Source organism: Mesorhizobium sp. WSM3859 (genome assembly GCF_002295065.1).
Classification (GTDB): domain Bacteria; phylum Pseudomonadota; class Alphaproteobacteria; order Rhizobiales; family Rhizobiaceae; genus Mesorhizobium.
On record NZ_NSGG01000014.1, the window covers coordinates 1 to 115,343 of the forward strand.

The window sequence follows — 115,343 nt, forward strand, 5'->3', positions numbered from 1 at the left end:
GTGACGTCGCCGCCCTGGGCCTGCGGCGTCAGGTCGGTGATGGTCGGCGGCGTGTTGCCGATCGAGATCGTCAGCGTCGTCGACGACTGATCGCCGTCGCCATCGGTCAGCGTGTAGTGGAACACGTCGTCCACGCCGCCCGGCGTGTTTGCCGCGCGGGTGTAGGTGTAGCTGCCGTCCGAGTGCAGCAGCAGGGTGCCGTACTGGCCAGCGATCGAGACGCCGGCGTCCGTCACCGTCTGCGCCGAGCCGGCGCCATCCTTGCCGTAGGCCGATGTCACACTGGCATCGTCGGCGCCCTTGACGTCGGCGCCCGCAGCGTTGCCGTCGCTGCCGGCGCCGGTAATGACATTGCCGTCGATCGGCGCATGTGAGCCTGCAGCCACGGCATCGGTGTCAGCGACGGCCGTCGGCACGTCGTCGACGATCTGGACCGAGAGCGTGCCGGGAAGCGAGACGTCGCCGTCCGAGTCGGTGACGGTCACCGTCATGTCGTCATAGACGGGATCGCTGCCTGCCGGATGGTTCACGGCATGCAGCAGCGTGTAGGTGTAGCTCACCTGGCCGGTGGCGGGGTCGTAGCCGTTGATGGTCAGCGTGTTGCCGAGTGGCGTCGTGATGTCGATCGGCGTTGACGCGCTGTTGGCGAGCTCGGCGGCGCTGATCACCTGACCGTTGATATTCACCGAGCCGATGCCGTCGGGCGAGTTGATGGTGAAGTTGCCGGTGTTGATCTCGGACTGATCGGTGTTGGGTGCGGGATCCTGCGCCTCGCCAGAGCCTTCCGACCCTGAGCTTGCCGGCAAGCCCTTCTCATCAACGGTGGTGTCGCCGCCATCTACCGAAGGCGTCAGGTCGATGATCGTCGGCGTGGAATCTTCGCGCACCAGGCCCGGGAACAGCTCGCGATGCTCCGGCTGGCCGAACGCCAGGTCCGTCGGCGGCAGAAGGGCGGTAAGGCCGAAGCCGTCGCCGATGCCGCCCGGAGGCTGTTCGAAATTGCCGCCCGCGCTGCTCGGCGAGCCATTGCCGCCGGCCGAGATCGAGCCATCGGCGCCGAAGGCGACATCGACATGGCTCGCCTCGAGCGCGGCGATCAGCGCAACGCGCGGCACCTCGACATCGCCGATGATGAAGGTCGGCACGTTGAGCGCGCCGTCCTTGATGACGATCTCGGATCCGTCGGGCTGCACCAGCACGAGGTTGTGCCCATCGACCTTGATGTTGTCGATCGAGACATTGGCCGGGAGCTTCACGACATTGCCGGCTTCGGCATGATACTCGTGCGGTACATTCGCAGCCGCGGCATTCGCCGCCGGCGCCTTGTTCGCATCCTGCGCGTTTGCGCCCTGCGCATTGTCCGCGCCCTGTGCCGGCGCACCTTTGCCGACGTCAACCGGCACCGGCTCACTGCCCTGCGCGGCTTGGCCGCTCGCAGCCTGGGCGACTTGCACGCCCGTCGAGATCGGATGTTCCCCAACAGTCGTGTGCTCGTCCCAGGAGTTTGAAACGGCGTCGAATTCGATATTGGTCGTCATAGCTCAAGCCCCTCCGGCATTTCCCGGAAAGAGACATGTCAGGCCCGGACTTTGCAACAGACCTTTCATCTATTTCATATATTCGAATATGTAGAGAATCGCATTTTTTACACTTGGTAAATTGCGATGATATACTCCCTTATGTATGATCTTGAGGGGCTCGGGATCGGTGGCTGCACTCGGAGCCGGTTCGGTAAATGAAAGTATAAATTTGAATAAAATTTGATCGAAAATAGAATAGAGTGATTCGCGGAAATTTACCCACCTTCCTTTCCGATAATTTGAGACAAGATTGCTAGCGTCCACAGTCAAAGGTGGGCGTTATGAAAATACAAAAAGCAGCCCCGGGAACGACGGGGATCAGGGTTCTCTTGCTGGCTGTCGGCCTTGCCGGCCTGGCAAATCCATCATCCGCCAGCGTGGATTCGGGCCTGGAACCGGCTCTGCAAAATGTGCTTGCGCCGGCGAGCCTCGGCGGCGTTTCGCTGGCCCGGCCGCAGTCCCGCCAGCCAGCCGCCGTATACCGCATCGCCGACATTTCGGCTGGCTACGCGCCGGCGGCTGAGGTTGAAGCGCTTTCCGGCGCCAAGGCCGAACCCGGCATCGACCCGATCCAGACCGCCGCGATCATTCCCGGCGTTTTCGGCTCCGTCGCCTTGTCGATGCGCAACTTCCCGGTCGCGGCGCGCTGGACTCCCGTCTATAAAGCAATCGTCGACTGCACCGCGGGCAGCGCCTGCGATCGCGAGAGCCCGACTTTCTCCGAGATCATCGACATCGCCGCGGGCAAGGGCTTTCGCGACAAGCTGTCCTTCGTCAACTCAAGCATCAACCGCCTGATCGCCTATCGCAAGGACAGCGTCGTCTACGGCAAGCTCGACTATTGGGCAAAGCCGTCGGAAATCCTCGAGCATCGCGCCGGCGATTGCGAGGACTTCGCCATACTCAAGATGGCGGCGCTGCTCAGAGCCGGCATTCCGGCGCAGAGCATGTCGCTGGTGGTGCTTCAGGATCGCCGCCGCAAGTTCTTCCATGCCGTGCTGTCGGTCAGCACGGCAAGCGGCGCCTTCATCCTCGACAGCCTGGGCAACGCCGTCCTGCGCGACAGCGACCTGCCCGACTATGTTCCGCTCTATTCCTTCAGCACCGATCGCGCCTGGATCCACGGATCGAAGTCCGGCGCTCAGATCGCCGACATAGCCGGCGGCTTCGCGACGGTGGCGCCTGGCGAAGGATCGCCGAGCCAGCCGTGACGCCCCCGCGTGGGCCTGATTATGTGAGATAGGGAAGCGCATCGCGCCCGCGAAACAAGCGAAGCCGCTTCCAAGGTCCGCAGCCTCGCTGCAAGGCCATCTGGCGGCAAAATTGCTGCGCCGGGGTTCAGCCGTTGAAGACGAAGGCCATCAGAAGTTCCGGTTCGGCGACAGGCGCGCGCACGGCGCTGAGCTGGCCACGATAGCGCCGCTCGCCGGCGCCGATGACGAAGCCGCTGGTGACCGGCGTTTCGCCATTGGCGTCGAGCCTGGCGAAGATGTCGGTGACGTTGAGATCGAGCGCCAGCTTCAAATCCTGCCGCCCATCCTCTCCCGGCGCGCTCGGCAACTGGCGCCTGACCAGTTGCTGGAACGGCGTGTTGAAGGCCAGGATCTTCTTCGACGAAGACAGCGCGAAGGCCGGCGAGGGGCAGGCGACCAGGATCGCGGTGATCGTGCGGATCGAGGCGAGCTTGCGCAGCTCCATGCTTTCCTCGACAAGGCCGCGCATGCAGGCGACCCGGATCGCCGAGGTGAGGTTGCCCTGGTCGGGATGCTGCTCGGCGATCTCCTCGACCAGCATGCCGATCGTGCATTTGCGGCTTTCCGCCATGTGCTTCAGCGACACCCAGAAGGCTCGTTCCAGCCGGATGCCGCGACGCACGCCGCCGCGCGCCACGACGCGGAACTCGGGGCCGAAATCCTCGGCCACGAGGGCCGGCAGCAGCCGTTCGCGCGGAGTGTCCGGGCGGATGGCGCTATCGTTCACTCATCGCCTCCTGACGCGCCTTGTTGATTGGTTTCAAGAGATAATTGAGGATCGTCTTGCGTCCGGTCTTGATGTCGACCGAGCAGATCATACCGGGGATGATCGAATAGGTCTTGCCGTTCCTTGTCAGCGTCGACTTCTCGGTGGCGACGCGCACCTGGTAGTAGGGTTCGCCCGTCTTCTGGTCGACGAGACTGTCGGCGGTGATATTGGAGACCTTGCCCTCGATGCCGCCGAAGATCGAGAAGTCATAGGCCGTGACCTTGATCAGCGCTTCCTGGTTCGGCTGGATAAAGGCGACGTCGCGCGGCGAAACCCGTGCCTCGACCAGCAGCGTCTCGGATGTCGGCACGATGCCGGCGACAACTGCGCCCGGCTGCACGAAGGCGCCGAGGGTGTTGACGTCGAGCGTGTTGACGATGCCGTCGACCGGCGAGCGTATATCGGTGCGCGCGACCTTGTCGGTGGCGCCGCGGATGGTCTCGTCGACGACGGAAAGATCGGCCAGTGCTTGAGTCAGGTCGCTCAGCGCCTCCTGCTGCAATTGCAGGCCGAGCTCGTTCACCTGAAGCTGCGCCTCGGTGATTGCCGCCTGGGTCTTCTTGATGGTCTCTCCGGCCAGCGTCAGCTGTCCGTGCAGGTCGGTCTGCTCGCGCTCGACGCGGATCTGCTCGGTCCTGGCCATCAGGCCCTTCTTGACCATGGGTTCCACCAGCGCCGCTTCCTGGTCGGTCACGGCAAGGCTCTTGGACAGGCGGTCGGAATTGGCGGTGGCCTCGTCCAGTTCCTTCTCGCGCTGGTCGAGGCGCGATTTGAGAACGGACAGCTTGACCTCGAAATTGTCGCGGCGCGCGACGAGCAGCTTTTGCTCGTTGTCGCAGATTTCCGGCGCGGCCGTCTGGATTTCGGTGGGGCAGGGGAAGGACCCTTCGACATTGCCGCTCTGCTCGAACTGCAGCCGCGCGATGCGTGCCCGCAGCGCTCGCGCCTTGGCCTTCTCCTCACCCAGGCTCGATGTGTTGCCCGAATTGTCGAGTCGGATGATGAGGTCGTTCTTCTTGACGGTCTGCCCGATCTGGACGGCGATCTCCTGCACGACGCCGGCTTCGCTGGCCTGGATGACCTGCGTCTTCGAGGCGGGTATCACCTTGCCTTCGCCGCGCGCGATCTCGTCCACCTCGGCAAATGATGCCCAGCCCGTGAAGCACACGAACAGGGCGCCGACGATGTAGACGGACGCCGAGGCGAAAAGAGGTGGCCGGTCTTCCCTTGCAAGCATGTCCGCGTTCCGGTCAGGCACTGCCTTTCTGCAGTGCCTGGATGACTTGTTCCTTTGGCCCGTCGGCGACGACGCGGCCTTGCTCGATGACGATGAGGCGGTCGGCCAACTCCAGCATGCTGTAGCGATGGGTCGATACGATCAGCGTCGTGCTGCGGTCGAACGCCACCTTGAGCTGCCTGATCAACTGCCGTTCCGAGGCGAGGTCCATCGAACCCGACGGCTCGTCAAGGAAGACGATCTTCGGCCTGGTCAAAAGCAGCCGGGCGATTGCCACCGACTGCCTTTGCCCGCCCGAGAGATTGGTGCCGCGCTCGCCGACATTCATGTCGTAGCCGCGCGGATGCCGCGAGACGAAGTCGTCGACGCCGGCGGCCTTCGCCGCTTCGATGATCTCCTCGTCGGTCGCTTCCGGCGCCGCCATCAAAAGGTTCTCCTTGATGGTTCCCGAAAACAGGTCGCCTGCCTGCGCGACGATGCCGACCGCGGCGCGAACCTCCGACGGGTGGTATTGGCGGATGTCGATGCCGTCGAGCAGCAGCTCCCCTGAAGTCGGCAGGAAAAGCCGGCCGATCAGCCGGCCCATCGTGGTCTTGCCGGAACCGATGCGGCCGATGATGCCGATCCGCTCGCCGGGCCTGACCGCGATGTTGAGCCCGCTCAGAACTTCGTTTTCCGTGCCAGGATAGGCGAAACCGACATTCCTGAAGACGAGCGCGCCGCTGCGGATCGGCCGGTTGACGAACCCGACCGTATCGGGGCGGTCCTCCGGCTGCGACATGATCGTGTTGATGATCCTGAGCGACAGCATGGCCTGCCGGAAGCGCGCAAGCGTGATCGCGATCTGGCCGAGTGGCGCCACGGCGCGGCCGGCAAGCATCACGGTGCCGATGATGGCGCCCGTCGAGACCTGGCCTTCGGAGAAGGCATAGGCGCCGGCCACAACCAGGGCGACCGTCACGAATTGCTGGATTGCGCCGGTGATGTTGCCCGCCGCCGCCGAGAGCTCCTTGATCTTCTCCGACGTGTTGGCCGCGTTCTTCGAGTGCTCGCCCCATTTGCGCAGCAGATAGGCCTCGGCGCGCAGCGACTTGATCGTCTCCAGCGTGGAAATGGATTCGACCAGCAGGGCCTGGCGCTGGGATGCCTCGTTCATCGAGGCCGCGACCCGCTTGCCGATCCGCCGCTGCGTGATCAGCCCGACGAAGACGGAGACGACGAAAGCCAGCGCCGGTATGATCACCAGCCAGCCGCCAATGGCATAGATCACAGCCAGGAAGACGAACACGAAGACCGTGTCGATGAAGACGCTGATGGTGTTCGAAGTGAAGAACTCGCGCACGAACTCGTATTGCGTGACACGGTTTGCATATTCGCCGGTCGACCCGGGCCGCGCCGAAAGCGAGGAGTTCAACACTTTTTCGAACAGCAGATAGGATATCCGCAGATCCGCTTTGCGTCCGGCATAGTCGATCAGCGACGCCCTGGCCGTCTTGAGCAGCAGGTCGAACAGGATGGCCGCGCCGATGCCGAGCGCCAGCACCCAAAGCGTGGAGATCGCCTTGTTCGGCAGGATGCGGTCGTAGACATTCATGGTGAAGATCGGCGAGGCGATCGCCAGCAGATTGATGAAGACCGCCGACAGCACCACCTTGGAATAGGTGCGCCAGAACGCCCCCATGGTGCCGGTCAGCCAGTGGCGCCTCTCGATCCGCGCGGCAGTGCCGACGGTCATCTCTTCGGCGGTGTTGGCGTAGCTGATCGAAAAGGACGTGCCGCCGCTGATGTAGTTTTCGGCGAGTTCCGCCCTGTCAATCGTGGTGCGGCCGTTTTCCTGCGGCGCCGTCAGATATTGCCCGCCCTCGATTTCCGCCAGGAGCGCGACCGGCAATTGGCTGACGCGGAAGACGATCGCCGGAAGATCGAAGCGGCCGCGCAGGAAATCGCGATGGCTGAAATCCTGGACCTCCAGTCCGATGCGCTCGGCCAGATGGCGGATTTCATCCGGCTCGATGCGCGTCTCCGAAATCGGCACCCCGGCAAACAGCACCGTTTCCGCGCTCGGCCTGCCGAGATAGGCCGCAACGGCGCAGAAGCAGGCTTTGAAAGCCTCCTTGGGCGACAAGATATGAGGTTGCTGGTTCACGATCCGCCCCGAAGGACTGAGGGATCGATGCTTACATCGGCTACTTTTTCCTGACCGGCGCGAGGATGTCGAACGGCAGATCGTTCTTCTGCTCCGACGGCGTCCGCGCATAGGTCTCGGTATCGGCCGTAGCCGGCACACCGAATTCCTCACGAGCGTAGGCCGCGGACTGCTTGGCCGGCTGGATGTTGAGCGTCTTCAGCAATTCCCCGGTTGCGGCCAGCAGTCGGTATTGCGCGAACAGCGACGCGTAGGACGACGTGTCGGCCAGTGTCGCAGTGTTGAAGCGCGTGTTCTGGGCATCGAGCACATCGAGCAGTGAGCGCTGTCCGACCTTGAACTGCTCACGATAGGAGGCGACGAGCTTTTCGTTGGTGGCCGCCTGCTGTCGCAGCGTCTTTGCCAGTTCCGCCTGGCGGAACCTGCGGTCCCACGAGGTGCGGACGGCTTCCTCGATCTCGCGCAGCACCTGATGCAGCGCAAGACGCTGCTCGCTGGTGCGGCGGATCTGTTCCTGCTCGTTGGCCTTGTCGATGCCGCCGCGGTACAGATTCCAGCGCAGCACCACCCGAGCCTGCAGGTCGCTGGTGTCGCCATTATCGCCATCGATATCGGACCCGCCGCGGGCAACACCCTCGGCGGTGATCGTCGGACCGAATTTCGCCCGCGCCGCATCAACCAGCGAAGCCGCCGCGTCGATATCGCTGTTGGCCATGTGGACACGCGGATTGTTCTGCCTGGCAAGCCCGATCGCATCGTCGAGCGACCGGGGCAGGGCGGCTGAGACGTCGGCCGGCCGCGATGGGCTGGTCAGCGGCTTGCCGACATTCTTGAAGAAGCGGATCTTGGCCGCCTCGAGTTCTTCGGCTGCCTCCTGCATCCGCGCCTTGGCGGCAAAAAGGCGTTCCTCGGCCTGCTGCCGGTCGGCGTCGTTGAGCGCGCCGCCCGCGATGCCTTGCTTGATGTCGCTGAGAATGGACTGATGAAAGCCAAGGTTCTTCTTGGCCTCGGCCACGATCGAAGCCTGCAGCATGTACTCCAGATAGTCCTGGACGACCGCGAGCCCGATGAACTCGGACCGCTCCAGAACCCGGAAGGAAGCTCCGTCGACCCGCGAGGCCTGACGATTTAGTTCCGCCCGCCTTGCGCCGCTGTCGTAAAGCGTCTGCGAGACGGTAAGGTCGGCCTCGTTCGGATAGAGGGCTTTGTGATCCTCGTCGAGCGCGCGCCGTGTGTCATTGTCCAGGCGGCGAACGCCTGTCGACGCTTCCAGATCGACGCTCGGAAGATAAAGGCCTTTCGCCTGGCGCAGCTCGAATTCGATCGCTTCGCGGTTTTCGATCGCCTGGCCAATCTCCGGATTGGATTCCACTGCGACGGCAACGGCTTCTTTGAGTGTGAGTGCGCTGGCGCTACCGCAAGCCAGCATCGACACCGTAATGGCAAGCGCGATGCGCCAGCCGACGGTTACTTTACCCGTCCTGGTCATTTCTACCCCGTGACTATCCCCGCGCCATGTTGTTTTTATTGGCGCTTATTTGCCCAAGCCTGCCACCGGAGCTTTCGGTCAGTATCTATCAGATTTTTCCAGGATGTGAGCGCATAATGGATTAGGCACCACTTAAAAGTGCGATTCAGGGCATTCGAGCCAAAGCCTGTAGCAAAAATGGCACAGAACCCAGCGCCGCAGGCGACAGGCAGTCCGCCCAAATCAGGCCGCTATGGTTAATGATCTGCAACCAACGACGATTCGTGGCGGTGGCTCCACACAGGCATATTTCAGACCGCGCGCCGTGATCCGCTCGGGCCGCATCCAGTCCGTTGAAAAGCGCCCTAGGCCACTGACCAACCGCCATCCACCAGGACATTGGCGCCTGTGATGAGCGACGCCGCCGGCGACGCCAGAAACACCACGGTCCCGGCTACATCGATCGGATCGCCGATGCGGCCGAGCGGAATATGCCCCAGCACATGTGAGTGAAAATCCTTGTCGGCGAGCGAGGGTCGGGTGCCGTCGGTCCAGATGAAGGTCGGCGCGACGCTGTTGACGGCAATGCCGTGCTGCGCCCATTCCGCCGCCAGGCAGCGGGTGAGATGGTTTATCGCGGCCTTCGACATGCAATAGATCGCTTCGCCCTTCAGCGTCACCGTGCCGGCCTGCGAACTGATGTTTATGATGCGGCCGCACTTCCGCGCGATCATCAGCCGGCCGACCGCCTGCGTCGTGAAGAACGTGCCCTTCAAATTGACGTCGACAGTAAGATCGAAATCCGCCTCGGTGACGTTCTCGGCCAGGTTTTCCGGCCCAAGCCCGACATTGTTGACCAGCACGTCGATGCGGCCGAAGACGGTATGCGCCTCGGCCACCGCGCTGCGCACGGTCGCGAGATCGGTCAGGTCCATGTGCACGGCGAGTGCCTTGCGACCCATGCCTTCGATCTCGGCGACGAGCGCCTTGCCATCGGCGGCGCTGCGCACACCCACCACCATGTCGGCGCCGGAGCCTGCGCAGGCGAGCGCGCAGGCGCGGCCGATGCCACGCGTAGCGCCGGTGACCAGCACCACCTTGCCGTTCAGATCGAATTTCGGCGTGAACTCCGTCATGTCCAACCTCCCCTTGCGTCAGCTCGTCCGACATTAGCCGGTCGCACGGCGAAAACCAGAAGGTCGCGGCTCGCCGGGGAAAATCTGCTGCGCCTTTGCAAACAATGCGCAAGAAATCGCCATGTCCGGCTGGTTTGGTTGGCAAACGGTGATCGTTCCCTGTATTGCGGGCCGGATCAAAAAGCAGTGGATCTTCTTGCATGACCAATGTCGTCCTGACCGGGCTTGCCCGTGATCTTGCCCGGCGCGCCGCCGAGGGCAGGCCGGTGCGCGTCGGTGTCATCGGCTCCGGCGAGATGGGGACCGATCTGGTGACGCAGGGCATGTTGATGCCGGGCATTTCGATCGCGGCCGTCTCCACGCGGCGTCCGCACACCGCCCGCGAGGCGATCCGCATCGCCTATGGCGACGAGGCGATGGCTGCCGAGGCCGAAACCGCCTCCAAGGTCACCCAGGCGATCGAGGGAGGCCGCATCGCCATCACCTCGAACGAGATGCTGGTCACCAATCCGCTGATCGACGTCGTTATCGACGCCACCGGCAAGCCGGGCGTCGCGGCGGATTTCGATCTGATGGCCATGGAGCATGGCAAGCATCTGGTGATGATGAATGTCGAAGCCGACGTGACCATCGGCTGTTACCTGAAGCAGCAGGCCGACCGGCTGGGTGTGGTCTATTCGGTCGGCGCGGGCGACGAGCCGTCAAGCTGCATGGAACTGATCGAATTCGCCTCGGCGCTTGGACTGACCATCGTCGCGGCGGGCAAGGGCAAGAACAATCCGCTCAACCATGACGCCGTTCCGGACGACTACCGGGAGGAGGCTGAACGTCGCAACATGAACCCGCGCATGCTGGTCGAATTCGTCGACGGCTCGAAGACCATGGTCGAGATGTGCGCCATCGCCAACGCCACCGGCCTGGTCCCGGATGTGCCTGGCATGCACGGCCCCAAGGCCGATCGCGATCAACTGACCAAGGTGCTGATCCCGAAAGAGGACGGCGGCCTGCTCTCCCGGAAAGGCGTGGTCGACTATACGATCGGCAAGGGGGTGGCGCCTGGCGTGTTCGTCATCGTCGAGGCGATGCATCCGCGGGTCGTCGAGCGCATGGACGATCTGCATGTCGGCAAGGGCCCTTATTACGGCCTGTTCCGGCCCTATCACCTGACCTCGCTGGAGGTGCCGCTGACTGCCGCCCGCATCATGCTCTACGGCAAGCCCGACATGGTGCCTTTGCCAAGGCCGGTGGCGGAGGTCTGCGCGGTCGCCAAGCGCGACCTTGCCGCCGGGGAGACCTTCGATGCCATCGGCGAAACCTGCTACCGCTCCTGGACCATGACCATTGCCGATGCCCGGGCGAACCGGGCCCTCCCGGTCGGCTTGCTCGAAGGCGGCAAGGTGCTGAAGCCGGTGAAGAAGGGCGAGTTGTTGACGCAGGACAATGCGTCGCCCGACAAGACGACGCGGCTCTACGCCCTGCGCAAGCTCCAGGACGAGATGCTGTATGGGGCGAAGGTCACTTCCCCAGCTCTATCGACCTGAGCCGCGCCGCCTCGACCGCTTCCGTCACAAGTTTCGTCAGCCGGTCCCCGCCCATCAACACGGCGAGCGCGGCGGCGGTCGTGCCGTTGGGGCTGGTCACCTGCTGGCGCAGCACGCCAGGCTCCTCGTCGCTTTCAGCGGCGAGCGAGGCCGCCCCGAAAACGGTCTGCATGGCGAGCAGCTTGGCGGTCTCGGCCGGCAGGCCGGCCTTCTCGGCCGCAACCGTCAACGCCTCGATGAAGTGGAAGACATAGGCCGGGCCGGAGCCGGAGACGGCCGTCACGGCATCCATCAGGCCCTCATCGTCGATCGTCGTCACGACGCCGCTTGCCGAAAGCAGTTCGACAACGAAGCGGCGGACGTCGTCGGACACCAGCGGGTTGGAGAATACCACCATCATGCCCTTGCCGATCGCAGCCGGCGTGTTCGGCATGCAGCGGACGATCGGTGCATGCTCGCCGAGGATAGTTTCGAACGTGGCGACCGGCGTGCCGGCGGCGACGCTGACGAACGTGGTGCGGCCGTCGCCGAAGCGCTTGTAGTCAGCCGTCACCTCGCGGATCACCTGCGGCTTCACGGCGATGACCACCAGATCGGGCACGGCATCGGCCGGAATGCCCGCGGCCTCGGCGGCGGCGCGGCAGCCGAGATGTTCGGCGCGCTGGCGCAGTTCCGCGTTGGGCTCGACCACGAACACCGCCGACGGTTCGAGCTTGGCGGATTTCAGCCAGCCCGAGAGCATGGCGTAACCCATATTGCCGCAACCGGCGAGAACGAGCCTGATCGTCATGAAAGCCTCCGAGAACCGGAACTTCCTTAGACGCTTGAGCGCCGGCGGAAAAGTCCAGTTTGGTTGAGACTTCTCGTCCAGCGATCAGCCAAGGCGGCGAACCGGGATCGGCCGCAGCGAGACTTGCCTGAGACCAAGCACGCCCAGCACGAAGAACAGCCAGACGGGGTCGCCGCGGTGGAAGAAGAAGCTTTCCAGGAAGCCGTTCAGCGCCGTGAACAGCACCACCATCATGAAGAAGTCGCCGAGGAAGATGTTTTCCTTGCGCGCCGGGATGCGCATGTAATCCCGCAAAGGCGCGATCAGGAAGGTGTAGATGGCGACGCACAGCGCCGGGATGCCCATCAGCACGGCAATGTCGAGATAGCCGTCATGGCCATGCACGATGGTGCGGATGTCCCAGGGCCTGTCGAAGGGCTGGTCCTGGTTGAGCAGCAGCGGCGTCCCCCAGAAGCTTTCATAGCCATAGCCGGTCCACGGCTTCTTCGCCAGCATCTCGCCGGCGAACTCCCAAAGCGTCGTGCGTCCCGTATAGGTGAGATCGGGGAAATAGATCGCCGCCAGATGCTTCACCGGCGGGATGAAGACGATGCCGAGCGTGCCGACGGCGGTCGCGACGATCGCTAGCGCGAACAGGATTGGTGTGCCGAGCCGCATGCCGATGAGGCTGGGCAGCACGACGATCATGATCGAGAACGGCACAAGTCCGGCGGTCGTCTTGGAGCCGGTGTGCAGCATGAACACCATCGCCGCGCAGAAGATGCCGGCGCCCCACCAGCGCTGACCGCGGCGGAATAGATAGAGCCCGGCGAAGCTGAAACAGGCCATCACCGGGCCGGCGATGTTCTTGTGCGTGAAGACGCCGCGCCACAGACCGGCATGCTCGGGCTCCTGCGAATCGGCGGTATGCAGCGCCTCATGCGGAAAGATGACCAGGCCGATATAGGAGAGGCCGATCACCACGACGGCGGTGAAGACGATCACGCGGGCGAAGGAATCGGCGTCGCGCGGCAGCACCAGGATCGTCGCCATGGTGATGATGCCGATCATGGTGAAGGAGGCCGCGCGCATGGCTGCGGGCGGATCGGTGGCGAGCACCACCGACAGGAAGAAGAAGCCCAGCATCAGCGCCCATGATGGGCTCACCAGCGAGCGCACCACGCGGGGATCGGCGAAGGCGAGCAGCGCGAAGATGGAGACTGCGCCGAGCGAACCGAAGCCGAGCTGGTTGACGATGTCGCCGCCGTCGCCGGTCAGTTCCGCGCCGGCTGGCTGGAACGGCCGGAACGAGACGATGATGACGGTGAACAGGAGCGCGGCGATGGCCGTCGCCACGCCTTCCCTTGTGAAGGCGGCGCCGAGCGGCGCGCGCTCAATTCTTCTCAGGCTGCCGGTACTGCTCATTGGCATATCCGAATTCGGCAAGCACCCGGCCGAGCGCGACATAGACCGGATAGAGGCCCGTGGTCAGCGAGCCGGTGCGCGCCAGCCGGATGGCGCCGCGCAGCGGCGAGGCTGCAAGCAGCGCCAGGCTTTTGAGGAGAACTTTAAGGCCGGCAAACGGTGTGCCGGCCCGCTTCTTCTTTTCGACCAGCGTCGATATCACGCCATTGCGCAGGCTGCGGGCGCGGATCCAGTCGGCCTCGACGCGCCGCGCCGGCACGGTCTCGTTGACCTTTGCCTCGGCGCACCAGCCGAGCACGAAGCCTTTTTGCGCCGAACGGCTGAGGAAGTCGGAATCGCCGCCGCCCATGAAATTGAACCTGAGGTCGAGGAAGGGCGGTCCCATGGCCTTGAGAACGTTGCGTCCCACCAGCAGGTTGCCGGACGAATAGAGCGCCGGCACGCGGCCGGTTTCCCGATAGGGCGGCGCAAAGACCGGGTGCTCGGCCCATCGGGCGTGGCTCGGATCGGCGAAGATGGGCATCTGCGGGCCGCCGATAATGTCAGCATGAAGCGTCTCGGCGGCCTTGCACATGCGTTCCAGCCAATCTGGCTCGGCGATCTCGTCATCATCGATGACCAGCAGGTGGCGAAAATTGGGAAACTGCAGGATCGCCGTCTGCCAGCCGGCATTGTAGGCGCTGCAATTGCCGCGCTCATGCGCGATGATCACCAGGCCGGGCATCTCGCCGCTTTCGAAAAGCGGCAGCACTGCGGCGGCGCCCTCGCGCGCCTCGGCCTCGTTTTCCATGACGATGACGGCAAAGCGCCTTTCGGTCCGCTGCGCCTTGAGCGAAGCCAGGGTTTCCAGCACCTGCTTCGGTCGCTTGAAGGTCGGCAGTGTCACCACCGCCTCGACGCTCTCGGCGGGAAGCCCCGGCGACCGTCCCGCGGTCGATACAGAAGCGTCGGACGGCAAAGGGATCATCCGTTTTTGAGCAGCGTGGGTTCGCGCCTCGATAGCATCGCGGTGATAACGTTTCGTTAATCACCTTCTCGCCCGGCTGTCGGAAAAGCCGGGTCTTTGGCCTTTGACGGTGCCATTTAATCAAGGCTTCACCGCGTTTTGCTACCGGCTGCACCTAAGGATAGGTGAAATGCATCTGCTGTTCGCCACATCGATCGTGCCTGACGGCGCTCTCGCTTCGGGCTACGAGATTGCCAACGCCGCGATCATCGACGCGCTGCGGCGCGCGGGCGTGCGCGTGACGGTCATCGGCTTCATCTGGCCGGGCAAGTCTCCGTCCGATCCGCAAAACACCATTGTGCTCGACGCCGTCGAGGTCCGCACCGAAAGCGCCTCGCCGCTGCAGAAATTTGTCTGGCTCGGCAAGGCGGTTCTCTCCGGCCTTACCTTTGCCTCGGTCAAGCTGCGTGTCGTTCCTGACGCGCAGGTCCGAGCCGCGATCGATCGCGCGGGCCCTTTCGACGGTTATGTCCTGAATTCGGTGCAGTTCGCCGGAGCGTTTGAGAAGGTTCTCGCCGACCGTCCATTCGTCTTCGTGGCGCACAATGTCGAGCATCGCTCGGCCGAGGAGAATGCTGCCGCGGCCGGCAGTGCGCTTCAGCGCTGGATGTTCCGCCGCGAAGCCAGGCTGCTCAAGGTCATGGAGGAGCGCCTTTGCGGCGCCGCGCGCTTTGTCTTCACGCTGGCCGAGGAAGACCGCGCGGCGCTTGGCGTTGCCTCCGACAGACGCTCGGCGGTGCTGCCGCTGGTGACCCGCGCGCAGGCGCCGGCAAGCAAGGCGAAGCGCCATATCGAGTGCGACGCCGCGCTGATCGGCACCTGGACCTGGCAGCCGAACCGTATCGGACTCGACTGGTTCCTGAACAAAGTCGTGCCGCATCTGAAGCCGGATTTCCGCATCAGGATCGCCGGTAACATGCCTTCCGGCGTCAGCTCGGCGCATCCCGGCGTTTCCTTCGTCGGCAGGGTCCCGGATGCGCAGGCCTTCGTGCGCGGCGCCGCCGTCATTCCCCTGATCAGCACCGCCGGCAGCGGCGTGCAGCTGAAGACCATCGAGACCTTCGAGCTCGGCCTGCCGTTCGTCGCCACCAGCCGCTCGCTGCGCGGCATCGGCTATCGTCCCGACAATTGCGTGGTGACCGACGATCCGATCGCTTTCGCTGCCGCTCTCCAGGCCGCCGCCGCCAATGTCCGCGACGTCGACGGCGGCGCCTTCCATCGCCGCCAGCTCAAGGCGCTCGACGCCGCGATCGGGCTTGGCCTGGAGAAGCTTGGCGCCGTCAGGCAGGAGGTCGCCGCATGAACATGCACACCGCGCGCGCCGCCTTCGGCTTCGACACGCTCAAGACCATTCTGGGCATCCCGGTGCTGGCCATTCGCTGGGACGAGGCCATTTCGTTGCTCACCAGGCTGATCGACGAGCACCGCTTCACCAAGGTGAGCTTCCTCAACGCTCACAACGCCAACCTGGCCTGCACCGACCCGGTCTTTGCCGAGGCGCTGGAAAATTTCCTGATCCTCCCCGACGGTGTCGGCGTCGACATGGCGGCAAAGCTGCTTTACGGCGCGCCTTTCCCCAGCAATCTCAACGGCACCGATTTCATTCCGGCTTTCCTGCAGGCGTCGTCGCACCCGCTGACGGTGGCGCTGCTCGGCACGACGCGCGCCAATGCCGAAGCCGCATGTGCGAAGCTGTCGACGCTCGCCATGCAGCACAATTTCGTCGTCATCCATGACGGCTTCTTCTCCGCCGCCGAGGAGCCGGCGATCCTCGAGCACATCGCCAGGCTGCGGCCTGACGTGCTGCTTGTCGCTATGGGCGTGCCGCGCCAGGAATTGTGGATCGAGCGCCATATCGACAGCCGCCATTGCACGCTGCCGGTGGCCGTCGGCGCGCTGCTCGATTTCATGAGCGGCTCGGTGCCGCGCGCGCCGCTGTGGCTGCGCCGGCTGCGGCTCGAATGGCTGTTCCGCCTCTGGATCGAACCCGGCCGCCTGTGGCGCCGCTACATCGTCGGCAATCCGGTCTTCCTCTGGCGCGTCGTCAAGCAGAAGCTGTCGCTCGGACCGCGACCGCTGGAGGCGCGCCGGTGAACAGCCGCTTCGTGCCGGATACATCCACCGCAATCGAACCGCTGCCGCGCATGCCCTCGGCCGCGATCGTCACCGCGAGCTACGCGCCCGATTTCGAGCGCTGCCGGCTTTTGTGCGAAACCATCGACCGCCACGTCACCGGCATGGCGCATCACTACATCCTCACCGAACATCGCGACGTCGCGCTGTTTCGCCAGCTGGAATCCGGCCGTCGCAGCGTCGTCGACGAGCGGGACCTGTTGCCGCGCTGGCTGCGCGTGTTCGACGACCCGCTGAGCGGCTTTCGCCGCCGCGTCTGGCTGAGCCTCAAAACGCAGCCGCTACGCGGCTGGCACGTGCAGCAGCTGCGCCGCATCGCCATTGCCGGGCAGGCTAAGGAAGACGTGCTGGTCTTCTGCGATTCCGACGTCGCCTTCCTGAAGCCCTTCGACGCGAACGCCTTCTGGCGCGACGGCAAGGTGCGGCTGTTCCGTCGCGACGGCGTGCTGTCGAACAACGGACACGACGAGCATCGCATCTGGTCGCGCAATGCCGGCACGGCACTCGGCATCGATCCTGCTGTCGCGTCGAGCCACGACTACATCTCGACGCTGATCGCCTGGCGTCGCGAGACGGTCAACGCGATGTGCGAGCGCATTGAGAAGGTGCATGGCCGCGACTGGGTCGGCGTCCTCGGCTCGGCGCGAAAATTTTCCGAATGCATGATCTATGGCCGCTATGTCGACGACGTGCTCGATGGCGTCGGCCATTTCCACGGTTCGGAGGAGTTCTGCCGCGTCCACTGGAACGGCGAGCCGCTCTCGGATGACGAGTTCCGCCGCTTCGTCGACACCATGGCGCCGGAACAGGTGGCGATCGGCTTGCAGTCCTTCATCGGCACCGACATCGGCCGCATCCGCCACCTGATAGGGCTTGAATAGTTCTGATAGATCCGAAACTTGGAAACTACCAGAAGCGATCCCTCTCGTCGTCATTCCAGGGCGGAGCAAGGAGCGAAGCGACGCGCGCAGACCCTGGAATCCATGCCGTGACGTGAAGGCGTCGCCGCGGCGCAGAATTCTGCTCCGCTGCATCCCTCGGCTAAAGTCACGGCATGGATCCTCGGGTCTCCGCGTCCGCTTCGCTCCCGCTCCACCCGTGGATGACGAAGCTGAGAGGCTTCGCCTCAATCCCGAACGTTTGCGGCGGTCCGCACGAACGGCAATCCTGGCTGGCACTAGGTAACTAGATCGCCTTGGCCGGCCGACGCATGGCCGAATAAGTCAGAAGCATCGAGGCGAGATAAAGCAGCAGGAAGACGATGTTGAGCGACAGCACCAGATTAGCCGTGTCGGGGATGGTCGTCAGCACATAGGTGAGCAGCACTGCCTTCAAGCCGGCGAGCAGGCCGAGATTGATTGCCCTGACCGCCGTCTGGCCGCGCGCGAAGAGCAGCTCGGCCTGGTATTCGACGAGGTTGCGCAGGCCGGGCACGCAGACCGCCAGCGCCACCAGCGGCGCCGCCTCGGCGACATTCTTGCCGAGCGCATTCGGGAAGAAGTGCAGGATTATGCCGAGCGACGCCAGCGCCAGCGTCGAGACCAGGAACACGCCGCCTTCGATGCCGCTCTTGACCGCCAGCCGTGACAGGAGCTCCGGCGCCCGCATCATGCGCTGCACCAGCATCATCGAGAAGGTTCGGATCGGGATCGCGGTGAGGTCGACCAGCCGCATGATGATGGCGTAGATGCCGGCGAGATGCGGTCCGCCGATCGACAGCACCAGGAGCTTGTCGAACTCCATCTGCAGGTAGAACAGCACCTCGGAACCGGCGACATAGATGGAATCGGCGAGCCGCCGGAAATAGAGCTCGGCGCGCAGTCTCAGCCGCTGGCGGGGATAGAAGAAGACGAAGGCGACGACGAGGGAAGCGGCATTGGCGCCGATATAGAACAGCGACCAGACGCCGATCGTATGCTGCGCGGCAAGCATGAACAGGATCGCGCCGATTGCCCTCAGCGCCGTCGCCAGGATGGCGAGCACCGCCGCCCGCCCGAACTTGCCGAGCCCGTTGTTGACGATCAGCGCCACCTCGACCGGCCGCCACAAAAGCGCTTCGGCGAAGACGACAGCGGCAAAGGCCGACAGCGGCACAGTGCCGGAAAAGAAGATCAGGTAGACGATGTAGGAGGCGGCGGCGAGGAACGGCAGCGACAACACGCCGAGAAGCAGGAAACCGGCGGTGAATGTGCCGATCAGATTGGGGCGGATCGTGGCGGTGCGGTAGAGCGCCGAGATGAAGCCGAAGGCCAGGATGCGCGACAGCATGATGCCGGCGGCCGAGGCGGTGGCGAACATGCCGAACTCGGCGATCGAAAGCGTGTTGGCCAAGGCGATGAAATAGGCGAGCGAAAACACCAGCCGGCCGCCGGCGCCGCTGATGGCCGAGAGATAATCGAATACCAGTTTCTGGCGGGTGGCCACGAAGTGGCCGATCCGCGCGAAGCTCCGCCTTTGCGGCATGTCGCTGGCCTGGGTCATGTCGGGGGCGATACATAGGCTGGAAAGTTTAACGCGGCGTTCTGGCGACAGCTCTGGCGGAGCCGAAATGCCGCGAAACAAGGCAGGAAACCTTGTGGGTCCGGGCACGAAATTAACCGTTTGTTTCCTATGCCCGTTTAGCGTGGCTTAACGATTGGCCCATCCGCCGCGCCCAAGCCGCCAGAAAGCAAGTTCCAGGACAATGGTCGACAGGGATAACCGTGATGACTGGAGGCGCGAGCGTTCCCTGCTGGCGCTCGGCCAAGCCATGCGTGGCGACGACAACACGGTTTCGATCGGCGACCGGGCCAACTCTGCCTGGCGCGAGGACGCCGCTGCGCGCCATCGCGCCGCGCGCTCCGAGCGCGAAGGAAAGTTGAATCCACGGCCCGCCGATGCCGACGGATTTGGCGTTGATCCGGCGCAAGCGGAATCGGAGCCGGTCAAAACCGAACATGACTGGCGCGGAAGAGATCGATCTGCGCCGCCCGAGTCGTTCTATGAAACCCCTTCGGAGAGCCAGCAGCCGCAAGCCGCGCCTGAGCCGCGTCAGACGAGCCGGCCACCCGCCGGCGACGTTTCCGAGGAATGGAAGCCGCTGATCGACCCGATGCAGGTCATGCACGGCATCACGCGATCCAAGGCGCTGATCCTGTCGACGACCATCCTGGGCGCCGCCCTGGGCGTCGCCATCGCCTTGTCGACACCGAAGAAATACGAGGCCACCACCGACGTCATCGTCGACCCGCGCGATCTCAAGCTCACCGATCGCGACCTGACGCAGAACGTGGTCGCCTCGGATGCGACGCTCGCCATCGTCGAGAACCAGGTCCGCATCCTGACCTCTGGCACCGTCCTCAACAAAGTCGTCACCGATCTCAACCTTACCAAGGATCCTGAGTTCAACGGCCAAGGCAATGGCGGATTCGGCCTGATGTCGACGCTGCGCTCGATCCTGTCGCGGCAGGATGCCGGTGCTGCGGACGAAGCGCGCAAGCGCGCGTTGGCGGTCGGCAAACTGTACGACAGCCTCGACGTCGAACGTGGCGGCAAGACCTTCGTGGTCTCGGTCAGCGCCACGACGCAGAATGCGGAGAAATCTGCCCTGATCGCCAACACCATGGTCAAGGCTTTCAAGCAGATTTCCAGCGAGATCCAGTCGAGCACCGCGGGCCGCGCCAATGACGAACTCACCGCCAGGCTCGATGAATTGCGCAAGGGCGTCGAGACGGCCGAACGCAACGTCGAGGATTTCCGGGCAACCCACGACCTCGTCGACGCGCAGGGTCACCTGATCAGCGACGACCAGATGCTGAAGCTCAACGAGCAGCTTTCCGTCGCCCGCGCCCGCACGCTCGAGCTCAACGCCCGCGCCGCCTCGGCACGCTCGCTGAACGTCAATTCGGTTCTCAGCGGCACGTTGCCCGAGGAAATCAACTCCAACATGATGAGCGAGCTGCGCTCGCAATATGCGGCGCTGAAGCAGGAAGCCGACCGCGCTGAGGTCAAGCTTGGGCCGCGCCATCCGGAGATCGAGGCGCTGAATGCCCAGCTTGCCGGCGCGCGCGAGCGCATCGGCGCCGAACTGCAGCGCATCGCGTCTTCGCTCCAGGTCGACCTGAAGCGCTCGGTCCAACTCGAGCAGGATCTTTCCTCGCGCCTGGCGCAGGCCAAGGTGCAGAGCGGCGACGTCAACAACAATCTTGTCTCGCTGCGCGAGCTGGAGCGCGAGGCGGCCGCCAAGCGCTCCGTCTACGAGCAGTTCCTGCTGCGCGCCAAGGAAACCGGCGAGCAGAAGGATATCAACACGGCCAACATCAGCGTCATCTCGGACGCCTATGCGCCACTGCAGGCCAAGGGGCCGTCGCGCGCGGTGCTGGCCGTGGCCGGCCTGTTCGCCGGCCTGTTCGCCGGCATCGGCCTCGGCGCACTGCGCGGCATCCTTGCCAGCCTGCGTGAAATGGCCGATGGCCGCTCGCGGCGCAGGGTCGACGAGCGCCTTACAGTCGTGGAGAACACTTCCAACCGCGCCGCTCGGCCTCTCGTCACGCCGCCGCCGCTCGTGACACCGCCGCCGGCCCCGCCGGTCGCTCCCCCGCCGGCCGCGTCTTTCACGCCGCAGCCCCCCGCCCCGTCTTTCACGCCGCCTCCGGCCAGGTCATTTACGCCGCCTCCGGCTCCGGCATTCACGCCGCCGGCCGCGTCTTCCACACCGCCGCCTGCCTCACCTGCGGCCCCTCAACCCGTGTCGGCGGCCGCGCCGCCTGCAGCCCAACCCGTCACACCGCCACTGATGCCGGACAATGACGCCGTCCGTCCGGGGCTTTTCGGATCGCTGGCCTCGGCGGTTCGCTATTTCGTGCGTCGCGAGCCCGCTGAAACGGTTGACTTGGACTCCGTCCCACCCGAAAGCGCCTGGCGCGCGCCCAGCCGGGAGGAGCGCTACCCTGGGGCTGAAACCTCGGCGCGGCAGAATATTCAACCGCCATACGAGCAGGGCTATTCCCATCGGCCGGACCATGGCCGGACCGATCCGTATGAGGATCATTATTCGGCATCACCCGCCTCCTACGATCCGCAACCGCCAGTCCCGGGCGACGCGCGACAGTCGTCCGCCGACCAGGGTGAGATCGACGAGATCCGCGCCAGCCTTCGCGAATTTCGCGAGGCGGTGCGCGAGCTGACCGAAAGCCGCTCGCGCCGCCGCTATTTCTAAAGCCGCCGGTATTTCTTGACCGCCCATATTTCTTCGCCGCTCGCCCTTCGATAAAAGCGACGGGTTTCGGGTTTACGGCATCCGACGACGCTTTGACGGGATTGCCTTGTCGAATTTTCGTGAAAATGCCGCGCGGCATTTCGGCCGATTGCGCCTTGCGTTGGCGGTTCGGAATGCCGGGTTGAGGCATGGGGCATGCATCGATGCGGCCTCAAAACGGAGAGTTCGTGATGACCGAAGTGATTGACGGAAAGCGTGTCGCCGAGGATGTGGTTTCGAAGGTCAAGGCACTGACGTCGGAGCTGTCGGCCAAGGGAGCCACCAAACCCGGCCTTGCCGTGGTGATCGTCGGCGAGGATCCGGCAAGCCAAGTCTATGTCGCCTCGAAATCGCGCACCGCCAAGGAATGCGGCTTCCATTCGCTCCAGCATACGTTGCCGGCCGACACCAGCGAGGAACAATTGCTGAAGATCATCGGCGATCTCAACGCCGACAAGTCGATCCACGGCATCCTTGTGCAGCTGCCGCTTCCGGGCCATATCGACGCCGGCAAGGTGATCCAGACGATCGCGCCGGAGAAGGATGTGGACGGCTTCCACTTCATCAATGTCGGCAAGCTCGGCACCGGCGAGCTCGAGACGGCCTTCGTGCCCTGCACGCCGGCGGGCTCGATGCTTCTGATCGAGCGCGTGCGCGGCAAGGACCTGTCCGGCCTCAACGCCGTCGTCGTCGGCCGCTCCAACATCGTCGGCAAGCCGATGGCCAATCTGCTGCTCGCCGCGAACTGCACCGTCACCATCGCCCATAGCCGCACCAGGGACCTGCCGGCGCTGGCGCGCACCGCCGACATCCTGGTCGCCGCCGTCGGTCGCCCGGAGATGGTCAAGGGCGACTGGGTGAAGCCCGGCGCGACCGTGATCGACGTCGGCATCAACCGCATCCCGGCGCCCGAAAAGGGTGAAGGCAAGAGCCGCCTGGTCGGTGACGTCGCCTATGCCGAGGCGGCCAAGGTCGCGGGCGCCATCACGCCGGTTCCTGGCGGCGTCGGGCCGATGACCATTGCCATGCTGATGGCGAACACTGTAGCTTCCGCCTACCTCGCGGCCGGGCTGAAGCGGCCGTCCTTCTGATCGAAAGCAGATCCTTGCCGAACCTTACTGCTCCTGTCGAACGGCCGATCACGAACGATCCCGTTCAGGGCGGCCGTCAGTTCGGCTTCCTGCTCGTCGACAAGTTCTCGATGTTCTCGCTGGCCGCGGCCATCGACTGCTTCCGCTCGGCCAACCGCCTGCTCGGCCGCGACTTCTATGGCTGGACGACGATTTCGGCCGATGGCGACGCGGTCATGGCCTCGAACGGCCTGCCGCTGAAGATCGACTATTCGGTCGCAGACATGCCGCCGGTCGACATCCTGTTCGTCTCGGTCGGCCTCACCACCGAATTCCCCGGCAAGAGCAAGGTGCTGGCGGCGCTGCGCAGCTGGGGCCGGCGCGGCAATGCGCTCGGCGCCCTCTCGGTCGGTTCCTATCTGCTCGCCGAAGCCGGGCAGCTCGACGGCTACCGCTGCACCATCCATTGGGAGAACCGCGCCGGCTTCATGGAGCGCTTCCCCGATATCAACTGCACCGGCAACGTCTTCGAGATCGACCGCAAGCGCTACACCTGCGCCGGCGGCACTACCTCGATCGACCTGATGCTGGAGATCGTGCGCGGCGATTTCGGTTCCAATCTCGCCAATGGCGTCGCCAACCAGTTCCAGCACGAACGCATCCGCTCGGCCGGCGACCGCCAGCGCGTCGGACCGGAACGCGACCTCACCGGCAAGTCGGAAAAGCTCAGGCGCATCGTCGAATTGATGGCCGACCATCTCGATGAGCCGTTGTCTGCGGTGCAACTCGCCAAGTCGGCGGGCCTGTCGGTGCGCCAGGTCGAGCGCCTCTTCCTGCGTCACCTCAGCGTGACGCCCGGCCGCTATTACATGCGGCTGAGGCTCGAACGCGCGCGCGAATTGCTGCGCCAGACCAACATGCCGATCCTCGACGTGGCGATCGCCACCGGCTTCACCTCGCATTCCTATTTCGCGCAGAGCTACCGGCTGCAGTTTGGCCGCCCGCCATCGGAAGAGCGGCGCACCACCTACTGATACCCAAGCTCCACGAGCGAATGCCTAGCTGGGGACATCTCCCGCAGGCTTGTATCCTAACGCCGCGTCAAATAGCTTTCCGACGCGGACGGGGGTTCACTCAGGAGATTTCTATGGCGGGAATGGCACGGAGCGTCGCTGCGGCGATCCTCCTTTTGTCGATGACCACGTTTGGCTTTGCCGCCAACAAGGTCATTATCATCCTCGATGCATCGGGCTCCATGTGGGCTCAGATAGATGGCAAGCCGAAGCTGGAGATCGCGCGTGAATCGCTGCGCACGGTGCTGCAGTCGGTTCCGGCCGACGATGAGATCGGCTTCATGGCCTATGGCCATCGAACCAAAGGCAGCTGCGAGGACATAGAGCTGATCGTGCCGCCGCAAGCCGGTTCCGCCAGCGCCATTTCGGCGGCCGCCGACAGCATGAAATTCCTCGGCAAGACGCCGCTCACGGCCGCGGTCAAGCAGGCCGCCGAGGCGCTGAAATATACCGAGGACAAGGCAACCGTGGTGCTGATCACCGACGGGCTGGAGACCTGCGGCGGCGATCCCTGCGCGCTCGGCAAGGAGCTCAAGGAAAGCGGCGTCGATTTCACCGCCGATGTCGTCGGCTTCGGCCTGACCGCCGACGAGGGCAAGCAGATCGCCTGCCTCGCCGAAAACACCGGCGGCAAATACATCCAGGCCTCCGACGAGAAGGCGCTGCAGGAGGCGCTGGTCGAGACCGTGGCGGCCCCGGCGCCGGCGCCTGAGCCCTCTCCGGCACCCGCGCCAGCGCCCGAGCCCGCCAAGCCTGAATTCAATTTCATGCCGAGCGTGGTCATGGCCGAGGGAGGTCCCGAGATCTCCGACAACAGCAATGCTTGGGAAATCTACAAGGCCAATGCGGATGGCGCGCGCGGCGATCAGGTCATGACCGAGTATGGCGAGCTGAAAACCAATCTTGAACCGGGCGACTATATCGTCGTCGGGCGCGACGACGAGGCAAGAAGCGAGCAGAAGATCAGAATAGAGGCCGGTCAGGTTTACAAGCCGCTGTTCACGCTCAACGGCGGTACGCTGGTTATCCATCCGCATGCGAGCCAGGGATCGGAGATCAGCGGCGAGGCGCGTGTCGACTTCGCCTATCCCGGCGGCAGCACCACCCACTATGGCGACGCCAAGGCCACTGTCCCCGCCGGCGAGCAGAAGGTGACGGTGCAGATCGGCGCCGGCACGGTGAGCGAGACCATCCAGCTTGCTGCCGGACAGACGGTCGAGAAGGACGTCGTCGTCGGCGTCGGCCACGCCGTGCTCAATGCCTTCTATACGGCAGGCGGCGACAAGGCCGACAATTCCGGTCTCGGCTTCGAGATCGTCAAGGCGAAGAAGAAGATCGACGGTTCCCGTGAGAGCGTCGAGCACGCCTACGGTCCGGACAGCAAGTTCTGGCTGCCGCCGGACGACTATGTCGCGCTCACGACCCTCGATCTCGCCGTCGTCGAGCAGCCCTTCACCATCAAGGCCGGCGACAACCAGGACATCAAGGTCACGCTCGACGCCGGCGTGCTGGCGATGTCGGCGCCTGGCGCTTACTCGATCGAGGTGTTCTCGTCGAAGAAGGACATAGAAGGCAAGCGCAAGTCGCTGGGCTTGAGCTATGGCGACAGCTGGCAGCAGACGATTCCCGCCGGCGACTACGTGGTCGTGCGGCACGCCTCCGACCAGGGCCAGGACAAGGAAATGCCGGTGACGATCAAGGCCGGGGAGCGGAGCGAGATCACGGTGCAGTAGGGGTTACTGCCAGGCGGTCAAAAAAAGGGGCGGCATCGGGCCGCCCCTTTTTTGAGAGCTGTTGGAGAATATGTCAGGCGTTTCCGAACGCCGCCGCCCCATGATCCGCGCGGCCGACCAACTGCCGGAAGCCGGCGAACAGCTCGCGGCCGAAGCCGAACTCGTTGCCGATCAGGTCGGCATCCGCGGTGCGGCGCAGCGCGAACTCGGTTCCCAGCACCAGCACCTCCAGCGTGCCGGCATCGGCGTCGAGGCGGATGACGTCACCGTCATGGATCCTGGCGATCGGACCGTCCTCGACCGCTTCCGGCGTCACGTGGATCGCCGCCGGCACCTTGCCGGAAGCGCCCGACATGCGCCCGTCGGTCACCAGCGCGACCCGCTGCCCACGATCCTGCAGGATGCCGAGCACTGTGGTCAGCTTGTGCAGTTCCGGCATGCCGTTGGCCTTCGGGCCCTGGAAGCGGATGACCGCGATGAAGTCGCCGGTCAGCGTCCCGGCCTTGAAGGCGTCGTTCAGGCCTTGCTGGCTGTCGAACACCTTTGCCGGCGCCTCGATGACACGCCGGTCGGGCTTGACGGCGGAAGTCTTGATCACGGCATGGCCGAGATTGCCGCCGAGCACCTTCAGCCCGCCGGTCGGCTGGAACGCCTTCTTCGCTGGCGCCAGCACCTTTTCGTCGCCGCTGACGGCCGGTGCCGCTTCGCGCACCACGCTGCCGTCGTCGCCGAGCCGCGCCTCGACCGCGTAGGGCCGCAGGCCTTCGCCCCACACCGTCTGCACGTCATCATGCAGCAAGCCTTCGTCGAGCAGCTCGCGGATCAGGAAGCCGAGACCGCCGGCGGCATGGAAATGGTTCACATCGGCAAGCCCGTTCGGGTAGACACGCGCGAGCAGCGGCACGGCTTCCGACAGGTCGGAAATATCCTGCCATGTAAGCGCGATGCCGGCGGCGGCGGCCATGGCGATCAGGTGAATCGTATGGTTGGTCGAGCCGCCGGTGGCGTGCAGGCCGACCACGCCGTTGACGATCGAGCGCTCGTCGATCATGCGCCCGACCGGCGTGTAGGCATTGCCGAGCGCGGTGATCGCCAGCGCGCGCTTGGCCGCTTCTCTGGTCAGCGCGTCGCGCAGCGGCGTGCCTGGATTGACGAAGGAGGCGCCGGGGGTGTGCAGCCCCATGATCTCCATCAGCATCTGGTTGGAATTGGCGGTGCCGTAGAAGGTGCAGGTGCCCGGCCCGTGATAGGATTTGGACTCTGCTTCGAGCAGTTCGGCGCGGCCGACCTTGCCTTCGGCATAGAGCTGGCGGACCTTGGCCTTCTCGTCGTTCGCCAAGCCGGTCGTCATCGGTCCGGCGGGGATGAAGACCGCCGGCAGGTGCCCGAAGGTGAGCGCACCGATCACCAGCCCGGGCACGATCTTGTCGCAGACGCCGAGGAAGACGGCGGCGTCGAACATGTTGTGCGACAGGCCGATCGCCGCCGCCATGGCGATCACGTCGCGCGAGAACAGCGACAGCTCCATGCCGGGCTGGCCTTGCGTGACGCCGTCGCACATCGCCGGCACGCCGCCGGCGACTTGAGCGATGCCACCCGCCTCGCGCGCGGCTTCCTTGATAAGCGCCGGGAACGTCTCGAAGGGCTGATGCGCCGACAGCATGTCATTGTAGGAGGTGATGATGCCGAGGTTCGGCACCTGGTCGCCGCCGAGCGCGATCTTTTCCGACGGGCTGCACACGGCAAAACCGTGGGCGAGGTTGCCGCAGCCCAGCACCGCGCGGTTGGCGGTGCGGCTGGAGGCCTCCGCGATACGGCCGAGATAGGCTTCTCGCCCGGCTTTCGAACGTTGGCGGATGCGTTCCGTGATGGCTTCGATATCGCGTCTGGCTGTCATGGTCCGTCCTTTCGAGCCCGGTAAGCGTCCTCCCCTGCCACCGGGCTGTCCTCATATGAAATCAGGGTGCCCAGAACACCTCTATCCGTCTTGGCGCCGCTTCGAGCACGCTGCGGATCGGCTTTTTTGCGCCTGGACCCATCGCACCGTTGAACGCTGTGCGCTTGTCCTCGCCTTCGATGTGCAGCGCGACGAAGCCGGCGGCGACGATGCGTGCCATCGACAGCGTCAGCCGCGGCTCACCGCCGCTCGCCGCATGCACCGGCAGCACGATCCGCTGGGATGCCGGGTCGAGCAGCTCCTCGAGGTTACCAGCATCCGGAAAGAACGAGGCCGTATGGCCATCGCCGCCCATCCCGAGGATCACCACGTCGAGCGGCCAGCGCAGCGACCGCAGCGCTTCGCTGTCCGCCGCCGCGGCGTCCTCGATGCTTGCCGCCTCATGGTAGAGCGGCACGAAGCGCGCCGCCGCTGCCTTGCTCTGCAGCAGGTTCGCCGCCACCAGACCGGCATTCGATCGCGGCGAGGATGGCGGCACGAAGCGCTCGTCGACCAGCGTCACGGTGACTTTGTCCCAGGCGATCGGCGTGGTCGACAGCGCGGCGAACAGCTTCGCCGGGGTGGTCCCGCCGGACACGGCGAGCAGCGCCGTGCCGCGTTCCGCAACGGCCCGGGTCAACCGGTCTGCGATCTCGCCGGCAAGCGCCGTCGCCAGGTCCTGGCGATCGGCAAAGCCGTTCCAGCCGTAGCTGACCTCGCTCAATTGCTCTCGTGCCATGTCCGTCCGTCACGTTCGATAAGCGCGATCGAGGCCGACGGCCCCCAGGTTCCGGCCGTATAGCCCTGGGCTTCCTGCCGGGCGCTTTCCCAGGCATTCTGGATCGGGTCGATCCATTTCCAGGCCGCCTCGACCTCGTCGCGGCGCATGAACAGCGTCTGGTTGCCGCGCACCACATCCATGATCAGCCGCTCATAGGCGTCCGGCGCGCGCGCGTCGAAGGACTGAGCGAAGCTCATATCGAGCGAGATCTGGCGCAGGCGCATGCCGCCCGGGCCGGGATCCTTGATCATGATGTATTGTTTGACGCCTTCGTTCGGCTGCAGCCGGATCACCAACTGGTTGGCGAAGATCGGTCCGGCGCTGTCGCCGAAGATCGAATAGGGGATCGGCTTGAACTCGATGACGATTTCCGAGACGCGGGTGGCGAGCCGCTTGCCGGTCCTCAGATAGAAGGGAACGCCGGCCCAGCGCCAGTTGCCGATCTCGGCCTTGACGGCGACGAAAGTCTCGGTGTTGCTGTCCTTGCCGAGTTCCTCGACATAGCCCTTGACGGGACCGCCCGCAGAGGCGCCGGCGCGGTACTGGCCGCGCACCGTATGCTTGGGCGCCTCGTTGCCGTTGATGCGCTTCAACGCCCGCAGCACCTTCAGCTTCTCGTCGCGCACCGCATCGGCGTCCATGGACGACGGCGTTTCCATGGCGACGAGACAAAGCAGCTGCAGAATATGGTTCTGCACCATGTCGCGCAGCGCGCCGGCCTTGTCGTAATAGGTAACGCGGTCTTCGAGGCCGACGGTCTCGGCCACAGTGATCTGAACATGGTCGATATGCGCCGAATTCCACAGCGGCTCATAGAGCGCATTGGCAAAGCGCAGCGCCATCAGGTTCTGCACCGTTTCCTTGCCGAGATAGTGGTCGATGCGGAAGATCTGGCTTTCGTGGAAATCGTCGCCCACGGCGTCGTTCAGCGCGCGTGCCGAGCTGAGGTCGCGGCCGATCGGCTTTTCCAGCACGATGCGCGAATTCGGCGTGATCAGCTTGTTCTGCTTGAGCTGATGCGAGATATCGCCGAACAGCGCCGGCGCCACCGCGAGGTAGAAGGCGCGGATACGGTCGCTGTCGCCGATCGCCTTCTTGAGTTCGTCGAAGCCGGCGCCTGTGGTCGCGTCAGCCGACACGTACGAAAGCCGCGCCAAGAAAGTCTCAAGCTCCTTGGCATCGACATCGGCCGGTTTCACGTGCTCGGATATCGCCTTCTTGGCGAAGGCCTGGAATTCGGCGTCGCTCATCTTCGCGCGCGAGGTGCCGATGATGCGCGTCGGCTCGGAGAACTGATGGTCGCGCTGGCGATAATAGAGCGAAGGCAGGAGCTTGCGTTCCGACAGGTCGCCGGTGCCGCCGAAGATGATGAAGTCGAAGGGATCGACAGGAATGATCTGGCTGGTCATGGTCAGTCCGATTTGATGCCTGATACCGGCAGCATGGCTGGTATATTCTAATCGATTTAAATTTTCCAGTGCCATGGTGTCACAGGCAGGACCAATCGCTTGCACTTGCATCGGCCCACATGATTCCCGACACTCGCGCGCTGCCGGCAAGCTTGTCGGCAAGCCATGGCTTCCGGCAGCGTTCGCACCTGCACCATAGAACGCGAATGTGACGAAAGCTAAGGGAGATATTGCCGGGCCTGGGGCGGGCGGACGGCAGGTGGAAAAGTCACGTCAAAAACTGCGGAAATCCAATGAGCGGGAAGGCCATGCGTCTGGAAAACAAGGTCGCCATCATCACCGGTGCCGCGTCGGGCTTCGGCGCGGGCATGGCGAAGCGCTTTGCCGAAGAGGGCGCGCGCGTAGTCGTCGCGGATATCAACGCCAAGGGCGCCGAGCGGGTGGCCGACGAGATCGGCAACAAGGCTATCTGGACCCAGACGGACGTGTCCCTGCGCTCCGAATTCGACGAGATGATCTACGCCGCCAAGAGCGCGTTCGGCCGCATCGACATCATGGTCAACAATGCCGGCTTCACCCACCGCAACGGCGATATGCTCGGCGTCGATGAGGAAACCTTCGACCTGATCACCGCGGTCAACATGAAGGCGATCTACCATGCGGCGCTCGCCGTCGTGCCGATCATGGACCGGCAGGGCGGCGGCGTCATCCTGACCACGGCCTCGACGGCCGGGCTTCGGCCGCGGCCGGGACTGACCTGGTACAATGCTTCCAAGGGCTGGGCAATCACCGCCACCAAGTCGATGGCCATCGAGCTGGCGCCGAAGAACATCCGCGTCAACTGCCTTTGCCCGGTTGCCGGAGAGACCGGCATGCTGGAGAAATTCATGGGCGCCGACACGCCTGAAATCCGCGAAAAATTCCGCGCCTCGATCCCGCTCGGCCGGCTTTCGACTCCGCTCGACATCGCCAATGCGGCGCTGTGGCTGGCCTCGGACGAAGCGGCCTTCATAACCGGCGTGGCGCTGGAGGTCGACGGCGGGCGCTGTATCTAAGTAATGGACGTGCGGCCCGTGTTTGACTCGACGATCCGGCGAAAGGCATAACGGTGCCTGGACGAGGCGGGTGCCATGAATGCCGGACTGCGAAAAATTCGCGAGGATCTGGGGCAGCGCCTCAAAATCTACCGGGCGAAGCGTGCGCGAGCGCGAAGCAAGGCCACTTTCATTGGCGTAACCGGCAGCTCCGGGAAATCGACTGCGGCTAGCCTGCTCGGACACATCCTGGGCGGCCACCGGCGGGTCTATACCCGGGTCCTGGCCAATACGATAAAGTCGTTGGTCAGCACGCTTTACAAGCGCATGAACAAGGGTGGCGAGGTCGACTACGTCGTCTTCGAGGCCGGCGCTTTCGGCGTCGATACGATCAGGCCCATGGCGCAGATGCTGAAGCCGCATGTGGCCGTCGTGACGATGGTGCGGCTCGAGCATTTTTCCAGCTTCAAGACGCTGGAGAACGTCGCTCGCGAAAAACGCGCACTGGTCGAGGAGCTGGAACTTGGCGGCCTGGGGGTACTCAACGCCGACGATCCCAATGTATTGGCCATGGCATCCGGCGATACGCATCGCTTCGTGACGTTCGGCGAGTCGGAAACGGCCGACTATCGCGTCGCCGATATCAACGCCGCCTATCCGCGCACGCTCGGCTTCACGCTTCATTGGCGGGGCGGAACGCTGAAGCTCGAGACACCATTTCCGGGCGAGCATTTCTGGCTGCCGACGGCTGCCGCGGCCGCGACCGCGCTCGAGCTTGGCGCGCCCGCGCGAATGGTGGAGGAAAGGATCGCGACATTCGTGCCGTTGGCGAACCGCTGCCACGTTGTGGTCGTCGACGGAGGACCGCATTTCGTCGTAGACACCGCCAAAGCGCCGTGGCATTCGCTGCCCCTCGCTTTCGACATGGTGGCGAAATCAGGGGCCGGGGGAAAGCGGATCGTGCTCGGCCAGCTATCCGACTTTGCCGGTTCAAACGCAAAATATGCGCGCGCCTATGAAAGTGCGCGCGAGATTGCCGACCAGGTGATCTATGTCGGGGAGCATGCCCATCGCTCGAAAGCCAGCAAGGCCGATCGTGACAGCGGCCGGTTCGTCGAACTGCGCACGCCGAAAGAGGCTTCAGATCATCTCAGGCGCACGGCGGCGCCAGGCGAACTCATCCTGCTCAAGAGTTCTTCCAGTCTCCACCTGGAACGTTTGGCGCTCGCCTGGACACATGATGTCAAATGCTGGATCCCCGCTTGCGGAAAGAAGGAAGGTTGCCAGGATTGCGGCCTTTTCGAAGTGCCGTTCGAGGAGCACCGGGATTTCGTCAAAAAGCGCAGGAATGATCGCCGGCGACAGCGCCTGCGTCGCCTCTTCGGCGGCTGACGGCATCGCGGTTCGGACGCGGCGGCGCCGGCACAACGGCCTCACGCGCCCGTCTTGACGTAGCTCTTGTAGACCCAGCCGTGCTTGCCGTTATAGACGATCTCGCACCACTTCTTGCAGTTCATCACCTGCACCGAGGCCTTGGCGGGCACGGTGACGATCGCGGCAGCGCCCTTCTTCGGTGCGGAGCGCATGGTGACGGCCCTCAAGATGCGTCCGTTAGCGGCCGCGCCGACTTTCTGAGGTTCCGGTTTGGGCTGCGCCGCGTTGTCCGTTGCTGCCGGATCGGCATCGGGAGCCTGCGGCTTGGCCTCGGGAATGGCGGCGGTCTGGGCGCCGTCCATCTTGTCGTCGGGCGTCTTCGCGGCTGTCTCGCCCGCCGGGGCGGGTGCGGCAACCTGCGACAGCGCGTCCGAGGCGTCGTTCTCCGCGGCCGGTTCGGCGAAGGCTGTGTCGGTTGATTGCGCAGCGCTCGGCTCGGTGGCCTGCGTCGAAGGAACTGGCTTATCCGCTGCCTGCTCCGATGGGGATTTGGAGTCGGAAGCGGTCCAGCGGGGGTTGTTCGACGACAGTGCCGGAATGCTGGCTACGCGGGCCGTCGTCGGCGTAACGGCATCCGCCTTGCTCGCGGCCTGCGGTGCGGCTGCTGCGACGCTGACCGCGGCGGCGGCCGGAGCGATCTTCGTCGTCTTCACCGGGATCGTCGGCACGGTCTGCTCGGCGCCGGCCGCGGCAACCTGCCGGCCGCTGCCCGGAATGCACAACCAGAGCGCCACCGCGGCCACGCCAAGCAGCGCGACCGTGCCCACCGCTGCAATGACCAGATGCGCGTTCGACTGCACCTTCTGCCGGAAGGATGGCCGTACGTTATAGCCGAACTGCATTGTGAAGCGCTGCCGTTGCGGCGCGCCGAAACTGAAGGGCTCGTTCACTCAAACCACCTCCAACACGCGGGCCGACGTTCTTTCGATCATTGCCATAAGGATTGGCATCGATCGGCATCGGTCCCGAAAATCATTGCGGACAAGGCCCGCGAAATCCCCCGATTTTCGCCCATAATTGCATCTTTTACTGCTGATTATGGCATGAGTGAGCCAAATTGCGAAATTCTCGCCGTCCGTTAAGGCTTCCACAACCTGCCGCGTGGAAGCCGTCAGCGTCGATTCGGCGGCTTCGGCTGGGGAGATAGCTTCAAATCCTGTCGCGCACAGCAAACCAGTTGAGGGCGAGAAACAAGAGCGGCGCGCGAAATCGCCGGCCGCCCGGGAAGGCGGGGATTTTCAAATCCTCAATCAGTTTCAGCCGATCGCGATTGCCGGCAATGGTCTCGGCATAGAGCTTGCCGAAGAAGTTCGACAGCATGACGCCGTGGCCGGAATAGCCGCCGATCGAAATCACATTCGGCATCACTTCGCGCACGAACGGCTTTCTCGGCATCGTGATGCCGACATAGCCGCCCCAGCCATGCGTGATCTCGACATCCTTGAGGTCCGGGTAGAGCTCGGCGATCTGCCTGCGGATGTGAATATGGATGTCCTTCGGATCGTTGACGGCATAGACCTCGCGGCCGCCGAACAACAACCGGCCGTCTTTCGACTTGCGGAAATAGCGTACCACGAAACGGGAATCGTCGACGGACTCGCCGCCCGGTAGCACTTTGGTAGCAGCGTCGAGCGGCACGGTCGCGCCGATGAAAGAGCCGATCGGCATGATATGCGCCGCGCTTACCGGCTCAAGATTGCCGCCATAGGCATTGACCCCGATCAGGCATTTGTCGGCGGTGATCGTGCCCTTGGACGTCGTGACCCTCACCTTGCCGCCATTGGAAATGATGCCGGTGGACGGCGTCTGCTCGAAGAGATGCGCGCCCGCGGCCGCCGCCACTTTCGCCGTGCCGATCACCAGCTTCAGCGGATGGATGTGACCGGTGCCGATGTCGCGGGTGCCGCCGAAGTAGCGCGACGAGCCCAACCGCTGCGCCGTCTCCGTCTTGTCCATGAAGCTGACGCGCGGATAGCCGAAGCGGCTTGCCATGATCTCGGCGTGGCGCTTGTAGTCGTCGACGTAACGCTTCTTGTGCGCCACCGAAAGCTGGCCCGGCATATAGTCGATGTCGATCGCGTTGGTCGCCGCGAAATCCAGCAGATGCGCCTTGGCTTCCTCGGCCATCTCGAACAACGCCTTGGCGCGCGAAAGGCCATATTCGGCCTCCAGTTCCTCGGCCCATGCGCGCTGCCCGGTGCCAAGCTGGCCGCCATTGCGTCCCGATGCGCCGTCGCCGAAGCGATAGGCCTCGATCAGCACGACATTCGCGCCAGCTTTGGCGAGGTGCGCGGCTGCCGACAAGCCAGTGAAACCGCCGCCGACGATGACGACGTCGCAGGTCCGGTCGCCGTCGAGCGAAGCATATTCGGGTCGAGGACCGGCGGTGTCCTCATACCATGAGCGCCCGGGGGAAATCGGGGATTGATAGGTCATGATCGATCAGACGTTGAGCAGCAGATACTCCCGCTCCCACGGGCTGATCACTTCCATAAAAGTTTCGAACTCGGCGCGCTTGATCGCGGTATAGGTGGCGGCGAAGGATTTGCCCAGAATGGCGCCGAGCTCCGTGTCGTCCTCGAACAGGCCGACGGCTTCCAGAAGGCCGCGCGGCAGGTCGATCTCATCGGCGTTGGCGGTCGTCAGCACCGGCGGTTCAGCCTTGATCTTGTTGTTCATGCCGACCAGCCCGCAGGCCAGCGACGCGGCCAGCGCCAGATACGGGTTGGCATCGGAAGACGGGATGCGGTTTTCGACGCGCCGCGCGGCCGGATCCGAGCGCGGCACGCGGAAGGCGGTGGTGCGGTTGTCGTAGCCCCATTTGTTGTTGACCGGAGCCGAGGCCTGTTGCGTCAGCCGGCGGTAGGAATTGACGTAAGGCGCAAACATCACCAGCGCGTTCGGCACATGCTTTTGCATGCCGCCGATGAAGTGGAAGAAAGCGTCTGTCTCGGAGCCGTCCTCGGCCGAGAAGATGTTCTTGCCGGTCTTCTTGTCGACCACAGACTGGTGGATATGCATGGCCGAGCCCGGCTGTCCCTGGATCGGCTTGGCCATGAAGGTAGCGTAGATCTCGTGCTTTAGCGCCGCCTCGCGGATAGTGCGCTTGAACATGAACACCTGGTCGGCGAGCTCGATCGGATTGCCGTGCCGCAGATTGATTTCGAGTTGGCCGGCGCCTTCCTCATGGATCAGCGTGTCGATCTCCAGGCCTTGCCGTTCCGAGAAATGGTAGATGTCGTCGATCAACTCGTCGAACTCGTTGACGCCGGCGATCGAATAGCCGGCGCCGCCGCCGATCGGCCGCCCCGAACGCCCGACGGGCGGCGTCAGCGGATAGTCCGGATCCGGGTTCTTGCGCACCAGATAGAATTCGATCTCGGGCGCCACCACCGGCTTCAGCCCACGCTCGTCATAGGCGGCAAGCACCCGCTTCAGCACGTTGCGCGGCGTGAATTCGACGGAGCGGCCGTCCTGATGCACGAGGTCGCAGATCACTGCCGCCGTCGGGTCTTCTTCCCACGGCACGACGGTCAGCGTCGAGAGATCGGGAAGCAGCTTCAGGTCGCCGTCGTCCTCGGGATAGTGGAAGCCGTTGCCGTCTTCCGGATAGCCGCCCGAGATCGTCGTCATGAAGACGGCCGAAGGCAGCGCCAGCGAGGTGTTGGAGGTGAATTTCTTCGACGGCATCATCTTGCCGCGGGCGACGCCGGCCTGGTCCGGCGTGATGCATTCGATATCCTCGATGCCGCGCCACTCCAGCCAGGCGCTGGCTTCCTTCCAGTTCTTCACACCGCGTTCGTTTTTCAAGAAGGCAGGCGTGCGAGCGCGTCCCCCCCGGCTTGACGGACGGACTTCCCTTTTTTCAGGCGGCATCATTCACCAGATTGTGTTGCGGATTTCAGACTATAGCCGGGCGCCACGGGTGAAGGGAAGGGGAGACGCCGGACGCATGCTCAGGTAGCCGCTCCCTTGCGAACCGGCTGGCAGCGCCGGGCAAACGCGTCTACACCACGAGTTCGCGAGGATGAGGTGGCATGTCCGCTCTTACCACAATCGGCTTCGATGCCGACGACACGCTGTGGCAGAATGAGCAGTTCTTCCGCATGACCGAGAAACGCTTCGCCGAAATGCTGGCGGAGCACGGCGACCACGAGCATATCGCGGCAAGGCTGCTCGAGGCGGAAAGGCGCAACCTCGCCCTCTACGGGTTCGGCATCAAGGGCTTTACCCTGTCGATGATCGAGACGGCGGTCGAGATCACCGGTGGTGAGGTGCCTGGTTCGATCATCGGCAAGATACTGGCTGCCGGCCGCGAGATGCTCAGCCACCCGATCGAGCCGCTGCCGCATGCGCGTGAGACGGTCGAGAAGCTGGCGGGCTCCTACCATCTGGTGCTGATCACCAAGGGCGATCTCTTCGATCAGGAGCGCAAGCTTGCGCAGTCGGGAATGGGTGACCTCTTCGACGCGGTGGAGATCGTCAGCGACAAGAGCGCCGCCACCTATGCCCGCATCTTCAGCCGCCACGGCCGTGGTCCGCATAACAGCATGATGGTTGGCAATTCCCTCAAATCCGACGTGGTTCCCGCCATCGAGGCCGGCGGTTGGGGCATCCATGTGCCGCACGAATTGACCTGGGCGGTCGAACATGCCGAGGCGCCTGTCGCGGCACCGCGTTTCCGCCAGATTGCCGATCTCGGCGAGTTGCCGAGCCTGGTCGAGGCCATCGCAAAGGCCGGCTGAACGTCGTCTAGTCTAACCGCGCCCTACCAGGCGATCGACCACCGGTTGCAGCCTCTCGGGCGTGATCGGCTTGGCAACGACCGCATCGACCACGCTCGACAGGCCAAGGCTCTCTGGTGTGCCATTCCTGGTTGAGAGCAGGATAACCGCGGGCAGTGGCTTGCCGGAGACGCGCCGCAGCGCGTCGATGGCCGACATCAGCCGGTCGCAATCCTTGTCGTCGGGGCCGCCGTCGAGGATGACCGCGCCGGGCAGCTGGCCGGCCAGCGTCTTCTCGGCAGCTTCGGGCGGTTCCGAGATCGGCTTCAGGCCCGATTTCTCGACGATTTTCGACACCACCACCCGGTTGATCGATGATTTTCCGACGACCAGCACCTTGGAAAAATCCGCCGCCATCGTGCGGGCGCGGGCTGCCGGTCTCGGATGTTTTTCGGAGTGGTCGTCACGGTCGGCGGGACACATCGGCGGGCTGGCACTCTGGCTCAATGCAGGGTTGAAACCTGAGGCAGAATTGAGTGAGATCGCGGCCGGTGTCAAGCTGAAACGGCCGAGGCCGAAAATATAGCAAGAAAATCCTGAATCAGCGCAAGTCGTGCCTCCGGACGGCTAAGGCAAATCAAAAAAATGCGACAGTCTCCCGAACGTATAACGTACGGAAGACTGTCGCCGAGACTGTTGACGTTACGTCAAGTATGGCTCTGATGCGTAACGATCACAGGGATCAGCAGGTCACCCCAGTTGCCGTCGCCGCCATGATGCCTGGCCGAGCGCACCAGCTCCACCGAGACGCCGGCCTCGACTGCCTTCATGACCGACTGGTTGAGCCTGTGCAGATCGTTGGCGAGCATGCGGATCGTCGCCTGCTGGTCGACGCTCATCGCGCTCGATTGCTCCTCCGCCCTTTCCTTGACGCGGCTTATTGATGCCATTGGTCTTCTCCTCGATAAAAATGCCCCTGCGGGCGTTTCCTCTGGTTGTTATCCGTTACTCGGCCGCCGGCCTGAACTGGGCGTGCTCGGTCGATTCATGCATGGCGGTGGTCGAAGACTGGCCGCCGGTGATCGCCATCGACACGGCGTCGAAATAGCCGGTGCCGACCTCGCGCTGGTGCTTGGTCGCGGTGTAGCCGTTGGCTTCCGCTGCGAACTCGGCCTGCTGCAGTTCCGAATAGGCCGCCATCTGGCGGTCCTTGTAGCCGCGCGCCAGCTCGAACATGCCGAAGTTCAACTGGTGGAAGCCGGCCAGCGTGATGAACTGGAACTTGTAGCCCATTGCGCCGAGCTCCTTTTGGAACTTCGCGATCGTGGCGTCGTCGAGGTTCTTCTTCCAGTTGAACGATGGCGAGCAGTTGTAGGCGAGCAGCTTGCCCGGATGATGCTTGTGCACGCCCTCGGCGAACCTCCTGGCCTGCGCAAGATCCGGCTTCGAGGTTTCGCACCAGATCAGGTCGGCGTGGGGCGCATAGGCCACGGCGCGCGCGATGCAAGGCTCGATGCCGTTCCTCACATTGTAGAAGCCTTCGACCGTGCGGCCTGCATCGTAATCGACAAAAGCCCGGTCGCGCTCGTCGATATCGGAGGTCAAGAGCTTCGCCGCTTCCGCGTCCGTGCGCGCCACGACCAGCGTCGGCGTGCCCATCACGTCGGCCGCAAGGCGCGCGGCGTTGAGGTTGCGGATATGGGCCGCGGTAGGGATCAGCACCTTGCCGCCGAGATGGCCGCACTTCTTTTCCGACGCCAGCTGGTCCTCATAGTGGACGCCGGCGGCACCTGCCTCGATGAAGGCCTTCATGATCTCGAAGGCGTTGAGCGGGCCGCCGAACCCGGCTTCGGCGTCGGCGACGATCGGCGCGAACCAGGTCTCGACCGAAAGCCCGTTGCCTTCGGATGTCTCGATCTGGTCGGCGCGCTGCAGGGTGCGGTTGATGCGCTTGACGAGTTCAGGCGCCGCATTGGCCGGATAAAGCGACTGGTCCGGATACATGGCCGAAGCCGTGTTGGCATCCGCGGCCACCTGCCAGCCCGAGAGATAAATCGCCTTCAGCCCGGCGCGGACCTGCTGCATGGCCTGATTGCCGGACATCGCGCCGAGCGCGTTGACGAAATCCTCCTCGTGGATGAGCTTCCACAACCGGTTCGCGCCCATTTCGGCCAGCGTCTGGCGGATTTGCACGGAGCCGCGCAGCCGCTTCACATCCTCTGGCGAGTAGGGGCGCTCGATGCCGTCGAAACGGCCTTCCGGCGCGGACGGGACGAGGTTGTAAAAATCGGTCATTGGTCACTCCGGATCGTTTGAAACTGCTTCGGCGACGCATCGCAATGGACATATCCCGCGACGTCTGCGTATGACATCGTTTACATTGCAGCGCGAAATAGGCCAGGGAGATCGCCATTTAGCGTCAAAAATAAAGGAAAAGCTGTGTTGCCATTGACAAGCTCGCTCTGTAAATTTGTCATAATTGTAAGAGCGGCAAGGCGGGCGTCGGGCTCGATGCGCATGTAAATTTTTGTCAAGGGCGGAAGGGATGGCCGACCAGAAGATCTTTGCCGGGCCGCGGCTGCGCCGGCTGCGCAGCGCCCGCGGATTGACCCAGACGGCGATGGCCGAGGGTCTGGGCATTTCGCCCTCCTACCTCAACCTCATCGAGCGCAACCAGCGGCCGCTGACGGTGCAGCTCATCCTCAGGCTGGCCTCCGTCTACAAGGTCGATCCGCATGAGCTTCAGGGAGAGACAAGAGGTTCGATCGCGGCCTTGCGCGAAGCGTTCAGCGATCCGCTTCTTGCCGGCGAACTGCCCGGCGATCAGGAACTGATCGATCTCGCCGAGACGGCGCCCAATGCTTCGGCGGCGATGGTGAAACTCTTTCGCGCCTATCGCGAGCAGGCCGAGCGTCTGTCCGATCTCAACCAGCTTCTGGCCAGGGAGGGGAGGGCGACCGCGCTGTCCGGCGCGCGCCTGCCCGCCGACGAGGTCCACGAAGTGCTCGAACGCCGGCCGAACCACTTTGCTGCGCTGGAGGAGGAGGCGGAGGCTTTCACATCGGTCCTCGAGCCCGGCGACGATCTGTTCGCCGCGCTGAAGGCCTGGTTGCGGCGCGAGCATGGCATCGTCGTCAAGGTGCTGCCGGTCACCACCATGCCCAACTGGCGCCGCCGCTACGACCGCCATTCGCAACGCCTGTTCCTGTCGGAGCGGTTGTCGCCCTTCGACCAGTTGCGTGAAGTCGCCATGGAGGCGAGCCTGATGCGCATGTCGGTGGCCGTCGCGGGCGAGATCCAGGGGCTGAAGCTCGGCACGGACGAGGCGCGCCGGCTCGCCCGCTTCGAGCTCGGCCGCTATGCCGCGCACGCTCTGATGATGCCCTATCAGGCCTTCCACGCCGCCGCCGTTCGCGCCCGCTACGACATCGATGTCTTGCGTTCCCGCTTCGGCGTCTCTTTCGAACAGGCGGCCAACCGCCTGACCATGCTGCAGCGGCAGGGCGCGTCGGGTGTGCCCTTCTTCATGCTGGAAGTCGACAATGCTGGCAACCGCTTCCGCAAGGCCGGCAGCCAGGGTTATCCGCAAAGCCGCTTCGGCGGCGGCTGCCCCAAGCTTCCCATTCATGCGGCCTTCTCGCAGCCGGGTCAGATCCTGGTCGAGGCGGTGGAGATGCCCGATGGCGCCGAGTTCCTCTGCATCGCCCGCACGCTGGAAGGCCCGCAAGGCGCCTTCTCCGAACGGCCGCGTCGCACCGCGCTGCTGCTTGGTTGCGATATCGGCTTCCGCGACGAAATCGTCTATGGCGCGGCGCTGCCGGCCGGCGCGGCCGGCAAGCCCGGCCAGGGTTTCGCCACGCCGGTCGGTCCCGCCTGCCGGCTTTGCGAGCGCGTCGGCTGCCTGGCGCGCGCCGAGCCGCCGGTGACGCGCCCGCTCGGCCTCGACGAGATGGTGACCGGCCTCAGCGCCTTTGACTTTCAGGGATGATACGGCGGATGTGCCCCAAGCTTCGCCGGGCGCTGGATCACGCCGGCCGTGCGTCTTTGCGCTAGGCGATTGCGACACAGTCCCGTCGTCCAAGCCGCGGTCTTGTCGTCTGAGACACGGTCTTGTCGTCCTTGGTGCATCGTGCAGCCCGCAACTCGCTGACAATCGTGTCCATGACCGATACCACTTCGCCGCCCGCCGCCTTGCCTGCCGTCTCGCCGCGCGAGGAACGGGTCGGCATGCTCCTGGTCTTCCTTTCGGCGCTCATGTGGAGCTTCGGCGGCACCATCGCCCGCTTCATCCATGTCGACGACAGCTGGACCGTTGTCTTCTGGCGCTCGCTCTGGGCCGTTGCCTTCCTCGTCGCGTTCATGGTCTGGCGCGATGGCTGGCGGGGCACCCTGAAGCTGTTTCGGCACATGGGCCTGCCCGGTCTTGGTGTCGCCCTCTGCTTCGCCACCGCCTCCACCAGCTTCGTCGTGGCGCTCGCCTACACCACGGTCGCCAACATCCTTTTGATGCAGGCCGGAGTGCCGCTGCTTGCGGCGCTCCTTGCGTGGCTCCTGTTTCGCGAGCGTGTGAGCCCGGCGACCTGGGTCGCCATTGCCGCAGTGATCACCGGCGTCGCGATCATGGTCTCCGAATCTCTCGACGGGGCCGTGTCCCCCATCGGCGACGGCCTTGCGCTGCTGATTGCGGTGATGTTTTCCGTGGCGACCGTGATCACCCGGCGCTTCGCTCATGTGCGCATGGTGCCGGCCAATTGCCTCGCGGCGCTGCTCGCTTGCGCGTTAGCGGCATCTCAAGCCTCGCAGTTTGCCGTGTCCGGACGCGACATGGGCTTCCTCTTCGCCTTCGGCGTCATCAACCTCGGCGTCGGCCTCGCCTTTTTCGCCATGGGCGCCCGGCTCGTGCCGGCGGCGATCGCGGCGCTGCTGGGCACCTTCGAGCCGATCCTCGGGCCGATCTGGGTCTGGCTCGTCCATTCCGAGGTGCCGTCGGTGCGCACCATCATCGGCGGCGCGGTCGTGGTCACCGCGTTGCTCGTCCATATCGGCCTGGAGTTCAAACGCCAGGCGCGGCCGGCACGTCCCGGCATCACCGGCCTGCCGTCACCCAATTGAAGTTGAGAGTCTTCCCCCATTGACAACCCTGTTGCCGGGCGGGCAGGCTGCGGTCACGGCAACAACAAGACAGGCGTATCTTGCCAAGTGTCTCTGCCGGCCTGACTAAGGCCGGACCACATCGTCGTATCTCTGCCCACGCCACGGCGAACGCCGCTGACGCCGCCCGGATACCTTACAAGGGCACGCCGCGGGAGGTCCTTGACCACCGACCGGCAACCCGGCGCAGCGCTGACAGGTCGCGCTTGTTGCCCCTCGGAAAGCTCAATAGTCTGAAACAAACGCCGTCCCGCGCTCCTATCGCGACGAGCCGGCAAGGGAACACTCACCAAAGGAGAACATCATGATCCGCAAAGCTCTATGGCTTTCGGCGACGTCGGTATTTCTAACGCTTTTCACGGCAGGCGGCCGTGCCGAGGACCGCGTCGTCAACGTCTATAACTGGTCGGACTATATCGACAGCTCGATCATCGACGACTTCACCAAGAAGACCGGTATCAAGGTCGTCTACGACACCTTCGATTCCAATGAGATCCTGGAGACCAAGCTGCTTGCCGGCGGCAGCGGCTATGACGTCGTCGTGCCCAGCGCCAACTTCTTGGCGCGTCAGATCCAGGCGGGCGTGTTCCAGAAGCTCGACAAGTCGAAGCTGCCGAACATCTCCAACATGTGGGACGTCATCTCCGAACGCACCGCCAAATACGATCCGGGCAACGAATATTCGGTCAACTATATGTGGGGCACCGTCGGCCTCGGCTATAACGTCAAGAAGGTGACGGCCGCGCTCGGCACCGACAAGATCGACAGCTGGGACGTCTTCTTCAATCCGGATAAGCTGGCCAAGCTGAAGGATTGCGGCGTCTATGTGCTGGATTCTCCCGCCGACATCATTCCAGCTGCGCTCAAATATCTCGGCCTCGACCCCAACAGCACCTCGCCGGATGACATTGCCAAGGCCGAGGAAGCGTTGCTCAAGGTCCGACCCTATATCCGCAAGTTCCATTCGTCCGAATACATCAACGCCTTGGCCAATGGCGATATTTGCCTGGCGATCGGCTGGTCGGGCGACGTCTTCCAGGCGCGCAACCGCGCCGAGGAAGCCAAACAGGGCGTCGAGATCGGCTATTCGGTGCCGAAGGAAGGCGCGCAGATGTGGTTCGACCAGATGGCGATCCCGGCGGACGCACCGCATGTCGCCGACGCGCTCGAGTTCATCAACTACATGATGACCCCCGAAGTCATCGCCAAGTCGTCGAACTACGTGCTCTACGCCAACGGCAACAAGGCTTCGCAGCAGTTCGTCGACAAGGCGATCCTGGAAGATACTGCGGTCTATCCGGATGCCGAGACGATCAAGAAACTCTATACCGTTAAGCCATACGATCCAAAGACACAGCGCGTCATCACGCGCACCTGGACCAAGATCGTCACCGGTCAGTAAGCATTGCGACACGACCCCGGCAGCCAACTGCCGGGGTCGCTTTCTTTTGGGGAATCAAAAAAGTAACGGAGTGGGGATCATGAAATCGCTTGGCAGCATCCGCAGGGATTTCGCGCCATGGAACGACCCGAACGCCAAGCCATATATCCAGTTCGACAAGGTCACCAAGAAGTTCGGTGACTTCACCGCCGTCAACAATCTGTCGCTGACCATTTTCGAGCGTGAATTCTTCGCGCTGCTCGGCGCCTCCGGTTGCGGCAAGTCGACCCTGCTCAGGATGCTTGCCGGCTTCGAGGAACCGACGGCGGGCCGCATCCTGCTGGACGGGCAGGACCTGCGCGGCATCCCGCCCTACAAGCGGCCGGTCAACATGATGTTCCAGTCCTACGCGCTGTTCCCGCATATGACGGTGGAGAAGAACATCGCCTTCGGCCTCAAGCAGGAAGGCATGCCGGGACCCGATGTCGAAAAGCGCGTCGCCGAAATGCTGAAGCTGGTCAAGCTCGAGCAGTTCGCCAAACGCAAGCCGCATCAGCTCTCGGGCGGTCAGCGCCAGCGCGTCGCGCTTGCGCGATCGGTCGCCAAGCGGCCCAAGGTTCTGCTGCTCGACGAACCGCTCGGCGCTTTGGACAAGAAGCTGCGCGAGGAAACGCAGTTCGAGCTGATGGACCTGCAGCAGGAGCTCGGCCTCACCTTCGTCGTCGTCACCCACGACCAGGAAGAAGCCATGACCATGGCCGATCGCATCGCCATCATGGACAAGGGCGAGGTCATGCAGGTCGCCACGCCAGCCGAGATCTACGAGGCGCCGACCTCGCGTTTCGTGGCGCATTTCGTCGGCAACGTGAACATGTTCGAGGGCAAGGTTGCCGAGCACACGGCAAACGCGACGCGCATCACCGGCGCGACCGGCGCCCAGATCGTCGTCGACAATGGCGGCAACGCCGCTGCCGGCTCCGACATCGTCTTCGCGATCCGGCCGGAAAAGATCAAGGTCTCCTCGAAAAAGCCCGCCGATGCCGTCAATGCGCTGGAAGGCGAGGTCTATGACGTCGCCTATCTCGGCGACATGACCGTCTTTCACATCAGGCTCGACGACGGGCAGATCGTGCGGGCGAGCGCCTTGAACGCCTCGCGCGTCACGGAGGATCCGCTGACCTGGAATGACCGCGCCTGGGTCTCCTTCCGGCCCGATGCCGGCGTCGTGTTGACCAGGTAGGAGGCTGAGATGACCGATATCGCAGCGACCGCCTCCCCGTCGACGCAAACCACGACACTGCCGGCGAGGCTGGCGAAGGGCTTCGTCGACCGCCTCGTCATCATCATCCCCTATCTCTGGCTGCTGTTCTTCTTCCTCGTTCCCTTCATCATCGTCTTCAAGATCTCGCTGTCGCAAACGGCGATCTCGATGCCACCCTATACGCCGGTGCTCGACTTCAGCGACGGCATTTCCGGGTTCTTTGCCGGCTTCCGCGAGCTCAACTTCGACAACTACACCTGGCTCACCCAGGATGCGCTCTATTTCAACGCCTATGTGACGAGCCTGGTCATCGCAGGCATCTCGACGATACTCACCCTGATCGTCGGCTATCCGATCGCCTATGGCATGGCGCGTGCGCCGGCGACGATCCGGCCGACCTTGCTGATGCTGGTGATCCTGCCCTTCTGGACATCGTTCTTGATCCGCGTCTATGCCTGGATCGGCATCCTCAAGCCTGAAGGGTTGCTCAATCAGTTGCTGATGTCACTGCACATCATCAGCCAGCCGCTGGTGATCTTGAACACCTACACGGCGATCTTCATCGGCATCGTCTATTCCTACCTGCCCTTCATGGTGCTGCCGCTCTATTCGTCGCTTGAGAAGATGGACTATTCGCTGGTCGAGGCCGCGGAGGATCTCGGCTGCCCGCCGATCGGCGCCTTCTGGAAGATCACCTTCCCGCTGTCGCTGCCCGGCGTCGTCGCCGGCTGCCTGCTGGTGTTCATCCCGGCCGTCGGCGAGTTCGTCATCCCCGACCTTCTCGGCGGCTCGCAGACGCTGATGATCGGCAAGACGCTCTGGAACGAATTCTTCTCCAACCGCGACTGGCCGGTCTCCTCGGCGGTGGCCGTCATCCTGCTTCTGGTCCTGATCATCCCGATCATGTTCTTCCAGCAGGCGCAAGCAAAGGCACAGGAGCAGGGCAGATGAACTCGACCTGGAGCCGCTTCAACATCACCTCGATCGTGCTGGGCTTTGCCTTCCTCTATTTGCCGATCGTGCTTCTGATCGTCTTTTCCTTCAACGAATCGAAGCTCGTCACCGTCTGGGGCGGCTTCTCGACCAAGTGGTACGTGTCGCTGTTCCACAACCAGGGCCTGATGGACGCCACTTGGGTGACGGCGCGCGTCGGCGTCATCTCGGCGACGGTGGCGACCGTGCTCGGCACGCTCGCCGCCATCACGCTGACGCGCTACACGCGCTTCCGGGGGCGGGTGCTGTTTTCGGGCATGGTCTTCGCGCCGCTGGTCATGCCGGAGGTCATCACGGGCCTCTCGCTGCTCTTGCTCTTCGTCGCCGTTGGGCTGGACCGCGGCTTCTTCACGGTGACGCTCGCGCACATCACCTTCACCATGTGCTTCGTCGCCGTCGTCGTGCAGTCCCGTCTGGTTTCGTTCGATCGCTCGCTCGAGGAGGCCGCGATGGATCTGGGCGCGCCACCGGTGAAGACCTTCTTCCAGATCACCTTGCCGGTCATCCTGCCGGCGATCATCTCCGGCTGGATGCTGGCCTTCACGCTCTCGCTCGACGATCTGGTCATCGCGAGCTTCTCCTCGGGTCCGGGCGCCACCACGCTGCCGATGAAGATCTACAGCCAGGTGCGTCTCGGCGTGACGCCGGAAATCAACGCCGCCTGCACCATCCTGATCGCGGTGGTGGCGATCGGCGTCATCATCGCCTCGATCGCCAACAAGCGTCGCGAGATCCAGCGCCAGCTCGACGAGCAGGCCGCCCAGCGCGGTTAAGTGGCGGGGGCGCTTTTTGCGCCCCCAAACTTACTGGCCCGAGACGCCGGGAGCGATCGGCGAGATGAACGGCGCGCTCCAGTTGCCGCCGACGAAGAACAGCGACTGGTTCGGCTGAGCGGGAGGCGGAGTGGCCGCCTGACCGTTGGGCTGTTGGGGCTGCTGCGCCGGCTGTCCGGTGGGCACGACGCCGCCCGAGAGCGCCAGCCCGCGTCCGGCATAGGAGGCGATGCCCGACAGCCAGATCTTGTATTTCTGCGCGTTGATCTCGGCCTTGTCGAGGCGCGCCACGCCCTTCGAGATGCTTGCCTTGATCTCGGCGCCGTCGATCGGCAGCGAACCCTTGGAGACGTCGTCGAGAGCGAAGAAGCCGCCTTGCTGGTTGCGCTTCAGGAAGGCCGGCAGGTCGAGCCCGTTGAGCGTGCCCGGCCCGAACGTCGCCGAGAACGACCCATCGGCATTCTCGAAAATCGAGTTCCACGCCTTGCCCGGTCCCTTGAGGATGACCGACACCGTACCGGTGCCGGCCGGCACCAGCCGCGTCATTCCCGCCGCCGTGCCAAAGGCGCCCGTGTCCACATCAGATGCCAGCAGCCGCATCTCGACCTGCGTGCCCTCGGGCTTGCGGTCGAAGCGCAGGCTGCTCTGGATGGTGCCGTTGAAAGCCGATGCGTCGGATATGTCGAAGACGGCAAGGCCGTTCTTGACCTGCGCGGTGGCGGCGACGTCGGCGAGCTGCACCGGTCCCGCCATGGCATGCGCCGCCGACAGCCTGAGATCGAGGTTGATGCGGTCGGCGAAGCTGGTGTCGATGTCGCCGGGGCCTGTCTCGCTGGTCGGCGCGACCGGCGTGAAGGCCGACAGGAAAGATCTCAAATCCAGCGTATCGAAGGCGAGCGTGCCGGCGATCACCGGGCGCCCTTCGGCGAAGGAGAAATCCAGCGCTCCCATGCCCGGATTGTTGTTCAGCGTGACTGTCGTGTTCTCGAATTTCGCGCGCCCCGCCGAGGCGTTCACCTTGCTGGTGACCGCGACCGCACCGATCGCGGCACCCGGCGCGAGGCCGGCCTGCGACCACTCCAGCACGCGCCGCAGCGACGGCGCGGCGAACTTGGCCTGGCCGTCCAGATAGGCATTGTCCGACATCGAGGCCGTTCCGTCGAAGGAGAATGTCGCTGGCGCCGCCTTGAAGGAGAGGGTGACGGGCGCCGCGCCTCCGGCAAACAGCACCAGCGGTTTCGCCGAGGAGAAATCGAGCTGCACGGTCTCGCCGCGCCAGATTCCGGTCGCGGTCAGCGATGCATCGCTGTTCATCGCCTCCCAGTTCACCTGGCCGCTCAGGCTGCTCAGGATCTCGGTGTCCTTGCCGTCGGCCGTTGTCACGACGCGGCCATCGCGAAACTCGACCGTGCCAAACGGATCGGAAGGCAACCTGCCGAGGTCGGGCTTCTGCGGGTTGGTGGCGACCACGCCGCGCGCGGTATCGATCGAGCGCGTGATGCGCCCCCCGGTCGGAAGCGGCGGCAGATAGAAGCCGCTCGCCATGCGTTGCACCCTGATCGTCGGCCGCACCAGCCTTGCGGTCGAGAAAGCGACGTCGCCCTGCAGGGCGGCCATGGCCGAGAGATCGACTTCCACGCGATCGGCCTCGACTACCGGCGGCGCGTCGGTCTCGGTCCATTGCGACAGCGTCACGTCGCTGAGGATGGCCCGGAACTTCGGCCACACCTCGATGCGCGGCGAGCCGTCGATCGTGACCCGGAAGCCGCTCCAGGCGCTCAGTTCCCAGGCGATTCGGTCGCGCACGATGCGGGTCGAGGCGATCAGCGGCAGCGCCGCGACCGCGAGCGCGATGATGAGCACGGCGACGCCGATCGCCCACACCCCGCGCCGGATCAAAGATGATGGCATTTCGCCCCGTATGCTTCTGTTGCCGACAAATCGCCCGACGGGTGTACCCGAGCGCCGACGCTTTTCAAGTCTTTATGGCCTTGCGATGGCGTTTGCGCCGCGTCCGCCATGGGCCGCCCGAACAAAATCTTGCTCTGCTGCGCTGCAATATGCATAAGCGAACCGTACGACCCCGGTCCACGGTTGCGCGCCGTTTTTGGAACGATGGCATAGGCGATGTTGGGCTTAACTGGCTCGAACGCGACGCGCTTTGGGAGAGCGATCATGGCCGCCGACACACCTTTGTGGACCCCGACGCAGGAGCGGATCGACGCGGCGCCGCTAACCGCGTTCATGAAGGCTGCGACAGCGAAGGGCGGGGAGGCTTTCTCCAGCTACGCGGAACTTCACCGTTGGTCGATCGAGGATCGCGGCGCCTTCTGGAGCCTGGTCTGGGATTTCTGCGGACTTGTCGGCGACAAGGGCGAGCGGAACCTCATCGACGGCGAACGCATGCCCGGCGCCGACTTCTTCCCCGATGCCAGGCTCAATTTCGCCGAGAACCTTTTGGAGAAGACCGGCGCCGGACCGGCCATCGTCTTCCGCGGCGAGGACAAGGTCGAGCGCCGGCTGTCCTGGAACGAGCTCCATGCGCTGACCTCGCGGCTGCAGCAGCTCTTCCTGTCGCTCGGCGTCAAGGCCGGCGACCGCATCGCAGCCATGATGCCGAACATGCCCGAGACAATCGCCGCGATGCTGGCGGCAAGCTCGATCGGCGCGGTCTGGTCGTCATGCTCTCCCGATTTCGGTGAGCAGGGCGTGCTCGACCGCTTTGGCCAGATCGAACCGGTCGTCTTCATCGCGCCGGACGGCTATTGGTACAACGGCAAGGCGATCGAGGTGGCCGACAAGGTCCGCGCCGTGGCAACAAAGCTCGGCACCCTGCGCAAGGTGCTGATTGTCGACTATCTCGGCACCTCGGCCGACGTCGCCGCCACCATCGACAAGGCGACCGCGCTCGAGGATGCGCTCTCGCCTTTTGCCGCAAAGACCATCAGCTTTGAGCGGTTGCCCTTCGCGCATCCGCTCTACATCCTGTTTTCCTCGGGCACGACCGGCATCCCGAAATGCATCGTGCATTCGGCCGGCGGCACGCTGATCCAGCATGTCAAGGAGCACCGGCTGCATGCCGGCCTGCTCGACGGCGATCGCCTGTTCTATTTCACCACCTGCGGCTGGATGATGTGGAACTGGCTGGTCTCGGGCCTCGCCTCGGGCGCTACGCTTTTGCTTTATGACGGCTCGCCTTTCTATCCCGATGGCAATGTGCTGTTCGATTTCGCCGATGCCGAGCAGATGACCTTTTTCGGCACCTCGGCGAAGTTCATCGATTCCGTTCGCAAGGCAGGGCTTAAGCCGATCGCGAGCCACGATCTGTCGAGCGTGCGCACCATCTCCTCCACCGGCTCGCCGCTGTCGCCGGAGGATTTCCGCTTCGTCTATGACGGCATCAAGAAGGACGTGCATCTGGCCTCGATCTCGGGCGGCACCGACATCGTGTCCTGCTTCGTGCTCGGCGTGCCGACCGAGCCGGTCTGGACCGGGGAAATCCAGGGACCTGGTCTCGGCCTTGCCGTCGATGTCTGGGACGACGACGGCAAGCCGATCCGGCAGGAGAAGGGCGAGCTTGTCTGCACCAAGGCCTTCCCGTCGATGCCGATCGGCTTCTGGAACGACCCAGAGGGCAAGAAGTATCACGCCGCCTATTTCGAGCGTTTCGACAATGTCTGGTGCCATGGCGACTTCGCCGAATGGACGGCACATGGCGGCATGATCATTCACGGCCGTTCGGATGCCACGCTCAATCCGGGCGGGGTTCGGATCGGCACGGCCGAAATCTATAATCAGGTCGAGCAGATGCCGGAAATCCTCGAGGCGCTCTGCATCGGCCAGGACTTCGACAATGATGTCCGCGTCGTGCTGTTCGTGCGGCTGGCAGCCGGCGTGACCCTGGACGAGGATCTGGAAAAGCGCATCCGCGCCAGGATCCGCACCGGCGCCAGCCCGCGTCACGTGCCGGCCAGGATCGTCGCGGTCACAGACATCCCGCGCACCAAATCCGGCAAGATAACCGAACTTGCGGTGCGCGACGTGGTTCACGGACGTGCCGTGAAGAACAAGGAAGCGCTTGCCAACCCGGAAGCTCTGGAGCTGTTCCGAGACCTGCCGCAGCTCGCGGGCTGACGGGTGGCATGGTTAACGAAATCTCTCCAGCGAATTTACCTAGATTTCACGGGTGGTACACATTCGTAAATTTTTCCGCGCTCCGGTAAGGACTTGTTAAGGGACGACCCCGATAGTCGCGTGTAACTTGAGGGAGAAATCCCGTTCCTCGTCCCCTGAGGTTCAGCTCAAGCCCCCGTTGTGACAGCATCCCATTTCTCAAGGCGTCCTCCCGGACGCCTTTTTCTTTGGCCGAAACTGATCCAGGACGATCTTATTCGGCAAGCACGCGGGTCGAGGGGAAGGCGATCTCGACCAGGGTTCCTTCGCCTGGCGTCGATGTGATGGCGAAGCGGGCGCGGTTCGCCTCCACCATGGCCTTGGTGAGGGGCAGACCGAGGCCGGTGCCGTCGCCGCGTCCGCGCTTCAGCGCATTGATCTGCTTGAAAGGCTTCAGCGCCTGCTCGATCTCGGCTGGCGTCATGCCGATGCCGGTATCGCGCACGCGCATGACGACATCGCCTGAGGCCTCGTAAGCGGTCGAGACGATCACCTGGCCGCCGGCCTGGGTGTAGCGGATGGCGTTGGACAGGATGTTGAGGGCGATCTGGCGCACGCTTCGCAAATCCGCCACCACTTCCGGCAGCCGCGAGGCGAAACTGGAGCGGATGATGACGCGCTCGCGATTGGCCTGCGGCTGCATCATCGCCACCGTCTCGGCCAGCGTGTCGTTGAGCGACACCGCCTCGTAATCCATCTCCTGCTGGCCGGCCTCGATCTTCGAGATGTCGAGCAGGTCGTTGACGAGATCGAGCACGTGATTGCCGGACCGGTTGATGTCGCGCAGGTAGTCGCGATAGCGGTCGTTGGCGACCGGGCCGAACTTCTCGTCCACCATCAGCTCGGAAAAGCCGATGATGGCGTTGAGCGGCGTGCGGATCTCATGGCTGATGCGGGCCAGGAAGTCCGTCTTCTGCGAGGAGGCGCGCTCGGCGACCGCGCGGGCCTGCGTCAGTTCTTCCTCGGCCCGCTTCCATTGCGTGATGTCGCGCACCACGGCGCAGAAGCCGCTGTCGTTCGGCAGCCTGCCGATGGTCATGAACAGCGGGATGAAACGCCCCTGCGCCTCGCGGCCGATGACCTCGCGCCCGTCATTCAAGACGCTCGCCACGCCCGGCTCCGAAAGGCCAGCGAGATAGTCGCGCGCCGCGCGCTGGCTTTCGATGGCGAACAGCGAGGCAAAGGGCTTGCCGGCGACCTCGTCGCTGTCGAAACCGAAAAGGGCTTCCGCCGGCCGGCTGATCGAGCGGATGTTGCCGTCGCGGCCGATCAGCACGACGCCGTCGGTGGCGGTGTCGATGATGGTGCGCATCTCGGCGATGCGCGACTTCAATTCCGGCACGTCCGGCTGCAGCGCCGGTTCGTCGTTGGCGGCGGTGAAATGCGCGGCATCGTCCTCGCCGGAGCGCCGCACCACCAGCATCAGCGCCTTGCCGCCCCGCCACGGCACGGACCGAAGCAGGGCTTCGATCGGAAATTCCTGGCCCTGGCGGCTCTTGAGCTTCAGCGAGTGGTCGCTTTCGTCCGCGGCGGCATCCTCGGCATAGGGATCGGCAAACAGCGCACCCAGGCCCCCCGCATCCGCGAGGTCTTCCAGCGCATCGTAGCCGGTGAGCTCGAGGAAGGCGTCATTGGCGTAATGGAGCTCGTCGCCCGAATGGATCAGCAACGGCACTGGCAGCCTGGCGAGGATGGACGTATCGGGCGCCTTGGCTTCTTCTCCGGTCGAAAAAGCGGAGGGCACAAAGCCTGCGAGTTTGAGCGGCGGCACATCGAGGCGCGGCCGCGCCGGTGCTTCCGCTACTGGCTGTTCTTCCGCCGGCGTGGCGGCATCCGCGTCGGAGCCTGCCCAATCCTCATCGTCCTGCGCATCGCGGAAATCGTCGGCGGTCATGCTGTCGTCGCCCGCCGCCGCATCGCGAGCCGGCGTTTCGGCGACCGGCTCGGTCGCTGGCTGTTCGACCGGCTGCCGCGCCTCGGGACGCTCGGCCGTCTGCTGGGTGGCCGCTGCCTGGCTGTCCTCGGAAGCAGGTTCGACGCCGGCTTCTTCCCCGGATTTCTCACCGTCGGCGTAGCTGAGCAGCGAGCCGGAAGCGGCCGGCGTCACGGTCTTGGCGGCGTCGTCCGTCGCGGCGGCGTCATCGATACCGTCGAGCCTCGCCAGGTCTTTCTGGTCTTCCGCCTCGGTCTGTGCTTCATCAGTCTCCGCATCGGCCTTCGCGTCCGCGGTTTCCGAGGCTTCCGGCGCGGGTGCCGGCGTCGCCTCCAGCGCGGGGTTCTCGTGCGCCGCCGCTTCAAGCGTCGTTGGCTGGTTTGCCTCGGCCTTCGTTCCGACGGCTGGCTCTTTCGCCGTTGACTCGTCCTTGCCGGCAACAGCCGCATCGGCCTGCTTGCCGGCTTCGGCGGCGCCCGCCTCGGCAGGCAGGGAATTGTCCCTGCGCAGCCGCTCGCCGATCTCGCGGAACGCGCTGCGCTCGAGGATCGACAGGCTCCTCTGACTTGCAGGCGTGTCGCTTTCCGGCTGCTTGTCGTTGGCCGGCTGGCGGTGCTCGGCCAGCCTTATCACCTTGTCGGCGAAGCGCCGCTCCGGCTTGGGCACGATGCTCAGCGCCGGCACTTCGCCCTGGAACGGATCTCCGGGCTTTGGCTGTTCCGGCTGCGCCTGCTCCGCGGCTGGCTGCTCGACCGACGGCTCGCTCCCGGCAGGCGAGGCATTGGGCACCAGCGCCATGCCGAGCGCCTCCGGATCGATCACGGCGTCGGCGCTGCGCGCGACGCCGAAGCCGCGAAAACCCTCGAAGGCACGGCTGCGGCCGTAGACGGGCAGCGCCGCCAGATCGACCGGTATCTTCAGATCGGTTCCGGCCACCGGCCACAGCACCGATCGGCCTGACCAGGTGTCGCGCCGTTCGAGCAGACCGGCGATCTCGCCCGAGGCGTCAAGGCCGAAAGTGGTGGCGACGTCCTTGAAGCGGCGGCCGATCACATCGGCGGCGGGCTGGCCGACGATGTCTGCGAATTCGGGCGATAAAGCGCTGAATTTGCCTTCGGCGTCGGTGCGCCAGACGAAGCGCAAAGGTGGCGCCGAACGGTCGATGCCGCGGAGCGAAGCGGGTTGCGCGGGCTTGATGGTTTCGTTGACATCCTGCCGCTGGCCTCCGGGTGCAATGGCCTCCTTAGGCACGTCCGTCGCCGGTGCTGCCGATTGAGCCGGCCTGGCATTCTCTTCGCCGGCGTTGAAGTACCAATGGTCATGCTGGCTGGCGCCGGCGTCCGCAGTCTGTTGGCCGGGCTCGGCGGCATTCGCGTGATGATCGGTCGGGGCGGGCTGCTGGCCGGCCATCACCCGGCTTCCGGCGTCAGTCTGTGCATCGCCTTCAGCGGGCTCCGGGACCAGCTCGGCCTGTTCGTCAGCCGTCACGGCCGGTGCGGGGCTGTTGTCCTGGACCGGCTGGGGTTCGGGCTCGCCGGCCAGGCTTTCACCCGACAGCGTGGCGGCAACGATGCTTGGCGCCGCGACTTGCTCACCATGGGGCCGATCGCCTTGGCCGGCGGCCGGCTGTTCGCCTTGGTCGCCGTCGAACTGGTCCTCATCGATCACCACCAGCAGATGCCGCGTGTCCGTGAGCCGCGCGAAACCGGCCGGGTAGGAAGTGCCTTTGCCAGGCACAAGGCGCTTGACGACACGGTCGCCGCTGCTTGCCACATCCGCAACCAGCGCAGCCAGGGTCTGCGGCTCGATGCCGAGCGCCGCAAAGCCGTCCGAAGCCGCCTCGACATCGCCCTGCGCGTCGACGAAGGCGATGAAGTGCCCTGCCTCGGTGAAACCGCCGATGGCGCGGCTGGCGATCTCGCCGGCACTGCGGGAGCTGGTCTGCGCCGCCGGCACCGCCAGCAGGATTGCCTTCTCGCCGTCCGGCATCGTCACGGCGCTGGCCAGGAAACCCATGGCACGGCTCACCATGCCCGTGGCCAGCCTCACCGTGATGGCGCTGTCGTTGCCAATCTCGGGAAAACCGCTGGTCGCCATGATCTGCCGCCTGGCAATCAGCGGCAGTCGCGCCGACGCGCCGATGATGGCCTCGATATCCGGATAGCCGAACACCGACGCCCCCGGTCCGTTTGCCCAGATCACCTGCTCGAGGTCGGCCGACAAAATGGCCAGGGCGTCGCCGGCGGCAAAGCGCTGGCGCACCGCGTCAAGCACGGCGACGTCAAGGAAGGAGTAGTTTTCAGGCGGCATGCGCTGGGCAACCCTCCGGAGCGGGCAATTCAGTTAACGCTTTGTTAATAAAAGCCCGCGGTCCGAAGGTCCACAAGCCCTGGCTTGCATAGGTTGGAATCTCTGGGCTCTTGGTTAACGGCCCAGCGGCTGACGCTACGGTTGCCGTGAGGGAAGATTCTATGGTGCAGTGCAACAAAGATGTTGCAATGCACAAAAAAACCTCTATATTGCCACCATACATGAACGAGACGGCTTTCTGTCAAAGCCGCTGCCCCGAAAGGTTGGAAAATGTCCAAGACCACCGCCAAGACCGCTGCCGAGACCATCGAAAACGTTGAATTCCCGAGCTTCGACGCTTCCAAGGCCACCGACCAGATCCGCGCCTTCGCCGAGAAGGGCGTCGAGCAGTCGAAAGAGGCCTATGCCAAGCTGAAGACCGGCGCCGAGGAGACCCAGAAGGTTCTGGAGTCGACCTACGAGACCGCCAAGGCCGTCTCCAGCGACGTTTCGCTCAAGGCGATCGCCGCGCTGCGCGCCAATGCCGAAGCCGGCTTCTCGCACCTTGAAGCCCTGGTCGGCGCCAAGACCCTTTCGGAAGTCGTCGAGCTGCAGACCGCTTTCCTGCGCAAGCGCGCCGAATTGGCGGTGGAGCAGGCCAAGGAGTTCCAGGCCGTTGCCACCAAGGCGGTCGAGGATGTCTCCAAGCCGGTCAAGAGCGCCTTCGAGAAGGCGATCAAGGACGCCAAGGCTGCCTAATTTTCGCGCACAACTGTGCGATGCATCAAAACGTCGCATTTCGTCAGACAAATAGTTATGCGATAGAGTTGAGTAACCAGATACCCGGAAGCGGAACCTCCTCCCTCTGTTTCCGGGGTGACCAGCCAGCACCTCCTCCCGCTGGCTCGTAACAGGAAAAGGCCGGCACCTCCTCCCGCCGGCCTTTTCTTTTGCCTGGATGCAGGAGGGCGAGGAAACCGGTCCTTTGTCTTATCAAGGGCCTTGAATTAGACTCCGATAGCCCGTATTGGACGCATCGCCGAAAGACAGAGCGGATCACGGAGAGCGAGCTTTCACCTTGATCCAGTTCTCGCAGCGCGTGCCGTTGTAGCTCAGTTGGTTAGAGCACCAGATTGTGGATCTGGGGGTCGCTGGTTCGAGCCCAGCCAACGGTACCATCGCCTTCTCGCGTAAATAGCTGATTTTTCGATTTTAAATGGACGGTTCGATCGTAAGCTTCGCTTCTCCCTGCGATTTTGCGTCAGTCTCATTCGAGCTGTTTCGGCGCATCCCTATCAAGGCCGGGCACGGCCGTCCGCAAGCCGCGTGACATCAGCCCCACGCTCGTCTTGTCAATTTCGGACGACAGCTGTCGAGTCCGGATCTGGCTTCTCACACAGGGAGAGGCAAGACGAAGCGCGTGCGGGCGCATGCTGAACCCCAGCTGCCGCTGACGACATTGCTATCGCCGAAGCTCGTCAAGCTCGTCCTCACTTCGAGGGTGTTCGATGTCACGTCCGATGATTGACACGTGGTGCAGGCCCACCCTCTGCTGCGCCATCCCTAGGAGCGCCAGGTGGCGGGAGGTGGTCAAGACCCATGCGGCCCGAGCCATTTTTAGCTAAGATGATCGCATGGAAAGTTGGCATGCATACGCGTGAGGGTAACGCATGGAACACAATCTTGGCTTGCTGTCCGACTTGACGCCGACGCTCCTGTTCGCGACGACGTGATGCAAAAGCAATGTCGGATCTTATGTCTTCTCAAGATGTGACCGGCTCATCCCGCCCCGCGCGTTGGGGCTTGGCCGCAAAGCTGTTTACAACCCTCGTCCTTCTTGGTGCGATCGCGGTCTTGGTCACCGGGGCGCTCGGCTACTTCCGCGCCCGCGACGCCCTCGAAAAAACGGTCTTCGACCAACTCACGGCCGCCCGTCAGACCAAGACGCGCCAGGTCGAAACCTACTTCCGCACGATCCAGGCGGAGCTGAGCCTGCTTGCCACTTCCAAGATGGTGGTCGATGCGACACGTGAGTTCCGGACCGCGGTCGACCAACTCGACCAGGCCGGCGCGCCGCTTCAACTGCGGCAGAAGGTTGGCGATTGGTACGCTGAGAACTTCATGCCGGGCATGACGCGCATTCTGGGCAAGGAGCCAGCCCTGTCGGACTACCTGCCGGTCAGTGGGGCTCCCTACTATCTGCAGTATCACTACATTGTCGACAATCCCAACCCCGCAGAGCGACGCAAGCTTCTCGACGACCCCGGCGACGGAAGCGAATACTCCAGGCTGCATGCCATATACCATCCATTGATGCGCGCGGCGGCTGGCAAGGTCGGCTTTTTCGATCTCATGATTGCCGATCCAAAATTAGGTCGCCTGATCTATACGGTCGAGAAGGAGGTGGATTTCACCACGTCTCTTCAGTTGGGACCGTACCGCAGCGCCAACGTCGCGGCCGCCGTCGCCCGCTGCTCACAGATCGCAGACCCATCAGCCAGCTGCCTGGAAGATTTCGCGTCTTATGCGCCATCAGGCGGCGCACCGATCGCCTTCATGGCAGCACCGGTGATTGCCCAGGGCGTCGTCATCGGCGTGCTCGTCGCGAAACTGTCGAATGATGAGATCGACAACGTTGTCACCGGCAACCGCCGCTGGCGGCAGGAAGGGTTCGGCGACACAGGTGGGGCCTATCTCGTCGGACCCGATTATCTGGCGCGCTCTGGGCCGCGGGCGTTCTACGAGAGCCGGGATAACTTCTTCGCCGACCTGAAATCCGTCGGCACCTCGGAAGAGGAGATCGCCGCCATTCAGCGTTACGGGACACCTGTGCTGCATCAGCGCATCGACACCAAGGCTTCCCATGCCGCGCTCGCCGGTGTCGAGGGCACAGGCGAGATCATCGGATACCGTGGCGTCCCGACGCTCGCTTCATGGGGACCGCTCGCGATTTCCGATGTCAAATGGGCGCTTGTCGCCAAGATCGACAGCGCCGAGGCCTTCGCACCGATTGCCGAACTGCGCCGGGATCTGTTGCTCGTCGGAGGACTGGCGATGCTCGTGGTCGCCGCCACTGCCGCCTGGCTTTCGCGCGCGCTGCTCGGACCGCTCCGCGATCTGACTGCCGGGGTCAAACGCTTCTCTGCTGGCGATTATGCGACCAGCGTGCCGGTCCGCACGCACGACGAGATTGGCGAGCTCTGCACAGCCTTCAATGGCATGGTTGAGGATCTGCACCAGAAGAATGTCGTGATCGAGAACAAAATCCGCGAGAACGAGCTGCTGCTGCTCAACGTCCTGCCGGCACCGATCGCCAATCGGCTGCGCGCTGGCGAGGAGAGGATCGCCGACGGCTTCGCCGAGGTCACGGTCGCCTTCGCAGACCTGGTCGGCTTCACGACGCTGACATCGGAAATGCCGCCGCACGATGTCGTGATGTTTCTCAACGGACTCTTCACGCGCTTCGACGTTGCCGCCCATGATCTCGGCATCGAGAAGATCAAGACGGTGGGAGACGCCTATATGGCGGTGTGCGGCCTGCCCGTGCCGGTAGCCAACCACGCCGAGCGCATGGTCCGGATGGCCATCCGCATGGTCCATATTACTCGCGAGCACGCGATGGAACACAATATCTCGATGAAGCTCAGGGTTGGCGTCAACAGCGGGCCAGTGGTCGCCGGCGTCATCGGGAAGAGTAAGTACATCTATGATTTATGGGGTGACACAGTGAATCTGGCGAGCCGCATGGAGTCTGGCGGAGTTCCCGACTCTATTCAGGTGACGCGCCCCGTCTACGAACAGCTCAAGGACCAATTTGTCTTCGAGGCTCGCGGCGCCATCGAAGTCAAAGGCAAGGGAAAAGTGGAAGCCTGGGTATTGAGATTTTAATGGCGGCTTGTCGCGCTTCGCCCGCAAAAGCGCACTGACGGCTTCCGGCAAACCGCAGCATTTTCTACTTTGAGGCGAAGTAATTCTCAACTATGGTCGCTAGGCTTAAGGCATGGGGGATTGCCGATGGTTCTGTCACGCAGGGGTGTCGTGATCGGCGGCCTGACGCTGCTTGCGGTCGGTGCAACCGGCAATGTTCAAGCCGCGCCGGCGAAATCCTTTTTCGCCGGTACCGCCATCGACAACAATTTCGTCTATCGAAAGACCAACTTCGCCAAGATCGACAAGAGATGGCATCGCCAGATCGTCAAGTATTTCAGCAGCGAGCCGGTCGGCACCGTTGTGGTTGATACCCGCCACCACTTCCTCTACCTCATCATGGAAAACAAGACCGCCATCCGCTACGGCGTCGGCGTCGGCAAGGAAGGCTTCAAATGGTACGGCCGCGCGACGATCGACCGCCGCGCGCTGTGGCCGCAATGGGTTCCGCCCCCAGAAATGCGTAAGCGCAGGCCGGAGCTACCTGACATGATCGCAGGCGGCGCATCCAACAATCCGCTCGGGCCACGTGCGCTCTATCTGTACCGCGACGGCGTCGACATCGGCTATCGCCTGCATGGCACGCTGGAGCCATGGAGCATCGGTACCGACGCTTCCAGCGGCTGCATCCGCATGTTCCCTGAAGACATCATCGACCTCTACCAGCGGTGCCCGATCGGCACCGCGGTGGAGGTCCTGCCGCACATCGCCGACCAGGCGCCCGCTTCCACCACTGTCGAATGATGGCGCCTCATGAACCGCATGATTGAAAACACGCGCCGGCTGCTCGTCGCCGGCCTGCTGGTGCTGACCGCATCCTGCTCGACCAGCAACACGCTGGCCCCTCCCACGCCCGACGTCACCAACGCCCAGATTGCCGCCTTCCAGAACGTACAGCCGGGCAGCGAGGAGGATTTTATCCTCAATGTCGGCCGCCGCACCTATTTCACGCAAGGTTCGGCCGAGCTCGATTCTGTCGCCAAAGCCACCCTCGACACCCAGATCGCCTGGTTAACAAAGCATCCGAGCTGGATGCTCAAGCTGCAGGGTTTCGCCGACGATCCCGGCGCAAACGAAACGGCGCTGTCGCAGCGGCGCGCCGATGCGGTGATGGACTACCTCGCCGCCGGCGGCATAGACCGCAACCGCATGTGGGCCAAGGGCTACGGCAAGGACCGGCTGGTCCGCGACTGCCCCAACGCCGCCTGCAGGTCGCAGAATCGCCGTGTCGTGTCTAATTTGCGCGATGTGAGGGACGAGTCGTAGGGGACATTGTTTTGCTTGTCAGTGTCTCACAAAGCGACGGCGGCATGTCCGCTTCGCTCATTTCGGCGGTGGAGATTGGCTTAGCCTCTGCCTGAAAGCAGACGTGGCCAGCGACAGATCCGTCTTTGCACGCCTATCTGTATCATCCACCGCCGCCCGCTTTGGCTTCGGGTATAACTTGCAGCAACGGCTGCGGCGATACTGCGATCTCTCCCGTGAAGGGCCGATCGTGGGCGAGAATCAAGAGAACGGATGCCGCCACGCCGGTCGCAAAACTTCCAAGAGCGATCGCCGATGCCATTCGGTTGTCACTGTGAACGACCGCAATCGCGAGAAGAGCACAGAAGGCTTGCAGGACCAGGCAGGCCCACTTGGTGGGATTGACTTGTGCGGAGCTGACGAGAATCCGTTGCCGACGCGCCTCCAGGGCGTCTTCAAGCCATCTCGTCATCTCGCGCTGCGCGATCTCCTGGCCGGGATTGGTTGGCGTCAAAGCCAGCGTCGTCCGCAGCGCCTCGTTAAGCGCCGGCGGGATCATGGTGAGGGTCGCCGCGCCCTCGGCCATCAGCGGCCACTCCTGGCTCGTCGTTTCCTCGATATAGCTGCGCAGCAGCGTCCGTAAGCGCGCCTCGGGTTCCCCGGGAAAGCTGCTCGCCAGAACCATGACCGACCGCAATGCACTGGCCTCGCGATTGACTGCCGCACTAGCGTGATCGTTGTCGCTCCAGACCTGAGCCGCGGTGAACGCCACAAATAAGCCGAAGATGATACCGAGCGGCGGCAACATCCCAGGCGAAAGCGCCTTGAATGACCGCGCCGTGGAACCCTCAGAAAGAGCGGCGATGCCCTGGTGCAAGACGAACGCGACGATATAGGTGGCTCCGAACACGACGAGAGCCATCCAAGCCAGTGGAAGAGTATGCAACCACCCACTCATAGTAGCGCCTTCCCTATGCTGAGAGTTCGTCGGCAGGCGTTTGTAGGGCCGTAGTTCCGCTTGTGGCAATGCCACCGTGTTCCATCGTGTCACCGCGCGACGCGGCCTTTCGGAGTCGGAAGTCAGGATCCAAAGCTGTCTCGCAGTCCCGAGCGGGAAATGGCTCTAAGCTCCGGAAGGCCATCCTTCGATCCCGCTTCCTGATTGGCCTTCTGCCTTCGCCAAACTGACCTCCAGGCGCTCCATCAGCGCCCGATAGCGCGGATGATCGCGCAGAGAATTCATATCCACGTCCTGCGCCATCCAATGCACTTGCTGCAATCCAAGCTGCGGCACGCAGTGCTCCAGCGTGTCGATCGCCTTTTCCACGGCGCCGATCGCCGCCAGGAAACACGCGACATTGTAATGGCTGTTATAGTCCTCCGGGTCGATGGTGATGGCGCGCTCGGCCCATTGGAGGGCGCGTTCGTCCAGGCCGAGATTGTGGAGAACGTAACAACCATAGGAATAGGCCGCGCCATCGTCCGGATAGAGCTGCATGGCCTTCTCGATGCGGGTAAGCAACTCCCCTGAAAGCCTGTGGGCTTCCTCCTCCTCGCCCAGCGTCTTGCGGCAATCCCACAGCATGCACATCGCGCCATAGCTGTTGCGATCAACCTCCGCCGCCTTCTCATAGGCGGCCGCGGCCTCTGCAAACTTGCGCTCCATGCGCAGCACGTCGCCCAAGGTCCTGTGCGCCTCGTAGAGATCGGGATCGAGCGCGATTGCTCGCCGGCAGGCGGCGCCTGCGAGCTCGATTTGCTCCTTCTGGAATTGCGCCATCGCGTGGGCCACGTGAGCTTCCGCGAGCGTCGAGTCCAAGGCCAGCGCGCGCTCAGCCTCGGCGCTCAAGGTGACAAGCTTTGCGCTGGGATCTCCGGATCTCAGCAACATGCCCTCAGCTAACGCCAGCCCGGCCCGCGCCAGAGCGTATTCGGGATCGATCTCCAGCGCCCGCTGGTAGAGCCGTCGGGCGGAAAGGTGATTGCGACGGCCCAGGCGCAAGAAATGCTGCCGTCCCATGAGGTAATATTGATAGGCTTCTACGTTCCCCGTCGTGCGTTTGCCGATGGCAGCATACTCGCCCGGCATCAGCCGGATCTTCAGGGCATCGACGATGGCCCGCGCGATCTCGTCCTGGAGCGCAAATATGTCGTCAAGATCACGGTCGTAGCGTTCGGCCCACACATGGTGCCCACTCGTCCCGTCGATCAGCTGCGCGGTGATGCGAACGCGACCACCCGCCTTGCGTACGCTGCCTTCCAGCACATGCGAAACGCGCAATTGCCGCGCCGCTTCGCTGACGTCCATCGACTTGCCTTTGAGGGCAAAGGTCGTGTTGCGCGCCGTGACTGGCAGCGCCCCGACCTTGCTGAGGTCTGTAATGATGTCCTCGGTGATGCCGTCAGAGAAGTATTCCTGCTCTGGGTCGCCGCTCATGTTGGTGAAAGGCAGCACGGCGATCGATGGTCGATTGCTTAACGGAAGCGCATCCTTGACCGACGGCACGGACGAGCTGGTGGGGGATAGGTCAATGGACATGACACGGTAAGCGCGTACCGGCTCCGCAATGTTGTGAACCCGTTGTTCGCCGATATCCGTATAGAGGTATTCGAGTTTGCCTCTTACTTGATCGTAAATGGCGCGCCCGATGCAAACGCCGCCAGGCTCCGCTAACTTTTCAAGCCGTGCCGCGATGTTCACTCCGTCTCCGTATATCGTGTCGTCTTCGACGATCACGTCGCCAAGGTTTACGCCCATACGGAACGCCATACGCCGGTTTTCGGGGAGGCCCGCGTTCTCGCCGCCCAGTTCGCGCTGCAGTTCGATCGCACACTGCACGGCGTTAACCGCGCTCCCAAACTCGATCAGCAGGCTGTCCCCGGCCGAGCCGACGATGCGTCCGTGGAACCGCGCGATTTTGGGCTCGAATACGTTAGCTCGGAGCCGCCTCAGCCGTCCCAGCGTTCCCGACTCGTCGGCTGCCATCAGCCGCGAGTAACCTGCCACGTCGGCGGCCAAAATCGCCGCAAGCCTGCGTTGCTCTTCTCGCAAGGAGGACCTCCCGCCAGTTCGAACAATCTTAGCCTAAGAAACGGCGCGAGCGAGCCCTGTTCGGATGCCTGGAATCCGAAATTGGCTAAGGAAGCATAGCGTACTGCGCGGCAGGTCGCGGAAGCATTCGGAACGATGCGGGAAGATTTCTGATTCGAGACCACAAAATAATCAATAAAATTAACTACTTGAGCACATCATCCGAGTCCGTGACGTTGACGTATCACGTTCGTCAGGCTCCCTTGCGCCGGGTAGAGCGGTATCAGGCAGGCTTGCAGGGCGTGGTACAAGTCGGCTTTGCCGACAAACAGCGAATGCGCCGGCTGCAATTGCTCATCCAGTTCTTCGAACCATCCGCCATGCTCACGGTCGATATAGGCCCCGGCGATGGTATTCCAGATGCGCCGGTACCATTCTTCATGGAAGGCGCTTGGGCGATGCTCGGCCAGGAATGAGATAGCGCCCGCGGCCTCTGCGATCGGCCACCAGGGTTTGAAGCGGAACGCCGGCTTGTCGGCCCAGTCGAGGGTGTAGAAAAAGCCGCCATTGGTTCCATCCCATGCCAGTTCCACGGAGCGCCGAAACAGCATCTCCGCGGCTGGCGGCATCCAGTCGTGCTTCTTGCCGCCAAGCACCCACAGCTGGAGGGCCAGCCTCGCCCATTCGAGCCAATGTCCGGGCGTCGTCCCCGATGGACGGAACATCTCGTTGACCGCCCGGTAGGAACGGTCGATTGCCCACTGCTCGTCGAAATGCTCGGCGACGCGAAAATCGCACTCGCGGGCGCGGCGGTTGATGATCAGGTCGGCAATGCGCTCCGCCTTGCGCAGGTATTCCTGATCGGCGGTCGCCTCATAGGCGGCCATCAATGCCTCCGTCAGGTGCATGTTGGAATTCTGGCCACGATAACCGCGCATCGGCGTCCAGTCGCGCTCGAACTCCTCGGCGATGGCGCCGTGCTGCTCTTCCCAGAACCGATCGTTCAGGATCGTGGTGACGTCTGCCAGCATTCCGTCGGCCAAAGGGTGGCCCACCAGCTTCGCGCTTGATGCCGCAAGCAGCACAAAGGCGTGGCCATAGCCCTGTTTGCTGGCATCCCTGGGCCCGTCGTCGTCGAGCGACCACATGTAGCCGCCATGCTTCGCATCACGATGGCAGTGCCAAAGATACTGCATTCCGTGATCAATCATGCGGTCACTTCCGGGCCGCCCGAGCAGACTGGCGATGACGTAGCAATGGACGGCCCGGGCAGTGGTGTGGATTGGCCTGACGGCTTTCCCGGGCAGGGGCTTGCCAATCGCATCGAGATCGAAGAAGCCGCCCTGCCCGTTGATGGCGACCGGATCGAAAAGGTCGAACAGGATATTTGCCTGCTTCGTGAGCCAGGCGCGGTGCCATGGCGCATCACGCCAGGCGCCGGGACTGGACGACGTAAATGAAAATTCCGGCATTCAATGTTTCCTGGTGGGCGTGAACAGGTTGACGGTTGGCGGCGCCGCGTTAGCGGACACGTCCTTTATACAGATAACGAGCCGCGCGAATGAACCCGTTGAGGCATCATATCGGTGCATGGGTCTTTGAGAATGTTCGGAATCGTCAAAGGCCAAGCCCATGGCGGATGGGCTGGAGGAGGGGCGGAGTTGTCACGCTCGCGTCACTGAGCCGCGAAGCACGGTCCGCGTGTTGGTCGTCACCGTGCGTTCGGACTTGAAGAGCTCAATTGGGCGAGCCGGCCTTTGTGCCCTTTCACACGGTCAACAGACGAGCCAACAACGCCGCGGCTGGTGTCTCGGCCAAGCCAAGATCGCGGACGCTGCTCATGTGGTTGGCGCCTGCGAGGCTCATGCGTGAAACGACCAGCCCTTGCCGTTCGAGATTCTCTGCGAAAGCGGCGGCCTGGCTGTGGAAAGGCGGCGTTTCCTCGGCGCCGACGGATACCGCGACCGCGACGCCCGGATCGAAGCTGTGATCGATCGGCGAGAACCGCTCAACCTCTTGGTCGGTGATCGCGATCTCGGCCGCGAGAAACGACTCCTGCAACGGCCCCAGGTCGTAGATGCCGCTGAACAGAAGCGCGCCTTTGACGCCTGAAGGCCGGGTGTTGTTGTCAAAGAGCATCGTCGCGAGATGCGCCCCGGCGGAATGGCCGCTTACCGTCAGTTGGCCGGGATCGCCGCCATAGCTCGCGATGTTGTCATCTATCCATTGCCTGGCGCGGCGTATTTGATCGACGATCGTCGCCATTCTCACGCTCGGCATCAATGCGTAGTCGACGATGACGGCGATCCCCCCGGCGTTGGTGACGGTGTCTGCTACGTAGGAATAGTCGCGCTTGGAGAACATGCGCCAGTAGCCGCCATGAATGAACATGTGCACCGGCAGGCGATCGCGTTTTCCCTGCGGGAAGAACAGGTCGACAGTTTCCGTGCCATCCGGTCCGTAAGGCACGTCGGCGGCCATCGGAACTTTCGCCCTGGTCTCGGCGCTGCGGCGGACGATCTCGGCGACGATGTCGTCGAACTCGGAGACGTGGTCGCGAATACGGAATGGATCTTTCGCCATCTGTCTCATCAGATCGTCACGGCGATGTATTTCGCCTCCATGAACTCGGCGATGCCGTGCTTCTGCCCGCCTTCGCGCCCAAGCCCGCTCTGCTTGACCCCGCCGAAGGGCGCGGCAGGGTCCGACATCAGGCCGCGATTGAGCGCGATCATGCCGGACTCGATCTTCGACGCCATGCGCATGCCTTTGGCAAGATCGCGCGTGTAGATATAGGCGGCAAGGCCGTATTCGGTATCGTTCGCCCTTACGATGACTTCCGCCTCGTCCTCGAAGCGGCTGATTGGCGCCACGGGACCGAATATCTCCTCGTGAGCCATGGCGGCGTCGGCCGGCACCTCGCTCAGCACCGTGGGCGGATAGAAAAATCCTCGGCCTTCAGTGATCGCGCCGCCGCACAGAACCTTCGCGCCGCGCGCGACCGCGTCCTGGACGAGCCGGTCGATCTTGTCCACGGCTTTCCTGGTGATCATCGGCCCGCATTCGGTTTCCGAATCCGTGCCTGGGCCGATTGTCAGCGCCGCCATGCGTTTGCGCAGGCCTTCGGCGAACGCGTCAAGGATGCCGGCCTGGACATAGAGCCTGTTGGCCGCCGTGCAGGCCTCGCCGGCATTGCGCATCTTGGCGATCATCGCGCCGTCGAGCGCCGCTTCCAGGTCGGCGTCGTCGAGCACGATGAACGGCGCGTTGCCGCCAAGTTCCATCGAACAGGAAATGACGTGTTTCGCCGCCTCGGCAAGAAGCACGCGGCCAACGCCGGTCGAGCCGGTGAAGGACAGCTTCCGCACGCGGGCGTCGGCCAGCATGGCCGCGATCACCGGCCCCGGATTCGAGGTGGTGATGACGTTGACCACGCCCGGCGGCACGCCGGCCTCCTCGTATAGGGCAGCGAGCGCGTAGGCCGTCAGTGGCGTCTCGCTGGCCGGCTTCAGGATGACGGTGCAGCCGGCGGCAAGCGCCGGCGCGATCTTGCGCGTGGCCATCGCCGCCGGGAAATTCCACGGCGTTACCAAAACGCAAATGCCGATGGGCTGGTAGTCGACCACGATCCGGTTCGCGCCCGACGGGGCAAGGCCGAACTCGCCGCTGATGCGAACCGCTTCCTCCGCGTTCCAGCGGAAGAACTCGGCCGCGTAGGCGACTTCGCCGCGCGCATCGCGCAGGGCTTTGCCGTTCTCCAGCGAAATCAACGCGGCCAAGGTCTCGGCACGTTCGGTCATCAATTCGAAGCAGCGCCCCATGATCTCCGAGCGCTTGCGCGGCGGGGTCTCGCGCCAGCTGGCCGCTGCCTGTGCCGCCGCCTCGACCGCTGCCGCGGCGTCGGCGAGCGTTGCGTCCGGAACCGCGGCGATCACGGCCTCGGTCGACGGATCGACCACTTCGATGACACGGCCGTCGGATGCGCGGCGCCATTTCCCGCCGATATAGAGACCATGCGAAAACGCGGCATATTCAATCATGTCGGGATCCTGGTCGAATAGGTCTATCGAAATGTTCATGGCTTGGGCTCCGTCCCTCACATCGTCACGGCGGACATATCGCCGCGATAAGCGGCCCTGACCAGGCGCTGCATCGCGGGCAGGTCGAAAGGACGGGGATTGTTCTTGATCAGCCGATCGATGCCGAGGGCCTGTTCCGCCGTCCAGTCGATCTTGTCCTCGGCAAGACCGAGATCAGCCAGCGTCCGGGTGATGCCGATGGCCTTGAACAGTCGCGCAACTTGCGTGATCGTCGCGTCGGCCAGCTGATCTGCATTTCGATCCTGGCGCGGCAGGCCAAGCGCAATGCCGATTTCCGCTATCTCCGCGGTTGCCGCTGGCAGGTTGTAGCGCATCACATAAGGAAGCATCGTCGCGACGCCCAGGCCATGCGGCGTGTGGGTGAGCGCGCCGACCGGATACTGCACCGCATGGGCGGCAGCGGTTCCCGCCGTGCCGAAGGCGCAGCCGGCGGCCAACGCCCCCATCATGACATCGGCGCGCGCGCTCTCGTTCGACCCATCGCGATAGGCTGCTTCGAGGCTGCGGCCCAGGAGCCTGATCGCCAGAAGGGCGAAATGATCGGTCAGCGCGCTCTTGCCGACGAAGACATGGCGTTGCGCCAGATCGGCATCCGCACCGCGTCTTGCCGCGGTGAAGGCTTCGATCGCATGCGTCAGCGCATCGGCGCCGGCGATGGCGGTTAGCGATGGGGGACAACTCGCCGTCAGGTCCGGGTCGCACAGCGCAACCGCGGCGATGAGATGCGGGCTGGAGATGCCGACCTTGAGCGTCCGCTCCGGGTCGGAGATCACCGCGACGGGAGTGACTTCGGAACCGGTGCCGGCCGTGGTCGGCACTGCGATAAGGGGAAGGGTAGGGCCTGGCACCTTGAACTCACCATAATAGTCCTGGAGCTTGCCGCCATGGCTGATGAGCAGCCCGGCGCATTTCGCCATATCGAGGCAACTGCCGCCCCCGACGCCGATCACCATGTCCGGCTCGAAACCCTTCGCCGCCGCGATGCAAGCGCCGACGCTGTCGCGCGGCACATCCGGCAAGGTGCGGTCGTAGACGAGCGTGTCGATCCGGGCAGCCTTCAGCCCATCGAGCATTTCGATGAACTCAGGCGTGCTGGCGAGCCGTTCGTCGGTGCAGATGAATGCGCGCCGGCCATATCGCCCGGCAATGGCAGGCAGCGCATGGCGCTGGCCTTTGCCGAAGAGGATTTCGCGCGGCAGGCGCGCGGCTGCAAAAAGGGTCATGGATCGAGATCTTTCGAGAAAGACTGATGGAAAGCATCGTGTTCATCGGCAGGGCGGCCTTCAGTCCGCAAGCCGTTGCTCTGTCGGCTCCTTGCCCGCGTCGTTGAGTGCTGCGATACGGTTCCTAGCTCCGTCCGTATCCTCTATAAAATCGTATAGGATATCCTATTGAGTTGGCTGGAGCATCATGTTAGGGCTCGTTCCTGTCAAGAGGTAACCGATGGAAAATCCCGACCTGACGGCTGAAATCGAAGCTCGCTCAAGCGGTCGCATCCAGCGCGCCAACGGCTTGGCGGGCGATGTTTACGAAGCAATCTTCGCGCAATTGATGTCGCTTAAGATTCCGCCGGGAGCGCGCATCACCGTCGACAACCTCGTCAGGGAATTCGACGTTTCACACACGCCTATCCGCGAAGCGCTTGGGCGGTTGGAAGGCGAGGGCCTGGTGGTCAAGACCCACCTGATCGGCTATCGCGCGGCCCCGCAAATCACCCGGCGTCGGTTCGATGAACTTTACGAACTGCGCCTTCTGTTGGAGCCTGCTGCCGCTGCCAAGGCTACGGCAACCCTGGATGAAGAGCGCCTTGCGGTGTTGCAGGAAGCGGCAGGCGTGATGGCGCGGCGGGTGGGAAAGGACGAGCGCCTGCGCTACTCGAATTTCGCGCGGCAGGACGCGATCTTCCACGACAAGATCATGGAATTCGCACAGAACAAGCTCATCCGCGAGACGCTGAACCACCAGCATACGCACTTCCACATCTTCCGTCTGATGTATCACTCGCGCGTCACCGAAGAAGCGCTGGATGAGCACGAGGCGATCCTCGCTGCTTTCGCAGCCGGCGACGCGCATGCCGCCGAGAAGGCGATGCAAGTGCACATTGAGAATTCGCGGGACCGCCTCCTGCCCGCCTTCGAGTAACCGAAAGGACAAGTCATGCCAGCCAAGAAGATACTGATGCTGACCGGTGAGTTCACCGAGGAATATGAAATCTTTGTCTATCAACAGGCGATGGAGGCCGTCGGTCACACCGTCCATGTCGTTTGCCCCGACAAGAATGCAGGCGACGTGATCAAGACCTCGCTGCACGATTTCGAGGGTGACCAGACCTATACCGAGAAGCTCGGCCACTATGCCCTGATCAACAAGACGTTCGCCGATGCGGAGAAGCAGCTCGACCAATACGACGCCGTCTATTGCGCCGGCGGCCGCGGACCGGAATACATCCGCACCGACAAGCGCATTCAGGCGATGGTACGCCATTTCCACGAAACGAAGAAACCGATCTTCACTATCTGCCACGGCGTGCAGATCCTGATTGCGGTCGATGGCGTCGTGCGCGGCAAGAAGGTCGGTGCGCTGGCGGCCTGCGAGCCGGAGGTAACGCTCGCCGGCGGCACCTATATCGACCTGTCTCCGACGGAGGCTTATGTCGACGGCACGATGGTTTCGGCCAAAGGCTGGACGGCTCTCGCCGCCTTCATCCGGGAATGCCTGAATGTGCTCGGCACGGAAATCCGGCACGGCTAGGATCTGGCGGAACGCAGAAAGACTTGGAGCGGGTGGCCGGTTCTGGGTGGAAGGCGCATCTCTCCAAGTACCCAATATTGCAATCTTTCATCTGTCGAAGAGTGGCCATTCTTCGACAGCAAGGAAACTCGCGATTATCTAACCTGGAGCCTGGCCGGCTTTGCCGGCTGACTAAACCGATGCTCGACCTGTCGCCGTTCAAAGCCGACAGATTCTAGATTCCTGCGGCAAATCTCTCGCTTGCGACTCGGATATGCCGCTTCAAGTTGCTCCATCGGATAACGGATTGGAGTAGCTGGAGAGAGCTGCAGGGAAACGACGCCTCATGACATCAGCAAATATTCTGATCTGCGATTTTGTCGGCCTCCGCTTTGGGACCGACGGCAATCCCGACCACAGCGAGGTCCAGGCCTACATCGAAGCCAAGGGTGGCGTGTTCCACCAGACAGGCATCGCCAAGGCCGGCACCCTTGAACCCGGCAAGCTGCATTTCTTCTACCAGCCGCAATTGAGCACGCGCGACGAATTGCTGGCCGAGGCCGGCGACGGCCGCTACGACGCCGTCATCGCCGCCGCGACCTTCATTCCGGCCGAGACCAGGTTCCGCCTCGGCGGCGTGCGCATCGGCGCCGGCACCGGCAATATGGGGTCGGCATCCTGGGGCGGGGGCAGCGGAGAAGGCGGCGAAGCGCCCTTGATGAATACGCCCGGCATCAACAGCCGCGCCACCGCGCAAATGGCCATAAAGGCGCTGCTGAAAGTCAGGCCGAATCTCCCCGTGGACAGACTGAACAGCCTGGTCGCCGGCGGGCAGTTCGATACGGGAAAGGACCTGCGCCACTACCCGACCGAGAAGCTCGAAGGTAAAAGACTGGCGGTGATCGGCTATGGCAATATCGGCCGGGAATTCGCCAGGCTCGGCCAAGCCTTCGGCATGCGGGTCGCCATTCATGCGCGGCCCCGTCACCAAAAATGGATCGAGCTGGAAGGCTTCGACTACGCTGCAACCATGGAAGACGCGGCGCGCGGCGCAGACGCGCTTTCGGTCCACCTTGGCCTCGGTGCTTTCGATCCCGGCGCGCAACGATACGCCAACGCCGGACTGATCGGAGATGAAGTCCTCTCCCTCCTCAACCACGGCGCCGTGCTTATCAACTACGATCGCGGCGAGCTGGTCGATGTTGCAGCGCTGGAGCGCGCGCTGGCGTCAGGACGCATTTCGCACGCGGCGATCGATGCGGACCTGTTCAAGGACGGCGGCACGCTTTCAGGCCCGATGCTGCCCTATCTCAAACTGGTCGAGGCCCATGGCGAACGCTTGGAACTTCTCCCCCATGCCGCGGCCGACACCGATCATCCCTCTCGCGTCGCCGGCGCCAAGCAGGCGGTCGATCAGATCCACGCGGTCATCACCGAGCGTCACGTTACCAATCTGAAAGGCTCGTTGCCTCCGGGTTTCGTCGATATGGGAGCGAAAGTCCCTCCCGGTATCGGCGGCATTACGCCTCGGCACCTGGCGGCGCTCGCCGCGGACCAGGCGGTTGCCGCCGACCTGGCCGGTGCGGGCGCTGTCGTGGCCGGATTCTGGGAGCGTCTCCTCGCTGCGTCCGCGCAAGAGCGGCAGGCGCTGCTCTTTTCCGAAGGCGAAGTCTTCGCCGAGGCGGCGAACCGGCTCTCCACCTTGCTGCGCAACCATCATCTTTCCGGGCCGTTCACGTCGAAATAGTCCTCCGGTTCAGCTCTCGATCTGAGAGGTAGCCTTCCAGATGACGCAGTCCGAGTCGACATTGCATGAGGATATCACTATATAGCGCCTGCTCCGGCTCGGGCCGAGGCAGCGTTGACCGGGAAGCTGCGATACGGCTTGTGATGCAATGCGCTGTCGAAATTAGAAAAAGGCAAGCAAAAACAATAACGGTGGCCTTCTGTCGACCCGGCCGACCATCCCATCATTCTCAATGATCTGAACGTGCACCTCGAACCCTTCCACCCCTGCGGCTCTGCGTCCCATGGACAAGATGTCTTGTCCCGTGGGCAAGGTGTCTTGCCGATCAGGGGCGACTCGGTTCGAATGGGCACGCATCCTTTGCGGGGTGCGAACGTTCATAGCTACCAACCGGCTTTGCCGCCAGGGAAGAAGCAGTATGAGTGAACATGCGATCGAGTTCTTGCGCGGATGGATTGGCGAGAAAGTCCAATGCCCGCATTCGCCGATCGAGATCGACCAGCAGGCCGAGACTCTCGCAAAGGAGTGCTGCGCCAAGGCCGCCGAGGCTGGCATTCTCCTGGAGGACATCCAGGAAGAGGTCGGCGACATCCAGGAACTGATCGCATCGCGGCTCGAGGAAGCCGCCGAAGAAGGCAGCGGCGAACCGAAGCCGGACAAGTCCGCGGAGTAAATACCCGCCCGCCAAAGCCCGGCGTGGCGTCATCTCTCGCCGAATTTTTCCCTCAGCCACTCCTTCGGCAGCGCCGGCACGAAATTGCCGTCGCGTCCCGTCATAGCTTCATTGGCGACCAGCGCGTTGAGGATCGCCTCCTCGACACCTTGCACGACCGCGTCGAAGAACGGATCGATGTCGACGTCCGGGATGAACTCGACATGTCCCGTCCGGCCTGACGGAGCCAGCGCGGCCTCCGGATTAGCGGTCGAGAAGGCGAGAAAAATGTCGCCCGAACTGTGGTAGCCATAGCCGCCGGTCATGGCGATGCCGAGCGGCACGCGCCTCGCGAGCCGCTTCATCTGGTGCGGCAGGAACGGCGCGTCGGTGGCGACGACGGCGATGATCGAACCCTTTTCGGCGCGTGCCGTCGCCTCGCGGATCGCCGGGTCGACAAGCTCCTGCCCAATGCGCCGGCCACGAATGGTGAAATTGCGCCGTTGGCCGAAATTCGACTGCACGAACACGCCCAGCGTGTAGCGCCTGTCCTGCCATTCGACGACGCGCGAGGCGGTGCCGGATCCGGCCTTGAGGCCGAAGGTGATCATGCCGGTGCCGCCGCCGACACTGCCTTCCTCGATGGCGCCGCCGGTAGCATTGTCGAGCGCCGCCGCGACATGCTCGACGCTGACATGATGGCCGTTGATATCGTTGAGGAAGCCGTCATAGGTCTCGGCCGCCACCGGCAGGCCCCAGCCTGTATCGAGCGCGGCCGGCAGCACCTTGTGCATCCAGCGCAGCGTGGCGTCGCGGGTGACGCCGCAGGAATGCGTGTTGGTGATGGTGACCGGGAAGTTGAACGCGCCGGTCTCCTCGATGATATGCGTTCCTGTCAGCTCGCCATTGCCGTTCTGGCTGAACACGCCGGCGAAGACCGGCGTTGCGAGTTCCTGAACCGGCCTCGGCAGGATCGCGGTGACGCCGGTTCGCACTGGGCCGATGCCGACGTTCAGGGGCCCGTCGCCGGAAATCAGCGTCGTGTAGCCCACCGACACGCCCGGCACATCGGTGATGGCGTTGAACGGGCCTGGCGTGCCGTCGAGCGCGATGCCGAAGGAGCGCAGGCGCGGCTTGCCGGAAGGCGTGCGAAGATGCGGATCGTGGCTGCTCATGCGGTCCTCAGAACAACGAGCCCTGATTGCCCGGCTCCTTGGCCTTGGCGGGCGGCTTCGCGGCCAGCTTCGGCCGCGCGCCGCCACTGGTGGCGATGGCCTCGGCAGTGCCGTCGGCGAATTCCAGCTGCAAGGCCGCGCCCGGCGCCACGTCGTCGACCCGCTTGATGACGGCGCCGTCGGCATCCTTGACCAGCGCGAAGCCCCGCGCCAGCACGGCTTTGTGCGACAGCGTCGACAAGAGCCGGTCGGCCTGGGTCAACGCGGCGCGCAGCCGGTCGAGCCGCCGCGCCAGTGCCTGGTCCTGCCTGCGCGACAGTCCGGCCAATGCGTCGGCCTGCAGCTTCTGCCGCCGCACGATCGGCGCCGGCGACAGTCGCGTCGAATTGCGCTGGAAGCGCTGGCGCCGCTCGCGCACGATGGCGAAAAACGCCGCGCGGGCACGCGCGATGTCGCGACCGGTCAGCGTGCGCGCTTCGTTGAGGCGCCGCGACAGGGTGGCCGGCGTCAGCCTTTGCCGCTCCAGCGTTGCCCGCTTGCGCTCGATATTCACCGTCAGCCCGCGGCCGAGACGGCTGGTCGCATCGTCGAAACGGCGGCGCGGCAGCGCCAGCAACTGGTCCGGCGAGGGGAGCGCACGCGCTGCCGCCCGCACCGCCTGGCGCTTGCGATCCAGATGCCGCGAGGTGCAGGCATTGAGCCGCGCGCCAAGGTTGGCCAAGGTGGCCTCCAGATCCGCCCTGACCGGCACGGCGATCTCGGCCGCGCCCGTCGGCGTCGGCGCGCGCCTATCGGCAACAAAGTCGATCAGGGTCGTATCGGTCTCGTGTCCAACGGCCGAGATCACCGGGATGGCGGACGCCGCAACGGCGCGTGCCAGCCCTTCGTCATTGAAGCCCCAGAGGTCTTCGAGGCTGCCGCCGCCGCGCGCCACGATCAAGAGGTCGGGTTGGCGGATGGGGCCATCCCATGTCAACGCGTTGAAGCCGTTGACGGCCGCGGTCACTTCCCTGGCCGTCGTCTCGCCCTGTACCCTTACCGGCCAGACCAGCACATGAAGCGGAAACCGGTCCTTGATGCGATGGATGATATCGCGGATCACCGAGCCGGTCGGCGAGGTGACGACGCCGATGACTTTGGGCATGAACGGCAGCCGCCGCTTGCGGCTTGCATCGAACAGGCCTTCGGCCTGCAGCCGGCGCTTGCGCTCTTCGAGCAGCGCCATCAGCGCGCCGGCGCCTGCCGGCTCCAGATTGTCGATGACGATCTGGTAGTTGGATTTGCCGGGGTAGGTCGTCAGCCGGCCGCTGGCGATCACCTCCATACCTTCCTCGGGGCGGAATTTCAGGCGCGCCATGGTGGTCTTCCAGACCACGGCATCGATCCGCGCCCGGTCGTCCTTCAGCGCGAAGTAAGCATGGCCGGACGAATGCGGGCCGCGATAGCCGGAAATCTCACCGCGCACCCGCACATTGCCGAAGGCATCCTCGACAGTGCGCTTCAGCGCACCGGAAATCTCGCTAACCGTGTATTCGGTGGCGTTGCTGCATGATTCGGTTGCTGTTTCACTCATTGTGCGATTGGGGAACGCTTATCGGCCGGCGTCAAGCACCGAGAAACCCCGCTAATATTATAACGTGATTTTAAGCCGGATTTGCTTTGACTGACGGCAGAGAGCCGGCCAGGGACGTGATGAGCGCACGCAACAACAACAGCCCGTTGACGCATCAGGTCACGCTGACCGTGCTGACGCTCGCCGCTTTCACTTTGGCGATTGTCGTCGGCTTCGGCTTCTACGCCGCCAATCAGGCCGACGAGGCTTCGCTCGAACGGCAGAAGATTTTCATCGCCGATGGGCTGAACGACCAGATTGCCACGGTCCAGCGCGAGCAGGAAAGCGTGACGATCTGGGATGACTCGGTAACCAATGTGAGGGCGGGCAATCAGGCCTGGATCGAGGAAAACCTCAGCACCTGGATGTACACCTACTACGGTCACAACCGGATCTACATCCTCGACGCCGCCAACCATGTGATCCACGCCATGCGGGAAGGCAAGGTCGTCGCGGCGTCGGCTTTCGGCGAGGACGAGCCGGAACTGCGGCCGACCATCGAGAAGCTGCGCCACATGTTGGCTGAGCCGCCAAAGGCCGACGCCTCCGGCCAGCCGGCCAAGATGGTCGCGCAGGATCTCGTCTCGCTCGAGGGGAAGCCCGCGATCCTGAGCGTCATGCCGCTGGTGCCGAGTACGGATCGCGTCACCCAGGCGCCTGGTACGGAATATCTGCATATCTCGGCAGAGTTCATCAACGATGCCGTCATCGGCAAGATCGCGGCCAAATACCTGCTCGATGGCGCGCGCCTGGTACCCTTGTCCGAGCCGGTTGGCCCGGCCGCCGTGCCGCTGGTCGATTCGCGTGGCGTCATCCTCGGCTATATCGGCTGGGACCAGTTGCGGCCCGGCCTCACCTTGGTGCGCAAGATCGCGCCAGCCTTGGCGATCGCGCTGCTCGTCGCGGGCGGCGTTCTGGTGTTCCTACTTCGCCGATTGCGCCGCGCCTCGACCGCACTGCAGACCAGCCAGGACCAGGCGCAATATCTCGCCTTCCATGACACGCTCACCGGCCTGCCCAACCGGGCGCTGTTCGAGGACCGGCTGCGGCGCACGCTGCTGTTCGCCAGCCAGGACGGAACGCGCGTGGCACTGCTTTACCTCGACCTCGACCGCTTCAAGCACATCAACGACACGCTCGGCCATCCGGCCGGCGACGAGCTCGTGCGCCAGACGGCGGCGCGGTTCAAGCACACGATCCGCGAAGTCGATACCGTCGCACGGCTCGGCGGCGACGAGTTCGCCATCATCCTGCTCGATGTGCCCGATGTCAGAAGCGCCGAAGATATCGCCGAAAGGCTGCTTTTGAAGCTGCGCGAGCCGTTCAGGCTGATCGACGATCAGGTCTTCGTCAGCGCCAGCATCGGCATCGCGCTCTCGTCCGGATCGGAGACGGACGCGGACGATCTGCTGCGCAAGGCCGACATCGCCCTCTACGAGGCCAAGAAGAACGGCCGTGGCCGCTACCAGCTGTTTGCCGGCGACATGGACGATCTGCTGCTGCGCAAGCGCAAGGTCGAGGCGGAGCTGCGCAAGGCGCTGGATGGTGACGGCGGCATAAGGCTCGCTTATCAGCCCGTCTTCGCGGTGGACGGCCACCGGATTCTTGGCGCCGAAGCGCTGATCCGCTGGGGGCATGAGGTGCATGGCGCGCTGCCTGCGGGGCAATTCATCGCCATCGCCGAGGAGCGTGGCCTCATCGGCGAACTCGGCAAATGGGCACTGACCGAGGCCTGCAGCTTCGCGGTTACGACCGAACTCCCCTGGATCGCCGTCAACATCTCGCCCGTTCAGTTGCGCGATGCCGGCTTCGCCGCACTGGTTGCGTCGGTCCTGAGCGAGACCGGGTTGGACCCGGCCCGGCTGCAACTCGAGACCACCGAGGGGGTGCTGCTCGAGCACAACGATACGATTACCTCCGTCATCGCAACCCTGCGTGACTCCGGCGTCCGCATCGTTCTAGACGATTTCGGCACGGGCTATTCGTCGCTGAGCTATCTGCGCCGTCAGTCGATCGACAAGCTGAAGATCGACCGCTCGTTCGTGCGCCTTCTCGACGAGGACGAAAGTGCCCGCGCGATCGTCAAGTCGCTGATCGAGCTGGCACTGGCGCTAAGGGTGGAAGTGACCGCCGAAGGTGTCGAGACCGATGGACAGAAGGCCCTGCTGGTCGGCATGGGCTGCCGTCAATTGCAGGGCTATCTGCTATCGCCGCCGCTGGAGCCCGGCCAGTTGCTGGCGCTGCCGGGGGTTTCGCCTGCCGACCAGGAACGTTCGGCCGTTCGTGCATAGAGCGTTCCACCGTTTCGCGGAAACGGTGAATCGCTCTATCTCTTTGTTTCAACGCAATTCCTGACGGAAAAACCGCTTCACACTTTTCCTGGAATTGCTGCCGTCTTACCAGCCAGGCATGATCTGGTTTGCCTTGATCCGCTTCATCTTGGCAAAGGCGAGCGCCGCGAAGTCGAAGCTTCCCGCCTCTTCACTCACCGGCACGGAAATGTTGTCGAGGCTTTCGGCGATGTGACGGGCCAAGGCGTCGACGATCTCCGGCTGCGAGGTCTGGCCGCGCATGATGCCGATGCGGCAGTCCGGCAACTGGCCGAAGCCGTCGGCCTCGCCGAGCACGCGCATGCCGGGCCGAAGCGCGCATTCCGGCAGCACCGAAATGGCGAGGCCTGACAGCACGGCTGCGGTGATGACCGTGGCCGAGAAGCTGGAGAACAGCACGCGGTACTCGCGGCTCTGCCGGTCGAGCACGTCGACCGCGGCGCGCCGCCAGATGCAGTTCGGCCGGCCGAAAGCCATCGGCAGGATTTCCTGTTCATGCGTGGCGTGGTTGGCCGAGGTGACCCACAAAAGCGGCTCGCGCCGCACCACTTCCGACTGGCCGCGCGTGTCGTTATGCGTGACCAGCGCGAGGTCGAGATTGCCGCGCTTGATGTGCTCGACCAGCCCCGGCGTCGGCTCGCAGACGACGGTCAGCTCGACGCGCGGGTTCGAGCGCGAGAAGCGCGCCATGATCTCGGGCAGGAATCGGTCGGCATAATCGTCCGGCGTGCCGATGCGGATCGTGCCTTCGAGCCGCTGGTCGTCGAAGGCCGCGAGCGTCTCGCGGTTGAGGTAGATCAGCCGCCGCGCATAGGAAAGCAGCCTGTCGCCCTCCTCGGTCAGCTTGTTGGTGCGGCCGTCCTTTTCGAACAGCGGCTTGCCGATCCGCTCCTCCAGCCGCCGCATCTGCATCGACACGGCCGACTGTGTCCGGTGCACCTCCTCGGCCGCGCGGGTGAAGCTGCCGGTGTCGGCGATCGAGATGAAGGTTTGCAACTGATCGAGGTCAAGCGGCGCTTTCATCGGTCCAACCTATCATTGATGTTGATGCTACAGATTAAAAACATTCGTTGGATTAATCAATCGTGCGATGGCAAATTGCCATTGTCCACATGAGAACATGTGAATGGAAACCGGAACGGCGCTTCTCCCAAGGCGCCGGTTGGCTGGTTTCGTCCGCTCGACTCCTGAAAGGAGAGACTGAAATGACCACGATTGAATTCGCCTCCGAGACCTCGCGCATCACCACGCGTCCGGCCGTTGCGATGCTTGTGGTCAATGCCATCGCCAACAGCTACCGAGCCTGGAAAAACCGTCGCGCCTTCTATCGCCTCGGCGAGATGTCGGACGCCGAGCTGGCCGATATCGGCCTGACCCGCGCGGACCTCTATGTCGCCGTCGCCGTGCCCTTCGGCCGCGATCCGACGGCGAAGCTGCGCGCTATCGCCAGCGAGCGCGCCGACACGATCGAGGACCTTGCTCGTCAGGTAGGCTGAAGGGCGGCGTTTCCTTGGATTTCCCGTCGCGCTGAACCATTTCGCCGCTCGGCGCGACCAAGTTCATGCAGGCTCCCACACTCCCTGCCGGTTCCCCGCCGGCCAGCCTGCGCATTGCCCGGTTCTCCTCCAGGACCGGGCATTTTTTATGGGCTGCGCCCTTTCTGTCGAAAGGCCTTCGGGGGATCAGGCGAAAGCCAGTTTTCTCGACGGTCTTGGCACTGATCGGCCAAGTTCATGCGCCGCCTCTATCCAAGCCGCGATGGCATCCTGAACATTCGCGATGGCCTCTTCGGGAGTTTCGCCATCGCTCATGCAACCGGGAAGATCCGGGACATAAGCGGAGAACCCGCCACCGTCCTCAATCGAGAGTGGTGCGATGACGACAGGATATTCAAGCTTGTCCGTCATGCTTTTTTGCCTCGTCGATAAATGCCACGAGTTTTCGAATATATACGGGCTTGATCGGGCGTTTGAAAGGCACCGTCAAAATGTCAGCCATTGCTGAGTGGTAGATTTTGTAATGCGATCCGCCCGATCTCGGTGGCACGCATTGAATGCCAGCCTCGTCACAGACTGCCTTAACATCTCGCATCGACCAGTCGCCGCGGGGATTGCGGCGCATTTGTTCGAGTTTCTTGCTCACGGAAGGCGCTCTGGAGCTGTTCGAGACCTAACGCCGGTCCATGTCGCGCTTGAACTGGTCGAAGATCGTCTCCACGCCCTTCTGATATTCGTCGCGCTGCTGCGCGCCGGTCTCGAACATCTTGCCGAATATGTCGTCGAACGGGTTTCGCGGACGGCCGCTCGGGTTGGTTTGCGGCTGTTGCGGCGCGCTCTGCTGCGGTTGGCGCTGTTGCGGCTGCCCGCCGGGCACGCCGAAGCCACCGCCGCCCTGGCGCAGCATCTCCTCGAAGATCTTGCCGAGCGGATTGTCGCCATAGGGGCTTTGCGTCTGCTGGGGCTGGCTTTGCGGCTGCGCGCCGCCGCCGAACATGTCCTGCAGCACCTTGCCAAGCGGGTTGTCGCCGTAGGGGCTGGGCGCCTGCTGTGTCTGGCTTTGCGGCTGCGCCGCGCCGCCGCCGAACATGTCCTGCAGCACCTTGCCGAGCGGATTCCCGCCATAAGGATTGGGCGCCGGCGCCTGCCGCGTTTGCGGCGTCGGCGCGAGGCCGCCCTGCCGCATCATCTGCTCGATGATCTCGCCCAGCGGATTGCCACTGCCGCCGAAGGCCTGCATCTGGCCACCGGTCAACTGGTTGTTGGTCTGCTTGAACAGCCCGCCCATCATCATCGAGGCCATGGCCGGCAGCATCTGCTGCAGCACCTGCTGGCTGAGCCCCGTCGCCTGCGCGGCCTGGTTCGCCACGGCGCGCGACAGGTCCTTCGAGCCGAACAGATGGCCGAGAATCCCGTTGCCCTCATCGATGCCCTGCGGCGAAAAGGCCCTCGTCGCGTCCTCGAAATATTTGGCATGCTGGCCACTCGCCATCGCCGTCATGAAGGCGCCCATCCCGTAGGGATCGGCGGTGTTGCGCTGGAGCCCCTGCGAGAAGGCGGGCAGCAGCGCCTGCACCGCGGCCTGCGTCTGCTGCATCGAAAGCCCGTATTGCTGGGCCAGCGCCTGCATGCCGGCGCCATTCTGGGCCTGGGCAAAAATGTCGAACAGGGAAGGCATGAGGGTCTCCTCCGGCAGTGTCCTCGCCGGAAAAGACTAGTTCGTTTCGATCACTGATTGAAGCGGCTTTTGCCAACCAACCGCGTAGCGGGTACCGGACCGTTAATAGGCATATTCCATGAACACCGGCTCGATCGAGCCGCCCCAGCGCGTGTGGTAGGCCGACAGCATCTCCTCGGCGCTGGTCGTGCCACGCGCCACGACCTCGTCCAGCGTGTTGAGGAACGACGTCTCGTCGTAACCGTCACGGTTCTTCTTGCCGCGGTTCTTCAGGCCCGTGCGCGCAATCGCCAGCACGTCGCGGGCGACGTCGCGCAAGGTCGCGTTGCGGAACGGCGCGGCAATGCCCAGCTCCGGCACGGCATTGCGCATCGCCAGCGCTTCCTTGTAGGTCCAGCTCGAAGTCAGCGCCTCGGCCGCGTCCAACGCCTGCTCGTCGTAAAGCAGCCCGACCCAGAAGGCAGGCAGGGCGCAGATGCGTCGCCACGGCCCGCCATCGGCGCCGCGCATTTCCAGGAAGCGCTTCAGCCGCACGTCGGGGAACAGGGTCGAGAGGTGGTTTGCCCAGTCGCCCATGGTCGGCAGGCCATCGGGGATTTCATTGCGCGCCGCGCCCGCCATGAACTGGCGGAAGGTGTAGCGCGTCATGTCGTGATACTGACCGTCGCGGATGACGAAATACATCGGCACGTCGAGCGCCCATTCGACATAGTCGGCGAAGCCGAAATCGGGCGAGAAGCAGAATTCAAGCATGCCGGAGCGCTGGTTGTCGGTGTCGCGCCAGATGTCGCCGCGCCAGCTCTGCAGCCCGTTCGGCCGGCTCTCGGTGAAGGGCGAGTTGGCAAACAGCGCCGTCGAAAGCGGCTGCAGCTTCAGCGACACCTGCATCTTGCGGCGCATGTCGGTCTCGCTCTCGAAGTCGAGATTCACCTGGATCGTACAGGTGCGGTACATCATGTCGAGGCCCTTGGTGCCGACCTTCGGCATGTAGCGCGTCATGATCTCATAGCGTGATTTCGGCATTTTCGGGGTGTCGGCCAGCGACCACTTCGGGCTGCCGCCAAGGCCAAGGAAGCGGATACCGAGCGGCTCGGCGATCTCACGCACCTGCGCCAGATGCGCGTTGCCCTCGCGGCAGGTCTGATGGATCGATTCCAGCGGCGCGCCGGAAAGCTCGAACTGGCCGCCGGGCTCCAGCGAGATCGCGCCCTGTCCGGTCGGCTCGACAAGGCCGATGATGCGGCCGGCGTCCATGATCGGATCCCAGCCGAGCTTCTCCTGCATGCCTTCGAGGATGGCGCGGATGCCGCGCTCGCCGCCATAGGGCACCGGCGCGTTGCCGTCGACATAGAACGGGAATTTCTCGTGCTCGGTGCCGATGCGCCATTTGTCGCGCGGCTTGTTGCCGGCGGCCAGGTAGCCGACCAGTTCGTCTACGCCTTCGATGGGCTGGGTATCGGTCGTGTCGCGCGCCATGAGGCCCCTCCGAGCGCTTCGCCCCGGAAATCGGCATCGACTTCCACCAAGCGTCCTGCACAGTTCCTAAGTGTTACAGCGCCCTTCGTGCGTCGAAAAGCATGTGCGGTGCTGCAGAGGCCGGACGGCCGCCGGCGCTAGATGGACGAAATGTCAGTAGCCGATCAAGCAAAAAATCCTGAGCCAGGCCTCAACAGGATTTGATTCACCAGTCGCCGATAGTCGCCTGGATCGCGGCAAGTGCCGCCACCGCGGCCGTGTCGGCGCGCAGGATGCGCGGCCCGAGCGGGATTGCGGTGACGAAAGGCAAGGCCCTCAGCATCTTGCGCTCGTCCTCGGAAAATCCGCCTTCCGGACCGACCAGAAGCGCGAATTTCTTCTCACTTACCGCTTGCAGGGCCGGCAACGGATTGTTGGTCGAGGCGTCCTCGTCGCAGAAGATCAGCCGTCGCTCCCTGTCCCAATTGGCGAGCAACCGCTCCAGCTTCTCTGCTTCACGCACCTCCGGCACCGCCAGAATGCCGCATTGCTCGGCCGCTTCGACGACATTGGCGCGCACCCGCTCGATGCCGGGCTTCGCCACCTGCGTATGCTGGGTGATGACCGGCTGAAGGATGCCTGCGCCCATCTCGACGGCTTTCTGCACCAGATAGTCGAGCCGGCCCTGCTTCAGCGGCGCGAAGCAATAGACGAGATCGGGCAGTGGCGGCTGCGGCCGCTGCAGCTCCAGCACTTTCAGCCGGACCGCCTTCTTGGATCTGGCGGCGATCGCGGCCGACCATTCGCCGTCGCGGCCGTTGAACAAGAGAACCTCGGCGCCTTCGCCGAGCCGCAGCACATGGGCGAGATAATGGCTATGCTGCTGTCCGGCATCGAACTCGAGGCCAGGCCCGAGATCGTCCGGCACGAACAGCCGCTGCATTTTGTAGTTGGCGCGCATGGCCCAAGCAGGTTCCGCAAAAGTGTCCCCGCGGTTTTGCGATCAGAACCTGCGAAAAACAAGGGAATCTAGGCAGATATTTGCGGGCCATCCCGCGAATATCTGCCGAGCAATGGGCGAGGCGATGGATATCGTCAAGTGTCGGCGGTCGGATGCCAGACCGGCACGAAGCCCTGCCGCAGCACAGCAATGGTGGTTGCCGGCGTCAGCAGGCGCAGCGACCGGCCGGTGAAGCGATCGAAACCGGTTGGACCGGCGTAGCCCGCGAAGGACCATTCAAGTGCCTTCCCGGAACGCAGTGCATAGGCGCTCTCGCCGTCCGCGATCATCGCCCCATCAGGCAAGCCGCCAAGCTCCGGCACGGTTACGAGAGGTGGCCGTCCGCCTGAAGCGAGCCGCTCCTTGTGCAGCCGTTTGTCGACCATCGGCGCCCGCGGTTCGGCAATTCCGAACGCCTCGCCGAAGCGGCCGACGAAATCGGTCGCCCGTTCGCGCCGGCAGAAGAAACAGGGCCGGTGGCCGGCGGCCAGTGCCGTCACCTCGTCGAGGAAGAACAGTTCGGTCCAGCCCGCCTTGCCGGCCATTTGATCAGCGCTTTGCCGGTTGCGGCCCATTGGTTCGCGCCGGACATTGCGGAATTCGCACACGCAGATGATCCAGGCCGGCAAGGCCCAGCGCTTCTTCAACAGCGTTTTCGTCTCGGGGTCGTGGATGATGCCGCGATTGCCCGTGAACAGGCCGCGCTCGGGCACGGCACGGATGGCGCCGAAGGGATCGACCCGGTTCTGCAGTGGCATAGTTTTGTCTCTCGATCCGCATCTTGGCTGAAACACGGGCCACATGATATCGCTCGCCCCAGCATTTTCATGTCAGCAGGATTCTAGATGCGCGTGCTGGTGGTCCAGAACTACGACAATACCGGTCTCGGCCAGGTCGGTGCCGCTCTGGCCGAAGCGGGCGCCGATCTCGACCTGCGGCGCCCATACCAGGGCGATCCGTTGCCGCAGGATGCAGGCGAGCATGATGCGATGGTCGTGCTGGGCGGCGGGCAGAATGCGCTGGCGGACGAGGAATATCCCTATTTCCCGGCGCTGCTTGAGCTGACACGCGATTTCGCCGAGAAGGACCGCTCGGTGCTCGGCATATGCCTCGGCGGACAGCTCCTTGCCCGCGCGTTTGGTGGCGACAACCATATCGGCGGCGCCACCGAGTTCGGCTGGCACAAGGTCTCGCTGACGCCCGCCGCGAAGTTGGATCCGGTGCTGGCGGCGCTGCCCGAACAATTCCCGATCTTCGAATGGCACGACGACACCTTTGCGCTGCCTGAGAATGCCGTGCGGCTTGCTGGCAGCGCGGTCGCCGAAAACCAGGCCTTCCGCCTCGGCCGCGCCGTCTATGGCTTCCAGTTCCATTTCGAGGCGGACACGCCGATGGTGCGTGACTGGAGCACCTCGTTCGCGGCAACGATCGCCGAGCGCCATCCCGACTGGAACGACCGGCTCGACAATGAGCTGGCCGGCAATGGCCCCGAAGCCGATGCCGCCGGGCTGGCGATTGCCCGCGCCTGGGTGGCTACCATCTGAGCATCCGATCCCTCATCGGCCGAAGCGTGGCATAATTGGCACGCCTCAGCGCCTGCGCCTGGGGATAACGCTCTTCCTGCTTGGTTTGTGTCCGGCCGCTCCCCTAAGAGGGCGCGCTTTGTATCGCCGGTGCAACCGCCATGAACCTTTCGTGTGATCCAGCCGACACACCGGCGATACAGAATCTGCTTAGAAGCGCGAAATCGTCGAAACATTGAGACGCATTTTATCGTTTCAACGCATTGGTAACCGCCTCGTGCCCAGATGCAGAAAGCTTAACCAGAGATGACGTCCGTGAAAGCAGCTCTCCTGTCTTTTGTCATGCTGTCTGCCATTGTGCTCTGCGGCCTGGGCATTTATGCCGCCGACGCAGCGACCAACCACCGGGCCGTCGACGGCTACGGCGTCACCGCCTCGCTCGACTAAGCTCAATCAAGAATCGGAAGCACGCCCGCGCCGGGACTGCGCTTAAGGCGTGTTGAGATTCAGGTCAGGCCGAAATGGTGAGTTCCGAGAACCGGAGCGGAGCGTACTAAAAGTACGTGAGCACCGGAAGCGCAGGAACTCGCCATTTGCAGGCCGGCCTCACCTGAATATCAGCACGCCTTAGAGCGCTTTGCCTTGCACGTCGATGATCTGCTTGTCGCCGCCGTTGACGGCGAGCGCGCTCAGCATCCCCGATTTCCAGGCGAGCGTGTCGACATTGACGCGGTTGGCCTTCACCTCGGCTTCCGGGACTGGCGTGTGCCCGTGCACGATCACCTTTGAAAAAAGCTCCTGGTGATCGTGGAAGGCATCGCGGATCCAGATCAGGTCCTGCTGGTTCTGATGGTCGAGCGACACGCCCGGCCTTATCCCGGCATGGCAGAAGAAGAAGTCGCCGAAACTGACCGAAAACGTCAGCGATTGCAGGAAATCGACATGGCTGCGCGGCACCGCTTTCACCAGCGCGGCGTGTCCTCTCGCGATGGCCTCCGCCTTGCCGAACCAATGCATGTCCCGCGTGAAATCCACGCCATAGGACTGCGCCGTCTGGATGCCGCCATAATTCATGAACAGGCCGTCCGGCTCGGCACTGGCGAGAAAATCGAGCATGCCGATATCGTGGTTGCCGGCGAGCATGATGTGGCGCGGATCGCGCTTTCGCGCCTCGATCAGGAAGTCGATGACGCTTTTCGAATCCGGCCCACGGTCCACATAGTCGCCGAGATGGATGATGCGCCAGTCGGACGCGGGCGCATATTCCAGTTGGCTTGCGATACGCTGGTGCATGGCGACGAGAAGGTCGTGGCGTCCATGCACATCGCCAATGGCGTAGAGCCGCATGCCGTCAGGCCCGCGCGCGTCGAGATAGTGGATGCCGGTTTCGGTCAAGGTGGACATGTTCCCAGGGGACAGTGGGGCCAAGCCTAGTGCCGATCGATGAACAACGCCCTAGCGACGCAACCGATCTCTGCGACCTTGGCGCTGCTGCCTCCTAGCGCCGGAGCTGCTCCTTGCCCATGTCGGTGACGAGGCGCTTGCCGCACAGCGCCATGGTGACGTCAATTTCCTTGCGGATGATCTCGAGCGCCTTGGTGACGCCCTCCCTGCCCATCGCGCCGAGGCCGTAAAGGAACGGCCTGCCGATATAGGTGCCCTTGGCGCCGAGGCAGAGCGCCTTGAGCACATCCTGGCCGGAGCGGATGCCGCCGTCCATATGCACTTCGATCCTGTCGCCGACCGCATCGGCGATTTCTTCCAGCACCGAGATCGAGGAGGGTGCGCCGTCGAGTTGGCGTCCGCCATGGTTGGAGACCACGATCGCGTCCGCCCCGGTCTCGGCCGCCATCAGCGCGTCCTCCTTGTCGAGGACGCCCTTCAGGATCAGCTTGCCGCCCCAGCGTTCCTTGATCCAGGCGACGTCTTTCCAGGACAGCTGCGGATCGAACTGCTCATTCGTCCAGGACGAGAGTGAGGAGACGTCGCCGACCCCCTTGGCGTGGCCGACAATGTTGCGGAAGGTTCGGCGCGGGGTGCCGGCGATGCCCAGGCACCAGCGCGGCTTCAGCGCCAGGTCGATGATGTTGGCAAGCGTCATTTTGGGCGGCGCCGAAAGCCCGTTGCGCACGTCCTTGTGGCGCTGTCCCAGGATCTGCAGATCGAGCGTCAGCACCAGCGCCGAGCATTTCGCCGCCTTGGCGCGATCGATGAGGTTGAGCACGAAGTCCTTGTCGCGCAGCACATAGAGCTGGAACCAGAACGGTTTTTTGGTAACCGAGGCGACATCCTCGATCGAACAGATGCTCATGGTGGACAGCGTGAACGGCACCCCGAACGCTTCCGCCGCCTGGGCCGCCAGCATCTCGCCGTCGGCATGCTGCATGCCGGTCAGCCCGGTTGGCGCGAGCGCCACCGGCATCGCCACTTTCTGGCCGATCATGGTCGATTCCAGCGAGCGATTGCTCATGTCGACCAGCACGCGCTGGCGGAATTTGATCTTGCCGAAGTCCTCTTCGTTGGCGCGGTAGGTGCTCTCCGTCCAGGCGCCGGAATCGGCATAGTCGAAGAACATCTTCGGCACCCTCCGGCGCGCCAGGTCCTTGAGGTCGGCGATGGTGAGGATTTCGCTCATGGTGGTCCCCGCTAAATCTGTGCTTAGGAGCGTTTGCGTGTGGGTTCGATATCGCCGGCATCCGAGCGTTGCCTGAGGCGCAACCTCGACACCCGCTGCCAGTCGCCGCTGCGCTCTGCTTCCGCCATCGAGCGCTCGACATAGGTGATGTGGTCCATCGCCGCCTTGCGCGCCGCGATCGGATCGCCGGCCTTGATCGCGGCATGGATCGCCCGGTGCTGCTCGAGCAGCGCCTCGCGCGCGCCGGGCACGCTGAACACCAGAAGCCGGTTCTGGAACACGCCTTCCGACAGCAGCCGGTAGCAGGAGCGCAGCGTGTGCAGCAGGATGATGTTGTGCGCGCATTCGCACACCGCATGGTGGAACTCGACGTCGATCTCCGCCTCGTCGTCGAAGTCGCCGGTCCGGTGCGCCTCCTCCATGCGCGCCATGATGCGGTCGAGCAGCTTAAGGTCCTCCGGCGTCGCCCGCCGCGCCGCATATTCGGCCGCCACAGCCTCGATCTCGCGCCGGTACTCCAGATAGTCGGTCACTGCCTTGCGGTGCGTGGAGATGAGGTCCGTCACCGGTTTGGTGAAGAGCTGGCCGATGACGTCGGCAACATGCGTGCCGCCGCCGGGTCGCGTCGTCAGCAGTCCGCGTCCCTCCAGCGCCTTCAGCGCATCGCGCAGGATCGGCCGCGACACGTCGAACTGGCGCGCCAGCTCGCGTTCGCCGGGCAGCCGGTCGCCGGTGCGCAGCACGCCTTCGAGGATCAGGCTCTCGATCTGCTGCACCACCTCGTCCGCGGTGCGCGAATGCTCGATCCTGGAGAAAATGTCGCTCAACGGAGATGCCTGGAGATGGAACGGATGTCGCCCAGATTAAAGCGTCTGTCGCCAACTGGTCAAATTATTTATCCAATTTGCCCAATGCGGTCAGATAGCTTGCCGCGCGCTGCGATCGCCGGATGCTGATATTTGCTGTTTACGCGTCTCGCCGATTGCCGCAAGACGACCGGGTTGCACGAAGGGTCGAAAACAGGGGGACCAGCCGTGTCCGACGAGATGTCCAGTCTCGAATTCCAGCCGCGCGCCCAGGGCAGCGTCATGGGTTTTCCGGCGCATGAGGGGCGGCCCGGCGCGATTGGCGAGGTCCATGCCCGTCCACACCCGCTGATCGAAAAGCCGCGCGTGCTCATCCAGCTTTCCTTCATGACCGAGGCCGGCGCCGCGGTCGACCATGCCGTACTCTCGGAGCTTTCGAGGCGTCTGGGCATCGCCGCGCCGGAGCGCAACGCGCGCCACCACGCCATGAAATGGGGCAAGGGCTCGCTGCGCTGGGAGCGGCATACGGAATTCTCGACTTATCTGTGGGAGGGGCCGCTGGTCGAGAATGGCCGAGGGCAGGAAGATTCGCCCTTCGGCAACGGCTTCTCGCCCCCGGGCACGGTGATTTCCGGCATCCGCCTCGAAATCCGCAAATGGACGCAGGCGAGCGAAAGGCTGATCGCCGGCTTCGATCCGACCAGCCTGTGCTATTCGCTGGTCGAGCGCGGCGCCGCCGCCATCATCACCGATTTCCGGCAGGACGGCGACGGCCTGACCCGCATGCTGGTGCTCGACCGCGGCCTGACGCCGGCCAGCACCGGCGCACTGTCGCAGCGGCTGATCGACATCGAGAATTATCGGACGCTGGCCATGCTCGGCCTGCCCCTGGCGCTGACATTGTCCGGCCGCGCCCGCCGCATCGAGGATCGGCTGGCGCAGACCACACGGGAAATGAAGGCGGTCGAGACCCGCGACAGCCAGACGCTGCTCGCCGACCTCACCGAGCTCGCCGCCGAGCTCGAGGCCGACGCCGCATCCAGCCTCTACCGCTTCGGCGCCAGCCGCGCCTATGACGGCATCGTCACCGAAAGGCTGGAGGCGCTGGATGAAGAGCCGGTGCAGGGTTTTGACACCTGGGCGGGCTTCCTGCTGCGGCGCATGGCGCCGGCCATGCGCACCTGCCGCTCGGTCGAGGAGCGCCAGGCCAACCTGTCGCGAAAGCTTACCCGCGCGACTACGCTTCTGCGCACCTGGGTCGATGTCGATGTCGAAAAGCAGAACCGCGACCTGCTGGCGTCGATGAACAACCGGGCCCGGCTGCAACTGCGCCTGCAGCAGACGGTCGAAGGCCTGTCCGTGGCCGCCGTGTCGTACTACGTCGTCGGCCTCATCGGCTATGTCGCCAAGGGCGCCTCGGTCTTCGGCCATGCCTTCGCGCCCGAGGTCGTCACCGCGGCTTCCGTGCCGGTCGCCATCCTGCTCGTCTGGTGGGGCGTGCGCCGGGTGCGCAAAATGCATTCCGAGCCGGCGAAGCATCCGGGCGAGTAATCTCCCCCCTTGATGCGAGCAAGCAGCGGCAGATTGCCGCTGCGGAAGCTGGGCACTCCGCTCGCCGGCCGATGCTACCAAAGCAGCGTTTGCAACAAAACGATCGGGCTGGTAAAAGATTTTGACCAGTCAAGCGAGTGACCGATGTCCGGCCTAGCCATGCCCAAGCCAGATGCCGAGACGATGCGCCGGCGCGCTGAGATCGTCGCCGACATGCGCATCATCGTGCCGGGCGAGGGCGTCGTCGATACGGCCAATGAAATGCGCGCCTTTGAAAGCGACGGCCTTACCGCCTACCGGCAATTGCCGCTGGTGGTGGTGCTGCCCGAGACTGTCGCGCAGGTCTCGCGCGTGCTTAAATACTGCAACGAGCGCAACATCCGCGTCGTGCCGCGCGGTTCCGGCACCTCGCTCTCGGGCGGCGCGCTGCCGCTGGAAGATGCGGTGCTGCTCGTGATGAGCCGCTTCAACCGCATCCTGGCGATCGATTACCCGAACCGCATCGTCGTCGCGCAGCCGGGCGTCACCAATCTCGGCATCACCACCGCCGTCGACCAGGAGGGCTTTTACTACGCCCCCGATCCATCCTCCCAGATCGCCTGCTCGATCGGCGGAAACGTCGCGGAGAATTCCGGCGGCGTGCATTGCCTGAAATACGGGCTTACCGCCAATAATGTGCTGGGCATCGAGATGGTGCTGATGAATGGCGAGGTGGTTAGGCTTGGCGGCAGTCACCTCGATCAGGAAGGCTACGACCTGCTCGGCGTCATGACCGGCTCCGAAGGCCTGCTCGGCGTCGTCACCGAGGTCACGGTGCGGATCCTGAAGAAGCCGGAGACGGCGCGCGCGCTGCTGATCGGCTTCCCGACCAGCGAACAGGGCGGCCAATGCGTCGCCGACATCATCGGCGCCGGCATCATTCCAGGCGGCATGGAGATGATGGACCGCCCTGCGATCCACGCGGCGGAGGATTTCGTCCAGGTGGGCTATCCGCTCGACGTCGAGGCGCTGCTGATCGTCGAGCTCGACGGTCCGAGCGTAGAGGTTGACCATCTGATCGGCCTCATCGAAGGGATTGCGTACAGGAACGGCTCGACCACCTGCCGCATCTCGCAGTCCGAGCAGGAGCGGCTGAGCTTCTGGGCCGGGCGCAAGGCGGCTTTCCCTGCCGTCGGCCGCATCTCGCCGGACTATTACTGCATGGACGGCACCATTCCGCGCAAGGAATTGCCGAGGGTGCTGGCCGGCATGCGCGAACTCTCCGAGAAATACGGACTTGGCGTTGCCAATGTCTTCCACGCCGGCGACGGCAATCTGCACCCGCTGATCCTCTACGACGCCAATGTGCCGGGCGAGCTCGACAAGGCCGAAAGCTTCGGCGCCGACATTTTGCGGCTTTGCGTCGAGGTTGGCGGCGTGCTGACCGGCGAGCACGGCGTCGGCGTCGAGAAGCGCGACCTGATGCCGGAAATGTTCAATCAGATCGATCTCGATCAGCAGATGCGCGTCAAATGCGCCTTCGATCCCAACCATCTGCTCAACCCCGGCAAGGTGTTTCCGCAACTGCGCCGCTGCGCGGAGTTGGGAAGGATGCACGTGCATCGCGGGCAGCTGGCGTTTCCGGATATTCCGAGGTTTTGATGGGGGCTTTTCGAAACTCCGGTTCCTCGCCCCCGCAAAGCGGGGGAGAGGTGGCTCGGGCGAAGCCCGAGACGGAGAGGGGGACGCCCTCTCAGCCAAGCCGCCGTTCGCCAGAAAAGATCGCCCGTGCGCGCGAGCTTCGCCAGGGGGATAACCAGGCGGAAGCGACCCTCTGGAACGAGCTGAAGGCGAAGAGGCTGGGCGCCTACAAATTCGTTCGCCAGATGCCCATCGGTCCGTATTTCGCGGATTTTGCCTGCAGGAGCCAAAAGCTGATCGTGGAGCTGGACGGGAGTCAGCACGCGGAGAGTTCATACGACAGGCGACGCGACGAATTCATGCGAGCCGAAGGCTTCTCGGTTCTGCGCTACTGGAACTTTGACGTTCTGAAGAACAAGCGAAGTGTTTGCGAGACGATCCTTGCAGCACTGGAAGGGCGGCTTGCCGAAGATGTGGCCGCTTCGGACCTCACATTCGTTTTCGCAGCCAGGAAGACGGGAGACAGCGCTCTATGACGGCCCCCTCTCCGTCTCGGGCTTCGCCCGAGCCACCTCTCCCCCGCTTTGCGGGGGCGAGGAACCCAAGCTTTTCAAGGTCGCGACGTCGGCGGTTGGCGTTTCCTCGCCCCCATGAAATGGGGGAGAGGTGTCCGCGTAGCGGACGGAGAGGGGGCAGCGCTGCCGTATGCGATTGCCCTGGCCTTGCGCGGGCGAGGAACCAGGCAAAGCTATGACCACCTTCACCCCATCCTCTTCCGCCGAAGTCCTCACCACCATCCAATGGGCGGCAGCCGAAGAAACACCCCTCGAGCTCCTCGGCCACGGGTCCAAGCGCGGCATCGGCCGTCCGCTGCAGACCGAGCATACGCTCGACCTCTCCAAGCTCACGGGCGTCACCCTCTACGAACCCGCCGAGCTGGTGCTCTCGGCCAAGGCCGGGACGCCGCTCGCCGAGATCGAAAAACTGCTTGCGGAAAACGGCCAGCAATTTGCCTTCGAGCCGATGGACTACGCTCCACTGCTCGGTAGCCAGCCAGGCAGGGGAACCATCGGCGGTGTGCTGGCCGCAAACCTCTCCGGCCCGCGCCGCCTCAAGGCAGGCGCCGCGCGCGACCATATTCTTGGCGTCGCCGCCGTCTCCGGCCGCGGCGAGGCCTTCAAGTCGGGCGGGCGCGTCGTCAAGAACGTCACCGGCTACGATCTGTCCAAGCTGATGGCCAACAGCTGGGGCACGCTGGCCGTGCTCACCGATGTCACGTTCAAGGTGCTGCCAGCCGCCGAAACGGAAGTGACTTTGGCCATCCGCGGTCTGCTCGACGAGGCCGCCGTCGCCGCCATGGCGCTGGCGCTGGGCTCCAGCGCCGAAGTGTCGAGCGCGGCGCATCTGCCGGAGCGCATCGCCGCCCGTGTCGCCGGTGGCAAGCACGGCAGCGATGCCGCAACGTTGCTGCGCGTCGAGGGGTTTGGTCCGTCGGTCGTCTATCGCATTGAGGCGCTCCGAAAGCTGCTCGGCAAGGCCGGGCCGCTGGAACAGATCGCCGGCGAGGCGTCGAAGACGATCTGGCGCGACATCCGCGATTGCCGGCCCTTCGCCGATGGCGGCACGCGGCCGGTCTGGCGCGTCTCGATGGCGCCGTCCGCGGCGCACCATATGGTGATGGCGCTGCGCATGCAGGCGGCAGTCGACGCATTCTACGACTGGCAGGGTGGCCTGGTGTGGCTCTCCATGCGCGAGGACGATCCGGAGGCGGAGCTTCTGCGCAACTTGATCCGCAAGCATGGCGGCGGCCATGCGACGCTGGTGCGCGCCGCCGCCCCGCATCGCGCCGCTTTGCCTGTGTTCGAACCTCAGCCGCCGCATCTGGCGGCACTGTCCGCCAGACTCAAAGCCGAGTTCGATCCGAAGAATATCCTCAACCTCGGCCGCATGGCGCCAGGCGCAAGCTCTGCTACTCTCCCCCGATCAACCGAGGGAGCATTATGAGCAATACCGATCCAGGACCGAACAGCGCACCGCGCCAGACCGATCGCTGGCTGGAGCCGGGCCAGACCAACGCGCTTGTCATCTACATCCTCTACCTCGCCAGCCTCGTCATCGGCATCACCGGCATTGTCGGCATCGTGCTTGCCTACATCAACCGCGGCAAGGCCGGCGGCTTTGTCGAAAGCCACTATACGTTCCTGATCAGGACGTTCTGGATCGGCCTTCTCTACGCGCTGATCTCGGTGGTCCTGATGATGCTTGTGATCGGCTTCGTACTGATGTTGGCCGTCGCCGTCTGGTTTATCGCCCGCTGCATTCTGGGCATCCAGGCGCTGCAGCGCGGCGAGCCCGTCAAGAACCCGCAAAGCTGGCTTCTGGGACAGTAAGGATTTTTGCGTGCAGACCAATTTCTCCCTTGCCCAGCTCGCCGATCCGCATGTCGCGGAATCGGAGAAGATCCTGCGCAAATGCGTGCATTGCGGTTTCTGCACCGCCACTTGTCCGACCTATGTGACGCTTGGCAACGAGCTGGATTCGCCGCGCGGCCGCATCTACCTCATCAAGGACATGCTGGAGAAGGGCCGGCCGGCGGATAAGGAGATCGTCACCCATATCGACCGCTGCCTGTCCTGCCTTGCCTGCATGACGACATGTCCGTCGGGCGTGAACTACATGCATCTGGTCGACCACGCCCGCGCCCACATCCAGGAGACCTACAAGCGGCCGCTGCTCGACCGGCTGACCCGGGCCATGCTGGCCTTCGTGCTGCCTTATCCCAGCCGCTTCCGCGCCGCGCTGAAACTGGCCGGGCTCGGCCGGCCTTTCATCGGCCTGTTCGAAAAACTGCCGGCCTTGAAGCCGGTCGCCGCCATGCTGAAGCTCGCGCCGTCCGCGATCCCGCCGGCATCGCCCATGGCGAAGCCAGGTGCGCATGCCGGGCAGGGGAGCAAGAAACGCGGCCGCGTCACCATCCTCACCGGTTGCGCGCAATCCGTGCTCGATCCCGCCATCAACGACACCACCATCTCGCTGCTGACCAGGCTGGGCGTCGAGGTCGTGGTGTCGGAAGGCGAGGGCTGCTGCGGCGCGCTCGTCCATCACATGGGCCAGGAGGATCAGGCCCTTGCCTCGGCCAAACGGAATGTTGACGCCTGGACCCGCGCCATCGAGCAAGGCGGTCTCAACGCCATCATCATCACCGCATCGGGCTGCGGCACGACGATCAAGGATTACGGCTTCATGCTGCGCCTCGATCCGGCCTATGCGGACAAGGCCGCGCGCGTCTCGGCGCTGACCAAGGACGTCACGGAATATCTCGCCACGCTCGACCTGCCCGCGCCGGTGCGCAAGCCGGGCACGATCGTCGCCTACCATTCCGCATGCTCGATGCAGCATGGCCAGAAGATCACGCGCCAGCCGAAGGAGCTTCTGGCCATGGCGGGCTTCGTCGTGCGCGAGCCGCGCGAGGGCCATCTGTGTTGCGGCTCGGCCGGCACCTACAACATCCTGCAGCCCGAGATTTCGACCAAGCTGCGCGACCGCAAGGTGAAAAACATCGAGGCGACGGGTGCCGAAATCGTCGCCACCGGCAATATCGGCTGCATCACCCAGATCGCGTCCGCCGCCAGGCTGCCGGTGGTGCACACGATCAAGCTGCTCGACTGGGCCTATGGCGGCCACAGGCCGGAAGGCGTTCCCGAGCGAGGGCTTGCGGCGGCAGAGTGATCCTCGTCGTCGGCGCCCCCTCATCCGGCCGCTTCGCGGCCACCTTCTCCCCGAGGGGAGAAGAGGCTGGGGCCGACGCCGACAATCTCCTCTCCCCACCGGGGAGAGGTCAGCCGAGCGAAGCGGAGGCTGGGTGAGGGGGAGTGCCGCCTATTCCGCCGCGAGCTGATCCGCCACGCCGTAGGTCGCACGGTAGAGCGCGCGCTGGCGGTTCAGCGCCACCATGGTGTTGCGCAACAGGATCGCGACCGTGAGCGGGCCGACGCCGCCCGGCACCGGCGTGATCCAGGACGCCACTTCCTTGACGCTGTCGGTATCGACGTCGCCGACGATACGGCTTTCGCCGTCCGGGCCGATTTCGGAATTGATGCCGATGTCGATGACGCAAGCCCCTGGCTTCACCATGTCGGCCTTGATCAGCCTGGGCTTGCCGACCGCGACGAACAGCGCGTCGGCGCGCCGTGCATGCGCCGCCACCGAGCGCGTCATGTGGTGGCACACCGTCACCGTCGCGCCTTCGCTCATCAGCAGGAAAGCGATCGGTTTGCCGACGATCTCGGAATGGCCGACGACGACCACTTCGAGCCCCTTGAGCTCGAGGCCGGTCTCCTTCAGCAATTCGACCGAGGCAGCCGCCGTGCAGGGCGCCAGATCGAGCTGGTTGTAGACGATGTTGCCGATCGAGGCCGGATGCATGCCTTCGACATCCTTCAGCGGATGCACCGCCGCCTGCAGCGTCTTGATCGGGATATGCGCCGGCACCGGCCGCTGGATGATGATGCCGGTGACGCGCGGGTCGGCGTTGAGGCCGTGGATCGCGGCTTCAAGTTCGCCGGCGGTGATGTCGGCGGCGAAGCGACGCTCCTCGAAGCTGATGCCGGCAAGAGCGGCTTTGGCGCGCTGGTTGCGCACATAGACGTCGACCGCTTCGGTATCGCCGACGGTGATCGAAACCAGCTTCGGCGGAAAGCCCTCGGCGGCAGCAATCGCCGCGTCCTCGCGCACCGAAGCGATGATGCGCTGGGCGACCGGGCCACCTTTCAGATAGCGGCTGTCGTCGGTCCGGGTCATGGCTGGCACCTCTGCCTTCTGAAGCAATTCAAGGAAAAGCGCGTAAGCGGCGTTGCGTCCGGAATTGCTTGACTATCAGGATTTGTGCACTGCAATAGCAGAGGAGAGCCGGGAAATCAGCCCCGAAAGCGAAACCGCCTGCTTTCGGGGCGACTTGCCGCGCCATGCGTCAAAGAAAACGCAAAAACGAAAAGGGCAGCGCAGTTGCCCACGCTGCCCTTTCGTGACCGGCCGTATCCCCACACGGCCCGTCCCCCGTAAACTCTGTCACTGGTTTAAGCACATCCCGCGGGATCGCACTATGACTTGGCGGCAACAGCATCGGACAAAAAGTGCTGCGCCGTCTAACCGGCCGATTCGCTGCGGCTATATCACCTCGACGGTGGTTCCGACATTCACGCGCTCGTAAAGGTCGACGACGTCCTCATTGCGCATGCGGATGCAGCCGGAAGACACCGCGCCGCCGATCGTCCAGGGCTGGTTGGTGCCATGGATGCGGTATTCGGTGGTGCCGATATAGAGCGCGCGGGCGCCCAGCGGGTTCTCGATGCCGCCGGCAAGATAGGTCGGCAAATAGCGGCCCTTGGCCGCCTCGCGCTTGATCATCACGGCTGGCGGGCGCCAGTCCGGCCACACTTTCTTGTCGGTGATCTTGTGCGTGCCCGACCATTCGAAGCCCGGCTTGCCGGTGCCAACGCCATAGCGCCGCGCCTTGCCGTTCTTCTCGACCAGATAGAGGAAATTCTGGTGCGTATCGATGACGATGGTGCCCGGCTTCGCCGGCCCGTCATAGGCGACTTCCTGCGGCAGATAGATCGGGTTGATCTGCGGCCGCATCACCATGCGCTTGGCCGGCTGCTGCACGGCCGCCGTGCGCTGCCGGTCCGGCTGCGCCTGGAAAAGACGCTGCAGCGGCTGCTGCGTCGCCTGCCGGGTCGGCCGCACGATGCCCGGCGCACGGCCAAGCTGCAGCACCCAGGGCGCCGAAAGGTCGGGGCTCACCGTCACCGGCGGCATATCGGCATAGCGGTCATTGGCAAGGGAGGTGGTGGCGCCGGCGGCAAGGATCGCCGCGGCACCAAGCAGGGAACAGAACGCTGTCTTCATCGGAACGCACCTTGATCGTCGAACTCGTGCCGAGAGCGGGAGGGCGCCCTTCGGCTGCGCGATCCTTGGCGCGGAGCAGCAAGCAAAACATGAATCGGAATGCGTAAAATGCCGCTTTGTCAGTAAACCTTTTGGTGTGGTTACCGGCCGGTTCAGGAATCTGGTAAAGCCGCGGTAAAAGCTGCACTGAAGCGCATTAACGAATGGATCTGCTGACGATGGCAACGGAAAATACCGGCATTCTCGACGGTCCCGACGGCAAGGCGCGCTGCTTCTGGCACGGCAATTTGCCGGACTATCTCCACTATCACGACCATGAATGGGGCCGCCCGGTAACGGATGATCGCCGGCTGTTCGAAAAGATCTGCCTCGAAGGATTCCAGTCGGGCCTGTCGTGGCTCACCATCCTGCGCAAGCGCGAGAATTTCCGCGAGGCCTTCGCCGGTTTCGACTTCGACAAGGTGGCGGGGTTCACCGATAAGGATGTCGAGCGCCTGCTCGGCAATGCCGGTATCATCCGCCATCGCGGCAAGATCGTCTCGACCATCAACAACGCCAAACGCGCCCGCGAGATGGTCGACGAGTTCGGCTCCCTAGCCGCCTGGTTCTGGAAGTTCGAACCGGGCCCGGACGAGCGTCCGGAAATCGTCGACCTCGCGCATCTGCGCGCCAATCCGACGACGGCGGTGTCGGTCAGGATATCGAAGGAGTTGAAGAAGCGCGGCTGGAGCTTCGTCGGCCCCACGACGGTCTACGCCTTCATGCAGGCCATGGGCCTCGTCAACGACCATCTCGAAGGCTGCTACTGCCGCGCCGAGGTCGAGAAAGAGCGCAAGAAGCTGAAGCGGCCGAAATAGGGCGCTTTTTCCTTCTCCCCGTTCAACGGGGAGAAGGTGCCCGAAGGGCGGATGAGGGGCAGCGCCCGACCTTCGAGATTTCCCAATAGACCTCAGCTCAAACGCTGCTGGCGCCAGCCAAAAACAACCCAGCCAGGATCGCTGCCACCGCAGCGAAAGCCGGGTAGATCACCAAAAGCCCGGTCACCAGTGCGTCGCGCGCGCTTGGCTTAGTCGCCGCAACCTCGAACGGCCCGGCCGGCTGCTGCGCCGGCTTGAGCGCCGGAACCCCGGCAGGCCTCAGCCTTGCGGTCTCGTTCTCGATGATGTCTTCAGCCGTCGTCATGGCCCCGAACCCCTTGTTTCGGCGCGCTTTATGGTCGTCGATTGTGTCGGCAGCATGCCGCGCTGGTGGCGGAATTGTTTCGTTTTGGTGTGGTTTTGTTTCGAGAGGTGGGCTGGAACCTCAAAATACTCGAAACCAAGACCGACGCTATCTTCGCTCGCTCGGCGCTGCCCCTCATCGCCCTGCCGTACACTTCTCCCCGTATAGTGACGGGGAGAAGGACGCTGCCGCCGCGGTTTTCGCCAATCACCCGCGCCGGAGCTGTCGCGCCGGCGCCGAAGCTCCTCCTTCTCCCCGTCACTATACGGGGAGAAGGTGCCCGAAGGGCGGATGAGGGGCGGCGCGGCGTCTGCAAACTATCGAACTGTTTCCCGCAGGACTGCAAACGCTTGCCGCACCACTTGGCATGGGCTAGGACACGCCCGCCCCAGATAAGTCAGTGTTTACTTAACGAAAAGACCGATCCCATGGCCGACAAATCCGAAAAGACGAAAGCGCGTTTGCCGCGCGGTTTTGCCGACCGCAGTGCCGAAGACATCCGCGCCGTCGAGAAGATGATGGCGACCATCCGCTCGGTCTATGAGCTTTACGGCTTCGAGCCGGTCGATCAGCCGATGATCGAATACACCGATGCGCTGGGCAAATTCCTGCCCGACCAGGACCGGCCGAATGAGGGCGTCTTCTCCTTCCAGGACGACGACCAATGGCTGTCGCTGCGCTACGACCTGACCGCGCCGACCGCGCGTTTCGTCGCCGAGAATTTCGACAAACTGCCAAAGCCTTATCGCAGCTATCGCTCCGGCTGGGTGTTTCGCAACGAGAAGCCGGGTCCCGGCCGATTCCGGCAGTTCATGCAGTTCGACGCCGACACGATCGGCACGCCCGGCGTCGCCGCCGACGCCGAGATGGCGATGATGATGGCCGACGTCATGGAAGCGCTCGGCATCAAGCGCGGCGACTATGTCATCCGCGTCAACAACCGCAAGGTGTTGGACGGCGTGCTGGAGGCGATCGGCCTGGGCGGTGAGGACAATGCCGGCCGCCGGCTGACGGTGCTGCGGGCGATCGACAAGCTCGACAAGCTCGGGCCGGAAGGCGTCAGACTTTTGCTTGGTCCTGGACGCTGGGATGGCGGTAAGGAAGGCGAGGGCGACTTCGCCAAGGGCGCCGGGTTGAATGACACACAGGCCGAAGCGGTTCTGCTCGCAACGGCAAGAAACGGACAGGCCGGCCAGGATGCCGGGGTCAGCGCCAATGCTGTGTACCAAGAAGGCGTGGGCGAACTGGCGACGATCGAGGCCCTGGTCAGGGCAGCAGGCTACGGCGAAGACCGCGTCCTGATGGATCGCTCCGTCGTGCGCGGCCTCGAATACTACACCGGCCCCGTCTTCGAGGCCGAGCTGCTGGCCGAGATCCCCAACGATGAAGGCCAGATCGTGCGCTTCGGTTCGGTCGGCGGCGGCGGCCGCTATGACGGACTGGTTTCGCGCTTCCGCGGCGAGCCGGTGCCGGCCACCGGCTTCTCCATCGGCGTCTCGCGGCTGATGACGGCGCTGAAGAACCTCGGCAAGCTCGATACCTCCGACGTCATTGCCCCGGTCGTCGTGCTGGTCATGGACAAGGACACCGAAAGCCTCGGCCGCTACCAGAAGATGGTCGCCGACCTGCGCGCCGCCGGCATCCGCTCGGAAATGTATCTCGGCGGCGCCGGCATGAAGGCGCAGCTCAAATACGCCGACCGCCGCGGCAGCCCCGTCGCCATCATCCAGGGCGGCGACGAGCGCGCCAAGGGCGAGGTGCAGATCAAGGACCTGATCGAAGGCGCGCGCCTGTCGGCCGAGATCACCGACAACGCCGAATGGCGCGCCGCGCGGCCGGCGCAGGTGACGGTGGCGGAGAGCGAGCTGGTGGCTGAGGTGAAGAAGATTCTGGCGGCGCAGGCGGCCGACCGCACAAAGGGTGGCGCTTGAGCCCCCCTCTCTGGCCTGCCGGCCATCTCCCCCTCAAGGGGGGAGATTCGGTGTCGCGCATGCTTTCGCCAATTTTCAACGTTGCAGGAGGAGGCGCGGCGTCCGAACTGCAAATCTCCCCCCTTGAGGGGGAGATGGCCGGCAGGACAGAGAGGGGGGCCTCGCGCCCAACCTATCCATGACCACCCGCCCCGCCATCGCCGCCGATATTGCAAAACTCTTCGCCACCCGCGACACCCACGCGGTCGAAGTCGCTGTCCTGCAGCCGGCCGATCCGTTCCTCGATATGGCGGGCGAGGACCTGCGCCGGCGCATCTTCCTGACCGAAAGCGAGACCGGCAAGACGCTGTGCCTGCGGCCCGAATTCACCATTCCGGTCTGCCTCGACCACATCGCCAGCCAGGCCGGCACGCCACGCCGCTATTCTTACCTGGGCGAAGTGTTCCGCCAGCGCCGCGAAGGCGGCAACGAGTTCTTCCAGGCCGGTATCGAGGATCTCGGCGACCGCGACACGGCAGCGGCCGATGCCCGTTCGCTGGCCGACGCGCATGCGCTGCTGTCGCTAGTGCTGCCTGGACAGCCCCTCGCCATCACGCTTGGCGACCAGACCCTGTTCGAGGCGGTGCTGGCGGCCCTCGGCCTACCGCGCGGCTGGCGCATGCGGCTGGCCCGCGCCTTCGGCTCGGCGCCGATGCTGGAGGCGGCGCTCGCCGATCTCGCCAATCCACCGCGCAACAGCCAGTTGTCCGGTCCCGTCGCCTTGCTGGTGCTGGACGGAGATGCGGAAGGCCTCGCCGCCCACATTGCCGAAGGCATGGAAAAGGCCGGCCTGTCGGCTTCCGGCGGCCGCGCCCCGGCCGACATTGCGCGGCGGCTGATCGAGAAGGCGCAGCTGCGCAGCGTGCGCCTGTCCGATGACGCCTTCTCGGCGCTCAAAGGTTTTCTCGAGATCGATGTCGCGCTCGACGGCGCGACAGCCGCTCTCGAAAAATTCGCCGCCGATGCCGGCCTGTCTTTGGGACCGGCGCTGGAGAATTTCGCCGCCCGCGCCAAGGCGGTCGAGGCGCATGGCCTGTCTGCGGCGCACATCCGTTACGACGCCGCCTTCGGCCGCCCGCTGGATTATTACACCGGCCTCGTCTTCGAGATCACTGTCCAGGGAGGCGATCGCCCGCTGGTCGGCGGCGGCCGCTACGATCGGCTGCTGACGCTGCTCGGCGCCAAGAAGCCGATTCCCGGCGTCGGCTTCTCGGTCTGGCTCGACCGCATCGAGGCTTTGCGGGAGAGCGCCAAATGATCACTTTGGCGATCCCGTCGAAAGGCCGCCTCAAGGAACAGTCCCTCGAAGTGCTGGCCAAGGCCGGCCTGGCGGTCACCTTGCCTGAGGACGACCGCAAATACCGCGCCCGCATCGACGGCCTCGACAATGTCGACGTGGCCTTCCTGTCCGCGTCCGAGATCGCCGGCGAGATCGGGCAAGGGTCGGTCGATCTCGGCATCACCGGCGAGGACCTTTTGCGCGAGAATCTCGCCGACTGGGAGGCCCGCGCCGAGATCGTCGCGCGTCTCGGCTTCGGCCATGCCGACGTCGTGGTCGCCGTTCCGGACATCTGGCTCGATGTCGACAGCATGGCCGACCTTGACGATGTCGCCGCCGATTTCCGCCAGCGCCACGGCAGGCGGCTGCGGATCGCCACCAAATACTGGCGGCTGACGCAGCAGTTCTTTTCGCTCAAGCATGGCATCCAGGTCTACCGCATCGTCGAAAGTCTCGGCGCCACCGAAGGCGCGCCGGCGGCAGGGCTCGCGGACGTCATCGTCGACATCACCACCACCGGCTCGACGCTGCGCGCCAACCACCTCAAGGTGCTGGGCGACGGCACGATCCTGAAGTCGCAGGCCTGTCTGGTCGCGTCGAGGAAGCAGCGTGACGCGGCGGATGAAGCCGTCTTGCGCGATATTGCGGTGAAGATGGCGTAAGTGAACAGATAATGGCCGAGGTTGGCGCCGCCCCTCATTGTCCTGCCGGACATTTCTCCCCGTAAACGGGGAGAAAGAGCTGGCCGTAGCCTCGGCACTCTTCCTGCGACGTTAGTAGTTGGCGAAATCGTCGGCGACGCGCCCTTTCTCCCCGTCACTATACGGGGAGAAATGTCCGGCAGGACAATGAGGGGCAGCGCCAAACGCATCAAGCATAGTCGCCAAAGTGGGCTTCGAACCTCAGGCGATTGCTCTGCCTACCTTCGGCGGGTTTCCTCTGCCCCGGCAGGCTGATAGGCTACCTATCCCGGGAGGAGACGGCGATGGCGATCAAACTCGACGAGCTCATGAACGCCAGCAATCTGCGTGCGCGCGGCGCCGGCGGCGCCTTCGTTGCTCCGGTTGGCGGCAAGGCGCATGTTTCGGGCGATCGCTCGGTGCCTTTACTCGACAAGACCATTCCGGAGCTGTTCTCCGATACGGTGAGCAAATACGCCACGCTCGACGCCGCCGTCTTCGTCGGTCAGGACAAGCGCTTCACCTGGAGCGAGCTCTCGGATGCGGTCGACGCCTTGGCCGCCGGTTTCCTGGCACTCGGCCTGGAAAAGGGCGACCGCGTCGGCATCTGGTCGCCGAACCGCTGGGAATGGCTGGTGACGCAGTTCGCCACCGCCCGCATCGGCCTCATCCTCGTCAACATCAACCCGGCCTATCGGCTGACCGAGCTGGAATATGCGCTGAACAAGGTGGGATGCAAGGCGCTGGTCACGGCGGCCCAGTTCAAGACATCCGACTATCTCGGCATGATCGAGACGCTGGCGCCGGAGATCGCCAAGGCGGAGCCCGGCAAGCTCAAGGCAAAAAAGCTGCCGTCGCTTGAGATCGTCATCCGCATGGGCGACGACAACTCGCCCGGCATGTTCAATTTCGGCGATGTGCTGGCCATGGCCGGCCGCGACGAGCACGACAGTCTCGACCGCATCTCCGAAAGCTTGAAGCCAGGTGAGGCCATCAACATCCAGTTCACCAGCGGAACGACGGGCGCACCCAAGGGCGCGACGCTGACGCACGCGAATATCGTCAACAACGGCAATTTCGTCACCTCGGCCATAAAACTCACCGTCGACGACCGGCTCTGCATCCCGGTGCCGCTCTATCACTGCTTCGGCATGTCGATGGGCACGATGGGTTGCGTGTCGAAAGGCGCGACCATGGTCTTTCCGGGCGAAGGTTTTGACGTCGGCGCGACGCTCAAGGCGGTCGCGCAGGAACGCTGCACCGGGCTCTATGGCGTGCCGACCATGTTCGTCGCCATGCTCGACCATGCGGATTTCGCCAGCTTCGACCTCTCCAGCCTGCGCACCGGCATCATGGCCGGCTCGCCATGCCCGATCGAGGTGATGAAGAAGGTGGTGTCGCTCATGCATATGAGCCAGGTGACCATCGCCTATGGCATGACGGAAACCAGTCCGGTGTCGTTCCAGAGCAGCGTCGACGATCCGCTGGAAAAGCGCGTCTCCACCGTCGGCCGCATCCACCCGCATGTCGAGGTCAAGGCGATCGGCGCCGACGGCGCGACTGTCGCGGTCGGCGAACCGGGTGAGCTCTGCACGCGCGGCTATTCGGTGATGAAGGGCTATTGGGACGACGCCGAAAAGACCCGCGAGGCGATCGACGTCGATGGCTGGATGCACACCGGCGATCTCGCCACTATCGATGCCGAGGGCTATTGCAATATCGTCGGCCGGGTGAAGGACATGGTCATCCGCGGCGGCGAGAATGTCTATCCGCGCGAGGTCGAGGAATTCCTCTACCGCCATCCCAAGGTCAAGGAAGTGCAGGTCTTCGGCATTCCGGACGACAAATATGGCGAGGAACTCTGCGCTTGGATCGTGCTGAAGCCCGGCCATATCGCGACCGCCGAGGAAATCAAGGCCTTCTGCGCCGGCCAGATCGCGCATTACAAGGTGCCGCGCCACATCCGTTTCCGCACCGAACTGCCGATGACCGTGACCGGCAAGCCGCAGAAATTCCTGATGCGCGAGGCGATGGTGGAAGAATTGGGGCTGGTGGCGCAGAAGACGGCTTGAAACAGCGTTCATGGACAACGAGTTTCCTAATTTCGCGGCGCTGAAAGCCGCCAAGATCGAAAACGTGGATTATCGCATCGTCGTCCGGCGCGGCGCGCGAACCGGAGGTGCCATCGTCATGGCCCCGCATGGCGGCAAGATCGAGCCTCGCACCTCCCTGATCACCGAGACGATAGCGGGGGGCGATCTCGACATGTATTGCTTTGAAGGGCTGATGCCGGAAAGCAACCGGGAACTGCACATAACGTCCAGGAACTTTGACGAGGCAACCGCGCTGGACCTGTTGCGGACGAAGTCCACCGTCGTCGCTATTCACGGCCGCCAGGATCGCGACGATCTCGCGACGGTCTACCTGGGCGGCAAGGACGCCGCATTGGTGTCAGAGATAGCCTGGCGTCTGCATGAGGGCGGCTTCCCGACGCAAAAGGACAACCATCCGTTTCCAGGCATCCAGGATTCGAACATCGTCAATCGCGGACTGACGGGAAAAGGGGCACAGCTGGAAGTGCCCTTCTCGCTGCGTCGCCGGCTGGGGAGCGAGCCGGAGCTTCTGGAAAGATTCTGTGGGGCGGTTCGCAAGGCCATTGAGACATTCGATGCTGCCCGGTCCTCAATCGTGTTCTGAAAATGCCGAAGACGGCGTCAACGGAAGATTCTCTAGCCCGGAAGGACCGCTCGCTTCGCCTTGCGCTCGGTGCGCCACTCCTCAAACCGCTGCAGGATGACGAAGAAGGCCGGCACGAAAAGCACCGCGAGGCAGGTCGAGGCGATCATGCCAGAAAACACCGTGATGCCGATCGATTTGCGTGCGCTCGCCCCTGCGCCCGTCGCCAGCACCAGCGGCGCGACGCCGAGAATGAAGGCGAAGGACGTCATCAGGATAGGACGGAAACGGGCGCGTGAGGCCTCGATCGCCGACTCGACGATCGGCTTGCCGGCGGCGCGCAATTCGCGGGCGACCTCGACGATCAGAATGGCGTTCTTGGCCGACAGCGCGATCAGCAGGATCAGGCCTATCTGGACATAGAGGTTGTTGTCGATGTGAAGGCCGTTGAGCACCAGCACGGGACCGACCAGCGACAGCGGAGCGGCGAGCAATATCGAGATCGGCGCCAGCCAACTCTCATACTGGCCCGCCAGCACCAAATAGACCAGGAGCAGCGCCATGCCGAACACCAGATAGATTTGGCCGCCGACGAGCTTTTCCTGGAAGGAAAGCGCCGTCCAGTCATAGCCGGTGCCGGGCGGCAGCGTGTCGGCGGCGGCCGCTTCCATCAGCTTGATCGCGTCGCCCGACGAGAAGCCCTGCGCCTGCACGCCGAGGATCGATGCCGAGGGATAGAGGTTGTAAAGGCTGATCAGCGAGGGGCCGACGCTCGGGGTGACGGTCAGCACTGTGCCCAACGGGACCATGTCGCCGTTCTGGTTGCGCACCGTTAGCCGGCCGATGTCCTCCGGCGACAGCCGGAACTGCGCGTCGCCCTGTACATAGATCTGGAACACACGCCCGAACTTGTTGAATTGGCTGACATAGGTGGAGCCGAGATAGCCGGCGAGCGTCTGGAACACCTGGTCGGTGGTCAGCCCCACCGCCTGCACCTTCTCGCGGTCGAACTCGACCTGGTATTGCGGGACGTTTGAGCGGAACGTTGCCGAGACGCGCTGGATGCCCGACTGCGTCTCGGCGGCCCTGGTCAGCGCGCTCGCCGAGCCCTGCAGCTTGGCGAGCTCGAAGCTGCCGTCGCGCAACTCGATCTGCATGGTGAAGCCGGCGGCGTTGCCGATGCCCTGTATCGGCGGTGGCGGCAGCACCAGCACGTTCCCGTCCGCCATGCCCGATAGGTCCTTGTTCAGCGTTGCATAGAGAGAGGCGAGATCCTCGCCCTTGCCGCGCACGCTCCAGTCCTTGAGGATGATGTAGGCGACGCCGGCATTGGCCAATGTCGAGTTGTTGTCGAGGGCCGAGAGACCGGCAATCGTCACCACCTGGTCGACGCCTGGCGTGGCTTTGGCAACGGTCGAGATCTGCTGCAGCGTGTCCTGCGTGCGGCCAAGCGAAGCGCCGTCGGGCAGTTGCACGGAAGCGAGCAGATAGCCTTGGTCCTCGATCGGAATGAACCCGGTGGCGACGCGCGACATGCCATAGCCTGCGGCGCCGATGATCAGCAGCGCAATGACGCCCATGATCGTGCTGCGGCGAACCATCGCTCCAATCAGCCGTGCATAATTGTCTTCGGCGCGCTGGTATAGGCCGTTGAAGCCGCGGAAGAAGGCGTTGCGTTTTTCGAGCGGCACAGGCCGCTTCAGCCAGGTCGCGCATTGCGTCGGCTTCAGCGTTGCGGCGTTGACGGCGCTGATCAAGGCTGTTGCCGCAATCACCAGCGCGAATTGCGCATACATCTGCCCGGTGAGGCCCGGCAGGAACGCCGCCGGCAGGAACACCGCCATCAGCACCAGCGTAATGCCGATGATCGGGCCAAAAAGCGCATTCATGGCCGCGACCGCCGCGTCGTGGCCCGACATGCCGCGCTCCATATTGTGCGCCGCTCCTTCGACCACGACTATGGCGTCGTCGACGACGATGCCGATGGCAAGCACGATGGCGAACAGGGTCGACAGATTGACGGTGAAGCCGAGTGCCAGCATCGCCGCGAAAGCCCCGATGATGGTCACCGGCACGGTCGTCGCCGGCACCAGCATCGCCCGCCAATCCTGCAGGAAGAGCAGGATGACGATCAGCACCAGCACCGCGGCTTCGATCAGCGTCTTGTAGACCTCGTCGATCGCCTGGCTGACGAAAATCGTGGTGTTGAAGGGGATCGAATAGGCAAGACCCTGCGGGAACTCGCCGGACAGCACCTTCATCCTGGCTTCGACCTTGCCGGCCACGTCGAGCGCATTGGCACCCGGCGACAGGAAGATGGCCAGGCCAGCCGCCTGCTGGCCGTCGAGGTTGAAGTATTGTCCATAGGTCTGGGCGCCCAACTCGACGCGGCCGACGTCGCGCACGCGCGTCAGGTCGCCATTGGCGCCCGTCTTGACGATTACCGCGCCGAACTGATCGGGGTCGTCAAGGCGGCTGGACACTTCGATTGTATATTGGAAGGATTGTCCGTCGGGCGCCGGCGGCGCGCCGACCTGGCCTGCGGTGACCTGCTCGCTCTGCTGCTGCAGCGCCTGGACGACGTCCTGCGTGGTCAGGCCGCGAACCTGCATCTTCTCCGGATCGAGCCAGACGCGCATCGAGTATTGTCCGGCGCCGAAGACGTTGACATTGCCGACGCCCGGTATCCGCGATAGCTCGTCCTTCAACCGGATGGTGGCGTAGTTGGCGAGATAGAGGCTGTCGTACTGTCCGCCCGGCGACGTCAGCGTAACGATCTCAAGGATCGAGGTCGACTTTTTCTGGACATTGACGCCCTGCACCTGAACTGCCTGTGGCAGCGATGCCAGGGCGGTGGACACGCGGTTCTGGACACGCACTTGCGCCTGGTCGAGATCGGTGCCGATCTGGAAGGTGACGGTCAGGTTGTAGCTGCCATCCGAGGCAGCGAATGACTGCATGTAGAGCATGCCTTCGACGCCGTTGACCTGCTGCTCGATCGGCAGCGCCACCGTATCGATCACCGCACGCGCGCTGGCGCCGGGATAGCGGGTGGTCACCGACACCGTGGGCGGCACCACGTCGGGATATTGCGCCACCGGCAGGCCGAAGAGCGAGACGAGGCCGATGACGACCATAAGGACAGCGATTGCATTGGCCAGGACCGGCCGCTCTATGAAGAATTTGGAGATCATTGGGCTACGCCGTCAGCCGCAGCCGCTTCCAGTATCTTCACCTGTGGTTCGATCTTCTGGCCGGGCACGGCCGTCAGCAAGCCGGAGACAAGGACCCGATCGTCGGCTGTTATGCCTTTGGTGATCACGCGCAACGTTCCGACAAGCTGGCCGACCTCGACCGGACGCTCCTCCACTACGTCTTCCTTTCCGGCGACGAGCAGATAGCGGCCCCGCTGGTCGGCTCCTATCGCCCGGTCGGGAACGAGCAGCATGTCCGGCTCTTCTCCCAGCGGCACGCGAACGCGCACGAAATAGCCGGGCAGCAGCGAGCGATCGTCATTGTCCAGCACGGCCCGCACGGCAAGCGTGCCGGTTGCGGCGGTGACCTCCGGCGCGGCATAGTCCAGCGTTCCCTTGTGGGGGTAGCCCGTCTCGTTCTGCAGACCGACCTCGACCGGTATTTTCTTTAGGTCCTGGGAAGTTATGCCCCGCTTGGCCATGGCGGCGCGAATGCGCAGTACGTCCTGCTCCGAGACGTTGAAGTTGACGTATATCGGCGCGAGCTGAACGATGGTCGCGAGCGTCGTGGCACTGCCGGCGCCGACGAGTTGCCCGTTCGACACCTGACGGGAGCCGACGATGCCCGCGAACGGCGCCTTGACCTCGGTGTAGCTCAGGTTGAGCTGAGCCTGCTTGACGTCGACCTCGCTCTGCTTCTGCTTGGCGGCGTCGACATCCGCGGCGGCAGCGGCCTGATCGGCTGTCGATTGCGAGATAATCTTCTGGGACAGCAGTTCCTGCTGCCGCTTGAGGTCGGCTCCCGACTGCTTGGCAGAGGCGTCGGCCGAACCCTGGCCGGCCTGAGCCTGTTCAAGCGCCAGCTGGTAGGAATCTTGCTCGATCAGGAACAGCCTGGTGCCGGCCTTGACCTCGTCGCCGTCCTTGTAGTCAATTTCCTGGATGAAGCCCGAAACGCGGGCAACCAGCGGCGTCGTATTCACCGCGGCGGCGCTGCCGGTGGCTTCGAGATAGGGAGTCACGGTCTGCTTGACCGGAAGCGCTACATCGATTTTTGGCGGCGGTGGCGGCGCGTAACTGTTTTCCCTGCTGCAGGAGCACAGTAACGTTGCTGCAACTGCGAATGAAGCTGCCGTCGGCGCGGCTCTCCCCCATGCGAAAACCATTTTGCCCCTCTGAATACTTCAGTATATATGTCGCATTGTTATGGGATAGGGTGAAGCTACCTTTTTTGGGGGAGTTTGTCATGCGGATTGCGGTGAGCGTGCTTTTTCTGCTCGCGCAGATGACGGCGAGCGTGGCACTGGCGCAGACGGCGGCCGAGCGCGAGGCCTGTCAGGCCGACTACGAGAAGTTCTGCAAGGGTGTTCAACCGGGCGGCGGGCGCATTATCAAATGCCTGAACGATCATCTGAGCGACCTGGCGCCGCAATGTCAGAAGGTCGTCAAGGAGAACACGCCGCAATAGGGTTGTTGCGGTCCGGCACTCCCGAGGGGATCGTCGAATGCCGGTTGGCAAGAAGGCCGGTCCGTAGGATATTTGGCCGGATGCTCCCACGCAGGCTCGCGCAAACGCTCAAGGTAGCAACACCCAAGGCTGCAACAGGCGGTTTCGGGCGATCACTGATCTCCCGGGCGATGCCGGTGATTGCCTTGGCGCTGGCTCTCGCAGTCAGGGCCAGCGGGCTGTCGGTGGACGAGGGATCGCTAGACCTCAGGGTCTTGGTCGGCGCAGTTTCCACCGCCATCATGTTCATCACCATTTTCGTGGTGCTCGACCACGCCGAGGCAGTCGCCCGGCGCGTGGGGGAGCCCTATGGAACGTTGGTGCTGACCTTTGCCGTGACGGCGATCGAAGTGTCGATCATCGTCTCCATGATGCTGCACGGAGAAAACAATCCGACGCTGGCACGCGAGTCCGTTTTCTCGACGGTGATGATCACCTCCACCGGCGTTGTCGGCATATGCCTTACGCTTGGCGGCTGGCGCCATCGCAAGCAGGCGATCGTCCGGCAAGGGACCAGCGCCTATCTGTCGGTTCTGATCGCGCTGACCGTGATGACGCTTATCCTGCCGACCTACACCCAGGCCACGGGCCCAGGTACGTTTTCTGCGGCTCAGCTTGGTTTCGTCAGTGCCCTTTCAGTACTGCTCTATGCGAGCTTCGTGTTCGCGCAGACTGTCCGGCACCGCGAAGACTTTGTCGAAGGACAAGAGCACCACGTTTCGGCGCGAACGGCCTCTGACGAGAACATCTTAGTCAACGCTGTGCTGCTGATGGCCGGGCTGATCGGAATTGTCATGCTTGCCGAGCAAGTCGCCGCAAGCGTTGAAGATACGCTCGTTGCCTACCAGGTGACCCAGGCCGACAGCATCGTGGGGGCATTGATCGCGGCGCTGGTTCTGATGCCGGAGGCCCTCTCCGCGATCCGCGCCTCGTTCAAGAATGAGCTGCAGCGCAGCCTCAACGTCGCGATGGGCTCGGCCTGCGCCACGATCGGTTTGACGATACCGGCGGTCGCGGCCGCCAGCCTGCTGACGGGCAGGGGACTGACGCTCGGGCTTCCGGCCTCCGATGCCGTGCTTCTGGTCTTGGCGCTTTTCATATGCAGCGTCAGCTTCAGCACCGAAAGAACGACGTTCTTGACCGGCATGGTCCATGTCGTGGTGTTTTTTACCTACGTGTTTCTGATCTTTGTGCCGTGAAATTGTCCGTGCAAGGCGCTGCATCGACGATCTGGCCGCGCCTCCGTTGAGGCTCTCACTCGTTGGTGTTATATTAGAGGAGTTGCAGGTATAGGAGAGGGGAAACCTATGGTCAGACGCAGTTTGTTTGCGCGTACATTTGCCATTGGAGCTTTGCTCGCGATTTCGTCGATCGCAGGCGCCTCTGGATTCGGTTTCATCGCATCAGCCGAAGCAAAGACGGTCGTCATCCAGAAGACCACCATCTACATTACTACACTTCCAACGGGCTGCGTGAAGACCACCTATAGCGGTGGGATCGTGGTCTGGAAGTGCGGCACGAAATACTACCAGCCCTACAAAAACAGGTACGTGCTCGTCTACATCAAATAGTGTGGACGGTATGGTGTGAGGCATAAAGCCAGTCACGGCCCTGCGAGGCCTGCCAGGCTGACTACGAGAAATTATGCGAAGAATCGGGGCGCCTCGAAGGCGCCTCACACCCCCAGCACCGCCGCATCCAGCCCGCGTATGATCCGCGCCAGTTCCACGCACTCGTCCTGGCGCACCTTGTTCTTCCGCCAGGCCATGCAGATCATGCGTTGCGGCATCGGCTCCTGGAACGGCACGATCCTCAGATCCGGCATGACGCCGGCCGCACTTGCCGCCATTTCCGGCACCAGCGTGACGCCCAGCCCATGCGCCACCATCTGCAGGAGCGTGGTAAGGCTGGTCGCGCCATAGCTTGCCATCGCCACCGGTCGCACATTGCCGCAGACGGCCAAAGCCTGCTCGCGCAGGCAGTGGCCTTCCTCCAAGAGCATTAGGCGTTCCAGCGCCGGGCTTTCCGGCGGCACCGGCGGCGAGGCGAAGGCCGGATCGCCGGCAGGAACGGCGAGGAAGAAGCGGTCGGGAAAAAGCCCTTCGGTGACGATCGCCGGCTGATCGAGCGGCAACGCCGCGATGAAGGCGTCGAGCCGGCCTGACGTCGCGTCCTCGACCAGCGACGCGGTCACCGCCTCGCGCAGCTCGAGCTGGAGGGAAGGGTAGTGCTTTTTCAGCTCCGGCAGCACATGCGGCAGCAGGTAGGGCGCGACGGTCGGGATGATGCCCAGCCGGAAGCGTCCTTCCATGCTCGGGCGTCCGCGCCGGGCAGTCGTCTCGACGTCACGTATGTCGGCCAGAATGCGTTCGATACGCGGCTGCAGGGCAAGCGCCTCGTCGGTCATGCGCACCGTCTTGCCGCCGCGCTCGAACAACAGGCAGTTCAGCCGCTCTTCCATCTCGGCGATCTGCGCGGAAAGCGCCGGCTGGCTGACGCCGGCAAGCTTCGCAGCGCGGCCGAAATGAAGCGTCTGCGCCAGCGCGTCGAAATATTGCATCTGCCGGACAGTGAGGCCAATCATAAGAAAATCCTATCAAACGAAACAGGAAAGGCAATTTGTCTTTATCGGCCGGCCGGCCTAGTCTGGAATCATTCCAGGTTGGCGCGGCCAATGGCTGCCCCCGGAAATTCCGGGAAAATCAACCTCGGCAAAATTCAACCACGGCAAACCTCGGCAGAATCGGGAGACCAAGATGGACGCGAAAACCGACGACAACAGCGCTGGCAAATGCCCGGTGGCGCATGGATCCGCACGGACCAACCGCGACTGGTGGCCGAACCAGCTCGACCTTTCCGTTCTCCACCAGCAGTCGAACCTGTCGGACCCGATGGGTGAAGATTTCGACTACGCCAAGGAGTTCGCGACCCTCGACCTCGATGCGGTGATCGCAGACCTCACCAAGGTCATGACGGATTCGCAGGACTGGTGGCCGGCCGACTTCGGCCATTATGGGCCGCTCTTCATCCGCATGGCCTGGCACAGCGCCGGCACCTATCGCATCGGCGACGGCCGCGGCGGCGCCGGTGCCGGTCAGCAGCGCTTCGCGCCGCTGAACAGCTGGCCGGACAACGCCAACCTCGACAAGGCACGCCGGCTGCTGTGGCCGGTCAAGCAGAAATACGGCCGCAAGATCTCCTGGGCCGACCTTCTGATCCTCACCGGCAACGTCGCGTTGGAATCGATGGGCTTCAAGACCTTCGGCTTCGCCGGCGGCCGCGCCGATGTGTGGGAGCCGGAGCAGGACGTCGACTGGGGTTCCGAGGCAAAGTGGCTTGGCGACGAGCGCTATTCGGGCGATCGCGAGCTGAGCGGCCATCTCGGCGCCGTGCAGATGGGCCTGATCTACGTCAACCCGGAAGGCCCGAACGGCAAGCCGGACCCGATCGCGGCGGCGCGCGACATCCGCGAGACCTTCAGCCGCATGGCGATGAACGACGAGGAAACCGTGGCGCTGATCGCCGGCGGCCACACCTTCGGCAAGACGCATGGCGCCGGCGATGCCTCGCTGGTGGGCGCCGAGCCGGAAGGCGCCGGCATCGAGGCGCAGGGCCTCGGCTGGTCGAGCAAACACGCTTCCGGCATCGCCGGCGACGCCATCACCTCGGGTCTCGAGGTGACCTGGACGACGACGCCGACCAAATGGAGCAACAATTTCTTCGACAACCTATTCAACTATGAATGGGAGCTGACGAAGAGCCCGGCGGGCGCCCATCAGTGGACGCCGAAGGGCGGCGCCGGCACCGGCACGGTTCCGGACGCGCACAATCCCTCCAAGCGTCACGCGCCGGCCATGCTCACCACCGACCTCGCGCTGCGCTTCGATCCGGCATATGAGAAGATCTCGCGCCGCTTCCATGAGCATCCGGAACAGTTCGCCGATGCCTTCGCCCGCGCCTGGTTCAAGCTCACTCACCGCGACATGGGCCCGGTCGTGCGCTATCTCGGCCCGCTCGTGCCGAAGGAAGAGCTGATCTGGCAGGATCCGATCCCGGCCATCGACCACGAGCTGGTGAGCGAGGCCGACATCGCTTCGCTCAAGGCCAAGATCCTGGCCTCCGGCCTCTCGGTTTCCGAGCTGGTCTCGACCGCCTGGGCTTCCGCCTCGACCTTCCGCGGCTCCGACAAGCGCGGCGGCGCCAATGGCGGCCGCGTCCGCTTGAGCCCGCAGAAGGACTGGGAGGTCAACGAGCCGGCTCAACTCGCCAAGGTGCTGGGCAAGCTCGAAACCATCCAGAAGGAGTTCAACGCGGCCCAGACCGGCGACAAGAAGGTCTCCATTGCCGATCTCATCGTGCTTGGCGGCGTTGCCGCGGTCGAAAAGGCGGCGAATGACGGCGGCACCGAGGTGAAGGTGCCCTTCACGCCAGGCCGCATGGACGCCTCGCAGGAGCAGACGGACGTCGCCTCCTTCGCTGCGCTGGAGCCGAAAGTCGACGGCTTCCGCAATTACAGCAGAGGCAGGCTGCCGATGTCGGTCGAGGCGATGCTTGTCGACCGCGCTCAGTTGCTGACGCTGACGGCGCCAGAACTGACCGTACTGGTCGGCGGCCTGCGTGTGCTCGGCGCCAATGCCGGCGGCTCCAAGCACGGCGTCTTCACCAACAGACCGGGCCAGCTCACCAACGACTTCTTCGTCAACCTGCTCTCGATGGCGACCGTCTGGGATCCGGCGGCCGGCTCGGAGCCGGGTTCGGATGAAGTCTACGAGGCGCGCGACCGCAAGACCAGAGAAGTGAAGTGGACCGGCACCCGCGCCGACCTCATCTTCGGCTCGCACGCGCAGCTGCGCGCGCTCTCCGAGGTCTATGGTTCAAGCGACGCCAAGGCGAAATTCGTCAAGGACTTCGTCAAGGCCTGGACGAAGGTGATGAACGCCGACCGCTTCGACATGGCGAAATAAAGTCGTACCTCCCAAGCAAAAAAAGGCGCGGGTCATGCCCGCGCCTTTTTACTTGTTCGACCGAAGCAATTCCAGGAAAAGTGTTCCGCGGTTTTCCGTCCGGAATTGCTTCAAACGAAAAAGACCGATCAGTCTTTTTCGAAAATGCCGGCCTTTGCGACGACGCCGGCGATCGCTCCGCCGATCAGCGGCGCGACGATGAACAGCCAGAGCTGGCTGAGCGCAGCACCGCCCGAAAACAGCGCCGGGCCGATCGAGCGCGCCGGATTGACCGAGGTGCCGGTCACCGGGATCACGGCGAAGTGGATGCCGGCCAGCGTCAGGCCGATGACCAGTCCGGCGAAGGCGGTTGTGTGCTTGGCGTTGGTGACGCCGAGGATGACGGTGACGAAGGTTAAGGTGCCGATCAGCTCCCACAGGAAGGCCGAGCTCACGCCCCATTTCGCCTCATCCCAGCCATTGGCGCCGAAGCCCCCGGTATGGCCGCCGGCCTGGCCGGAAACGATGATCCACAGCGCCAGCGAGGCTATGATGGCGCCGACGATCTGCGCGATCCAGTAGGGGACGACGTCCTTGGCCGGCATCCGCCCCGCCAGGAACACGCCGAGCGTCACCGCCGGATTGAGATGCGCGCCCGAGATCGGGCCGATCGCATAGGCCGCGGCGATCAGGCCGATGCCGAACGCCAGGCCGATGCCTTCCTGTCCGAGCGGCAGCGCGCCGCCGAAACCACCCGTGACCACTGAGGCCGTGCCGATGAACACCAACAAAAACGTGCCGAGAAC

At 63.9% G+C, this 115,343-nt stretch carries 94 protein-coding genes and 1 tRNA gene (1 of these 95 running past the window's edge); 48 read left to right on the forward strand and 47 right to left on the reverse strand.

Annotated elements, in window-relative coordinates:
- Positions 1–1,538 (reverse strand): VCBS domain-containing protein (locus tag CK230_RS24755; RefSeq protein WP_210201494.1); only part of this gene is annotated, 1,538 nt, incomplete at its 3' end.
- Between the two features lie 323 nt (positions 1,539–1,861).
- Here CK230_RS24755 and CK230_RS24760 point away from each other — a divergent pair.
- A complete protein-coding gene (locus tag CK230_RS24760; protein ID WP_095819770.1) occupies positions 1,862–2,791 on the forward strand; it encodes a transglutaminase-like cysteine peptidase in 930 nt (309 codons plus the stop codon).
- Between the two features lie 127 nt (positions 2,792–2,918).
- Here CK230_RS24760 and CK230_RS24765 read toward each other — a convergent pair whose 3' ends face one another.
- The 5 genes from CK230_RS24765 to CK230_RS24785 all read right to left on the reverse strand — a co-directional run bounded on the left by CK230_RS24765 (position 2,919) and on the right by CK230_RS24785 (position 9,589).
- Positions 2,919–3,560, reverse strand: coding sequence for a ribbon-helix-helix domain-containing protein (locus tag CK230_RS24765; protein WP_095819771.1), 642 nt, complete (start codon positions 3,558–3,560; stop codon positions 2,919–2,921).
- Positions 3,550–4,839, reverse strand: a complete 1,290-nt coding sequence (locus CK230_RS24770) for an HlyD family type I secretion periplasmic adaptor subunit (RefSeq protein ID WP_095819772.1) — start codon at positions 4,837–4,839, stop codon at positions 3,550–3,552. The genes CK230_RS24765 and CK230_RS24770 overlap by 11 nt, the downstream gene beginning before the upstream one ends.
- Before the next feature lie 13 nt (positions 4,840–4,852).
- On the reverse strand, positions 4,853–6,985 hold the full coding sequence (locus tag CK230_RS24775; RefSeq protein ID WP_095819773.1) for a type I secretion system permease/ATPase: 2,133 nt from the start codon (positions 6,983–6,985) through the stop codon (positions 4,853–4,855).
- 40 nt (positions 6,986–7,025) lie between these two features.
- Entirely contained in the window at positions 7,026–8,474 is a 1,449-nt protein-coding gene (locus tag CK230_RS24780) for a TolC family outer membrane protein (RefSeq protein ID WP_095819774.1), read from the reverse strand.
- A 344-nt stretch (positions 8,475–8,818) separates the two neighbouring features.
- Complete coding sequence (locus CK230_RS24785) at positions 8,819–9,589, reverse strand: glucose 1-dehydrogenase (protein ID WP_095819775.1); 771 nt, start codon at positions 9,587–9,589, stop codon at positions 8,819–8,821.
- Positions 9,590–9,789: 200 nt separating this feature from the next.
- Here CK230_RS24785 and CK230_RS24790 point away from each other — a divergent pair, with 200 nt between their 5' ends.
- Positions 9,790–11,130, forward strand: a complete 1,341-nt coding sequence (locus CK230_RS24790) for an NAD(P)H-dependent oxidoreductase (protein ID WP_095819776.1) — start codon at positions 9,790–9,792, stop codon at positions 11,128–11,130.
- On the opposite strand, the gene proC is transcribed toward CK230_RS24790, so the two are convergent.
- The 3 genes from proC to CK230_RS24805 form a co-directional block, all read right to left on the reverse strand.
- A complete protein-coding gene (proC, locus tag CK230_RS24795; protein ID WP_095819777.1) occupies positions 11,105–11,920 on the reverse strand; it encodes a pyrroline-5-carboxylate reductase in 816 nt (271 codons plus the stop codon). The two genes, CK230_RS24790 and proC, sit on opposite strands and share 26 nt — an antisense overlap.
- Positions 11,921–12,004: 84 nt before the next feature.
- On the reverse strand, positions 12,005–13,324 hold the full coding sequence (locus CK230_RS24800; RefSeq protein WP_095819778.1) for an O-antigen ligase: 1,320 nt from the start codon (positions 13,322–13,324) through the stop codon (positions 12,005–12,007).
- Positions 13,293–14,291, reverse strand: coding sequence for a glycosyltransferase (locus CK230_RS24805; protein ID WP_095819779.1), 999 nt, complete (start codon positions 14,289–14,291; stop codon positions 13,293–13,295). Before CK230_RS24805 ends, CK230_RS24800 begins: the two co-directional genes overlap by 32 nt.
- 169 nt (positions 14,292–14,460) lie before the next feature.
- On the opposite strand from CK230_RS24805, the gene CK230_RS24810 reads away from it, so the two are divergent.
- Genes CK230_RS24810 through CK230_RS24820 form a run of 3 tightly spaced genes read left to right on the forward strand, consistent with a single transcriptional unit; the run spans position 14,461 to position 17,344 of the window.
- Positions 14,461–15,633: a glycosyltransferase family 4 protein gene (locus tag CK230_RS24810; RefSeq protein WP_095819780.1), complete on the forward strand. Its 1,173-nt coding sequence runs from the start codon at positions 14,461–14,463 to the stop codon at positions 15,631–15,633.
- The gene (locus CK230_RS24815; RefSeq protein WP_095819781.1) at positions 15,630–16,424 is read left to right on the forward strand and encodes a WecB/TagA/CpsF family glycosyltransferase; all 795 of its coding nucleotides are present in this window, start codon (positions 15,630–15,632) and stop codon (positions 16,422–16,424) included. Before CK230_RS24810 ends, CK230_RS24815 begins: the two co-directional genes overlap by 4 nt.
- Positions 16,421–17,344: a DUF6492 family protein gene (locus CK230_RS24820; RefSeq protein ID WP_095819782.1), complete on the forward strand. Its 924-nt coding sequence runs from the start codon at positions 16,421–16,423 to the stop codon at positions 17,342–17,344. Before CK230_RS24815 ends, CK230_RS24820 begins: the two co-directional genes overlap by 4 nt.
- A 304-nt stretch (positions 17,345–17,648) precedes the next feature.
- Here CK230_RS24820 and CK230_RS24825 read toward each other — a convergent pair whose 3' ends face one another.
- Entirely contained in the window at positions 17,649–18,944 is a 1,296-nt protein-coding gene (locus CK230_RS24825) for a lipopolysaccharide biosynthesis protein (RefSeq protein ID WP_095819783.1), read from the reverse strand.
- A 202-nt stretch (positions 18,945–19,146) separates the two neighbouring features.
- On the opposite strand from CK230_RS24825, the gene CK230_RS24830 reads away from it, so the two are divergent.
- The 4 genes from CK230_RS24830 (at position 19,147) to CK230_RS24845 (ending at position 25,575) form a co-directional block, all read left to right on the forward strand.
- Positions 19,147–21,660: a GumC family protein gene (locus CK230_RS24830; protein ID WP_095819784.1), complete on the forward strand. Its 2,514-nt coding sequence runs from the start codon at positions 19,147–19,149 to the stop codon at positions 21,658–21,660.
- 230 nt (positions 21,661–21,890) lie between these two features.
- The gene (folD, locus tag CK230_RS24835) at positions 21,891–22,790 is read left to right on the forward strand and encodes a bifunctional methylenetetrahydrofolate dehydrogenase/methenyltetrahydrofolate cyclohydrolase FolD (protein ID WP_095819785.1); all 900 of its coding nucleotides are present in this window, start codon (positions 21,891–21,893) and stop codon (positions 22,788–22,790) included.
- 14 nt (positions 22,791–22,804) lie between these two features.
- Complete coding sequence (locus CK230_RS24840; RefSeq protein WP_095819786.1) at positions 22,805–23,803, forward strand: GlxA family transcriptional regulator; 999 nt, start codon at positions 22,805–22,807, stop codon at positions 23,801–23,803.
- Positions 23,804–23,916: 113 nt separating this feature from the next.
- Positions 23,917–25,575, forward strand: coding sequence for a VWA domain-containing protein (locus CK230_RS24845; protein ID WP_095819787.1), 1,659 nt, complete (start codon positions 23,917–23,919; stop codon positions 25,573–25,575).
- Between the two features lie 73 nt (positions 25,576–25,648).
- Here the strand turns inward: CK230_RS24845 and edd are convergent, their stop codons facing one another.
- The 3 genes from edd to zwf form a co-directional block, all read right to left on the reverse strand.
- On the reverse strand, positions 25,649–27,472 hold the full coding sequence (gene edd / locus CK230_RS24850) for a phosphogluconate dehydratase (protein ID WP_095819788.1): 1,824 nt from the start codon (positions 27,470–27,472) through the stop codon (positions 25,649–25,651).
- A 61-nt stretch (positions 27,473–27,533) separates the two neighbouring features.
- Positions 27,534–28,250, reverse strand: a complete 717-nt coding sequence (gene pgl, locus CK230_RS24855; RefSeq protein ID WP_095819789.1) for a 6-phosphogluconolactonase — start codon at positions 28,248–28,250, stop codon at positions 27,534–27,536.
- Positions 28,232–29,701, reverse strand: a complete 1,470-nt coding sequence (zwf, locus tag CK230_RS24860; RefSeq protein ID WP_095819790.1) for a glucose-6-phosphate dehydrogenase — start codon at positions 29,699–29,701, stop codon at positions 28,232–28,234. The genes pgl and zwf overlap by 19 nt, the downstream gene beginning before the upstream one ends.
- A gap of 308 nt (positions 29,702–30,009) precedes the next feature.
- Here zwf and CK230_RS24865 point away from each other — a divergent pair, with 308 nt between their 5' ends.
- Together CK230_RS24865 and CK230_RS24870 are read left to right on the forward strand one after the other, a co-directional pair.
- Positions 30,010–30,756 (forward strand): SDR family oxidoreductase, encoded by a 747-nt coding sequence (locus CK230_RS24865; RefSeq protein WP_095819929.1) that lies wholly within the window; start codon positions 30,010–30,012, stop codon positions 30,754–30,756.
- A 75-nt stretch (positions 30,757–30,831) separates the two neighbouring features.
- Positions 30,832–32,127 carry a Mur ligase family protein gene (locus CK230_RS24870; protein ID WP_095819791.1) on the forward strand — a complete coding sequence of 432 codons (1,296 nt, stop codon included), beginning with the start codon at positions 30,832–30,834 and terminating at the stop codon, positions 32,125–32,127.
- A 41-nt stretch (positions 32,128–32,168) separates the two neighbouring features.
- Here the strand turns inward: CK230_RS24870 and CK230_RS24875 are convergent, their stop codons facing one another.
- The 3 genes from CK230_RS24875 to CK230_RS24885 all read right to left on the reverse strand — a co-directional run bounded on the left by CK230_RS24875 (position 32,169) and on the right by CK230_RS24885 (position 36,045).
- Positions 32,169–33,059: an SH3 domain-containing protein gene (locus tag CK230_RS24875; RefSeq protein ID WP_095819792.1), complete on the reverse strand. Its 891-nt coding sequence runs from the start codon at positions 33,057–33,059 to the stop codon at positions 32,169–32,171.
- Between the two features lie 259 nt (positions 33,060–33,318).
- Entirely contained in the window at positions 33,319–34,605 is a 1,287-nt protein-coding gene (locus CK230_RS24880; RefSeq protein WP_095819793.1) for an FAD-binding oxidoreductase, read from the reverse strand.
- 6 nt (positions 34,606–34,611) lie between these two features.
- Positions 34,612–36,045 (reverse strand): glutamine synthetase family protein, encoded by a 1,434-nt coding sequence (locus CK230_RS24885; RefSeq protein WP_095819930.1) that lies wholly within the window; start codon positions 36,043–36,045, stop codon positions 34,612–34,614.
- A gap of 161 nt (positions 36,046–36,206) precedes the next feature.
- Here CK230_RS24885 and CK230_RS24890 point away from each other — a divergent pair, with 161 nt between their 5' ends.
- A complete protein-coding gene (locus CK230_RS24890; RefSeq protein WP_095819794.1) occupies positions 36,207–36,914 on the forward strand; it encodes an HAD family hydrolase in 708 nt (235 codons plus the stop codon).
- A gap of 12 nt (positions 36,915–36,926) precedes the next feature.
- Here the strand turns inward: CK230_RS24890 and CK230_RS24895 are convergent, their stop codons facing one another.
- The 3 genes from CK230_RS24895 to aceA form a co-directional block, all read right to left on the reverse strand.
- Positions 36,927–37,310, reverse strand: a complete 384-nt coding sequence (locus CK230_RS24895) for a response regulator (protein WP_245430065.1) — start codon at positions 37,308–37,310, stop codon at positions 36,927–36,929.
- 290 nt (positions 37,311–37,600) lie between these two features.
- Entirely contained in the window at positions 37,601–37,843 is a 243-nt protein-coding gene (locus tag CK230_RS24900) for a hypothetical protein (protein WP_042640947.1), read from the reverse strand.
- A gap of 55 nt (positions 37,844–37,898) precedes the next feature.
- Complete coding sequence (gene aceA / locus CK230_RS24905) at positions 37,899–39,188, reverse strand: isocitrate lyase (protein ID WP_095819796.1); 1,290 nt, start codon at positions 39,186–39,188, stop codon at positions 37,899–37,901.
- 250 nt (positions 39,189–39,438) lie between these two features.
- On the opposite strand from aceA, the gene CK230_RS24910 reads away from it, so the two are divergent.
- The 6 genes from CK230_RS24910 to CK230_RS24935 all read left to right on the forward strand — a co-directional run bounded on the left by CK230_RS24910 (position 39,439) and on the right by CK230_RS24935 (position 46,452).
- The gene (locus tag CK230_RS24910; protein ID WP_095819797.1) at positions 39,439–40,881 is read left to right on the forward strand and encodes a helix-turn-helix transcriptional regulator; all 1,443 of its coding nucleotides are present in this window, start codon (positions 39,439–39,441) and stop codon (positions 40,879–40,881) included.
- Between the two features lie 173 nt (positions 40,882–41,054).
- Entirely contained in the window at positions 41,055–42,005 is a 951-nt protein-coding gene (locus CK230_RS24915; protein WP_095819798.1) for a DMT family transporter, read from the forward strand.
- Positions 42,006–42,348: 343 nt separating this feature from the next.
- On the forward strand, positions 42,349–43,446 hold the full coding sequence (locus CK230_RS24920) for a polyamine ABC transporter substrate-binding protein (RefSeq protein ID WP_095819799.1): 1,098 nt from the start codon (positions 42,349–42,351) through the stop codon (positions 43,444–43,446).
- A gap of 79 nt (positions 43,447–43,525) precedes the next feature.
- On the forward strand, positions 43,526–44,665 hold the full coding sequence (locus tag CK230_RS24925; protein WP_095819800.1) for an ABC transporter ATP-binding protein: 1,140 nt from the start codon (positions 43,526–43,528) through the stop codon (positions 44,663–44,665).
- 9 nt (positions 44,666–44,674) lie between these two features.
- Positions 44,675–45,637: an ABC transporter permease subunit gene (locus CK230_RS24930; RefSeq protein ID WP_095819801.1), complete on the forward strand. Its 963-nt coding sequence runs from the start codon at positions 44,675–44,677 to the stop codon at positions 45,635–45,637.
- Positions 45,634–46,452 (forward strand): ABC transporter permease subunit, encoded by an 819-nt coding sequence (locus CK230_RS24935; protein ID WP_095819802.1) that lies wholly within the window; start codon positions 45,634–45,636, stop codon positions 46,450–46,452. The genes CK230_RS24930 and CK230_RS24935 overlap by 4 nt, the downstream gene beginning before the upstream one ends.
- Before the next feature lie 30 nt (positions 46,453–46,482).
- On the opposite strand, the gene CK230_RS24940 is transcribed toward CK230_RS24935, so the two are convergent.
- A complete protein-coding gene (locus CK230_RS24940) occupies positions 46,483–48,363 on the reverse strand; it encodes an AsmA family protein (protein WP_095819803.1) in 1,881 nt (626 codons plus the stop codon).
- Positions 48,348–48,629 carry a hypothetical protein gene (locus tag CK230_RS32650; protein ID WP_141246086.1) on the reverse strand — a complete coding sequence of 94 codons (282 nt, stop codon included), beginning with the start codon at positions 48,627–48,629 and terminating at the stop codon, positions 48,348–48,350. The genes CK230_RS24940 and CK230_RS32650 overlap by 16 nt, the downstream gene beginning before the upstream one ends.
- Between CK230_RS32650 and CK230_RS24945 the strand changes: the two genes are divergently transcribed.
- Positions 48,628–50,586 (forward strand): acetoacetate--CoA ligase, encoded by a 1,959-nt coding sequence (locus CK230_RS24945; RefSeq protein ID WP_095819804.1) that lies wholly within the window; start codon positions 48,628–48,630, stop codon positions 50,584–50,586. The two genes, CK230_RS32650 and CK230_RS24945, sit on opposite strands and share 2 nt — an antisense overlap.
- Before the next feature lie 253 nt (positions 50,587–50,839).
- Here the strand turns inward: CK230_RS24945 and CK230_RS24950 are convergent, their stop codons facing one another.
- Complete coding sequence (locus CK230_RS24950) at positions 50,840–54,868, reverse strand: PAS domain S-box protein (protein ID WP_095819805.1); 4,029 nt, start codon at positions 54,866–54,868, stop codon at positions 50,840–50,842.
- A 270-nt stretch (positions 54,869–55,138) separates the two neighbouring features.
- Between CK230_RS24950 and CK230_RS24955 the strand changes: the two genes are divergently transcribed.
- From CK230_RS24955 to CK230_RS24975, 5 genes are all read left to right on the forward strand, one after another.
- Positions 55,139–55,606 carry a phasin gene (locus tag CK230_RS24955; protein WP_095819806.1) on the forward strand — a complete coding sequence of 156 codons (468 nt, stop codon included), beginning with the start codon at positions 55,139–55,141 and terminating at the stop codon, positions 55,604–55,606.
- Between the two features lie 342 nt (positions 55,607–55,948).
- Positions 55,949–56,025: transfer RNA gene (locus CK230_RS24960), tRNA-His, on the forward strand.
- Between the two features lie 577 nt (positions 56,026–56,602).
- Entirely contained in the window at positions 56,603–58,735 is a 2,133-nt protein-coding gene (locus CK230_RS24965; protein ID WP_176480212.1) for an adenylate/guanylate cyclase domain-containing protein, read from the forward strand.
- A gap of 126 nt (positions 58,736–58,861) precedes the next feature.
- Positions 58,862–59,518: a L,D-transpeptidase gene (locus CK230_RS24970; protein ID WP_095819808.1), complete on the forward strand. Its 657-nt coding sequence runs from the start codon at positions 58,862–58,864 to the stop codon at positions 59,516–59,518.
- Between the two features lie 9 nt (positions 59,519–59,527).
- Positions 59,528–60,040 carry an OmpA family protein gene (locus CK230_RS24975; protein WP_095819809.1) on the forward strand — a complete coding sequence of 171 codons (513 nt, stop codon included), beginning with the start codon at positions 59,528–59,530 and terminating at the stop codon, positions 60,038–60,040.
- Between the two features lie 142 nt (positions 60,041–60,182).
- Here the strand turns inward: CK230_RS24975 and CK230_RS24980 are convergent, their stop codons facing one another.
- The 6 genes from CK230_RS24980 to CK230_RS25005 all read right to left on the reverse strand — a co-directional run bounded on the left by CK230_RS24980 (position 60,183) and on the right by CK230_RS25005 (position 68,373).
- Complete coding sequence (locus CK230_RS24980) at positions 60,183–60,929, reverse strand: DUF4239 domain-containing protein (protein WP_245430057.1); 747 nt, start codon at positions 60,927–60,929, stop codon at positions 60,183–60,185.
- A 213-nt stretch (positions 60,930–61,142) separates the two neighbouring features.
- The gene (locus CK230_RS24985) at positions 61,143–63,071 is read right to left on the reverse strand and encodes an adenylate/guanylate cyclase domain-containing protein (RefSeq protein ID WP_141246087.1); all 1,929 of its coding nucleotides are present in this window, start codon (positions 63,069–63,071) and stop codon (positions 61,143–61,145) included.
- 197 nt (positions 63,072–63,268) lie between these two features.
- Entirely contained in the window at positions 63,269–64,522 is a 1,254-nt protein-coding gene (locus CK230_RS24990; protein ID WP_095819812.1) for an AGE family epimerase/isomerase, read from the reverse strand.
- A 295-nt stretch (positions 64,523–64,817) separates the two neighbouring features.
- Entirely contained in the window at positions 64,818–65,531 is a 714-nt protein-coding gene (locus CK230_RS24995; protein WP_348629168.1) for an alpha/beta hydrolase, read from the reverse strand.
- A gap of 110 nt (positions 65,532–65,641) precedes the next feature.
- Positions 65,642–67,129 (reverse strand): NAD-dependent succinate-semialdehyde dehydrogenase, encoded by a 1,488-nt coding sequence (locus CK230_RS25000; RefSeq protein ID WP_095819813.1) that lies wholly within the window; start codon positions 67,127–67,129, stop codon positions 65,642–65,644.
- A 17-nt stretch (positions 67,130–67,146) separates the two neighbouring features.
- Positions 67,147–68,373 carry an iron-containing alcohol dehydrogenase gene (locus CK230_RS25005; RefSeq protein ID WP_095819814.1) on the reverse strand — a complete coding sequence of 409 codons (1,227 nt, stop codon included), beginning with the start codon at positions 68,371–68,373 and terminating at the stop codon, positions 67,147–67,149.
- Positions 68,374–68,593: 220 nt separating this feature from the next.
- Here CK230_RS25005 and CK230_RS25010 point away from each other — a divergent pair, with 220 nt between their 5' ends.
- The 4 genes from CK230_RS25010 to CK230_RS25030 all read left to right on the forward strand — a co-directional run bounded on the left by CK230_RS25010 (position 68,594) and on the right by CK230_RS25030 (position 72,300).
- Positions 68,594–69,292, forward strand: coding sequence for a GntR family transcriptional regulator (locus CK230_RS25010; protein ID WP_095819815.1), 699 nt, complete (start codon positions 68,594–68,596; stop codon positions 69,290–69,292).
- A 15-nt stretch (positions 69,293–69,307) separates the two neighbouring features.
- A complete protein-coding gene (locus CK230_RS25015; protein ID WP_095819816.1) occupies positions 69,308–69,901 on the forward strand; it encodes a DJ-1/PfpI family protein in 594 nt (197 codons plus the stop codon).
- Between the two features lie 325 nt (positions 69,902–70,226).
- Positions 70,227–71,627 (forward strand): NAD(P)-dependent oxidoreductase, encoded by a 1,401-nt coding sequence (locus tag CK230_RS25020; RefSeq protein ID WP_095819817.1) that lies wholly within the window; start codon positions 70,227–70,229, stop codon positions 71,625–71,627.
- Positions 71,628–72,045: 418 nt separating this feature from the next.
- A complete protein-coding gene (locus CK230_RS25030; RefSeq protein ID WP_095819819.1) occupies positions 72,046–72,300 on the forward strand; it encodes a DUF768 domain-containing protein in 255 nt (84 codons plus the stop codon).
- Positions 72,301–72,329: 29 nt separating this feature from the next.
- On the opposite strand, the gene CK230_RS25035 is transcribed toward CK230_RS25030, so the two are convergent.
- Both CK230_RS25035 and xseA read right to left on the reverse strand, forming a co-directional pair.
- Entirely contained in the window at positions 72,330–73,454 is a 1,125-nt protein-coding gene (locus CK230_RS25035) for a P1 family peptidase (protein ID WP_095819820.1), read from the reverse strand.
- 7 nt (positions 73,455–73,461) lie between these two features.
- The gene (gene xseA, locus CK230_RS25040; RefSeq protein ID WP_095819821.1) at positions 73,462–75,027 is read right to left on the reverse strand and encodes an exodeoxyribonuclease VII large subunit; all 1,566 of its coding nucleotides are present in this window, start codon (positions 75,025–75,027) and stop codon (positions 73,462–73,464) included.
- Positions 75,028–75,113: 86 nt separating this feature from the next.
- On the opposite strand from xseA, the gene CK230_RS25045 reads away from it, so the two are divergent.
- Entirely contained in the window at positions 75,114–77,357 is a 2,244-nt protein-coding gene (locus CK230_RS25045; RefSeq protein ID WP_245430058.1) for an EAL domain-containing protein, read from the forward strand.
- A 105-nt stretch (positions 77,358–77,462) separates the two neighbouring features.
- On the opposite strand, the gene CK230_RS25050 is transcribed toward CK230_RS25045, so the two are convergent.
- Positions 77,463–78,419 (reverse strand): LysR substrate-binding domain-containing protein, encoded by a 957-nt coding sequence (locus CK230_RS25050; RefSeq protein WP_095819823.1) that lies wholly within the window; start codon positions 78,417–78,419, stop codon positions 77,463–77,465.
- A gap of 182 nt (positions 78,420–78,601) precedes the next feature.
- Here CK230_RS25050 and CK230_RS25055 point away from each other — a divergent pair, with 182 nt between their 5' ends.
- A complete protein-coding gene (locus CK230_RS25055) occupies positions 78,602–78,892 on the forward strand; it encodes a DUF1127 domain-containing protein (protein WP_095819824.1) in 291 nt (96 codons plus the stop codon).
- A 186-nt stretch (positions 78,893–79,078) separates the two neighbouring features.
- Here the strand turns inward: CK230_RS25055 and CK230_RS25060 are convergent, their stop codons facing one another.
- From CK230_RS25060 to CK230_RS25085, 6 genes are all read right to left on the reverse strand, one after another.
- Positions 79,079–79,303, reverse strand: coding sequence for a type II toxin-antitoxin system HicB family antitoxin (locus tag CK230_RS25060; protein ID WP_095819825.1), 225 nt, complete (start codon positions 79,301–79,303; stop codon positions 79,079–79,081).
- Complete coding sequence (locus CK230_RS25065; protein ID WP_095819826.1) at positions 79,287–79,538, reverse strand: hypothetical protein; 252 nt, start codon at positions 79,536–79,538, stop codon at positions 79,287–79,289. The genes CK230_RS25060 and CK230_RS25065 overlap by 17 nt, the downstream gene beginning before the upstream one ends.
- Positions 79,539–79,565: 27 nt before the next feature.
- A complete protein-coding gene (locus CK230_RS25070; protein WP_095819827.1) occupies positions 79,566–80,570 on the reverse strand; it encodes a DUF937 domain-containing protein in 1,005 nt (334 codons plus the stop codon).
- A 102-nt stretch (positions 80,571–80,672) separates the two neighbouring features.
- Positions 80,673–82,046: a glutamate--cysteine ligase gene (locus CK230_RS25075; protein WP_095819828.1), complete on the reverse strand. Its 1,374-nt coding sequence runs from the start codon at positions 82,044–82,046 to the stop codon at positions 80,673–80,675.
- Between the two features lie 205 nt (positions 82,047–82,251).
- Positions 82,252–82,986 carry a 16S rRNA (uracil(1498)-N(3))-methyltransferase gene (locus CK230_RS25080; RefSeq protein WP_095819829.1) on the reverse strand — a complete coding sequence of 245 codons (735 nt, stop codon included), beginning with the start codon at positions 82,984–82,986 and terminating at the stop codon, positions 82,252–82,254.
- A 134-nt stretch (positions 82,987–83,120) separates the two neighbouring features.
- Entirely contained in the window at positions 83,121–83,783 is a 663-nt protein-coding gene (locus CK230_RS25085; protein ID WP_095819830.1) for a hypothetical protein, read from the reverse strand.
- An 87-nt stretch (positions 83,784–83,870) separates the two neighbouring features.
- Here CK230_RS25085 and CK230_RS25090 point away from each other — a divergent pair, with 87 nt between their 5' ends.
- Complete coding sequence (locus CK230_RS25090; protein ID WP_095819831.1) at positions 83,871–84,569, forward strand: type 1 glutamine amidotransferase; 699 nt, start codon at positions 83,871–83,873, stop codon at positions 84,567–84,569.
- A 294-nt stretch (positions 84,570–84,863) separates the two neighbouring features.
- The gene (locus CK230_RS34035; RefSeq protein WP_263498119.1) at positions 84,864–84,995 is read left to right on the forward strand and encodes a hypothetical protein; all 132 of its coding nucleotides are present in this window, start codon (positions 84,864–84,866) and stop codon (positions 84,993–84,995) included.
- A 180-nt stretch (positions 84,996–85,175) separates the two neighbouring features.
- Here CK230_RS34035 and CK230_RS25100 read toward each other — a convergent pair whose 3' ends face one another.
- From CK230_RS25100 to CK230_RS25110, 3 genes are all read right to left on the reverse strand, one after another.
- Positions 85,176–85,943 (reverse strand): metallophosphoesterase, encoded by a 768-nt coding sequence (locus CK230_RS25100; RefSeq protein ID WP_095819932.1) that lies wholly within the window; start codon positions 85,941–85,943, stop codon positions 85,176–85,178.
- Positions 85,944–86,046: 103 nt separating this feature from the next.
- On the reverse strand, positions 86,047–87,183 hold the full coding sequence (locus CK230_RS25105) for an alpha-hydroxy acid oxidase (protein ID WP_095819833.1): 1,137 nt from the start codon (positions 87,181–87,183) through the stop codon (positions 86,047–86,049).
- Between the two features lie 23 nt (positions 87,184–87,206).
- Positions 87,207–88,010, reverse strand: coding sequence for an FCD domain-containing protein (locus CK230_RS25110; RefSeq protein ID WP_095819834.1), 804 nt, complete (start codon positions 88,008–88,010; stop codon positions 87,207–87,209).
- A 207-nt stretch (positions 88,011–88,217) separates the two neighbouring features.
- On the opposite strand from CK230_RS25110, the gene CK230_RS25115 reads away from it, so the two are divergent.
- The 6 genes from CK230_RS25115 to glcF all read left to right on the forward strand — a co-directional run bounded on the left by CK230_RS25115 (position 88,218) and on the right by glcF (position 94,889).
- The gene (locus CK230_RS25115) at positions 88,218–89,540 is read left to right on the forward strand and encodes a DUF3422 family protein (protein WP_095819835.1); all 1,323 of its coding nucleotides are present in this window, start codon (positions 88,218–88,220) and stop codon (positions 89,538–89,540) included.
- A gap of 144 nt (positions 89,541–89,684) precedes the next feature.
- Complete coding sequence (locus CK230_RS25120; protein ID WP_095819836.1) at positions 89,685–91,181, forward strand: FAD-linked oxidase C-terminal domain-containing protein; 1,497 nt, start codon at positions 89,685–89,687, stop codon at positions 91,179–91,181.
- 50 nt (positions 91,182–91,231) lie between these two features.
- Positions 91,232–91,696: a DUF559 domain-containing protein gene (locus tag CK230_RS25125; RefSeq protein ID WP_245430059.1), complete on the forward strand. Its 465-nt coding sequence runs from the start codon at positions 91,232–91,234 to the stop codon at positions 91,694–91,696.
- Between the two features lie 214 nt (positions 91,697–91,910).
- A complete protein-coding gene (gene glcE, locus CK230_RS25130) occupies positions 91,911–93,164 on the forward strand; it encodes a glycolate oxidase subunit GlcE (protein ID WP_095819838.1) in 1,254 nt (417 codons plus the stop codon).
- A complete protein-coding gene (locus CK230_RS25135; protein WP_095819839.1) occupies positions 93,161–93,550 on the forward strand; it encodes a DUF4870 domain-containing protein in 390 nt (129 codons plus the stop codon). The genes glcE and CK230_RS25135 overlap by 4 nt, the downstream gene beginning before the upstream one ends.
- Positions 93,551–93,560: 10 nt before the next feature.
- Positions 93,561–94,889: a glycolate oxidase subunit GlcF gene (gene glcF / locus CK230_RS25140; RefSeq protein ID WP_095819840.1), complete on the forward strand. Its 1,329-nt coding sequence runs from the start codon at positions 93,561–93,563 to the stop codon at positions 94,887–94,889.
- Between the two features lie 150 nt (positions 94,890–95,039).
- Here the strand turns inward: glcF and CK230_RS25145 are convergent, their stop codons facing one another.
- On the reverse strand, positions 95,040–95,960 hold the full coding sequence (locus CK230_RS25145; protein ID WP_095819841.1) for a bifunctional 5,10-methylenetetrahydrofolate dehydrogenase/5,10-methenyltetrahydrofolate cyclohydrolase: 921 nt from the start codon (positions 95,958–95,960) through the stop codon (positions 95,040–95,042).
- A 366-nt stretch (positions 95,961–96,326) separates the two neighbouring features.
- Complete coding sequence (locus CK230_RS25150; protein WP_095819842.1) at positions 96,327–97,067, reverse strand: L,D-transpeptidase; 741 nt, start codon at positions 97,065–97,067, stop codon at positions 96,327–96,329.
- Between the two features lie 218 nt (positions 97,068–97,285).
- Here CK230_RS25150 and CK230_RS25155 point away from each other — a divergent pair, with 218 nt between their 5' ends.
- A complete protein-coding gene (locus tag CK230_RS25155; protein WP_095819933.1) occupies positions 97,286–97,924 on the forward strand; it encodes a DNA-3-methyladenine glycosylase I in 639 nt (212 codons plus the stop codon).
- A 97-nt stretch (positions 97,925–98,021) separates the two neighbouring features.
- On the opposite strand, the gene CK230_RS25160 is transcribed toward CK230_RS25155, so the two are convergent.
- Positions 98,022–98,249 (reverse strand): hypothetical protein, encoded by a 228-nt coding sequence (locus CK230_RS25160; protein WP_095819843.1) that lies wholly within the window; start codon positions 98,247–98,249, stop codon positions 98,022–98,024.
- A gap of 467 nt (positions 98,250–98,716) precedes the next feature.
- On the opposite strand from CK230_RS25160, the gene hisS reads away from it, so the two are divergent.
- The 5 genes from hisS (at position 98,717) to CK230_RS25190 (ending at position 104,914) form a co-directional block, all read left to right on the forward strand.
- Positions 98,717–100,219 (forward strand): histidine--tRNA ligase, encoded by a 1,503-nt coding sequence (gene hisS, locus CK230_RS25165; RefSeq protein ID WP_095819844.1) that lies wholly within the window; start codon positions 98,717–98,719, stop codon positions 100,217–100,219.
- A gap of 178 nt (positions 100,220–100,397) precedes the next feature.
- Positions 100,398–101,516: an ATP phosphoribosyltransferase regulatory subunit gene (locus tag CK230_RS25175; RefSeq protein WP_095819846.1), complete on the forward strand. Its 1,119-nt coding sequence runs from the start codon at positions 100,398–100,400 to the stop codon at positions 101,514–101,516.
- Positions 101,513–102,199, forward strand: a complete 687-nt coding sequence (gene hisG / locus CK230_RS25180; protein ID WP_095819847.1) for an ATP phosphoribosyltransferase — start codon at positions 101,513–101,515, stop codon at positions 102,197–102,199. The genes CK230_RS25175 and hisG overlap by 4 nt, the downstream gene beginning before the upstream one ends.
- A gap of 323 nt (positions 102,200–102,522) precedes the next feature.
- Positions 102,523–104,289 (forward strand): AMP-binding protein, encoded by a 1,767-nt coding sequence (locus CK230_RS25185; RefSeq protein ID WP_095819848.1) that lies wholly within the window; start codon positions 102,523–102,525, stop codon positions 104,287–104,289.
- A gap of 10 nt (positions 104,290–104,299) precedes the next feature.
- The gene (locus tag CK230_RS25190) at positions 104,300–104,914 is read left to right on the forward strand and encodes a poly-gamma-glutamate hydrolase family protein (RefSeq protein WP_095819849.1); all 615 of its coding nucleotides are present in this window, start codon (positions 104,300–104,302) and stop codon (positions 104,912–104,914) included.
- A 32-nt stretch (positions 104,915–104,946) separates the two neighbouring features.
- Here CK230_RS25190 and CK230_RS25195 read toward each other — a convergent pair whose 3' ends face one another.
- Positions 104,947–108,087 (reverse strand): efflux RND transporter permease subunit, encoded by a 3,141-nt coding sequence (locus CK230_RS25195; protein ID WP_095819850.1) that lies wholly within the window; start codon positions 108,085–108,087, stop codon positions 104,947–104,949.
- On the reverse strand, positions 108,084–109,253 hold the full coding sequence (locus tag CK230_RS25200; RefSeq protein WP_095819851.1) for an efflux RND transporter periplasmic adaptor subunit: 1,170 nt from the start codon (positions 109,251–109,253) through the stop codon (positions 108,084–108,086). The genes CK230_RS25195 and CK230_RS25200 overlap by 4 nt, the downstream gene beginning before the upstream one ends.
- Positions 109,254–109,333: 80 nt before the next feature.
- Between CK230_RS25200 and CK230_RS25205 the strand changes: the two genes are divergently transcribed.
- The 3 genes from CK230_RS25205 (at position 109,334) to CK230_RS25215 (ending at position 111,165) form a co-directional block, all read left to right on the forward strand.
- On the forward strand, positions 109,334–109,555 hold the full coding sequence (locus CK230_RS25205) for a cysteine rich repeat-containing protein (RefSeq protein ID WP_095819852.1): 222 nt from the start codon (positions 109,334–109,336) through the stop codon (positions 109,553–109,555).
- Positions 109,556–109,635: 80 nt separating this feature from the next.
- On the forward strand, positions 109,636–110,793 hold the full coding sequence (locus tag CK230_RS25210; RefSeq protein ID WP_095819853.1) for a calcium:proton antiporter: 1,158 nt from the start codon (positions 109,636–109,638) through the stop codon (positions 110,791–110,793).
- Between the two features lie 108 nt (positions 110,794–110,901).
- Positions 110,902–111,165: a hypothetical protein gene (locus CK230_RS25215; protein ID WP_095819854.1), complete on the forward strand. Its 264-nt coding sequence runs from the start codon at positions 110,902–110,904 to the stop codon at positions 111,163–111,165.
- A gap of 104 nt (positions 111,166–111,269) precedes the next feature.
- Here CK230_RS25215 and CK230_RS25220 read toward each other — a convergent pair whose 3' ends face one another.
- On the reverse strand, positions 111,270–112,178 hold the full coding sequence (locus CK230_RS25220) for a hydrogen peroxide-inducible genes activator (protein WP_095819855.1): 909 nt from the start codon (positions 112,176–112,178) through the stop codon (positions 111,270–111,272).
- A 172-nt stretch (positions 112,179–112,350) separates the two neighbouring features.
- Here CK230_RS25220 and katG point away from each other — a divergent pair, with 172 nt between their 5' ends.
- A complete protein-coding gene (gene katG, locus CK230_RS25225) occupies positions 112,351–114,558 on the forward strand; it encodes a catalase/peroxidase HPI (RefSeq protein ID WP_095819856.1) in 2,208 nt (735 codons plus the stop codon).
- 128 nt (positions 114,559–114,686) lie between these two features.
- Here katG and CK230_RS25230 read toward each other — a convergent pair whose 3' ends face one another.
- A protein-coding gene (locus tag CK230_RS25230; RefSeq protein ID WP_095819857.1) for an MIP family channel protein crosses the window boundary here: on the reverse strand, positions 114,687–115,343 show its 3' portion. It continues 21 nt past the right edge of the window; 657 of the gene's 678 nt are visible here — the last part of the coding sequence; its start codon lies off the right edge, out of view — the gene reads right to left on this strand; the stop codon is at positions 114,687–114,689.

Excerpts from the sequence above, each read along its gene's own strand:
- CK230_RS24760 (WP_095819770.1), top strand. The coding sequence starts at position 1,862 with ATGAAAATACAAAAAGCAGCCCCGGGAACGACGGGGATCAGGGTTCTC.
- CK230_RS24770 (WP_095819772.1), bottom strand. The coding sequence starts at position 4,839 with ATGCTTGCAAGGGAAGACCGGCCACCTCTTTTCGCCTCGGCGTCCGTC.
- CK230_RS24780 (WP_095819774.1), bottom strand. The coding sequence starts at position 8,474 with ATGACCAGGACGGGTAAAGTAACCGTCGGCTGGCGCATCGCGCTTGCC.
- CK230_RS24785 (WP_095819775.1), bottom strand. The coding sequence starts at position 9,589 with ATGACGGAGTTCACGCCGAAATTCGATCTGAACGGCAAGGTGGTGCTG.
- CK230_RS24790 (WP_095819776.1), top strand. The coding sequence starts at position 9,790 with ATGACCAATGTCGTCCTGACCGGGCTTGCCCGTGATCTTGCCCGGCGC.
- proC (WP_095819777.1), bottom strand. The coding sequence starts at position 11,920 with ATGACGATCAGGCTCGTTCTCGCCGGTTGCGGCAATATGGGTTACGCC.
- CK230_RS24800 (WP_095819778.1), bottom strand. The coding sequence starts at position 13,324 with ATGAGCAGTACCGGCAGCCTGAGAAGAATTGAGCGCGCGCCGCTCGGC.
- CK230_RS24805 (WP_095819779.1), bottom strand. The coding sequence starts at position 14,291 with ATGATCCCTTTGCCGTCCGACGCTTCTGTATCGACCGCGGGACGGTCG.
- CK230_RS24810 (WP_095819780.1), top strand. The coding sequence starts at position 14,461 with ATGCATCTGCTGTTCGCCACATCGATCGTGCCTGACGGCGCTCTCGCT.
- CK230_RS24815 (WP_095819781.1), top strand. The coding sequence starts at position 15,630 with ATGAACATGCACACCGCGCGCGCCGCCTTCGGCTTCGACACGCTCAAG.
- CK230_RS24825 (WP_095819783.1), bottom strand. The coding sequence starts at position 18,944 with ATGACCCAGGCCAGCGACATGCCGCAAAGGCGGAGCTTCGCGCGGATC.
- CK230_RS24830 (WP_095819784.1), top strand. The coding sequence starts at position 19,147 with ATGGTCGACAGGGATAACCGTGATGACTGGAGGCGCGAGCGTTCCCTG.
- folD (WP_095819785.1), top strand. The coding sequence starts at position 21,891 with ATGACCGAAGTGATTGACGGAAAGCGTGTCGCCGAGGATGTGGTTTCG.
- CK230_RS24845 (WP_095819787.1), top strand. The coding sequence starts at position 23,917 with ATGGCGGGAATGGCACGGAGCGTCGCTGCGGCGATCCTCCTTTTGTCG.
- edd (WP_095819788.1), bottom strand. The coding sequence starts at position 27,472 with ATGACAGCCAGACGCGATATCGAAGCCATCACGGAACGCATCCGCCAA.
- pgl (WP_095819789.1), bottom strand. The coding sequence starts at position 28,250 with ATGGCACGAGAGCAATTGAGCGAGGTCAGCTACGGCTGGAACGGCTTT.
- zwf (WP_095819790.1), bottom strand. The coding sequence starts at position 29,701 with ATGACCAGCCAGATCATTCCTGTCGATCCCTTCGACTTCATCATCTTC.
- CK230_RS24865 (WP_095819929.1), top strand. The coding sequence starts at position 30,010 with ATGCGTCTGGAAAACAAGGTCGCCATCATCACCGGTGCCGCGTCGGGC.
- CK230_RS24870 (WP_095819791.1), top strand. The coding sequence starts at position 30,832 with ATGAATGCCGGACTGCGAAAAATTCGCGAGGATCTGGGGCAGCGCCTC.
- CK230_RS24880 (WP_095819793.1), bottom strand. The coding sequence starts at position 34,605 with ATGACCTATCAATCCCCGATTTCCCCCGGGCGCTCATGGTATGAGGAC.
- CK230_RS24885 (WP_095819930.1), bottom strand. The coding sequence starts at position 36,045 with ATGCCGCCTGAAAAAAGGGAAGTCCGTCCGTCAAGCCGGGGGGGACGC.
- CK230_RS24890 (WP_095819794.1), top strand. The coding sequence starts at position 36,207 with ATGTCCGCTCTTACCACAATCGGCTTCGATGCCGACGACACGCTGTGG.
- CK230_RS24895 (WP_245430065.1), bottom strand. The coding sequence starts at position 37,310 with ATGGCGGCGGATTTTTCCAAGGTGCTGGTCGTCGGAAAATCATCGATC.
- CK230_RS24900 (WP_042640947.1), bottom strand. The coding sequence starts at position 37,843 with ATGGCATCAATAAGCCGCGTCAAGGAAAGGGCGGAGGAGCAATCGAGC.
- aceA (WP_095819796.1), bottom strand. The coding sequence starts at position 39,188 with ATGACCGATTTTTACAACCTCGTCCCGTCCGCGCCGGAAGGCCGTTTC.
- CK230_RS24910 (WP_095819797.1), top strand. The coding sequence starts at position 39,439 with ATGGCCGACCAGAAGATCTTTGCCGGGCCGCGGCTGCGCCGGCTGCGC.
- CK230_RS24915 (WP_095819798.1), top strand. The coding sequence starts at position 41,055 with ATGACCGATACCACTTCGCCGCCCGCCGCCTTGCCTGCCGTCTCGCCG.
- CK230_RS24920 (WP_095819799.1), top strand. The coding sequence starts at position 42,349 with ATGATCCGCAAAGCTCTATGGCTTTCGGCGACGTCGGTATTTCTAACG.
- CK230_RS24925 (WP_095819800.1), top strand. The coding sequence starts at position 43,526 with ATGAAATCGCTTGGCAGCATCCGCAGGGATTTCGCGCCATGGAACGAC.
- CK230_RS24930 (WP_095819801.1), top strand. The coding sequence starts at position 44,675 with ATGACCGATATCGCAGCGACCGCCTCCCCGTCGACGCAAACCACGACA.
- CK230_RS24935 (WP_095819802.1), top strand. The coding sequence starts at position 45,634 with ATGAACTCGACCTGGAGCCGCTTCAACATCACCTCGATCGTGCTGGGC.
- CK230_RS24940 (WP_095819803.1), bottom strand. The coding sequence starts at position 48,363 with ATGCCATCATCTTTGATCCGGCGCGGGGTGTGGGCGATCGGCGTCGCC.
- CK230_RS24945 (WP_095819804.1), top strand. The coding sequence starts at position 48,628 with ATGGCCGCCGACACACCTTTGTGGACCCCGACGCAGGAGCGGATCGAC.
- CK230_RS32650 (WP_141246086.1), bottom strand. The coding sequence starts at position 48,629 with ATGATCGCTCTCCCAAAGCGCGTCGCGTTCGAGCCAGTTAAGCCCAAC.
- CK230_RS24950 (WP_095819805.1), bottom strand. The coding sequence starts at position 54,868 with ATGCCGCCTGAAAACTACTCCTTCCTTGACGTCGCCGTGCTTGACGCG.
- CK230_RS24955 (WP_095819806.1), top strand. The coding sequence starts at position 55,139 with ATGTCCAAGACCACCGCCAAGACCGCTGCCGAGACCATCGAAAACGTT.
- CK230_RS24965 (WP_176480212.1), top strand. The coding sequence starts at position 56,603 with ATGTCTTCTCAAGATGTGACCGGCTCATCCCGCCCCGCGCGTTGGGGC.
- CK230_RS24970 (WP_095819808.1), top strand. The coding sequence starts at position 58,862 with ATGGTTCTGTCACGCAGGGGTGTCGTGATCGGCGGCCTGACGCTGCTT.
- CK230_RS24975 (WP_095819809.1), top strand. The coding sequence starts at position 59,528 with ATGAACCGCATGATTGAAAACACGCGCCGGCTGCTCGTCGCCGGCCTG.
- CK230_RS24990 (WP_095819812.1), bottom strand. The coding sequence starts at position 64,522 with ATGCCGGAATTTTCATTTACGTCGTCCAGTCCCGGCGCCTGGCGTGAT.
- CK230_RS24995 (WP_348629168.1), bottom strand. The coding sequence starts at position 65,531 with ATGGCCGCCGACGTGCCTTACGGACCGGATGGCACGGAAACTGTCGAC.
- CK230_RS25000 (WP_095819813.1), bottom strand. The coding sequence starts at position 67,129 with ATGAACATTTCGATAGACCTATTCGACCAGGATCCCGACATGATTGAA.
- CK230_RS25005 (WP_095819814.1), bottom strand. The coding sequence starts at position 68,373 with ATGACCCTTTTTGCAGCCGCGCGCCTGCCGCGCGAAATCCTCTTCGGC.
- CK230_RS25010 (WP_095819815.1), top strand. The coding sequence starts at position 68,594 with ATGGAAAATCCCGACCTGACGGCTGAAATCGAAGCTCGCTCAAGCGGT.
- CK230_RS25015 (WP_095819816.1), top strand. The coding sequence starts at position 69,308 with ATGCCAGCCAAGAAGATACTGATGCTGACCGGTGAGTTCACCGAGGAA.
- CK230_RS25020 (WP_095819817.1), top strand. The coding sequence starts at position 70,227 with ATGACATCAGCAAATATTCTGATCTGCGATTTTGTCGGCCTCCGCTTT.
- CK230_RS25030 (WP_095819819.1), top strand. The coding sequence starts at position 72,046 with ATGAGTGAACATGCGATCGAGTTCTTGCGCGGATGGATTGGCGAGAAA.
- CK230_RS25035 (WP_095819820.1), bottom strand. The coding sequence starts at position 73,454 with ATGAGCAGCCACGATCCGCATCTTCGCACGCCTTCCGGCAAGCCGCGC.
- xseA (WP_095819821.1), bottom strand. The coding sequence starts at position 75,027 with ATGAGTGAAACAGCAACCGAATCATGCAGCAACGCCACCGAATACACG.
- CK230_RS25050 (WP_095819823.1), bottom strand. The coding sequence starts at position 78,419 with ATGAAAGCGCCGCTTGACCTCGATCAGTTGCAAACCTTCATCTCGATC.
- CK230_RS25055 (WP_095819824.1), top strand. The coding sequence starts at position 78,602 with ATGACCACGATTGAATTCGCCTCCGAGACCTCGCGCATCACCACGCGT.
- CK230_RS25060 (WP_095819825.1), bottom strand. The coding sequence starts at position 79,303 with ATGACGGACAAGCTTGAATATCCTGTCGTCATCGCACCACTCTCGATT.
- CK230_RS25070 (WP_095819827.1), bottom strand. The coding sequence starts at position 80,570 with ATGCCTTCCCTGTTCGACATTTTTGCCCAGGCCCAGAATGGCGCCGGC.
- CK230_RS25075 (WP_095819828.1), bottom strand. The coding sequence starts at position 82,046 with ATGGCGCGCGACACGACCGATACCCAGCCCATCGAAGGCGTAGACGAA.
- CK230_RS25080 (WP_095819829.1), bottom strand. The coding sequence starts at position 82,986 with ATGCGCGCCAACTACAAAATGCAGCGGCTGTTCGTGCCGGACGATCTC.
- CK230_RS25085 (WP_095819830.1), bottom strand. The coding sequence starts at position 83,783 with ATGCCACTGCAGAACCGGGTCGATCCCTTCGGCGCCATCCGTGCCGTG.
- CK230_RS25090 (WP_095819831.1), top strand. The coding sequence starts at position 83,871 with ATGCGCGTGCTGGTGGTCCAGAACTACGACAATACCGGTCTCGGCCAG.
- CK230_RS25105 (WP_095819833.1), bottom strand. The coding sequence starts at position 87,183 with ATGAGCGAAATCCTCACCATCGCCGACCTCAAGGACCTGGCGCGCCGG.
- CK230_RS25120 (WP_095819836.1), top strand. The coding sequence starts at position 89,685 with ATGTCCGGCCTAGCCATGCCCAAGCCAGATGCCGAGACGATGCGCCGG.
- glcE (WP_095819838.1), top strand. The coding sequence starts at position 91,911 with ATGACCACCTTCACCCCATCCTCTTCCGCCGAAGTCCTCACCACCATC.
- CK230_RS25135 (WP_095819839.1), top strand. The coding sequence starts at position 93,161 with ATGAGCAATACCGATCCAGGACCGAACAGCGCACCGCGCCAGACCGAT.
- CK230_RS25145 (WP_095819841.1), bottom strand. The coding sequence starts at position 95,960 with ATGACCCGGACCGACGACAGCCGCTATCTGAAAGGTGGCCCGGTCGCC.
- CK230_RS25150 (WP_095819842.1), bottom strand. The coding sequence starts at position 97,067 with ATGAAGACAGCGTTCTGTTCCCTGCTTGGTGCCGCGGCGATCCTTGCC.
- CK230_RS25155 (WP_095819933.1), top strand. The coding sequence starts at position 97,286 with ATGGCAACGGAAAATACCGGCATTCTCGACGGTCCCGACGGCAAGGCG.
- CK230_RS25160 (WP_095819843.1), bottom strand. The coding sequence starts at position 98,249 with ATGACGACGGCTGAAGACATCATCGAGAACGAGACCGCAAGGCTGAGG.
- hisS (WP_095819844.1), top strand. The coding sequence starts at position 98,717 with ATGGCCGACAAATCCGAAAAGACGAAAGCGCGTTTGCCGCGCGGTTTT.
- CK230_RS25175 (WP_095819846.1), top strand. The coding sequence starts at position 100,398 with ATGACCACCCGCCCCGCCATCGCCGCCGATATTGCAAAACTCTTCGCC.
- hisG (WP_095819847.1), top strand. The coding sequence starts at position 101,513 with ATGATCACTTTGGCGATCCCGTCGAAAGGCCGCCTCAAGGAACAGTCC.
- CK230_RS25185 (WP_095819848.1), top strand. The coding sequence starts at position 102,523 with ATGGCGATCAAACTCGACGAGCTCATGAACGCCAGCAATCTGCGTGCG.
- CK230_RS25190 (WP_095819849.1), top strand. The coding sequence starts at position 104,300 with ATGGACAACGAGTTTCCTAATTTCGCGGCGCTGAAAGCCGCCAAGATC.
- CK230_RS25195 (WP_095819850.1), bottom strand. The coding sequence starts at position 108,087 with ATGATCTCCAAATTCTTCATAGAGCGGCCGGTCCTGGCCAATGCAATC.
- CK230_RS25200 (WP_095819851.1), bottom strand. The coding sequence starts at position 109,253 with ATGGTTTTCGCATGGGGGAGAGCCGCGCCGACGGCAGCTTCATTCGCA.
- CK230_RS25205 (WP_095819852.1), top strand. The coding sequence starts at position 109,334 with ATGCGGATTGCGGTGAGCGTGCTTTTTCTGCTCGCGCAGATGACGGCG.
- CK230_RS25210 (WP_095819853.1), top strand. The coding sequence starts at position 109,636 with ATGCTCCCACGCAGGCTCGCGCAAACGCTCAAGGTAGCAACACCCAAG.
- CK230_RS25215 (WP_095819854.1), top strand. The coding sequence starts at position 110,902 with ATGGTCAGACGCAGTTTGTTTGCGCGTACATTTGCCATTGGAGCTTTG.
- CK230_RS25220 (WP_095819855.1), bottom strand. The coding sequence starts at position 112,178 with ATGATTGGCCTCACTGTCCGGCAGATGCAATATTTCGACGCGCTGGCG.
- katG (WP_095819856.1), top strand. The coding sequence starts at position 112,351 with ATGGACGCGAAAACCGACGACAACAGCGCTGGCAAATGCCCGGTGGCG.